General features: G+C 66.2%; 97 protein-coding genes and 3 pseudogenes. 68 read left to right on the top strand and 32 right to left on the bottom strand.

The features are described 5' to 3' along the window. The first annotated feature begins 345 nt into the window (after positions 1-345). Positions 346-1,263 carry an alpha/beta fold hydrolase gene (locus tag Rhe02_RS20365; protein ID WP_239123937.1) on the top strand — a complete coding sequence of 306 codons (918 nt, stop codon included), beginning with the start codon at positions 346-348 and terminating at the stop codon, positions 1,261-1,263. Positions 1,264-1,278: 15 nt separating this feature from the next. Here Rhe02_RS20365 and fxsT read toward each other — a convergent pair whose 3' ends face one another. The 4 genes from fxsT to Rhe02_RS20345 are packed head-to-tail and all read right to left on the bottom strand — an operon-like array spanning position 1,279 to position 9,342. Further along, entirely contained in the window at positions 1,279-5,166 is a 3,888-nt protein-coding gene (gene fxsT, locus Rhe02_RS20360; RefSeq protein ID WP_203909863.1) for an FxSxx-COOH system tetratricopeptide repeat protein, read from the bottom strand. Next, positions 5,159-6,343: a TIR-like protein FxsC gene (locus Rhe02_RS20355; protein WP_203909862.1), complete on the bottom strand. Its 1,185-nt coding sequence runs from the start codon at positions 6,341-6,343 to the stop codon at positions 5,159-5,161. Before Rhe02_RS20355 ends, fxsT begins: the two co-directional genes overlap by 8 nt. Beyond that, positions 6,340-7,002: a TIR-like protein FxsC gene (locus Rhe02_RS20350; protein WP_203909861.1), complete on the bottom strand. Its 663-nt coding sequence runs from the start codon at positions 7,000-7,002 to the stop codon at positions 6,340-6,342. The genes Rhe02_RS20355 and Rhe02_RS20350 overlap by 4 nt, the downstream gene beginning before the upstream one ends. Before the next feature lie 57 nt (positions 7,003-7,059). Then, positions 7,060-9,342: an FxsB family cyclophane-forming radical SAM/SPASM peptide maturase gene (locus tag Rhe02_RS20345; protein WP_203909860.1), complete on the bottom strand. Its 2,283-nt coding sequence runs from the start codon at positions 9,340-9,342 to the stop codon at positions 7,060-7,062. Positions 9,343-9,708: 366 nt separating this feature from the next. On the opposite strand from Rhe02_RS20345, the gene Rhe02_RS20340 reads away from it, so the two are divergent. Beyond that, on the top strand, positions 9,709-10,185 hold the full coding sequence (locus tag Rhe02_RS20340) for an HIT family protein (protein WP_203909859.1): 477 nt from the start codon (positions 9,709-9,711) through the stop codon (positions 10,183-10,185). Here the strand turns inward: Rhe02_RS20340 and Rhe02_RS20335 are convergent. Beyond that, positions 10,177-10,590, bottom strand: a complete 414-nt coding sequence (locus Rhe02_RS20335) for a hypothetical protein (RefSeq protein WP_203909858.1) — start codon at positions 10,588-10,590, stop codon at positions 10,177-10,179. The genes Rhe02_RS20340 and Rhe02_RS20335 overlap by 9 nt on opposite strands. Positions 10,591-10,694: 104 nt before the next feature. On the opposite strand from Rhe02_RS20335, the gene Rhe02_RS20330 reads away from it, so the two are divergent. From Rhe02_RS20330 to Rhe02_RS20295, 8 genes and pseudogenes are all read left to right on the top strand, one after another. Further along, a complete protein-coding gene (locus Rhe02_RS20330) occupies positions 10,695-11,255 on the top strand; it encodes a hypothetical protein (RefSeq protein ID WP_203909857.1) in 561 nt (186 codons plus the stop codon). Between the two features lie 236 nt (positions 11,256-11,491). Then, on the top strand, positions 11,492-12,319 hold the full coding sequence (gene rpsB, locus Rhe02_RS20325) for a 30S ribosomal protein S2 (protein ID WP_203909856.1): 828 nt from the start codon (positions 11,492-11,494) through the stop codon (positions 12,317-12,319). Positions 12,320-12,340: 21 nt separating this feature from the next. Further along, positions 12,341-13,168, top strand: coding sequence for a translation elongation factor Ts (gene tsf / locus Rhe02_RS20320; RefSeq protein WP_203909855.1), 828 nt, complete (start codon positions 12,341-12,343; stop codon positions 13,166-13,168). A gap of 50 nt (positions 13,169-13,218) precedes the next feature. Further along, positions 13,219-13,968: a UMP kinase gene (gene pyrH, locus Rhe02_RS20315; protein ID WP_203909854.1), complete on the top strand. Its 750-nt coding sequence runs from the start codon at positions 13,219-13,221 to the stop codon at positions 13,966-13,968. A gap of 41 nt (positions 13,969-14,009) precedes the next feature. Continuing rightward, positions 14,010-14,567, top strand: a complete 558-nt coding sequence (gene frr, locus Rhe02_RS20310) for a ribosome recycling factor (RefSeq protein WP_203909853.1) — start codon at positions 14,010-14,012, stop codon at positions 14,565-14,567. 71 nt (positions 14,568-14,638) lie between these two features. Beyond that, positions 14,639-15,451: pseudogene (locus tag Rhe02_RS20305) on the top strand (phosphatidate cytidylyltransferase); the annotation flags it as partial. Positions 15,452-15,506: 55 nt separating this feature from the next. Beyond that, positions 15,507-16,634: a dual-specificity RNA methyltransferase RlmN gene (rlmN, locus tag Rhe02_RS20300; protein WP_203909851.1), complete on the top strand. Its 1,128-nt coding sequence runs from the start codon at positions 15,507-15,509 to the stop codon at positions 16,632-16,634. Next, positions 16,631-17,599, top strand: a complete 969-nt coding sequence (locus Rhe02_RS20295) for a DivIVA domain-containing protein (protein ID WP_203909850.1) — start codon at positions 16,631-16,633, stop codon at positions 17,597-17,599. The genes rlmN and Rhe02_RS20295 overlap by 4 nt, the downstream gene beginning before the upstream one ends. A gap of 43 nt (positions 17,600-17,642) precedes the next feature. On the opposite strand, the gene Rhe02_RS20290 is transcribed toward Rhe02_RS20295, so the two are convergent. After that, positions 17,643-17,864 carry a DUF2631 domain-containing protein gene (locus tag Rhe02_RS20290; protein ID WP_203909849.1) on the bottom strand — a complete coding sequence of 74 codons (222 nt, stop codon included), beginning with the start codon at positions 17,862-17,864 and terminating at the stop codon, positions 17,643-17,645. Positions 17,865-17,910: 46 nt separating this feature from the next. On the opposite strand from Rhe02_RS20290, the gene Rhe02_RS20285 reads away from it, so the two are divergent. Beyond that, entirely contained in the window at positions 17,911-19,464 is a 1,554-nt protein-coding gene (locus Rhe02_RS20285; RefSeq protein WP_203909848.1) for a Rieske 2Fe-2S domain-containing protein, read from the top strand. Between the two features lie 169 nt (positions 19,465-19,633). On the opposite strand, the gene Rhe02_RS20280 is transcribed toward Rhe02_RS20285, so the two are convergent. Further along, the gene (locus Rhe02_RS20280) at positions 19,634-21,136 is read right to left on the bottom strand and encodes a phytoene desaturase family protein (protein WP_203909847.1); all 1,503 of its coding nucleotides are present in this window, start codon (positions 21,134-21,136) and stop codon (positions 19,634-19,636) included. 9 nt (positions 21,137-21,145) lie between these two features. After that, entirely contained in the window at positions 21,146-21,811 is a 666-nt protein-coding gene (locus Rhe02_RS20275) for a TetR/AcrR family transcriptional regulator (RefSeq protein ID WP_203909846.1), read from the bottom strand. A gap of 73 nt (positions 21,812-21,884) precedes the next feature. Here Rhe02_RS20275 and Rhe02_RS20270 point away from each other — a divergent pair, with 73 nt between their 5' ends. The 6 genes from Rhe02_RS20270 to ispG all read left to right on the top strand — a co-directional run bounded on the left by Rhe02_RS20270 (position 21,885) and on the right by ispG (position 29,510). Continuing rightward, positions 21,885-23,984: an MMPL family transporter gene (locus Rhe02_RS20270; RefSeq protein ID WP_203909845.1), complete on the top strand. Its 2,100-nt coding sequence runs from the start codon at positions 21,885-21,887 to the stop codon at positions 23,982-23,984. A gap of 107 nt (positions 23,985-24,091) precedes the next feature. Then, on the top strand, positions 24,092-24,619 hold the full coding sequence (locus Rhe02_RS20265; RefSeq protein WP_239123936.1) for a GNAT family N-acetyltransferase: 528 nt from the start codon (positions 24,092-24,094) through the stop codon (positions 24,617-24,619). Between the two features lie 40 nt (positions 24,620-24,659). Further along, complete coding sequence (locus Rhe02_RS20260) at positions 24,660-25,889, top strand: LCP family protein (RefSeq protein ID WP_203909843.1); 1,230 nt, start codon at positions 24,660-24,662, stop codon at positions 25,887-25,889. Positions 25,890-25,913: 24 nt separating this feature from the next. After that, entirely contained in the window at positions 25,914-27,119 is a 1,206-nt protein-coding gene (gene dxr, locus Rhe02_RS20255) for a 1-deoxy-D-xylulose-5-phosphate reductoisomerase (protein ID WP_203909889.1), read from the top strand. Next, the gene (locus Rhe02_RS20250) at positions 27,116-28,339 is read left to right on the top strand and encodes a M50 family metallopeptidase (RefSeq protein ID WP_203909842.1); all 1,224 of its coding nucleotides are present in this window, start codon (positions 27,116-27,118) and stop codon (positions 28,337-28,339) included. The genes dxr and Rhe02_RS20250 overlap by 4 nt, the downstream gene beginning before the upstream one ends. A 7-nt stretch (positions 28,340-28,346) precedes the next feature. Continuing rightward, on the top strand, positions 28,347-29,510 hold the full coding sequence (ispG, locus tag Rhe02_RS20245; RefSeq protein WP_203909841.1) for a flavodoxin-dependent (E)-4-hydroxy-3-methylbut-2-enyl-diphosphate synthase: 1,164 nt from the start codon (positions 28,347-28,349) through the stop codon (positions 29,508-29,510). Between the two features lie 188 nt (positions 29,511-29,698). Here the strand turns inward: ispG and Rhe02_RS20240 are convergent, their stop codons facing one another. Further along, positions 29,699-30,202, bottom strand: a complete 504-nt coding sequence (locus tag Rhe02_RS20240; RefSeq protein WP_203909840.1) for a PadR family transcriptional regulator — start codon at positions 30,200-30,202, stop codon at positions 29,699-29,701. 188 nt (positions 30,203-30,390) lie between these two features. Between Rhe02_RS20240 and Rhe02_RS20235 the strand changes: the two genes are divergently transcribed. The 9 genes from Rhe02_RS20235 to Rhe02_RS20195 all read left to right on the top strand — a co-directional run bounded on the left by Rhe02_RS20235 (position 30,391) and on the right by Rhe02_RS20195 (position 38,158). Further along, positions 30,391-31,227, top strand: a complete 837-nt coding sequence (locus tag Rhe02_RS20235) for a GNAT family N-acetyltransferase (protein WP_203909839.1) — start codon at positions 30,391-30,393, stop codon at positions 31,225-31,227. 46 nt (positions 31,228-31,273) lie between these two features. Further along, a complete protein-coding gene (locus tag Rhe02_RS20230; protein ID WP_203909838.1) occupies positions 31,274-31,780 on the top strand; it encodes a hypothetical protein in 507 nt (168 codons plus the stop codon). A 33-nt stretch (positions 31,781-31,813) separates the two neighbouring features. Beyond that, positions 31,814-33,157: a glutamine synthetase family protein gene (locus Rhe02_RS20225; RefSeq protein ID WP_203909837.1), complete on the top strand. Its 1,344-nt coding sequence runs from the start codon at positions 31,814-31,816 to the stop codon at positions 33,155-33,157. Beyond that, positions 33,154-34,470: an aldehyde dehydrogenase family protein gene (locus tag Rhe02_RS20220; RefSeq protein ID WP_203909836.1), complete on the top strand. Its 1,317-nt coding sequence runs from the start codon at positions 33,154-33,156 to the stop codon at positions 34,468-34,470. Before Rhe02_RS20225 ends, Rhe02_RS20220 begins: the two co-directional genes overlap by 4 nt. A gap of 1 nt (position 34,471) precedes the next feature. After that, positions 34,472-35,209 carry a 3-oxoacyl-ACP reductase gene (locus tag Rhe02_RS20215; RefSeq protein WP_239123935.1) on the top strand — a complete coding sequence of 246 codons (738 nt, stop codon included), beginning with the start codon at positions 34,472-34,474 and terminating at the stop codon, positions 35,207-35,209. A gap of 5 nt (positions 35,210-35,214) precedes the next feature. Further along, positions 35,215-35,946 carry a gamma-glutamyl-gamma-aminobutyrate hydrolase family protein gene (locus Rhe02_RS20210; RefSeq protein WP_239123934.1) on the top strand — a complete coding sequence of 244 codons (732 nt, stop codon included), beginning with the start codon at positions 35,215-35,217 and terminating at the stop codon, positions 35,944-35,946. A gap of 7 nt (positions 35,947-35,953) precedes the next feature. Next, positions 35,954-36,511, top strand: coding sequence for a pyridoxamine 5'-phosphate oxidase family protein (locus Rhe02_RS20205; protein ID WP_203909833.1), 558 nt, complete (start codon positions 35,954-35,956; stop codon positions 36,509-36,511). Positions 36,512-36,522: 11 nt separating this feature from the next. Continuing rightward, positions 36,523-37,395 carry a type I methionyl aminopeptidase gene (map, locus tag Rhe02_RS20200; RefSeq protein WP_203909832.1) on the top strand — a complete coding sequence of 291 codons (873 nt, stop codon included), beginning with the start codon at positions 36,523-36,525 and terminating at the stop codon, positions 37,393-37,395. 61 nt (positions 37,396-37,456) lie between these two features. Further along, complete coding sequence (locus Rhe02_RS20195; protein ID WP_203909831.1) at positions 37,457-38,158, top strand: VIT1/CCC1 transporter family protein; 702 nt, start codon at positions 37,457-37,459, stop codon at positions 38,156-38,158. On the opposite strand, the gene Rhe02_RS20190 is transcribed toward Rhe02_RS20195, so the two are convergent. The 6 genes from Rhe02_RS20190 to Rhe02_RS20165 are packed head-to-tail and all read right to left on the bottom strand — an operon-like array spanning position 38,155 to position 43,514. Next, positions 38,155-38,619 carry a nitroreductase family deazaflavin-dependent oxidoreductase gene (locus Rhe02_RS20190; protein WP_203909830.1) on the bottom strand — a complete coding sequence of 155 codons (465 nt, stop codon included), beginning with the start codon at positions 38,617-38,619 and terminating at the stop codon, positions 38,155-38,157. The genes Rhe02_RS20195 and Rhe02_RS20190 overlap by 4 nt on opposite strands. Before the next feature lie 40 nt (positions 38,620-38,659). Continuing rightward, a complete protein-coding gene (locus Rhe02_RS20185; protein WP_203909829.1) occupies positions 38,660-41,332 on the bottom strand; it encodes a permease-like cell division protein FtsX in 2,673 nt (890 codons plus the stop codon). Continuing rightward, the gene (locus Rhe02_RS20180; protein WP_203909828.1) at positions 41,329-42,048 is read right to left on the bottom strand and encodes an ABC transporter ATP-binding protein; all 720 of its coding nucleotides are present in this window, start codon (positions 42,046-42,048) and stop codon (positions 41,329-41,331) included. Before Rhe02_RS20180 ends, Rhe02_RS20185 begins: the two co-directional genes overlap by 4 nt. Then, positions 42,035-42,601, bottom strand: a complete 567-nt coding sequence (locus Rhe02_RS20175; RefSeq protein ID WP_203909827.1) for a PadR family transcriptional regulator — start codon at positions 42,599-42,601, stop codon at positions 42,035-42,037. Before Rhe02_RS20175 ends, Rhe02_RS20180 begins: the two co-directional genes overlap by 14 nt. 17 nt (positions 42,602-42,618) lie before the next feature. Beyond that, positions 42,619-43,059 carry a ferritin-like domain-containing protein gene (locus tag Rhe02_RS20170; RefSeq protein WP_275412628.1) on the bottom strand — a complete coding sequence of 147 codons (441 nt, stop codon included), beginning with the start codon at positions 43,057-43,059 and terminating at the stop codon, positions 42,619-42,621. Then, positions 43,056-43,514 carry a hypothetical protein gene (locus tag Rhe02_RS20165; RefSeq protein WP_203909825.1) on the bottom strand — a complete coding sequence of 153 codons (459 nt, stop codon included), beginning with the start codon at positions 43,512-43,514 and terminating at the stop codon, positions 43,056-43,058. The genes Rhe02_RS20170 and Rhe02_RS20165 overlap by 4 nt, the downstream gene beginning before the upstream one ends. A gap of 114 nt (positions 43,515-43,628) precedes the next feature. Here Rhe02_RS20165 and rimP point away from each other — a divergent pair, with 114 nt between their 5' ends. From rimP to dapB, 17 genes and pseudogenes are all read left to right on the top strand, one after another. After that, positions 43,629-44,246 (top strand): ribosome maturation factor RimP, encoded by a 618-nt coding sequence (gene rimP, locus Rhe02_RS20160; RefSeq protein ID WP_203909824.1) that lies wholly within the window; start codon positions 43,629-43,631, stop codon positions 44,244-44,246. Beyond that, positions 44,243-45,301 carry a transcription termination factor NusA gene (gene nusA / locus Rhe02_RS20155; protein ID WP_203909823.1) on the top strand — a complete coding sequence of 353 codons (1,059 nt, stop codon included), beginning with the start codon at positions 44,243-44,245 and terminating at the stop codon, positions 45,299-45,301. Before rimP ends, nusA begins: the two co-directional genes overlap by 4 nt. Before the next feature lie 9 nt (positions 45,302-45,310). Next, positions 45,311-45,643 carry a YlxR family protein gene (locus Rhe02_RS20150; RefSeq protein ID WP_203909822.1) on the top strand — a complete coding sequence of 111 codons (333 nt, stop codon included), beginning with the start codon at positions 45,311-45,313 and terminating at the stop codon, positions 45,641-45,643. 146 nt (positions 45,644-45,789) lie between these two features. Next, positions 45,790-45,942 (top strand): annotated as a pseudogene (locus Rhe02_RS50955) (translation initiation factor IF-2 N-terminal domain-containing protein); the annotation flags it as partial. A gap of 528 nt (positions 45,943-46,470) precedes the next feature. Next, a pseudogene (gene infB / locus Rhe02_RS20145) lies at positions 46,471-48,930 on the top strand (translation initiation factor IF-2); the annotation flags it as partial. Positions 48,931-48,933: 3 nt separating this feature from the next. Continuing rightward, on the top strand, positions 48,934-49,872 hold the full coding sequence (locus Rhe02_RS20140; protein WP_203909820.1) for a TRM11 family SAM-dependent methyltransferase: 939 nt from the start codon (positions 48,934-48,936) through the stop codon (positions 49,870-49,872). Between the two features lie 11 nt (positions 49,873-49,883). Then, positions 49,884-50,177 carry a DUF503 domain-containing protein gene (locus tag Rhe02_RS20135; protein WP_203909819.1) on the top strand — a complete coding sequence of 98 codons (294 nt, stop codon included), beginning with the start codon at positions 49,884-49,886 and terminating at the stop codon, positions 50,175-50,177. Positions 50,178-50,246: 69 nt separating this feature from the next. Next, on the top strand, positions 50,247-50,714 hold the full coding sequence (gene rbfA / locus Rhe02_RS20130; protein ID WP_203909818.1) for a 30S ribosome-binding factor RbfA: 468 nt from the start codon (positions 50,247-50,249) through the stop codon (positions 50,712-50,714). Positions 50,715-50,740: 26 nt separating this feature from the next. Then, entirely contained in the window at positions 50,741-51,709 is a 969-nt protein-coding gene (locus tag Rhe02_RS20125; RefSeq protein ID WP_203909817.1) for a DHH family phosphoesterase, read from the top strand. Between the two features lie 42 nt (positions 51,710-51,751). Next, positions 51,752-52,159: a hypothetical protein gene (locus tag Rhe02_RS20120; protein ID WP_203909816.1), complete on the top strand. Its 408-nt coding sequence runs from the start codon at positions 51,752-51,754 to the stop codon at positions 52,157-52,159. After that, complete coding sequence (locus Rhe02_RS20115) at positions 52,156-52,374, top strand: DUF6186 family protein (protein WP_203909815.1); 219 nt, start codon at positions 52,156-52,158, stop codon at positions 52,372-52,374. Before Rhe02_RS20120 ends, Rhe02_RS20115 begins: the two co-directional genes overlap by 4 nt. 362 nt (positions 52,375-52,736) lie before the next feature. Continuing rightward, complete coding sequence (truB, locus tag Rhe02_RS20110) at positions 52,737-53,615, top strand: tRNA pseudouridine(55) synthase TruB (protein ID WP_203909814.1); 879 nt, start codon at positions 52,737-52,739, stop codon at positions 53,613-53,615. Between the two features lie 3 nt (positions 53,616-53,618). Beyond that, a complete protein-coding gene (locus Rhe02_RS20105) occupies positions 53,619-54,557 on the top strand; it encodes a bifunctional riboflavin kinase/FAD synthetase (RefSeq protein WP_203909813.1) in 939 nt (312 codons plus the stop codon). Between the two features lie 88 nt (positions 54,558-54,645). Further along, positions 54,646-54,915 carry a 30S ribosomal protein S15 gene (gene rpsO, locus Rhe02_RS20100; protein WP_203909812.1) on the top strand — a complete coding sequence of 90 codons (270 nt, stop codon included), beginning with the start codon at positions 54,646-54,648 and terminating at the stop codon, positions 54,913-54,915. Positions 54,916-55,093: 178 nt separating this feature from the next. Further along, entirely contained in the window at positions 55,094-57,421 is a 2,328-nt protein-coding gene (locus tag Rhe02_RS20095) for a polyribonucleotide nucleotidyltransferase (protein WP_203909811.1), read from the top strand. Beyond that, positions 57,418-58,737 carry a M16 family metallopeptidase gene (locus Rhe02_RS20090; RefSeq protein WP_203909810.1) on the top strand — a complete coding sequence of 440 codons (1,320 nt, stop codon included), beginning with the start codon at positions 57,418-57,420 and terminating at the stop codon, positions 58,735-58,737. The genes Rhe02_RS20095 and Rhe02_RS20090 overlap by 4 nt, the downstream gene beginning before the upstream one ends. Before the next feature lie 15 nt (positions 58,738-58,752). Next, positions 58,753-59,508: a 4-hydroxy-tetrahydrodipicolinate reductase gene (gene dapB / locus Rhe02_RS20085; protein ID WP_203909809.1), complete on the top strand. Its 756-nt coding sequence runs from the start codon at positions 58,753-58,755 to the stop codon at positions 59,506-59,508. Here dapB and Rhe02_RS20080 read toward each other — a convergent pair. Then, positions 59,458-60,024: a GNAT family N-acetyltransferase gene (locus Rhe02_RS20080; protein WP_203909808.1), complete on the bottom strand. Its 567-nt coding sequence runs from the start codon at positions 60,022-60,024 to the stop codon at positions 59,458-59,460. The genes dapB and Rhe02_RS20080 overlap by 51 nt on opposite strands. Before the next feature lie 31 nt (positions 60,025-60,055). Between Rhe02_RS20080 and Rhe02_RS20075 the strand changes: the two genes are divergently transcribed. Next, the gene (locus Rhe02_RS20075; RefSeq protein WP_203909807.1) at positions 60,056-61,252 is read left to right on the top strand and encodes a glycosyltransferase 87 family protein; all 1,197 of its coding nucleotides are present in this window, start codon (positions 60,056-60,058) and stop codon (positions 61,250-61,252) included. Here the strand turns inward: Rhe02_RS20075 and Rhe02_RS20070 are convergent. Genes Rhe02_RS20070 through Rhe02_RS20060 form a run of 3 tightly spaced genes read right to left on the bottom strand, consistent with a single transcriptional unit; the run spans position 61,163 to position 62,363 of the window. Further along, positions 61,163-61,666: a GNAT family N-acetyltransferase gene (locus tag Rhe02_RS20070; RefSeq protein ID WP_203909806.1), complete on the bottom strand. Its 504-nt coding sequence runs from the start codon at positions 61,664-61,666 to the stop codon at positions 61,163-61,165. The genes Rhe02_RS20075 and Rhe02_RS20070 overlap by 90 nt on opposite strands. After that, entirely contained in the window at positions 61,663-62,001 is a 339-nt protein-coding gene (gene trxA, locus Rhe02_RS20065) for a thioredoxin (protein WP_275412627.1), read from the bottom strand. Before trxA ends, Rhe02_RS20070 begins: the two co-directional genes overlap by 4 nt. Continuing rightward, entirely contained in the window at positions 61,980-62,363 is a 384-nt protein-coding gene (locus tag Rhe02_RS20060; RefSeq protein WP_203909805.1) for a MerR family transcriptional regulator, read from the bottom strand. Before Rhe02_RS20060 ends, trxA begins: the two co-directional genes overlap by 22 nt. 135 nt (positions 62,364-62,498) lie before the next feature. On the opposite strand from Rhe02_RS20060, the gene Rhe02_RS20055 reads away from it, so the two are divergent. The 4 genes from Rhe02_RS20055 to Rhe02_RS20040 all read left to right on the top strand — a co-directional run bounded on the left by Rhe02_RS20055 (position 62,499) and on the right by Rhe02_RS20040 (position 72,121). After that, positions 62,499-63,704, top strand: coding sequence for a winged helix-turn-helix domain-containing protein (locus Rhe02_RS20055; protein WP_203909804.1), 1,206 nt, complete (start codon positions 62,499-62,501; stop codon positions 63,702-63,704). Between the two features lie 237 nt (positions 63,705-63,941). After that, entirely contained in the window at positions 63,942-70,844 is a 6,903-nt protein-coding gene (locus tag Rhe02_RS20050) for an FG-GAP-like repeat-containing protein (RefSeq protein ID WP_203909803.1), read from the top strand. Between the two features lie 113 nt (positions 70,845-70,957). Further along, the gene (locus Rhe02_RS20045; RefSeq protein ID WP_203909802.1) at positions 70,958-71,239 is read left to right on the top strand and encodes a hypothetical protein; all 282 of its coding nucleotides are present in this window, start codon (positions 70,958-70,960) and stop codon (positions 71,237-71,239) included. 393 nt (positions 71,240-71,632) lie between these two features. Beyond that, positions 71,633-72,121 (top strand): DUF2752 domain-containing protein, encoded by a 489-nt coding sequence (locus Rhe02_RS20040; RefSeq protein WP_239123932.1) that lies wholly within the window; start codon positions 71,633-71,635, stop codon positions 72,119-72,121. Between the two features lie 13 nt (positions 72,122-72,134). Here the strand turns inward: Rhe02_RS20040 and Rhe02_RS20035 are convergent, their stop codons facing one another. Together Rhe02_RS20035 and Rhe02_RS20030 are read right to left on the bottom strand one after the other, a co-directional pair. Further along, positions 72,135-72,938: a DUF4097 family beta strand repeat-containing protein gene (locus Rhe02_RS20035; RefSeq protein ID WP_203909801.1), complete on the bottom strand. Its 804-nt coding sequence runs from the start codon at positions 72,936-72,938 to the stop codon at positions 72,135-72,137. 20 nt (positions 72,939-72,958) lie between these two features. Beyond that, the gene (locus Rhe02_RS20030; RefSeq protein WP_203909800.1) at positions 72,959-73,447 is read right to left on the bottom strand and encodes a toxin-antitoxin system HicB family antitoxin; all 489 of its coding nucleotides are present in this window, start codon (positions 73,445-73,447) and stop codon (positions 72,959-72,961) included. 88 nt (positions 73,448-73,535) lie between these two features. Between Rhe02_RS20030 and thyX the strand changes: the two genes are divergently transcribed. From thyX to Rhe02_RS20010, 4 genes are read left to right on the top strand one after another with little or no spacing between them, the layout of a single operon-like run. Beyond that, positions 73,536-74,279 (top strand): FAD-dependent thymidylate synthase, encoded by a 744-nt coding sequence (gene thyX / locus Rhe02_RS20025; protein ID WP_203909886.1) that lies wholly within the window; start codon positions 73,536-73,538, stop codon positions 74,277-74,279. A 26-nt stretch (positions 74,280-74,305) separates the two neighbouring features. Further along, a complete protein-coding gene (gene dapA / locus Rhe02_RS20020; protein ID WP_203909799.1) occupies positions 74,306-75,211 on the top strand; it encodes a 4-hydroxy-tetrahydrodipicolinate synthase in 906 nt (301 codons plus the stop codon). A gap of 10 nt (positions 75,212-75,221) precedes the next feature. Then, positions 75,222-76,934, top strand: a complete 1,713-nt coding sequence (locus Rhe02_RS20015; RefSeq protein WP_275412626.1) for a ribonuclease J — start codon at positions 75,222-75,224, stop codon at positions 76,932-76,934. Between the two features lie 30 nt (positions 76,935-76,964). Then, positions 76,965-79,355, top strand: coding sequence for an FtsK/SpoIIIE family DNA translocase (locus Rhe02_RS20010; RefSeq protein ID WP_203909798.1), 2,391 nt, complete (start codon positions 76,965-76,967; stop codon positions 79,353-79,355). A gap of 145 nt (positions 79,356-79,500) precedes the next feature. Here the strand turns inward: Rhe02_RS20010 and Rhe02_RS20005 are convergent, their stop codons facing one another. Next, the gene (locus Rhe02_RS20005; RefSeq protein ID WP_239123939.1) at positions 79,501-80,919 is read right to left on the bottom strand and encodes a GH1 family beta-glucosidase; all 1,419 of its coding nucleotides are present in this window, start codon (positions 80,917-80,919) and stop codon (positions 79,501-79,503) included. Positions 80,920-81,150: 231 nt separating this feature from the next. On the opposite strand from Rhe02_RS20005, the gene Rhe02_RS20000 reads away from it, so the two are divergent. The 6 genes from Rhe02_RS20000 to Rhe02_RS19975 all read left to right on the top strand — a co-directional run bounded on the left by Rhe02_RS20000 (position 81,151) and on the right by Rhe02_RS19975 (position 88,619). Further along, entirely contained in the window at positions 81,151-84,525 is a 3,375-nt protein-coding gene (locus tag Rhe02_RS20000; protein ID WP_203909797.1) for a galactose-binding domain-containing protein, read from the top strand. Between the two features lie 68 nt (positions 84,526-84,593). Continuing rightward, on the top strand, positions 84,594-85,640 hold the full coding sequence (locus Rhe02_RS19995) for a LacI family DNA-binding transcriptional regulator (protein WP_203909796.1): 1,047 nt from the start codon (positions 84,594-84,596) through the stop codon (positions 85,638-85,640). 59 nt (positions 85,641-85,699) lie between these two features. Beyond that, the gene (locus Rhe02_RS19990) at positions 85,700-86,431 is read left to right on the top strand and encodes a hypothetical protein (protein ID WP_203909795.1); all 732 of its coding nucleotides are present in this window, start codon (positions 85,700-85,702) and stop codon (positions 86,429-86,431) included. Between the two features lie 236 nt (positions 86,432-86,667). Next, the gene (locus Rhe02_RS19985) at positions 86,668-87,102 is read left to right on the top strand and encodes a DUF6232 family protein (protein ID WP_203909794.1); all 435 of its coding nucleotides are present in this window, start codon (positions 86,668-86,670) and stop codon (positions 87,100-87,102) included. 137 nt (positions 87,103-87,239) lie between these two features. Beyond that, positions 87,240-88,118: a helix-turn-helix domain-containing protein gene (locus tag Rhe02_RS19980; RefSeq protein WP_203909793.1), complete on the top strand. Its 879-nt coding sequence runs from the start codon at positions 87,240-87,242 to the stop codon at positions 88,116-88,118. A gap of 309 nt (positions 88,119-88,427) precedes the next feature. Then, on the top strand, positions 88,428-88,619 hold the full coding sequence (locus tag Rhe02_RS19975; RefSeq protein ID WP_203909792.1) for a DUF397 domain-containing protein: 192 nt from the start codon (positions 88,428-88,430) through the stop codon (positions 88,617-88,619). Here Rhe02_RS19975 and Rhe02_RS50950 read toward each other — a convergent pair. Beyond that, positions 88,616-88,888 carry a DUF397 domain-containing protein gene (locus tag Rhe02_RS50950; RefSeq protein WP_373320658.1) on the bottom strand — a complete coding sequence of 91 codons (273 nt, stop codon included), beginning with the start codon at positions 88,886-88,888 and terminating at the stop codon, positions 88,616-88,618. The genes Rhe02_RS19975 and Rhe02_RS50950 overlap by 4 nt on opposite strands. 73 nt (positions 88,889-88,961) lie before the next feature. Between Rhe02_RS50950 and Rhe02_RS19965 the strand changes: the two genes are divergently transcribed. From Rhe02_RS19965 to Rhe02_RS19945, 5 genes are all read left to right on the top strand, one after another. Next, positions 88,962-89,570 carry a helix-turn-helix transcriptional regulator gene (locus tag Rhe02_RS19965; RefSeq protein WP_203909790.1) on the top strand — a complete coding sequence of 203 codons (609 nt, stop codon included), beginning with the start codon at positions 88,962-88,964 and terminating at the stop codon, positions 89,568-89,570. Further along, complete coding sequence (locus Rhe02_RS19960; RefSeq protein WP_203909789.1) at positions 89,567-90,007, top strand: DUF3291 domain-containing protein; 441 nt, start codon at positions 89,567-89,569, stop codon at positions 90,005-90,007. Before Rhe02_RS19965 ends, Rhe02_RS19960 begins: the two co-directional genes overlap by 4 nt. Continuing rightward, positions 89,955-91,088: a low temperature requirement protein A gene (locus Rhe02_RS19955; protein ID WP_203909788.1), complete on the top strand. Its 1,134-nt coding sequence runs from the start codon at positions 89,955-89,957 to the stop codon at positions 91,086-91,088. The genes Rhe02_RS19960 and Rhe02_RS19955 overlap by 53 nt, the downstream gene beginning before the upstream one ends. A gap of 69 nt (positions 91,089-91,157) precedes the next feature. Beyond that, on the top strand, positions 91,158-93,422 hold the full coding sequence (locus tag Rhe02_RS19950; RefSeq protein ID WP_203909787.1) for a glycosyl hydrolase family 18 protein: 2,265 nt from the start codon (positions 91,158-91,160) through the stop codon (positions 93,420-93,422). 16 nt (positions 93,423-93,438) lie between these two features. Continuing rightward, entirely contained in the window at positions 93,439-95,325 is a 1,887-nt protein-coding gene (locus tag Rhe02_RS19945) for a fibronectin type III domain-containing protein (RefSeq protein ID WP_203909786.1), read from the top strand. Positions 95,326-95,400: 75 nt separating this feature from the next. Here Rhe02_RS19945 and Rhe02_RS19940 read toward each other — a convergent pair whose 3' ends face one another. Genes Rhe02_RS19940 through Rhe02_RS19930 form a run of 3 tightly spaced genes read right to left on the bottom strand, consistent with a single transcriptional unit; the run spans position 95,401 to position 99,660 of the window. Continuing rightward, positions 95,401-96,291 carry a DUF6807 domain-containing protein gene (locus Rhe02_RS19940; RefSeq protein WP_203909785.1) on the bottom strand — a complete coding sequence of 297 codons (891 nt, stop codon included), beginning with the start codon at positions 96,289-96,291 and terminating at the stop codon, positions 95,401-95,403. Continuing rightward, entirely contained in the window at positions 96,288-97,352 is a 1,065-nt protein-coding gene (locus Rhe02_RS19935; protein ID WP_203909784.1) for a Gfo/Idh/MocA family protein, read from the bottom strand. Before Rhe02_RS19935 ends, Rhe02_RS19940 begins: the two co-directional genes overlap by 4 nt. Beyond that, positions 97,339-99,660, bottom strand: a complete 2,322-nt coding sequence (locus Rhe02_RS19930; RefSeq protein ID WP_239123931.1) for a beta-xylosidase/alpha-l-arabinosidase — start codon at positions 99,658-99,660, stop codon at positions 97,339-97,341. Before Rhe02_RS19930 ends, Rhe02_RS19935 begins: the two co-directional genes overlap by 14 nt. Before the next feature lie 200 nt (positions 99,661-99,860). On the opposite strand from Rhe02_RS19930, the gene Rhe02_RS19925 reads away from it, so the two are divergent. The 4 genes from Rhe02_RS19925 (at position 99,861) to Rhe02_RS19910 (ending at position 104,440) form a co-directional block, all read left to right on the top strand. Next, positions 99,861-100,880, top strand: a complete 1,020-nt coding sequence (locus tag Rhe02_RS19925; RefSeq protein ID WP_203909783.1) for a LacI family DNA-binding transcriptional regulator — start codon at positions 99,861-99,863, stop codon at positions 100,878-100,880. 400 nt (positions 100,881-101,280) lie between these two features. Further along, positions 101,281-102,588, top strand: a complete 1,308-nt coding sequence (locus tag Rhe02_RS19920; RefSeq protein WP_203909782.1) for an extracellular solute-binding protein — start codon at positions 101,281-101,283, stop codon at positions 102,586-102,588. Then, entirely contained in the window at positions 102,585-103,577 is a 993-nt protein-coding gene (locus Rhe02_RS19915) for a carbohydrate ABC transporter permease (protein ID WP_203909781.1), read from the top strand. Before Rhe02_RS19920 ends, Rhe02_RS19915 begins: the two co-directional genes overlap by 4 nt. Continuing rightward, a complete protein-coding gene (locus Rhe02_RS19910) occupies positions 103,574-104,440 on the top strand; it encodes a carbohydrate ABC transporter permease (RefSeq protein ID WP_203909780.1) in 867 nt (288 codons plus the stop codon). Before Rhe02_RS19915 ends, Rhe02_RS19910 begins: the two co-directional genes overlap by 4 nt. A gap of 47 nt (positions 104,441-104,487) precedes the next feature. Here the strand turns inward: Rhe02_RS19910 and Rhe02_RS19905 are convergent, their stop codons facing one another. From Rhe02_RS19905 to Rhe02_RS19880, 6 genes are all read right to left on the bottom strand, one after another. After that, on the bottom strand, positions 104,488-106,509 hold the full coding sequence (locus Rhe02_RS19905; protein WP_203909779.1) for a beta-galactosidase: 2,022 nt from the start codon (positions 106,507-106,509) through the stop codon (positions 104,488-104,490). Next, complete coding sequence (locus Rhe02_RS19900) at positions 106,506-107,189, bottom strand: DUF624 domain-containing protein (RefSeq protein ID WP_203909778.1); 684 nt, start codon at positions 107,187-107,189, stop codon at positions 106,506-106,508. Before Rhe02_RS19900 ends, Rhe02_RS19905 begins: the two co-directional genes overlap by 4 nt. Then, positions 107,186-108,682 carry a GH39 family glycosyl hydrolase gene (locus Rhe02_RS19895; RefSeq protein WP_203909777.1) on the bottom strand — a complete coding sequence of 499 codons (1,497 nt, stop codon included), beginning with the start codon at positions 108,680-108,682 and terminating at the stop codon, positions 107,186-107,188. The genes Rhe02_RS19900 and Rhe02_RS19895 overlap by 4 nt, the downstream gene beginning before the upstream one ends. Before the next feature lie 64 nt (positions 108,683-108,746). After that, on the bottom strand, positions 108,747-110,396 hold the full coding sequence (locus Rhe02_RS19890; RefSeq protein WP_203909776.1) for an ABC transporter substrate-binding protein: 1,650 nt from the start codon (positions 110,394-110,396) through the stop codon (positions 108,747-108,749). A 61-nt stretch (positions 110,397-110,457) separates the two neighbouring features. Then, entirely contained in the window at positions 110,458-111,309 is an 852-nt protein-coding gene (locus Rhe02_RS19885; RefSeq protein WP_239123930.1) for a carbohydrate ABC transporter permease, read from the bottom strand. 77 nt (positions 111,310-111,386) lie between these two features. Further along, positions 111,387-112,394, bottom strand: a complete 1,008-nt coding sequence (locus tag Rhe02_RS19880) for an ABC transporter permease (RefSeq protein WP_203909775.1) — start codon at positions 112,392-112,394, stop codon at positions 111,387-111,389. Between the two features lie 291 nt (positions 112,395-112,685). Here Rhe02_RS19880 and Rhe02_RS19875 point away from each other — a divergent pair, with 291 nt between their 5' ends. After that, on the top strand, positions 112,686-114,557 hold the full coding sequence (locus Rhe02_RS19875) for an endo-1,4-beta-xylanase (RefSeq protein ID WP_239123929.1): 1,872 nt from the start codon (positions 112,686-112,688) through the stop codon (positions 114,555-114,557). The last annotated feature ends 786 nt before the right edge of the window (positions 114,558-115,343 follow it).

Below are 115,343 nucleotides of genomic sequence, written 5' to 3'. Positions count from 1 at the left end.
ACCACCCTCGCGATGAGCAAACGGGCGGGCAACGAGAGCGGGATTCGCCATGTGGATAAACAACGGAATGGGGAAAGCCGACCAACCATCGAGTTGATCTGTTATAGGGCACAAATCGACACGCTTGGTGCCGCTGTCACATATCATCGCTTATCAATTGAGTAACAATTGAAGCCACTGCAGCGTTATCCACTATTGGGCACGCAATGGGCCGTTTTCCCGACTCTGGCGGCGCTCCGGCCGACGGCACTATACTCTGGTCCCTAACACAACACTATTTTGCGGTGGCCAACACCACTGGCGAAATTTGCAAGGGTCTACAACCGACCTGCGGGAGGCCGTCCAGTGTCCAAGGAACTGGAGACCGTGCACAGCCTCAAGACATCAGACGATCGAGTCTTGACCTACACGGTCACCGGCGACCCGCACGGCATGCCAGTCTTCCTGCTTCACGGAACGCCAGGAAGCCGCCGCGGCCCAAAGCCACGATCAAGTGTGTTGTACCGCCAGGGTGTGCGGCTCATCTGCTATGACCGCCCCGGCTACGGCGGATCAACCAGACACCAGAACAGGCAAGTGGCCGACGCCGCTGCCGATGTCAAGACCGTTGCCGATGAGCTGCAAATCAAGCGGTTCGCTGTGGTCGGAAGATCGGGTGGGGCGCCGCATGCCCTCGCCTGTGCCGCGTTGCTGCCTGACGAGGTGATGCGCACGGTGGCTCTGGTCAGTGTCGCGCCGGCCAATGCGCCCGGCCTTGATTGGTACGAAGGGATGGCTCCGGACAATGTGGAGGAATACTCCGCAATCGATGCCGACACCGCGAGACTCACGGAACGACTGAGAGCGCGCGCCCATCGCACGAGCCAAGACCCGGAAGCGTTGATAGAAATCTTGTTGAGCCAAATGACCGGTCCTGATCTGCATGTGGTCCGTGACTACGCCATAAGACGTCTGCTCGCCAGCACCTATGCCGAGGGCTTGCGGGAGGGGCCGTTCGGCTGGGTGGATGACGTGCTGGCGTTGCGCTCCGATTGGGGCTTTCAGGTTGAGGAGATCAAAGGCCCGGTCCTGCTCTGGCACGGGGCGGAGGACAACTTCTCACCAGTGAGCCACACCCGATGGCTCGCCGCCAAGATTCCCGACGCGGAGCTGGAGATTCAAACCGACACCGCCCACTTCGGCGCCGTCGAGATCCTGCCGCGCATGCTGGGCTGGCTCACCGCCTGGCACAGCGAGATGAGCGCGGCGGGCTCGGCCTACTAGCCGAGCCGGTGGCCCCTAGAACGGGTGGGGCTCCACGATCCGGTGTAAGAGCTTCCCTTCCACCAATGCCTCCACGGCCGGGTGGCTCCTCCCCAGCCGCATGACGAGCCGCTCAAGTGCCTTGTCGGCCATCGCGTCCGACCCGTTGATCCCCAGCTTCCCGCCGAGCATGGCGAGGTTGGCATCGCATCGCACGGTGTCCGGATGATCGGGACCGAGCACCTTCGCCAACTGCGTAGCCGCTTCCTGGATCGGTTGATAGGCCGCCTCGACGTCACCCTCCTCCGCGGTGCAGACAGCCAAATTGACCCGGGCGGCCAGGGTATAGGGATGATCGTCGCTCAGCACCCTGGCGAGGTGGTCGGAAGCGGTTCTGGCCAGCTGCCGGGCAAGCTGCGCATCGGGCGGTGTGCCAGCGCGCGCCGCAGCCGCCAAATTGCTTACGCAGAGCAGGGTGTGCGGATGATCGGCACCCAGGCTCTCCTCGTAGGCCCGCCGGACCTCCTCCAGCTCACCGGTGGCGAGCTCAATCCTGTTGAGGGCCAGCAGGTTTACCGCCCGGCTCAGGCGGCAGGCCAGCGTGTCCGGTCCCAGCGGACCGAGCGTCTCGTTCAGCCGCTCGTAAGCGTTCTCCAGCAGGGTCGCCGCCTCGGCGGCCTGCCCGGCGCTGCGCAATGAGGTCGCCAGATTCGCCTGTGCGTTCAGGGTTATCCGGAAGTCGGGACCCCATTGCTGCAAAAGCGTCTCCGACACCGAGCGCAGCTGGGCTACCGATCGGTCGTATTCGCCGGCTTCCCGGATATCGCGGCCGAGGTTGGAGGCGGAGCCGAGCGTGTGTGGATGGTTTTCGCCGAGCACGACCCTGCGGCGAGCCAGGGCAAACTGGTCCCCGGCCAGGGCCGGGCGGAACTGACCCATGTGGCGGTGGGCGGCGGCGAGGTTGTTCAAGGCCATCAGGGTCCGCGGATGATCTTCGCCGTAGAACTCGGCCCAGGTCGCGTGCGTCTGCTGGTCAAGCTTGAGCGCCTCGGCGTAACGACCCAGCGCCCGCAGGTCTGCGGCGAGTCCGCCCGCAGTCATGAGGGTGTGCGGATGGTTGCTCCCGAGCAATGCGGTCTGGTCCGTCAGCACCTCCTCGTTGAGGGCGCGGCTTTCCTCGAACTTGGCCTCATCGCGAATGATGTTGGCGAGGTTGAAGCGCATATGCAGCAACTGACGACGGACGTCATCGCGCCGTTTCCCGTCGAGCCCGGCCTTGAGGAAGCCTCCCCATACCGTGTTCATTCGCTCAGCCAGCCGCCGGCCACCGGGAAGATCACCGCGCTGGGCGAGGTACCGGAGCCGGTCGATAAGCAGCTGGCGCACACCTTCGTCGGTGCAGCTCACCGCATCCGACGCCTCGAGGTGCGGCCAGAGCATGCGGAAGCGGGGCCAGGAACGAGGATCGTCCACATCGCTACTGGGACGGGAAGCGGCAAGGACGACGTGTACCTCGTGGCGTGCCTCGTCCAGCTCGTCCTGTGTCATGCGTGAGCGCACCACATGCTGGAGCACCCGGTGCACCTGGATCTGGCTGCGCTGCCCATCGAGCCGCAGCAGCGCCAGCCGGTTGATCTGCTGGACCAGACTGCCTCGCACGATGCGTTCGGACACCGAGGAGTCGAACTTGGTGAGGGCCAGAGCCATCTCGTCGCTGTAGACGAGTTCCAGATCGATCTCCGGCGCGAGCACCGAACAAAGCTGCAACAGGCGGTAGGCCGCTTCCGACCGCTGCTTCAAGCGTTGCAATGCCAACACGAAGGTCTGGTCGACCGAGTCATCGTTCGGGCCGTGTTGTTCCAGCTGCTGAATGTAGGAGGAAACCTCTGTCCCGGTGTCGGCGAGCCAGGCGCCCGCGGCGTTGACCGCGATAGGCAGGTCGCCCAGCATTTCGGCGATCCGGTTCGCCTCGTCCGGCCTGATCGTCGGCACCCGCCGGGTCAGGTGGGCGGTGCTTTCCGCGCGCTGGAAGACGTCGAGCTGGATCGGCCGGGCCCGATCGCCCCAAGCCTGGTCCCGCGAGGTGATCAGCACGTGGCCGCGCCCCTTGGGAAGAAAATCGCCCACCTTGTCGAGCTCCTCGGCGTTGTCGAAAATGAGGAGCCAGCGCCGGTGTGGGTCGCCTCGTTCCAGCATCTGGATGGTAGCCCGAGCGGTCTCGAGAACCGTTGGCTGCGAAGGGATTTTGAGCCGGACCCCGAGGTCGGCGATGAGGGTGTCGATAAAGTTGGCGGGGTCCGCGCTGATCCACCAGACCACGTCGTAGGCGGCGCGGAACCTGTGCGCGTACTCGATGGCCAATTGGGTTTTGCCGATTCCGCCCATGCCTTGCAGGGCGACCGGCAATGTGCCAGGCAGCACCGCCACGGTGGCATTTCCGCCGGTACGAAGCTGGGCCCGCAGATTGAGAAGCTCATCCTCGCGTCCGGTGAACCGGGCGTTGCGCGCCGGCGCCCCGAAGATGTCTGGCTCCTGGCCCGGGAAACGAGCGCTGTAGCTGCGCTGGTTGACGTCGACCTCCACGTCGGAGACGCCTATCAGCTTGAGGATCCGCTCAGCGGCGGCCTCGGCGGACAGCCCCGACACGTAGGCGGAAGCGGCGGCGGCGAACCCCGGCAGCATCACCGCGTCGGTCACGTAGACGACCAGCGGCGAATCGGTGACGGCTCGCTCGGGCGGGGTCTCCCGCACGCTGGCGCTTGTCGCCGAGACGATCCGCAGATAGCGGGAGGGGGTGAGGTCGGCGTCGGCTCCGGCCGGCACCTCGTGGTACGGATCCCTGACCCGCACCCCGGCCGTGCGCAGGAGCTCGCTGATCCACTCTGCCCACACCTGGTCTTCGGGCGCGTACCGCAGCACGATTTGTTCATCCGCGGCCGTCAGGTGACGCGTGAAGCGCGCGACAGTGCGCGTCCGGACAGTCTTGTCCATCGGTGGAAGCGAGGTGACTTCGCCGTTGGTGATGTGACGGGTCAGCATCTCGTAGGCGTACAGCAGCGTTCTCGGGGAACCGGGCTGGTCGCTGAACGTGGCCAGGGTCTCTTCGTAGGAGTAGAAGGATTGGTAGGGCACGGCGACGGCCGCCCAGTAGGCGGCGCGTTCCTCGTCGGTCATGTCGGAAGGGAAGCCGGCGAAGCGTTGCATCGCCACGGCCTTGCTGACTTCCGCCTTCTGTTTTTCGGCGTCGTCCACCCGCATCGGTACCGGCAAGATCCGGATCTTGCGAGCACCGTATTTGTCCCGGACGGACTTTGCCGCCTGCGCCCCGCCGAGAATGCCTTGCTCGCTATAGGTGAAGCAGTCGACCAGAACGTCAGGCAGATGGACCGTACAGACCTCCGCGACGTCGCTGAATCCGGTGCGGCTGTCAATGAGGGTGTAGTCATATTCGTGCTTCATGTTCGCGCGCAACGCATCCAGTAGCTGGCCGCCGCCGAGCTGCTCGTGGAAGGTGTCCCAGTCCATGCCGCTGAGACCGGTGGCGTAGTCGAGGTTCTGGTGACCGGCGCCCAGGAAGTCGATGGTGCCGCCGTCCGGGAATCTCCAGTTCAGCGAGAAGGCGTGCCGTTTGACCTTGGCGTACTCGGTGTGCCAGCCCTCCGGCTGCTCAACGTTTTTGGTGGTCGCCCATTCGTATTTGCGGACGAGATCGATCACTCCGCCCGCGCTGTCGAGCAGGCGCAGGTCGATGAAGGGGCGGAAGAATCGGTGGAGGCCTGGCGCTTCCAGGTCCCAGTCCGAAACCAGAACCCGTTTCCCGTTGGCAGCCAATATCCAGGCGACGTTCGCCAGGGCCATAGTGCGCCCCGTGCCGCCCTTGTACGAATAGAAGGTGATGATCTGCCCGCGGCGATTCTCACTCATCGGTTTCCTTCTCCCCTGGAGAGAGCTTCGTTCCGGCGGGACTAGTCAACCGGCCGGTGCGCAGGTATCGGCGTCTGGTGTCGCTCACCAAGGTCGGCATGAGACTGACGAACTGATCGACACTCCAGGCGAACTCCCACTCGATTCCAAACTCGTGGAGCATACCTTCGACCCGCTTGCTCAACTCCTCGGCGCGCGACGCTTCCTGGGAGTCCACCACCAAGAGTGGCTTTACCCATTGGGGCAGCTGCGCCAGCACCGAGAGCAAGGTGGCCTCACCGGTTTCGGTCTCCAGAATCCAGGGATCGATAAGCAACACGCCGGGCCAGTTCGACCCGAGCTCGCCGATCTCCGAGGTGTCAATGGTGCGAGTGGGCAACCCGAGGCGCTCGGCCACGGTGGCGGCGTAGACGGCGATCGGCTGGGCCTGCGCGGGCCCGAACGGGCGCCACCTGGTGCTGCTGTCGCCGTAGGACTCCGCGGTCGCGCCCGGCGGACAGTTCGCGGTTGTCGGCGCCACCACCGCGATCACGTAGGGGTTGGTGGCTTGCGGCCTTATCTCCGGGATCTCGCTTACCGCCGGCGCTTTCGAGTACCCCAGCGGAAACCGGTGGGCCAGCTCCACCACCCGCTCGGCGAGCCGGTGGACGACGGCAAGATACTGCTCCTGGTAGAAGGAGAGCATCCGCAGGGCGCGCAGCCCGTCCTCTGCGTAGTCCGAGATCCCTTCACCGATCTCCAGTGCCTCGGTGACCTCCGCTGAGGTCTCCGAGGGCGGCAGCGGAATCCACAGCACGGGCAGGATGTGCCGGCTGGGATCCGAAGCCTCGGCCGCGTTGGCCAGCCGCCGCCGGAAGGACTCCCGCTCCCGCAGCGACCATTGCTTGTCCAGGTAATGGGGTGAATAGAGCGGGATGAAGACCTCCGCCGCGCTGAGCGCCTCCGCTTGCGCCGCAGCCCAGTCCGAGCCGGCCGGGGCCAGCCCGTCGTAGAACCCGACCTGCGCTTTTGACGGAAGCGCAGCCAGCCGTCGCACTTCGGCCGAGAGATCCTGGTACAGCATGCGGACCCAGTGATCGATGTCGGTCTTGACCGAAGTGGACGTGGGAGCCGAGCGTGCGTAGCTCAAGTAGAAATACAGCGGCTCGCGGGCCGCGTTGATCTCTGCTGCGATCATCCCGGCTCCTTGAAGAAGTGCCGATTCAAGCCGTCTATGCTGTCCGGAACTTTGGGCAGGACCTCGTACTTGGCCTGCAGGACTTGGATGTGCTTGGCGAGCTTCCAGACGAGGGCCGGGTAGGCGCCCGGGTCGGTGTTGAGGATCCCGTAGAGGCCTTCCCGCTCATACATGGGACTGATATTCGAATCATGCAGATCCCGAGGGGAGAACAGGGTGACCTCATCGATCATCTTCGGGAGTTCCTCCAGGATGGGCACCCAGAGCACCGGCACGATCATGGTCTCGCTGGCCGGTTTCCCGTCGGAACGCCGAACCACCTCGCGCGCGGAGAAGATGTCCCACTCCATGGCACACCATTCGCTGCGCAGGTAGGGCGGGGAGAGCAGACATATCAGCACCTGGCACGACCCCGCATTGGTGCGCAGCTCGCGTTCCCAAAGCGCGCCTCCGGTCATGGTCATATCCATGAATCCCGGGTCACAGCCGGCGGACAGGGGCACCAGCTGATTGACATGCTGGGTCAGGTCCCGGAACAAGCGCTGCACGTGGGCGTTGGTCTCGTGGGGTGGCAACACCGGAGAGTTGGCCGGTTTTGAGCGGGCATAGCTCACGAAGAAAACCGGCGCGCCGGACTCCTCAAGCTTCTCGTCGCTCACGTAGCGCACTCCTGAACCGCACGTGTGGTTGTTGATTCATCAGCGTAGGTCGCCACGTCAACACTTGACCATCGGCCACTGGGCGATCACCTCGCCCATCCGAGTGACAAAGCGTTGGCCTATCTGGGTGAGTGCGCCGCTGGCGGTGAGGGTATCGATCGCTCCGGTCGTCCAATCGCGATAGATATTGAAATACGAGACTGCCTCCGGATCGGGTGCGGCAATGGCTCGGGCTCGCCAGATGTCGGCCACGCCCAGGTGTGCATAGATGCCTTGCAATACACCTTCGGCCGGCCGGGGATCCTTTCGCCAGCCAACCGCCAGGCGTTTCGGGTACCCAGGATCAAGAAGATCAAAAAGATCAAGCGTGGCGCCCATTTTGCTGTGCTGGAACTCGTGGACAAGGACCACGGCCAGGTCCCGTGGGCCGACCGAGGTGGTGCCGAGCGCGCCAAAGGCATGCCGGGAAGTGGCGGCCCGGTTGACGCCTTCCTGGCTGTCGACCAGGGGCGTGATGGCCGCGAGCCCGATTCGCATGCCCGGGACCTGTTCAGGCACGTGACGCCGGATGTCTTGCCAGGCGCCCATGGCCGAATCGGTCCACAGCTTCGCCGCCGCTTCGGTCAGCCGCGGCCCCGGCGTCCACTCGTGACAGTCGCGGTAGGGATCGCTGTCCTCGACCACCAGGCGCAGCCCGTCGAAGTCCACGCGCCAGGCCGGCTCCCAGATCTCGGTGGGCACGTCGGTGGCGATGGCGAGCAGCGACCTTCCAGATCGGACGGTGAATCCGCCCGCCAGCACAGACAACACGGCGTCGCCAGAAGCGGGCGTCACTGTCCGGACCGTGCCGAGAGTGGGCAGGTGGATGGCGCCGTCGTGGACCGGAACCGTGACCTGCACGGCGACATTGCCGTGGATCGCGGCGGCCGCCACCAGGCAGGCGAGGCGGTCGCGATCGGCACCCTCGTTCTCGAGGCAATGCACGGCCCAGGCCCGGACGTAGGGGTGGGTCAGAACGGTCTTCACCGCTTGTGGCGCTTCATGTTCCAGCCGCCCCAGCAACTTCCACGCCTCCGCGGCGGACCCCGTCGCGTCGGCGGCGACCGCGACCAGCAACGCGCGGACGAAGGCCAACTGGGTGTCGGCCAGGTATTGCACGGCTTCGGCGTCGCCGTAGCCGGTCGCCATCCGGTCCAGTAGATCCGCGGGCATCGAGTCGGCCGCCTCCGACCCGGCTGTGGCTTGCGCCGGCGAACCCTTTCCGACGATAGTGATCAGGCCTTTGAGGTCGGCGCAGTAGACCGAGGGGTTGTCGAACTTCGACTCGGACCGGTACCGGTGGGCGTAAAGACCTCCGCCGCACTGAGCGACCACCGGACAGGCCTGGCAGGTGTCGCACAGCGCGGCCAGGCCACCGAAACGGGCCACTATCGCCGGATGAAGCGCGGCCTGCGCTGCGGTATGGGTGAAGATGTCGTACCCCGTTTCAGGCGCGCCATGGTAGGCCGTCTTCATGGAATCGGCCTGTTCCCAAGCCCCGTCGGTCTCGATGACGATCACGTCCGCCGCGTCGAGCCCGAGCGCCTCGCTGCCGCTTGCCCCACCGCGGGCCAGCGACTGAAGCGAATCGAACATCCGGATCGGGACAGGTTTGCCGTCCTGCACCCAGCGCCGGTAGATGGTGCCCAGCCAGGTGGCGTAGGGGGTGGGGTCGTCGTCCGGCCGCGGTGGTGGCCGCTCCCAGGTGGCGTGCGGGAGCAGGAGATCTATCCGGGGCGGCCGCTGCGCGATCAGCGCCTCGTAAACCTCGATCGGATCGTTCGCGATGTCGATCGTGCAGAGCAGGCCGGCGAAACTTGCGCGATACTCGGGACGGCGCAACAGTTGCAGAGCCGCGAGCACCGGGCCGTAACTGCTGGCGCCGTTGGGAAAGCGGCGGTGACGATCATTGGCCATCCGGCCGCCGTCGAGTGAGATGCCCACTTTCACACCGTGCATGGCGAACAGATCGCACAGCTCTTCGTTGAGCAGGACGCCATTGGACTGCATTCTCAAGTCAAGCTCTGCCACCGGTTCGATGGTGGCCCGAAGCTCTCCGATCGCGGATCCGAGCGCGGCGAGCCCCATCAGCAAAGGCTCTCCGCCATGCAGGACAACATGCACGGTGGACAGCCCTGAGGCGGCTGCGTGTTCGGCGATGCGGGCAGCGGCTTGCGCAATCACCGCTGGCGTCATCACCCGTGGCCGCTCACGCCAGCTCTGGTCCTCGTGCTCGTAGACGTAACAGTGATCGCACGCAAGATCGCAGCGGCTGTGCACCTTGAGGACGAACTGCGACATAGCGGGGGAGCGTGACTTTAGCAAGGCATCGCCAGTTGACACGGTGTGGTCAGATCATAGATTGGAACGCCGATAGCGTGTCGAGCCTGTCCCTGTCCCCGCCGAGGATTCGGCTGACCAGTGTGGTCACCTGGGGGGTTTTTATGCTGTCCATCGGTGTCTGCTGGATTTCCCGCAGCGAGTCACGCATTTGACGGGTCGCGTCAATAGTTGGTCCATCCACGACTGCTCCCAGGAGTGCTGTTGCACGGGCCGACTTGCCTTCGGTGGGTACAGTTCAATACCCCCCACCCAGCATGTTAAAGAGGATAGAGAAGTTTCGACGTGTTGTCATCGCCTGCATCGGCGGCCACCGTGCCAAGAACGGTGACCAAGCAGCCGATAAGAATTGCCGGGAGTGGTCGCGCCGTGGACGAAGATAACGAGTGTCAGTTCTGTGCCATAGGAAGAGGGACCGGGTCGGCGAAGATAGTCTGGTCCGACGAGCATTCGGTGGCTTTTCTTCCGCTCAACCCTGCGGCGAAGGGGCACACCCTTGTGGTACCAAAGGCTCACGTGAAAGACATTTGGTCACTGGACGATCAGCTAGCCGCTCGTCTGGCCCATTCTGTGCTCACCGTGGCGCGCGGGGTGCGGGAGGCCCTCCAGCCCGATGGGCTCAATGTCATCAACTCGGCGGGAAAGGCTGCGTCGCAAACGGTTTGGCACCTGCACATGCATGTGGTGCCGCGCTGGCACGATGACGCGATCGGCAACATCTGGCCGGAAAACCCTGCGGATAAAGGCGAATCGGAAGATGTTGTGGCCCATCTGGTGCGGGCGGCGTTGTCGGGATCATCTTGAGAAGACGACGAACAAAATGGCCCCAGATATCATCATGAAGCCGTAGAAGGGCGCCAGCGTGCGTGAGAAGGCCGCCGCGCGGAGTGTCTCCATTTCTTGATAGCGGCTCGTGTCCATGGAGAAAACCTCGACCGTGCCGTCAAACCGGCGCGCATCCTCATAGAGGCGGCGAAACAACCGCTCTTGGCGGAGAAAGTAGGAATCCAGGAACCAGAACGCCACCGCGGGCAACAGCCCGACCATGCTGATGTGCCAACTCAGCGAGTTCGCCGCGAAGCCGTAGATGGCGCCGGTGACCGTCAGGCCCCAGCCCTTCATGAAGAACGATCCACTGGACAGCCGCGCGATCACCGCTTGGATGAACTCCAGATGTTTGACCCGGTCATCGACGAAGTACTCCACCACGGATCTACTTTACGGTGGGTGGCAAGACATTCCCATGTACGAGTTTCACGATCATCAGGGCCCCCACTTGCGGTATCCGGCGTCGTCACCTATGGTCGGCGGCCGTGGACCGACGTGACGAGAACGCGAACTGGCAGGAGACCGGCGGTCGGGGCGAGCGATGGTTCGAGGGCGGTGGAGATCGCCGTCGTCCGGTGAGCGGCGTGCCCGCTGGACCGCCTCCGATGCGCGGCCCGATGGGCGATCCGCTCCGTGATCCGATCCCGCCGGGTTTCCCCGCCCCGCACGAGCCCAGCCCGGTGCTGCGGGAGGCGACCAGCGCGGTGGACTCGGCCGCGGTGCGCCGCTCGATAGCGGAGACGGACGGGCTCTACCGGAGTAAGAAGCCGATCTTCCTGGCGCTCTACCTCGCGCTTGGCGCGCTTGGTGAGCTGCTGATGATCAGGCCGTTCCTTTCCGGGGCGTTCGAAATCAGCGCGGCGGCCGTGCTCGGCCCGCTGCTGGCCATGATCGCCTTCCCGCTGCTCGCGATCGGGCTCTACGGGCTTTCCACGGGCGCGGCGACGGCGGTCCAGTTCCAGGGCCCCCGGGTGTGGCTGCGCACGCCCCTGGTGTACATCCCGATAGCGCTGGGCCTGCTGATCGCGGCCGGAACCGCGGCTTAAGGCCCGTTTTACTGGTGTCGCCGGTCACGGCGTACACTTGTCTATCGGCGACCGCGCTTGCGGTCGACTTCGCGCGTCCTCCCCGACCCCCCAGCGGTCGGGGCGACGGCCTCCCTGGTCTCGTTCTGCGAGTTCACACCGGCCGGCGACCGGGCGCCAGGCGGTAGCCATCCGGCTGCCGGCACTAACCAGGGAAAGCGTGAGTCTGCGCTCACGCCGGAAGGATTGGCCTCACCATGGCTGTTGTCAGCATCCGCCAGCTGCTGGAAAGTGGCGTCCACTTCGGACACCAGACCCGCCGGTGGAACCCCAAGATGAAGCGCTTTATCTTCACCGAGCGCAACGGCATCTACATCATCGATCTTCGCCAGACCCTCGACTACATCGAGAAGGCTTACAGCTTCGTTCGCAACACGGTTGCCGACGGCGGCAGCATTCTTTTCGTGGGTACCAAGAAGCAGGCTCAGGAAGCCGTGGCCGAGCAGGCAGCCCGCGTGGGCATGCCCTACGTCAACCACCGCTGGCTGGGCGGCATGCTCACCAACTTCCAGACGGTTTACAAGCGCCTTCAGCGGATGAAGGAGCTGGAGGCGATGGACCTGTCCGGCGCCACGGCGACCCACACCAAGAAGGAAGCGCTCGTGCTCTCGCGCGAGAAGGAGAAGCTTTCCAAGACCCTCGGTGGTCTGCGTGACATGTCGCGCACCCCGGCCGCGGTCTGGATCGTGGACACCAAGAAGGAGCACATCGCCGTCGACGAGGCCCGCAAGCTGGGCATCCCGGTGATCGCGATCCTCGACACGAACTGCGACCCGGACGAGGTCGACTTCCCGATCCCGGGTAACGACGACGCGATCCGCTCCGCCGAGCTGCTCACCAAGGTCATCGCCTCGGCCGTGGCCGACGGCCTGATCGCCCGCTCGGGCAAGGCCGCCCGTGGTGGCGACGTGAAGCCGGAGCCGGGCACCGTGGCCGCAGACGAGCCGCTGGCCGAGTGGGAGCAGGAGCTGCTCGCGCCCGCCGGGACAGCGCCCGCCGCCACCGAGACCACTCCGGCCGAATAAAACGGACAAGAGGATACCAACATGGCTAACTTCACCGCAGCCGATGTCAAGCGGCTCCGTGACCTGACCGCCGCCGGAATGATGGACTGTAAGAAGGCGCTGGAGGAGTCCGACGGCGACTTCGACAAGGCGGTCGAGTTCCTGCGCATCAAGGGCGCCAAGGACGTGGGCAAGCGCGCCGGCCGCGCCACCGCCAACGGCCTGGTGGCCCACTCCGGCAACGCGCTTCTCGAGCTCAACTGCGAGACCGACTTCGTCGCCAAGAACGATGCCTTCATCGCGCTGGCCGACCGTCTGGTCAAGCACGTCGCGTCGGCCAAGCCGGCCGATCTCGAGGCGCTGCTCGCCTCGTCGCTCGATGGCACGACCGTGGCCGACCTGATCCAGGAGCAGTCGGCCAAGATCGGCGAGAAGCTCGTGATCAACCGCTTCGCCGTGCTTGATGGTCAGCTCGCGGTCTACATGCACCGCAAGAGCCCCGACCTGCCGGCGCAGGTGGGTGTCGCAGTCGCGTACACCGGCAAGTCCGATGAAGCCGGCGAGGCCGACGCCCGCGGGGTGGCGATGCAGATCGCCGCGATGCGCCCGAAGTACCTTGTGCGCGAAGACGTTCCGGCCGAGGTCGTCGAGTCTGAGCGGCGCATCGCCGAGCAGACCGCGATCGAGGAGGGCAAGCCCGCCGCGGCCATGCCGAAGATCATCGAAGGCCGGGTGAACTCCTTCTTCAAGGACTTCGTCCTGCTGGAGCAGGCTTCGGTGGCGGACCAGAAGAAGAGCGTGAAGCAGGTTCTCACCGAGGCTGGCATCGAGGTCGTCAAGTTCGTCCGGTTTGAGGTCGGCCAGGCCTGAGTCCTGTCGATTACCGGGGAGGTCGTGCTCGCACGGCCTCCCCGTGGCATATGGTCTGCGGTGGGCATACGAGGAAGGTGGCGCTCTTGACCGGTCGGTTTAAGCGGGTGGTGTTGAAGCTTTCCGGTGAGGTGTTCGGCGGTGGCGCGGTCGGAGTGGATCCGGACGTGGTGGCCGGCATCGCACGGCAGATAGCGTCCGCGATGCGGGCCGGAGTCCAGGTTGCCGTGGTGGTTGGCGGCGGTAACTTCTTCCGCGGGGCCGAGCTGCAAAAGCGCGGTATGGACAGAGCCCGCGCCGACTACATGGGCATGCTGGGGACAGTCATGAACTGCCTGGCGCTACAGGACTTCCTCGAAAAAGAGGGCATCGAGACGAGGGTCCAGACCGCGATCACCATGGCGCAGGTGGCGGAGCAGTACATCCCGCTGCGGGCCATCCGGCACCTGGAGAAGGGCCGAGTCGTGATCTTCGGGGGCGGGGCCGGGATGCCCTACTTCACCACCGATACCGTGGCCGCGCAGCGCGCGCTTGAGATCCGCGCCGACGTCGTGCTGATGAGCAAGAACGGTGTCGATGGCGTCTACTCCGCGGACCCGCGCACAGACCCGAGCGCGGTCAAGCTGGCCGAGATCACCTCGTCGGAGGCGATTCGGAAGGGGCTTAAGGTTGCTGACGCTGCGGCCCTGAGCCTTTGCGGTGAGAATGGACTGCCGATGCTCGTGTTCGGAGCGGAGAACGACGACATCATCAAGGCGCTGAGCGGTGAAAAGATCGGAACGCTTATCACCCCGGCATAATCCGGGTTGGTTTTGGAAGGTAGAGAGAGACGGAGAAGCCCGTGATCGATGACACACTCCTCGAGGCGGAGGAGAAGATGGACCGGGCAGTCGAGCATGCGAAGGAAGACCTCGCGGCCATCCGCACCGGGCGGGCCAGTGCGGCGATGTTCTCAAGGATCGTCGTCGACTACTACGGCACCCCCACGCCGTTGCCCCAGATGGCTTCGATCAGCGTGCCCGAGCCGAGAATGGTGATCATCAAGCCTTACGACGCCTCGCAGCTCGGCGTGATGGAGCGCGCCATCCGTGACTCGGATCTCGGGGTCAACCCGGGTAACGAGGGAACGGTTCTGCGCATCGTGGTGCCGCCGATGACCGAGGATCGCCGCCGAGAGATGATCAAGGTGGCTCGTTCCAAGGGTGAGGACAACAAGGTCGCGGTTCGCAACGTCCGCCGTAAGGCCAAGGACGAGCTCGACAAGCTGGTCAAGGACGGCGGGGTCGGCGAGGACGAGGGCAAGCGCGCGGAGAAGGAGCTCGAAGAGCTGACCCACAAGTACGTCGCCCAGATCGACGAGCTGGTCAAGCACAAGGAAGCCGAGCTGCTCGATATCTGATGGCAGATCTCGACGACGATGGGGCGCGGCAATTCCGGCATGCCGCGCCCGGCTCTCCTGCCCCCGATTACGGCCGAGCCGGGCGTAATGTGCCGGTCTCCCTTGCGGTCGGGGCCACCCTTCTCATTCTGATTTTCGTGCCGCTGTTCTTCGCCAAGCCACTCTTCCTGGCGGTGCTGGTGCTCGCGGCAGGCGTCGGGGTCTGGGAGATGGTCCGTGCCATCCGCACGGGCAGCCCGGCCCGCCCGCCGATGCTGCCCCTGCTCGGTGGCAGCACCGTGATGATCGCGCTGGCCTGGTTCGCCGACGTGAACGGCTTGACGATCGGGCTCCTGGTGGCGCTGCTCGCCACCATGGTCTGGCGGATGGGCGACGGCCCGGACGGCTACCAGCGCGACATGGGCGCGGGTGCGCTGATCCTGGTCTACGTCCCGTTCCTGCTCGGGTTCGCGGCGCTGCTGGCCCGCGTGGACGATGGGCAGTGGCGCATCGTGGTGACCATCGCCGCGGTGGTGCTCTCCGACACGGGTGGCTTTGTGGCGGGCGTGCTGCTGGGCAAGCACCCGATGGCGCCGACGATCAGCCCGAAGAAGTCCTGGGAGGGCTTTGCCGGGTCGGTCCTCGCCACGGCCGCCGGCAGCGCTTTGCTGCTGTGGCTCCTGCTCGACGTGGCGGCCTGGAAGGGCGCCTGCTTCGGCGTGGCGGTGTCCATCGCCGCCGTGCTCGGTGATCTTGCGGAGTCGTTGCTCAAGCGGGATCTCGGCATCAAGGACATGAGCAGCCTGCTGCCCGGCCACGGCGGGCTGATGGACCGGCTGGACTCCATCGTCTTCGCGGCGCCGATGGCCTACTTGTTGCTCTCCGTGCTCGCGCCTACGACGTGATAACCGTCGCCGAGGGGCTGTTGCTTATGGCTGAACGTGGGACACTGGATCGGACATGACGACTCTGCCCATGGTCCCGCTTACGTTCGGTGACGAAAAGCCGACCCGCCGTGCATCCATGCCGCCTACCCATCTCGCGGACATGGATCTGGCGGGCCGTCGCGCTGCCATCGCCGAAGCGGGTGAGCAGCCGTTCCGCGCTGCCCAGCTTTCCAACCATTACTTCGGCCGGCTTGAGCGCGACCCCGCGGCGATGACCGACATCCCCGCCGCGTCCAGGGAGCGGCTCGCTGGGCTGCTGATGCCCCGCCTGCTGACCCCGGTGCGCGAGCTGGCCTGCGATGACGGTGACACGCGAAAGTCGCTGTGGCGGCTACATGACGGCGCTCTCGTCGAAAGCGTGCTCATGGGATACCCAGACCGGGTGACCGTGTGCATCTCCAGCCAGGCCGGCTGTGGGATGGCGTGTCCCTTCTGTGCCACGGGGCAGGCCGGTCTGACCCGCAACCTGTCCACCGCGGAGATCGTGGATCAGGTTGTCTATCTGGCCGGGGTAGCCTCTTCCGGCGTCATGCACGCCACGCCGCGACGTCTGAGCCATGTGGTGTTCATGGGCATGGGCGAGCCGCTGGCCAACTACAGCCGAGTGATCGCCGCGGTTCGCAGACTGATCAGCCCAGCCCCAGAGGGGCTGGGCCTTTCGCAACGGCACATAACTGTTTCCACCGTGGGGCTGGTGCCGGCCATGCGCAAGCTGGCCGACGAGGACCTCTCGGTGACCCTGGCTCTTTCGTTGCACGCTCCCGACGATGAGCTTCGAGACGAGCTGGTTCCGGTGAACCAGCGATGGAAGGTGGCGGAGGTGCTGGACGCGGCCTGGGCCTATGCTCAGCGCACTGGCCGCCGCGTGAGCATTGAATACGCGATGATCAGAGATATCAATGATCAGCCGTGGCGTGCCGACCTTCTCGGGCGGCTGCTGGCGGGGCGGCTGGCGCACGTCAATCTCATCCCTCTCAATCCCACCCCCGGGAGCAGGTGGGATGCGAGTCCTAAACCGGTGGAGCGGGAATTCGTCCGGAGGTTGCGGGAGGCCGGAGTCCCGACTACCGTGCGCGACACCAGGGGACGTGAGATTGACGGTGCGTGTGGTCAACTGGCGGCGAGTGAGGGTGAGGCATGAGCAGCGCTAGCCATGGTCAGAGGTTCCGACGGCGAGCTATACGCCGCGGCTACAAGGTCGACGAGGTAGACAATTTCCTCGACAGGGTGGAGGCAACCCTGAACGGGGCTGCGGCTGCCCCGATCACCGCACAGGACGTGCACGATGTGGTGTTCCGTGTTCGCTTCGGCGGCTACGACGAGTGGCAGGTCGACCTGCACCTCGATCGGGTGGAGCGCCAGATCGCCGAGCTGGAAGAGCGCGCCGCGCCTCCGGGTGTCGGTGCCCAGCTGCGGGCGGCGATGAGCGTGCCGGGCGGCCCCCCGCCTCCGCCGCTGCCCACCCGCACCCCGTCGGCGCATCAGCCGACAAGCTCCTTGCCCCGCTTCGACCAGCCCTACGAGGCGCCCCCGCTGCAGCGTCCGGATCCGTCCTACGCGCAGGCCGGCAGCTTCAACGGGATGGCCGACAGCTTGCGCGAGGCCCCCAGCGGTTACACCGGTTACGCCGATCTGCCTCAGCGCGGCCGGGCCGACATCACCGGCGAGATCCGCACAGGTCTTCCGCAGCGCGATCCCTATGGCACGGGCGGGTTCGGGCCCATCTCCCCGGCCGCTCCGCCGCCGCCCTACCGGCAGCCGCTGGATCGCGGCTACGACTCGGGCAGCACCGGCTCGTTCCAGTCGGTGTCCGCGCCGCCCAGCATGAACATGGGCGGTTATGGCGGGCCACCGGCCGGCGGTGCCGAGAGCCAGCGGGTCGACCAGCTGCGCCGCACGTTCCAGCTGCGCCGTTTCGGCAGCGGTTACGATCCGACCCAAGTCGATCGGCTCTTCGAGAACGTGCTCGGCGCGCTCTCGGGCCGCGGCGGGGTCAACGAATCGGAGCTGGATGCCTCCAGGCTGAATCTGGTACCCGGCGGCTATTACGAGGCCGAGGTCGATCAGGCCATCCGCGAGGTGCGGGACATCCTGCGGTCACGATGAGCTAAGGAAAAGCGGGCCCGAGCGATCGGGCCCGCTTTCTTTGTTAGTCGCGCAGACCGTTGCGCTTGAGTACGGCGTCGCCGATAAGCAGCAGCGCGATGACCGTCGCCGTACCAATCAGCCAAGGCGCGCCCGTGTTCACTTCGTTGTTACCGAAAAGCATGAGCAGCAAGACAATGATCACTGCGACGCCGCCGATGCGCCACAGCCGGCGGGGGGTCGGCTTGTGCTGGTCGGGCGAGGTCACCGGCTCTTCTGCGGCCACTGGACGTCCTTTCAGGCTTAGCTGTCTTCCCCGGTAGCCTAGAGCAGTGCAAATTACGGGTACGGGACACGCCAGTATGCGGATCGACACCCCTGCGGGGTCGATCCTTTGCGATCCGTGGGTGAATCCCGCTTACTTCGCGTCTTGGTTCCCTTTCCCGGACAATTCGCAACTCGACTGGGAGACGCTCGGCGACTGCGACTACCTTTACGTCTCGCACCTTCATCGCGACCACTTCGACGCGGCGCATCTGAAGCGCTTCGTGTCGAAGAAGGCGACCGTGCTGCTGCCCGAGTACCCGACCTCCCAGCTTGAGGACGAGCTGCGTGAGCTGGGCTTCACGCGCTTTTTCAAAACCGTGAGCGACGAGGTGCATGAGCTCGACGGCGGCCTGAAGATCATGATCCAGGCGCTGACGAGCCCCACCGACGGCCCGATCGGCGACTCTTCGCTGTGGGTCGAGCACGACGGCATCCGCGTCCTCAACCAGAACGACGCTCGCCCCACCGACCTGAGCACCTTCGCCGCGCTCGGGCACGTGCACGCCCACATGCTGCAGTTCTCCGGCGCGATCTGGTACCCGATGGTGTATGAGCTGCCCAGCGTGGCCAAGACCGCCTTCGGCAAGCAGAAGCGGGAAAGGCAGTTCGACCGGACCTTCCGCTACATCGACGACCTCAACGCCAGCTGGGTCTTCCCGATCGCCGGCCCACCGTGCTTTTTGGACGATCAACTCTGGCACCTCAACGACATCTTCGGCGACGAGGGAAACATCTTTCCCGACCAGTCCGAGTTCATCTCCGAATACGCGAAGGTCGGCAAGACCAACGGGGTCGTCCTGCTTCCCGGCAGCGTCGCCACAATCGGCCAAACCGATTGCGCCACCACGCATCCCACCGATGTGGGTGCCTTCTTCGCGCAGAAGGAGAATCACCTCAAGGCCTACGCCGAGCGCCAGCGCATCGTCATCGAGCGGGAGAAGGCCTCCTGGTCCCATCCGGAGATCGATGTGCTCGCTGGCATGAAGGCTCAGATCGAGCCGCTGCTCGAGGAGTCGGTCTACCTCGCCAAGGGTGTCGGCGGCCCGGTTCGTTTCGACCTGACCGACCCCGACGGCGTTGTGGTTGAGTCGATCGTCGTCGACTTCCCGGGCAAGGAAGTGCGCATCTACGACGACGAGAAAGTGCGCTACCGCTTCCAAACCGAGCGCCGCCTCATCGAGCACTTGCTGCACATCGGCGAGGGTGATTGGGTCAACTCGCTCTTCCTGTCCTGCCGCTTCACCGCCGCGCGCATCGGCCAGTACAACGAATTCGTCTATGCCTTCTTCAAGTGCCTCTCCGAGGAGCGCCTGCAATACGCCGAAGGCTGGTATGAGTCGCAGCGTCCCGACGCCGAGGACATCACCATCGGCGGCTGGACCTTCCAGCGCCGCTGCGCCCACCTCAAGGCCGACCTCACCCGCTTCGGCATCGTCGAGGGCAACCAGCTCACCTGCCAGCTGCACGGCTGGAAATGGGACCTGGCCAGCGGCCGTTGCCTCACCGCCGTCGGCCACGAGCTTCGCTCCGCCGCCGCCGAAGCACGCCCTGACGCCTAAACCCTTCTAGGGCGCCGCTCCGCCGCCGACTCTTTGGCCTTGGGTAGGTGTGGGTGCGCGGCGCCTTTGCTCTGCACCCATAGGCGCAACTTCATGGTCAATGTGCGCCTATGGGTGCAGAGCAAAGGCCGCCAGCAACAACACCCACCTGGCCTTCCGGGCGGCGGTGTCAGAGGGAGAGGTCGGTCAGGATGCGGCGGGCGGCGTTGTGGCCGGCGGCGCCGATCACGGAACCGGCGGGGTGGCAGCCGGCGGAGCCGGCGTAGAGGCCGGGAAGGCCTGTCACGTAAGGCATTCTGTCCGCGAGGGCTACCGTGTTGTCGACGTGGTGGATGTGACCGCCGGTGATGCCGAAGTGCGACTCGATGCCGCTGGGCGCGAGGGTGAACACGTCGGCGACGAGGTCGCGAACGTCTGGGGCGTAAAGCTCGCAGATGTCCAGCAGACGGTCCACATAGGAGTCAACCGGGACGCCGTAGGGAACGGATTGCACGAACAGCGCGCTCGAATGGTGGCCCGCCGGGTCCTGCAGCGAGGGGTCGGCGGTGGTGTGCAGGTACCACTCGATGGTTGGCTCGTCGGGCAGTTCCCCGGCTTGGACCTGGGCCCACATGGCGCGCAGGCGGGCCAGCGGCTGGTCGCCGTCCGAGCCGGGCAGGAGGTGGATGGTGGAGCCGAAAGGCGAAGGCGCGCCAGGCGGCAGGCATTTGAAGGTGGGCAGGCCGGACAGGGCGAGGTTCACCTTGAGCGTGGTTCCCGTGCGCTGCAACGGAAGCATCCGCTCGGTCAGCGCGGCCGGGACCGGTGCGATCTTCATCAGCTCGAACGGGTCGCACGAGCCGAGCACCACCTTCGCCTTGAACGAGCGCCCGTCGGCCAAGGTGACTCCGCTGACAGCGCCGCCTTCTGTGTCCACCGAAGCCACCCGGGCCGAGGTGAGGATTTCGCCACCCGCGGCCTTGAAGGCCGCCGCCAGCGTGCCGGAGACGGCGCCCATGCCGCCGCGCGCGATCATCCAGGTGCCGTCGGCGCCGGGAAGCCGGCACATGTTGTGCACCAAGAAGTTGTGGCCCGTGCCCGGATCGTCGGGGCCGGCGTTGATGCCCGACAGGCCGTCGGTCACCGCGTACATGGACAGCAGAAGCTCGGACTCGAAGTCGAACTTCTTCAGATAGTCCATGACGCTGCCGCGGACAAGGTCTACGAACGTCTCGCGCAGAGCCGGGCGGATGAAGCGCTCGGCGGTCGCTTCAACGGTGCCCGGCTCGGTGAGCCAGGCGGGCGCGTAGTCCTCGCGCAGCTGCGCCAGCTCGGCCTGCATCGCGTTGTCGGCGGCGATGTCGCGCGGTGAGTAGATGCCGTTGTCGGTGCGCTGCGAGCCGATCAGCAGGTACTTCTCGCCGGGCGTGGGCAGGAAGTAGTGCGGATCTCGGCGCACCACCGGGATGTCGATGTCGAGCGTGCGCATCAGCTCCGGGGGCATCAGCCCGAGCAGGTAGGAGCCGGTCGAGTGCTGCAGCTCGGGAACCTTGGGGAAGGGACGTTCGGTGCGGGTGGCGCCGCCGATCACGTCCGCGGCCTCGAGCATGGTGACCCGCAGGCCCGCGCGGGCCAGCATGAGGCCACTGACCAGACCGTTGTGTCCGGTACCAATGATCACGACATCAGTCATAGGAAGACGTTACCTGATCAGCGACTCAGTAAAAGCCGTCACTTCGGCCTCGAACAAGGGCTCCGCATCGGCAACTGCCCAGCTCAGATGCCCGAAAGCCTCGGCCATGATGATGCCGTAGAACTGTGTCCATTTGAGCAGGAAATAGGTGTAGACCTCTGGCGGCACGTCGCCGTGCGCGTGATCGTGAGCGTCGACGATGGCCTTGCCCACGGGCAGCCGGCCCTGGTGGTAGAGGGCGAGCATGGGATCGATGAAGATCTGGCCGAACTGCACCCCGGCGTGTGAAAGGTCTTGGCACTGCTGGTGAAACTGGTCAACGCCGGGTAGCGGTGGGCCGAAGATGACGGTCGACTCCGCCGGGTGGGAAAGAACCCAGCGCCGGAACTCGCGAACCATCACCAGGAGCCGTCCTTCATGGTCCTCCGGTGCCACTTGGTCGCGAACCACCTCGCACGCGACCCGCAGATCGGTGTAGAGGTCGGTGCAGAGCTCCAAGATCAATGAGTCGAGCGCCGGATAGTACCGGTACAGCGCCGGCGCGGTGATTCCCATGTCACGGGCTATCGCCCGCAAGGAGATCGCGTTTGGACCGCCTGTGACCAGCTGATTCCTGGCGGTCTGTTTGATCTCCTGGCGGGTGAGATCGCGCCGCCGCTGTGACCTATCCGACATGAGCTTCCTTGCGTTAACGGTGTTCACTAATCTGACCGGTGTTAACCAGACCAACACTAGCTCGGAGGATGAAATGTTCGCATGGTGGGGCCGCGCGGTCGTACGACTGCGGTGGCTGGTCCTCGCGGTGGCGGCCGCGATTCTCGTGCTCGGAGCCACCTGGGGCGCGGGCGTCTTCGGCGACTTGATCAGCGGCGGCTTCGATGATCCGAGCAGCCCTTCCAGCAAAGCCCACACTGAGATCACCGAGCGGCTGGGCCGCCAGGATGTCGACATCATCGCCATTTACTCCAGCCCCGCGCTGGCCGATGGGATCGCGATGCGGGCAGAGGCGACGGCGGACCCGGGAGCGCTGACGGCTGCGCAACGCGGAGCGGCGCAAGTGGCCGCCACGCTCAAGGGGCGACCCGAGGTGACCAGCGTGATGCCGGGCCCGGTCTCGGAAAACGGTGCTTCGACCTACCTTGCCATCCAGCTGCGGGACGGCGATGAGGACGCCAAATTGGCCGACCTTGAGAAGATCGAGCCGATGCTGCGAGCCGCCGGGCCGCTGGAGGTGGAGGTCGGGGGGCTGATCCCCTTCCTGGACGACGCGAACCAGCAGATCAGCGACGACATCACCAAAGCGGAGATCATCAGCCTGCCGATCCTCATGATCCTGCTGCTGTTCATCTTCCGAGGTGTGGTCGCCGCCGCCACCCCGCTGATGGTCGGCATTCTGGCTGTCCTCGGGGCCTTCATTTCGGTACGGCTGCTAGCCCAGGTCACGGACGTATCCGTATTCGCGATCAACATCATCACCATGCTGGGTCTGGGCATGGCGATCGACTATTCGCTCTTCATCGTCTCCCGGTTCCGGGAGGAGCTGGCGGCGGGCCGGTCGACGGCGGAGGCGGTCGCGTTGACGCTGGCCACCGCGGGCCGCACGGTCCTCGTGTCGGGTCTGACCGTGGCGCTTGCGCTGGCGAGCCTGTTGGTCTTCCCCATGGACTTCCTGAAGTCCATGGCCTGGGGCGGGATGTCGGCCGTGCTGGTGGCGATGCTGGCTGCGCTGACCGCGCTCCCGGCCCTGCTCGCCGTGCTCGGGCCGCGTGTCAATGCGGCCCGGGTGCCGTTACCCAAACTGAGCCGCAGCGGTGGTGGCTGGGCGAAGCTCGCCCACAGCGTGATGCGCAGGCCGGTCGTCTATCTGGTTGGCGTGACGGCACTTTTGCTCGCCTTGGCCGTACCGTTCCTGCGGATCGAATTCGGCGGCTTCGACGAGCGCGTGCTGCCCGAGGGCACCGAGTCGCGGGTGGTGACCGAGCGGCTGGGCAGCGAGTTCGCCGGCGGCGGCGCGGCTCCGATCAGCGTGCTCGTCAACGGTCCGGTGGGCGATCTCCCCGCGCGGATAGCGGCCATGGACGATGTCACGGCGGCCAATGTCACGGCGCAGCGCGGCGACGCCACCCTGATCTCGGTGGCCTATCGCGGCGAGCCGAGCAGCGAGCAGGCGCGCGACGTGGTCAAGGAGATCCGTGAGCTGCCCGGGGACTTTCTCGTCGGCGGCCGGTCGGCGGCGGTCGTCGACCAGCTCGACGCCTTCGGCGAGCGCCTGCCGTGGATGCTGCTTCTGATCGGGGTCAGCACCTTCGTCCTGCTCTTCCTCGCCTTCGGCTCGGTCGTGCTGCCGCTCAAGGCGATGCTGATGAACGCCATCTCGATCGGGGCTTCGTTCGGTGTCGTGGTCTGGGTTTTTCAGGACGGCCACCTAGCCGACACGCTGGGCTTCACCGTCACCGGCTTCCTGGAGCCAGGAAACCTGGTGCTGATGCTGGCGATCCTGTTCGGGCTCGCCACCGACTACGAGGTCTTCCTGCTCTCCCGCGTTCGCGAAGAGTGGGACGCGACCGGCAACAACTCGCAGGCGGTCGCGATCGGGCTGCAGCGCACCGGCGGCATCATCACCGCGGCGGCGCTGTTGCTGATCATCGTGATCGGGGGCTTCGCCACCGGCGGCACCGCGACCATCAAACTGCTCGGCGTCGGCACGGTGGTGGCGGTGGCGGTCGATGCCGCTCTGGTCCGCACGCTGCTGGTTCCGGCGACCATGCGCCTGCTCGGAAAGTGGAACTGGTGGGCCCCCGGGCCGTTGACCGCCGTCTATCGCCGATTCGGCATCAGGGAGTCGTAAGGAGCTGAGGAAGACCGGCGGGTCGCCCCAGGGCGACCCGCAACCAAGTCAGCGGCGTCAAGCGCTTCAACGGTGTGCGAGTGATATGTGAGACCGAGCGGTTGGTAGTGCGGGAGTGGACGGCTAGCGACGACGACATCGCGCGGCGGTTCGACACCTATCGGCGGGTGGAGGTGGTCAAATGGCTCGGCAATGCCACGCCATTGGCCGACCTCGATCAGGCGATGGCCGGGCAGGCGCGGGCGGAAGCGACCTATGCCAAACATCAAGGCCGTTACGGCGTCTGGGCTGTGCAGATCCGAGATTCCGGAATCGTGGCGGGGTCTGTACTGCTGGTGCCGATGCCCGAACCGTCCGACGGCAGCCCGGGTGGGGGCGAAGTCGAGATCGGCTGGCACCTGCATCCCGATTCGTGGGGCCGCGGCTACGCCACCGAGGCGGCGAAAGCCGTGCTGGATTACGGATTTGGGCTGGGGCTGCCGGAAATATTGGCCATTGCCAAGCCTGACAACGCTCCTTCCATCGCGGTGATGCGCCGGATTGGGATGCGACATTTTGGGCGAACTAGTCGTTGGTATGGCATGGAGGCGGAGCTGTTTCGGGCGCATGCAGGCACGGCGGCGGATGCTCTGTAGAGTGTTGTCATTCCTTGCCCCCCTCAGGAACGGAGTGAGCGTGCCCGCGTCGTCCACCCGCGCTAAGCGTGCTCCGGTCCGGGAAGCCCGCATCGAGCGGGAGGACTTCGACGAAGAAGCAACCCCGGCCAAGCGCAAGAAGCCAAAAGACCCACTCTGGGCGCGACTTACCGTTGTCGCCGGAGCTCTTCTGATGATGCTTGGCGGTGGCGGAATTGTGGCGGCGCGGCTTGCTATCGCCTCGGCGACCGACAAGCTGACTACCACCACGATGATCGGCACTGATTCGGGCGCGCTGGTGCCGGGCACCAACATCGACGGCGCGATCAACCTGCTGCTGGTGGGCATTGACTCCGAGCAGATCACCGACGGTGGCGAGCGCGAGGGGGTGCTGGCCGACAGCATCCTGATCATGCACATCCCCAAGTCGCACGACCAGGGTTACCTGCTTTCCATTCCGCGTGACACCCGCGTGACGATCCCGCGCTTCGAGAAGAGCCGTTACGGCGGCGGAACCGGAAAGATAAATTCTGCTTTCAGTTCTGGGTACCAGGGCAGCGGCACCGAGCTGGAGAAGCGTGCCCGCGGCGTGGAGCTGCTCGCGCTGACCATTTACAAACTCACCGGAATGCAGTTCAACGGCGCCATGCTCATCGACTTCGACGGCTTCCGGGCGATGGTCGAGGAGCTGGGTGGCGTCGATCTCTGCGTCGACCAGCGCGCCGAGTCGATCCACCTGGCCTACAACGCGCAAGGCAAGATCGTTGGAGTCTGGTACGACGACGCGGCCGGGCAGGTCCGCAACATGCCCAAGGGCGGTCGGCCCCTCATCCACGAGCCCGGTTGCCGCTTCTTCACCCCGCAGCTCGCGCTGGACTACTCCCGCATCCGTAAGGGTCTGGAAAACGGTGACTACGACCGCCAGCGACACCAGCAGCAGCTGATCAAGGCGATCGCGAAGAAGGCGATGAGCAAGGGCGTGCTGACCGATTTCGGCAAGCTCAATCGGGTGATCGAGGCCGGTGGCAAGGCGATGATTCTCGACCCGGGCCGCGTGCCCATCGAGGACTTCATCTTCACGCTGAAGGACGTGGCCGCCAACGATCTGGTGACCGTGCGGACCAACCCGGGCACGTGGTCGACGCAGGAGATCAATGGCATTTCCTACGTCATCCTCAACGACGCGTCGCTCGCGCTTTTCCACGCCGCGCGGGATGGGACCCTGCAGGACTTCCTGCTCAACCATCCGGAGTTCCTGGGTTCCGTGTGAGTCAGGGACAATAGGCCGGTGACCATCAGTTCTGCACCGCGCGAGATTGTTCTGCTCGGTTCCACCGGCTCCATCGGCACCCAGGCGATCGATATCGTGCGCCGCAATCCGGAGCGTTTCCGGGTGGTGGCGCTCGGCGCGGGCGGCGGCAACGTGGCGCTGCTTGCCGCGCAGGCACTCGCGCTCGGGGTGGAGGCGGTCGGGGTCGCGAAGGCCAGCGCCGCACAGGACCTGCAGCTGGCTTTCTATGCCGAGGCGGCTCGTAACGGGTACCCACATGGTGGCTTTAAAGTTCCTAAAATCCTTGCCGGGCCACAGGCCATGGCCGAGCTGGCGCAATGGCCGGCCGACATCGTGCTCAATGGCGTGGTCGGGTCGCTCGGGCTGGCGCCCACCCTGGCCGCCCTGCACGCCGGGCGCACTCTTGCCCTGGCCAACAAGGAGTCTCTGGTCGCCGGTGGCCCGCTGGTGCGCGCCGCCGCGAAGCCGGGTCAGATCGTGCCGGTCGACAGCGAGCACTCGGCGTTGGCCCAATGTCTGCGCGGCGGTAGCCGGGCCGAGGTGCGCCGGCTCATCCTCACCGCGAGCGGTGGTGCCTTCCGTGGCCGGCGGCGCGAGGAGCTGGCCGAGGTCACCGTCGAGGAGGCGCTCAAGCATCCGACCTGGGACATGGGCCCGGTGGTCACCATCAATTCGGCCACGCTGGTGAACAAAGGGCTGGAAATCATTGAGGCGCACGAGCTTTTCGGTGTGCCCTACGACGACATCGAGGTCATGGTGCACCCGCAGTCGGTGCTGCATTCGCTGGTCGAGTTCACCGACGGTTCCACCATCGCCCAGGCCAGCCCGCCCGACATGCGGCTGCCGATCGCGCTCGCGCTTGGGTGGCCCGATCGCGTGGCGGAGGCCGCCCCGGCGGTCGATTGGACCCTGGCCCACAACTGGGAGCTGCGTCCGCTGGACCATGAGGCCTTCCCCGCGGTCGAGCTGGCGAAGGCGGCTGGCCGAGCGGGAAGGTGCCGCCCGGCCATCTACAACGCGGCCAACGAGGAGTGTGTGGCCGCTTTCACAGCGGGCCGTCTGCCGTTCCTGGCCATCGTGGACACGGTGGCTTGCGTCCTGGAGGGCGCGTCGGACTGGGGTGAACCAGGTACCGTCGAGGACGTGCTCGCCGCCGAGGCGTGGGCACGACGTCGTGCCCATGAGTTGATCGAGAAGGAAGGCGCTTGATGTTCATCGCCGGCATAGTCCTGGCTGCGCTCGCCATCCTCGTGTCCGTCTCGCTGCATGAGGCTGGGCACATGGGTTCGGCCAAGGCCTTTGGGATGAGGGTCACGCGCTATTTCGTCGGTTTCGGGCCCACCCTGTGGTCGAAGGTGAAGGGCGACACCGAGTACGGCGTGAAGGGCATCCCGCTGGGCGGGTTCGTCAAGATCGTTGGAATGACCCCGCAGGACGAGGACGCCGACGACAAGCGGGCGATGTGGCGCTTCCCGGTGTGGAAGCGGACCATCGTCATGTCCGCCGGCTCGATAGTCCACTTCATTCTCGCCTTCATGATCTTCTGGGGGGTGGCCGCCACGGCCGCCATGCCCAACCCGGCGATCAACCCCCAGGATCCGTTCGTCAGGACCGTTGACTGCGTGCAGGTCGTGCCCGACCACGACGACTGCCGCAGCAGCGACCTTCCCGCGCCGGCCAAGGCCGCCGGGATAGCGACCGGCGACAAGGTCCTGCGGATCGGGTCCACCGATATCGCCGAGTACAACGACATGATCGACGCGATCCGCGCGCTTCCGCCCGGCCAGCCGGCCGACTTTGTCGTGCTGCGCAACGGTGCCGAGCAGACCATCAAGGTGACGCCGGTAGGCGTGGAACGCGCCCCGCGCGAAAACCCGACCGGCGCGAAGACCGTCGTCTCCGCGGTCGGCCTGGCCAACAGCCACGATCCCGCGCTGCCGATCGCGGTGGAGTACAACGTCGTCGAGGCCGCGCCGGTGGCCTTGGACTTCATGGGCCGCACCTTCACCGGTGTGATCGAGGCGATCAAGAAGTTCCCGGAGAAGATTCCCGGTCTGTGGTCGGCGATCACCGGCGGTGAGCGTGACCCGGAGAGCCCGGTCAGTGTGGTCGGCGCGAGCCGGATCGGCGGCGAGCTGGCCGAGCTGGGCGAGTGGCCGAGCTGGTTCCTGGTGATCGCCTCGCTGAACCTTTTCGTGGGCTTGTTCAATCTTTTGCCGCTTCTTCCACTCGATGGTGGACATATCGCCATAGCCTGGTTCGAAAAGGTGCGCACCTGGATTTATGCTCGGTTGCGTAAGCCCGATCCCGGCCGGGTCGACTATTACAAGCTGATGCCGCTGACCTACACGGTAATTTTGATCTTTGGTGCGTTCACGCTGCTGACCGTTACCGCCGACATCGTCAACCCCATCACGATCCTCAGGTGAGTGTGCTGTGACCGCGATCAACCTCGGCATGCCGGCTGCGCCGGCTCCACTGCTGGCCCCCCGCCGCAAGACGCGACAGATCATGGTCGGCTCGGTGCCTGTCGGCGGTGGCGCGCCGGTGAGCGTCCAGTCGATGACGACCACGCTGACCGCCGACGTGAACTCGACCCTGCAACAGATCGCCGAGCTGGCGACCTCGGGTTGTCAGATCGTCCGGGTGGCGGTGCCGTCGCAGGACGACGTGCTCGCGCTGCCCGCGATCGCCAAGAAGTCACCGATCCCGGTGATCGCCGACATCCACTTCCAGCCGAAGTACGTGTTCGCCGCGATCGATGCCGGCTGTGCCGCCGTCCGGGTGAACCCGGGCAACATCAAGCAGTTCGATGACAAGGTGCGCGAGATCGCGCAGGCCGCCTCGGCCGCTGGGGTCCCGATCCGGATCGGTGTCAACGCGGGCTCCCTCGACAAGCGCCTGCTCGAAAAATATGGCCGCGCGACCGCGGAGGCCCTTGTCGAGTCGGCACTTTGGGAATGCTCGCTGTTCGAAGAGCACGGCTTCCGCGACATCAAGATCAGCGTCAAGCACAACGACCCGGTCGTGATGATCCGCGCCTACCGCCAGCTGTCCGAGCAGTGCGACTACCCGCTGCACCTGGGTGTCACCGAGGCCGGCCCGACCTTCCAGGGCACCATCAAGTCGTCTGTCGCGTTTGGAGCTTTGCTGGCCGAGGGGATCGGCGACACCATCCGCGTGTCGCTCTCCGCGCCGCCGGTGGAGGAGATCAAAGTCGGCAACGCGATCCTGGAGTCCTTGGGGCTCAAGGAGCGCGGGCTGGAAATCGTCTCCTGTCCCTCCTGCGGTCGCGCTCAGGTCGATGTCTACACGCTTGCCGAGCAGGTCACGGCGGCCCTCGAGGGCTTCCCGGCCCCGTTGCGGGTGGCCGTCATGGGCTGTGTCGTCAACGGTCCGGGCGAGGCCCGTGAGGCCGACCTCGGGGTGGCCTCCGGCAACGGCAAGGGCCAGATCTTCGTCAAGGGCGAGGTCATCAAGACCGTGCCCGAGTCCCTGATCGTCGAGACCCTGGTCGAAGAGGCGCTCAAGATCGCCGCAGAGATGGGCATCTCCCTCGACGACGAGCCCGCCACCGCCCCCCTCGTCACCGTTCACTAACCCTCGTCCACTCCCGCTGAAGATCGCCCATCGCGGCGGAGCTTGCGGCGCGCGAGCGCCGGGTGGGGAGCACGGGCCTTCGCTGCCGCGCGGGAGCTTGCGGCGAGCGACCACGACGTAGCGGCGAAGAAAATGCATGAAGAGAAAGCCGCGGTCTCAGGACGAGAACCGCGGCTTTCTGCCTGGGGTCATGCGGCGAGGATGGCGTAGAGCCTGCGCTTGGTCTCGTTCATGATTTCGAGGGCCTCGCGGCGCTGCTCGGCGCTGCCGGCGGACGAAACCTGTTGCAGCGCTTGCATGATGCCGAAGCCTGCCTCACGGAACTCCTGCATCTCGGTGATCCGGTTCTGATCGAAGTCTTGCCAAGGGCGGCCGGCGTTGGCTGCCTCTTCGCGACCGGCCTCGGTGAGGGTGAAGCGCTTGCGGCCGCTGGCTTCCTCGCTGACGATCAGGCCCTCGTCCTCGAGAAGCTGCAGGGTTGGGTAGATCGAACCGGGGCTGGGACGCCAGGCACCGCGGGTGCGCAGCTCCAGCTCGGAGATCATCTCGTAGCCGTGCATGGGTCGCTCTGCGAGCAGGCCCAGAACGGCGCCGCGCGTGTTGACACGCCGGCCGCGACCGTGGCCCCGGCCATGTCCGCCGAATCCTCGGCCGAACCCGCGGAACTGCTCCCAGTCTCCGCGATCAGCCATTCGCTCGAAAGCGGCCCAGTGTTGATGGTGGTGTCCATGTTGATGTCCGTCGCGATGCATCGTGCTATCTCCTATCTATCGACGATGTGTTTACGATATATCGGCAACGTGTCGGATGGCAAGACCCGGGTTGGCTCGCCTACCGTGCGGATCCTCCAAGCGGCACCTCCAAGGCCTAGGCTTGGTACATGCTCACGATCCCGGTGCGGCAGCTACTCGATGCGGACAGGGCCGCGGTGGAGCGGGTGCTCGCCGCGCATCCGATCGCGTCTGCGCAGGTAGCCGAGCGGATAGCGGCCCACGGGCTCGGCTGGCGGGCCGAAGGACGCCTCTTCGGCTACGGCGGCCACCGTCACCCCGACTCGGTGTTGTGGTGTGGCGGGCAGGTGACCCCGCTCGGTGCCGACCGTCAGGCGGTGGCGGCTTTCGCCGACCTGCTCGCGGGATGGCCGAGGGTGTGCGCGTCCCTGGTCGGGCCGGCCGATGGTGTGCTGAGCCTGTGGGAAAAGCTGTCGCCAAGCTGGGGTCCGGATAGGACGGTTCGGGAGGACCAGCCGCTGATGCTGGTGGACCGGGTCCCGGCGACGGCCACCGACCCGCTGGTGCGTCCGGTTCGGCTGGACGAAGTGGATCTGCTCTTCCCGGCATCGGTGGCCATGTACACCGAGGAGGTCGGGGTTTCGCCGGTCGGCGACGACGGCGGGCGCGGCTATCGGGCCAGGGTCGCCGAGCTGGTGCGTGCCGGGCGGGCCTTCGCGAAGGTGACCGACGGCCAGGTGGTGTTCAAGGCGGAGCTTGCCGTGGTGACCCGGCATACCGTGCAGCTGCAAGGGGTTTGGACCCATCCCCGGTGGCGAGGCAAGGGCATCGCCGCGGCCGGGCTGGCGACCGTGGTGCGCGAGGCTTTACGCCGTTTCGCCCCCACGGTGAGTCTCTATGTCAACGGATACAACGAGCCTGCGCGTCGCCTTTACGACCGTCTCGGCTTCCGCCGAGTCGGCACCTTTGCCACCGTGCTGTTCTAAGATCACTACTGGCAGTAGTAGTCGATCACTTGAGGTGGAAACCCCAATGGGGCGGATCGTGAAGAAGCTCTCCGACGACACCAGCAAGTACTACTGGTACCCGGGGGAGAAGGTGGAATGGATCCGAGCCGTCGTCGCGCTGGCGATCGGGGGCGGACTCGCCACCCTGCTGATGGTCATCACCGGTAACAGCCTGACCGCGGTGGTGACGGGCTGCTCGGCAACGCTTGCCGTGGCGGGCTTCAACTTCGGACGGCGCGATGCGAAGGCGCTCGCGGGTTTCCCGGACATGAACGACAAAGCCGCCCGCCGCGCGGCGATCACCTATTCGGGCCGTGCCGCATGGCGCGGGATGGTGCAGGGCCTGGGCGCGGCCTTGGCGGCGGTGCTCGTGCTCAACGTGGCCCACACCGGCTGGATGGCCGACTGGGTCATGCCGTTGCTGCCGGGAGCCGTTGGGGCGCTTGGACATCAGGCCGGCATGATCTGGGATCGTCTAGGTACGACGGTCGCGGTTCCCAAGCCCGCCGAAGCCGCGACCGACGGCAATTGACGAGTGATCGCCGACCGGGTAGACCTGTCACCTATGTGGTCGGCTGAGCAATTGCGGACAAGGGTCGAGCTGGGCGAGATAGACACGGTGATCCTGGCCATGACCGACATGCAGGGCCGGCTTCAGGGCAAGCGGTTACACGCCCAGTATTTCCTGGACGAGGTGCTGCGCCACGGCAGCGAGGCTTGCAACTATCTGCTCGCCGTCGATGTCGAAATGACACCAGTTGATGGATACGCGGTTTCCGGCTGGGAACGCGGGTACGGGGACTTCGTGCTCTCGCCCGATCTGACCACGCTGCGGCCACTGCCGTGGCTGCCGGGCAGCGCGCTGGTCCTGGCCGACGTGCTCTGGCACGACGGGTCGCCGGTGGTGCAATCACCGCGGCAGGTGCTGCGCCACCAGCTGGACAGGCTCGCCGAGCGGGGGCTGGTGCCCTATGTCGGCACCGAGCTGGAGTTCATCGTCTACCGTGACTCCTATGAGGAAGCCCAGCAGAAGGGCTACCGCGCTCTGAGCCCAGCCAACGGCTACAACGTCGACTACTCCCTGCTCGGCACCACCCGGGTGGAGCCCCTTCTGCGCGACATCCGCCTGGGTATGGCCGGTGCCGGGCTGCAGCCGGAAAGCGCGAAGGGCGAGTGCAACCTGGGTCAGCAGGAGATCGCCTTCCGGTACGCGGAGGCACTCAAAACAGCCGATCAGCACTCGATTTACAAACACGGCGCCAAGGAGATCGCGGCCCAACACGGGATGTCGCTGACGTTCATGGCCAAGCCGAACCAGCGCGAGGGCAACTCGTGTCACATTCACTTCTCGCTGCGATCCAAGTCGGGTCAGCCGCTGATGTCCAATGGCGATGCGCTGTCGGTGACCGGGGAGCGGGTGCTCGCCGGGCTCCTCGCCACCACTGCCGAGTTCAGCGTGCTCTACGCGCCAAACATTAACTCCTACAAGCGTTTCCAGGAGGGTTCGTTTGCGCCGACCGCGTTGCGCTGGGGGCGGGACAACCGCACGTGTGCCCTGCGCCTGGTCGGTCACGACCTGTCGTTGCGGGTGGAGCATCGGGTACCGGGCGGGGACGTCAACCCCTACCTGGCCATCTCGGCGCTGATCGCGGGGGCGCTGCACGGGTTGGACAACAACCTCGAGCTGGAGCCGGTGTTCACCGGCAACGCCTATCGGGATGAGACCGCGACCCGGGTTCCGGGCACCCTGCGCGAGGCGCTGACAAAGTGGGAGTCGTCGCAGGTGGCACGGGAGGCCTTCGGCGATGAGGTGGTGACCCATTACGCCCACGCGGCCGGCGTTGAGGTCAAAGCGTTCGATGCGGCGGTCACCGACTGGGAGCTGGTCCGGGGGTTCGAAAGACTGTGAAGATAGTCGATCCAGCCACCGAAGAGGAAATCGCGTTCATCGAGCCGGGCGAGGTCGGCCCGGTCGTGGAAAACGCCAAGCGGGCCTTTGCGTCGTGGCGGCGGGTGTCCCCGGGCGATCGGGCGAAACTGTTGCGCCGCTTCGCTTCCGTCATCGACGCGCACATCGATGAGCTGGCCGCGATAGAGGTACGCAATGCGGGCCACACCCAGGGCAACGCGCGCTGGGAGGCCGGTAATGTCCGCGATCTGCTCGACTACTACTCGGGTGCGCCCGAGCGTCTGTGTGGGCTGCAGATCCCCGTGGCGGGTGGCTGGGACGTCACCTTCCATGAGCCGCTGGGCGTGGTCGGTGTCATCGTGCCGTGGAACTTTCCCATGCCGATCGCCGCGTGGGGCTTCGCGCCCGCGCTCGCGGCCGGCAACACCGTCATCATCAAGCCTGCCGAGCTGACGCCGCTGACCGCGTTGCGCATCGGTGAGCTGGCGCTGGAAGCGGGTCTGCCCGAGGGGGTGTTGACGGTGCTGACCGGGCCCGGCTCGGTGACCGGGCGGGAGCTGGTGAGCCATCCCGATGTCCGGAAGATCTGCTTCACCGGCTCGGTGGAGGTGGGCAAGCAGATCATGGCGGCCTGCGCCCCGGATCTGACCAGGGTCACGCTCGAACTGGGCGGCAAGGCGGCGACGGTCCTGTTCGCCGACGCCAACCTGGAGAAGGCCGCTGCTGCCCTGCCCGGGGCGGTTTTCGACAACGCGGGGCAGGACTGCTGTGCCCGGTCGCGGCTGCTGGTTGAGCGTTCGGTTCATGATGAGTTCCTGGCGTTGCTCGAGCCGCACGTGCGCAACTGGCGGTGTGGTACGGACATGGGTCCACTGATCTCCGCCGCGCAGCGCGAGCGCGTGGCGTCCTATGTGGACAACCCGCTGATGCAGGGCTCGGCCCCGCACGGCAAGGGGTACTGGTTCCCGGCCACGGTGCTTGCCGCCGGTCCGGGCGACCGGCATTGGCGCGAGGAGGTCTTCGGGCCCGTGCTTTCGGTGATGCCGTTCGATAGCGAGTCCGAAGCCATCCGGCTGGCCAACGACACCGAATTCGGTCTGTCCGGCTCCATCTGGACCCGAAATCTAGGGCGGGCCATGCGGGTGTCCCGGGCGGTGGAAGCGGGCGTGCTGAGCGTCAACTCCCACTCCTCGGTGCGCTACTGGACCCCGTTCGGCGGAGTTAAACAGTCGGGGCTGGGCCGCGAGCTCGGACCCGATGCGCCGCTTGCGTTTACCGACACCAAAAACGTCTTCATCAGTGAGGAGGATTGAATTGCGGCGATTGGAAGATCGGGTGGCCGTGGTCACCGGCGCCGCCTCCGGCATCGGAGCGGCGACGGTCAAGCGCTTCACCGACGAAGGCGCCCATGTGGTCTGCGTTGACCTCAACGAGACCGGCGGCGACTTCGTCAAATGCGACATTTCAGATGAAGAGCAGGTGAAGGCGCTCTTCGCTGGGGTGGTGCAGCGCCATGGCCGGATCGACATCGCCTTCAACAACGCCGGCATCTCTCCGCCGGACGACGACTCGATCCTGGATACCGGCATCGAGGCGTGGGAGAGGGTGATGCGAGTCAACGCCACGAGTGTCTATCTGTGTTGCAAGTATGTTTTGCCTCACATGTTAGAGGCAGGCAAAGGATCGATCATCAACACTGCCAGTTTCGTGGCTGTCCTCGGCGCGGCGACAAGTCAGATTGCTTACACGGCCAGCAAGGGTGCAGTTCTCTCGATGACCCGTGAGCTGGGCGTTCAGTTCGCGCGCAGCGGAGTGCGAGTCAATGCACTTTGCCCAGGACCGGTGGCAACGCCGCTGCTCATGGAGCTGTTCGCGAAGGATCCGGAGCGCGCCGCCCGCCGACTGGTCCATGTGCCTATGGGCCGTTTCGCGGAGGCCGAAGAGATCGCCGCAGCGGTAGCGTTCCTCGCCAGTGACGATTCCTCATTCATAACCGCCTCGCAGTTCCTAGTGGACGGGGGCATTACCGGGGCATATGTGACGCCGTTGTGAGCGATGTGAGCAGACCTTTGATCGGCATCTCCACCTACGTGGAGCAGGCGCGATTTTCCGTACAAGACGCACTCAGCGCGGTGCTGCCGTGGAGCTACGTGGAACAGGTAAGGACGGCCGGCGGCCGCCCGGTGCTCGTTCCGCCCTGCCCCGATGGCGGGCTGGAGGTGCTTGACGGGCTGGACGGGTTGATCATCGCTGGGGGCCAGGACGTCGAGCCGGCCCGATACGGCGAGCTTGCGCATCCGAAGGTGTACACCTCGCCGGTTCGCGACGCGGGTGAGCTTCCGCTGGCGCGCCACGCCCTGATGCACGGCATCCCGCTGCTGGGTATCTGCCGCGGCATGCAGGTAATGGCCGTGGTCAGCGGTGGCCGGTTGCACCAGCACCTGCCGGAAGCGGTGGGCCACGAGGGCCACAGCATGCCCGGGCCGAAGAAGCGCTACAACAACCACTTGGTGCGCTTCGCCAGCGGCTCGAAGTGCCGTGAGCTTCTCGGTGCCGAGACCGAGGTGAACTCGTACCACCACCAGGGCGTGGCCGATCCGGGCCGGTTGATACCGACCGGCTGGTGTCCCGACGACGACCTGATCGAAGCGGTGGAGCACCCCGACCATCCGTTCGCGGTCGGCGTGCAGTGGCACCCGGAGGACCTGGCCGACCCGGCCCTGTTCGTCGCGCTGGTGACCGCTGCTTCACAATCGAAGGCTCGTCGCTCTTCGCTGGTGACCGTATAGTCGGTTCATGGGACGGGTCTACGACGAAATCGACGGCCGTATCCGTGAGTTTTTGTTGGCGCAGAAGGTCTTCTTCGTCGCCACCGCACCGTCTGCTTTGGACGGTCATGTCAACGTCTCGCCCAAGGGGCTGAGCGACTCGTTCGCCGTCCTTGGGCCGCACCGGGTCGCCTATCTCGAATACGGCGGCTCCGGTGTCGAGACGATTGCCCACCTGCGCGACAACGGCCGCATTGTGCTGATGGTCTGCGCCTTCGACGGCCCACCCAAGATCGTCCGCCTGCACGGCAAGGGTCGTGAGGTGATGGCCGAGGAGCCCGCGGCGGCGGAGTTGCTCACCGCCTTCCCCGCCGCGCCCCACCCGGGTCTGCGCAGCATCATCGTGATCGACGTGGAGAGAATCTCCGACTCCTGTGGGTACGGAGTGCCGCTCATGGAATATCAAGGTGATCGAGACCTGCTGGTGCAGTTCTGGTCGCGCAAGTCTCCGCAGGAGACGGCCGACTATCGATCGACGCGCAATGCGCACAGCATCGATGGCGTTGCGGTCTTCGCGGGCGACTAAAGTCTTTGGGTATGAAGGTGCGCGCTGAACTCACTCCCGGCAAGATCTCACCCTGGCGGGAGGTGCCCTCCGCCATTCCCCGGCCTGAATACGTGGGCCGCAAGCGCGCCGCAACCTGGGACGGTCCGATGACCCAGGACGCCGAGACCATCGAGAAGATGCGGATAGCCGGCCGCCTCGCGGCCCAGGCCACCCAGCTCGCGGGGGAGCATTGCCAGCCCGGCGTGACCACCGACGAGATCGATCGGGTGGTGCACGAGTTCCTGGTCGACCACGGGGCTTACCCGTCCACGCTGGGTTATCCGGGGCGCAACTCGCCTCCCTTCCCGAAGTCGTGCTGCACCAGCCTCAACGAGGTGATCTGTCACGGCATCCCCGACTCCACCGAGCTGGAGGACGGCGACATCATCAACATCGATGTCACCGCCTACCTCGACGGGGTGCACGGCGACACCGACGCGACCTTCTGCGTGGGCAATGTCGACGAGGAGGCACGCCTGCTTGTCGAGCGCACGCACGAGGCGACGATGCGGGGCATCAAGGCGGTGGCGCCGGGGCGTCCCATCAACGTGATCGGCCGGGTCATCGAGTCCTACGCCAAGCGCTTCGGCTATGGGGTGGTGCGCGACTTCGGCGGCCACGGCATCGGCCGTGCCTTCCACAGCGGGCTGTTCGTGCCGCACTACGACAGCCCTGAGGCGAAGACCACCATGGTGCCGGGCATGACGTTCACCATCGAGCCGATGATCACTCTCGGCGGCATCAACTACGACGTCTGGCCCGACAAATGGACAGTCGTCACCAAGGACCGCAAGTGGACGGCCCAGTTTGAGCACACCGTCGTGGTGACCGAGACCGGGCACGAGATCCTCACTTTGCCATGACCGAGCTTGTCGAGGTCATCATGTGGCACCTTGGCGCGACCGGCCGAAGAACGGTGGTGCCATGACTTCGCAGACCGTTGAGCATGAGCACAGCGACGTCTCCGGTGGCTGGCTGCGCCCGGCGGTCTTCGGGGCGATGGACGGCCTCGTCACCAACATCGGCCTGATCGCCGGTGTGGGCGGCGCTGGGGTAGAGCCGGGAACCATCGTGCTGACCGGCGTGGCCGGGCTGGTGGCGGGGGCCATCTCGATGGCGCTTGGCGAGTTCAGCAGCGTCAAAGCCGCCAACGAGCAGGTGGCCGCCGAGGTTGCCAAGGAGCGCAAGGAGCTGCGACACAACCCGGTGGCCGAGGCCAACGAGCTGGCCGAGCGATGGATCGAGCGCGGCCTGCCCGCCGACCTCGCTCACCAGGTGGCGGACGCGCTGAAGGAGAATCCCGAGGAGGCGCTCAAGGTTCACGTGCAGGAGGAGCTTGGCGTCGATCCCAACAGCCAGCCGAGCCCATGGCTCGCGGCCATCTCCTCGTTCGTCTGCTTCTCGATCGGTGCCCTGATCCCTTTGCTCAGTTACCTTTTGGGCAGCGAGTCGCTCTGGTTCGCGCTCGGTGTCGGTGGCCTGGGCCTTTTCACCGCGGGCGCGCTAACCTCCCGCTTCACCGGGAAGCCTTGGCTGTTGACCGGTTTGCGGCAGCTCGTGCTGGGCGCCTGTGCCGCGGGCGCTACCTACCTGATCGGCTCCCTGATCGGCGTGAGCGCGATCTAGTCCTTGGTGAGAAGGAAGAGGCGGATCTGGCGCGGTGCGCAGCGCTTCTGGTAGGTCGCGTAAGCGGGCCAGATCGCGAGTGCCTTTTGCCACTTCTCCGCGCGCTCCGCGCCTTCGAGCAGCCGGGCGGTCACCGGGTAGGTCTTGCCCTTGACCCGCGCCGTCGCCTTCGGGTTGGCGATCAGGTTGTAGGACCAGCCCGGGTGTTTCTTGCCGCCCCAGTTCGAGCCGATAAGAACCATATTTTCCCCGTCGGGGATATAGGCCAGCGGCTGATTGCGCGGCAGACCCGACTTCTTGCCGGTCGTGGTGAGCATGAGCGCCGGCACGATCCCCAGCGCGATCAGCCGTCCGCCGGTGACCTTGGTCATGGCTTTGTCCAAGGGGGGCAGCACCGAACGGTTCATCCGGGCGAACCAGCCCTGGTGGCCCAGGTACTCGACGAAGCGGCGAATTGGCATGGAGGACATCATGCCCGATCGGGCTACCAGCCGGTAGTTGTCAGAACCGGCGCTCGATGGGCAACTTTGCCCTGGTGAACAGGGCGGCGCCGGCCATCGCCACGATGGGGACAGCGACGATGACCGCCAGACTCTGCCACGGTACGGCGAAGGGGATCGTCGCGCGAATGGGCCACTGCCGCTCATACACCTGGTTCAGCGCAGCGATCAGGATCGCCGCGCCGCCCATCCCGGCTATGGTCCCGAGCAGCGCGCCCAGGCCGGCGATGATGCCCGCCCGGCCGACCGAGAGCCGGCGCCTCATCTGGGGGGCCGCCCCGACCGCGGCCAGCGTCGCCAGGTCGGCGCGTCCGTCCACTGTGGCCAGTCCGGTGGCGATTCCGGCTGCGCCGAGGGCGATCGCGGCCGCGGCCAGCGCGAGGATCAGGATGGTCGGGTCGTGGAACGCGGAGGGACCGCGCTCGGCGTTGACATAGAGATCAAGGTCGATGTCCGCCAATTCGGCTTGCAGGCGTGAGTCGTCGGCCATGGTCGGGACAGAGCCGTTGTCGCCGGCCATGCCCAGCATTTGCACCTGCACGCCGAGCCGCGCGGCGACCTCGGGCGAGACCACGCTCTGCATCCCTTGGGTGCTGGTCGAGAGCAGGAATCCCGGCACCGTGATCGTGGGTCGGAGGTTGACCGAAGGGTCGTTCCCGGTCAGGGTGGCGAGGGTCACCTGGCCGTCATGGATCATCCGGGGGTCGGTGACGACGGCGCCCCCGGCGGCCAGTGTGCGCCTGGCCGCTGCCAGCTCCCGGTCACCTGGGCCGAAAAGGATGGCGAGCACGTCACCGTTGTCGACGATGGTGCCGCCGACCCACCCGCCGCCCGAGAAGCTGGCGCTCTGGCTGTTCCGGCAGCGCTCGTCGGCACGGGCAGCGCGCACCTCGCTCGGCGTGAGCTCGCGGGGCGTGTAGACATAGGGACACAGCTGTTGCTCGGGGATCACCACCACGATGTCGCAATACCCCTTCAGCTCCTGGCCGGGGCAGACCGGTACCGAGTAAATGTGCAACTGGGCCGAGGGGAGCACCCTGTGCACGGCTGCCTCCACCTGAGCCCAGTTCTGCGGCTGGCCGCCGGCCATCGCGGCATCGTGGATGGTGAAGGCGCCCGGCCGCAGATAGGGCAGATAGGTGGCCTCCTGCTGGTGTTCGAGCCCAATGGAGAAGACCCCCACCGCCACCGCGCCGGCGACCGCACCCATGATCGCCGAGATCGCTGGAGCGGCGGCCGTCCGGTTGCGCGCGGTGTCCCGCAGCGCGAGCCGCGGCGCCAGCGGCAGCCAGCGGCCGACTCGGGCGATGAGCCCCAGCAGACCCGGGGTCAGCACCACCAGACCCAGCTCGGCTAGGACAATGCCAAGCAACATAAGGGATTCGCTGGTACCGGTCGCGCCCAGCACGGCGACGGCCGCCCCGCAGCCGACCATGGTCAGGCCCGTGATGATCCAGCGGCGGCGTGAGCGGAGCACGCCCCGGCGGCCATTGAGCACCTGAACGACATCCTGCCGCGCGGCGATGAAGGCGGGCACGGTCGCAGCGAGAAGACCGGTGCCGATCGCGAGCATGGCGATGGCCACGAGCGCGGTGGGAAAGAAACGCCAGCCGCCCGCGCGGGTGTGAATCAGCGCTTCCTCGACGATCGGCCTGCCCGCCACGGCAAGACCCACGCCGAGAAGAATGCCTATCCCGGCCCCGCCCGCGCCCAGCACCACCCCGTCGGCCAGCACCACGCGCCGCAGGTGTTTGGGCGCACCACCCGCGGCGGCGATGAGGGCCAGATCGCGCGCGCGGCGCCGGGCGCCCACGGCGAAGGCCGGCCCCGCGAGGAGAATCACCTCCAGGGCGACCAAACCTGACATGAGGAAGCCGACCGCCAGACCCTCGGCCGTGGTGCTGAGGTTGGTGCCACTGCGGTCCTCGGGTAGGCCGCGGGCGATGGCGCTGATGCCGTGGTCATTGAGGCGTTGCGCCATGTCGATGGTGAGCGGGGCCGGGGTGTCGGCCAGCCACTGGGCCGGCTTTTCCGCGTCAGCAAGGAGGATCTTGCTGGTGGAGACGGCAAGCGGGCTCAGGTCATCGGGAACCTCGACGATGCCCACCACCACGAACTCGCCGTTCGGGTCCACGCCCCGCAGCGCGCTGCCCAGGCGCAGCCGCAGGTCGTTGGCGGCCGCGATGTTGACCGCGATCTCGTTGTCGGCGCTGGGCGCCCTGCCCTGCCTCAGCTCCACCATGCCGCGGGTCATCGGATCGCCTATATCAACGAGATGCACCGGCAGGTAGGCGACGCCGTCCGAGGTGCGAACCCGCAGACTCGACCGCCCCAGCGGGATCACGCGCGAGCCGGCCGGCAGCTCGGCGAGGATTTCTTCCTCGCTGAGCGAAGCGAGGTCGGTCAGCGCGATCGGCCTTTCGACCGGCGAGGTCCAGCTCATCTTCGAACCATCGAGGGACAGGTCCTTGACCGAGGTCAGCATCGCGTCCGCGCGGCCCAGCCGCCGGTCGAGCGACTCCGCCTCGGTGAGCTGGAACATGTCGTAGCTCACCGCGGCGAAGGAGAGGAAGGCCACCGGAAGCGCGATCATCGCGAGGACCAGGGCCGAGCGCCCTTTGGACTTGAGGGCCTCGCGCCGGGCGATGCGGATCGCCGCGGCCCACGCCCTCATGGCTGCACGTCCGCCAGGAGGCACTCCGGCTGGCTGAGGGGACCGGAGGTGTCCACAATGGACCCGTCGCGCAGGAAGACCACCCGGTCGGCCCAGGCCGCGTGGCGGGCCTCATGGGTCACCAGCACCCCGGCGGCGCCGCAGTCAACGCGATGCCGAAGCAGCTTCAAGACAGATTCGCCGGTCAGCGAGTCGAGGGCGCCGGTGGGTTCGTCGGCGAGCACCAGCTTGCGCTGCCCGATCAGGGCTCGCGCTATCGCGACCCGCTGCTGCTGGCCACCGGAAAGCTCGTCGGGGAACCGGTCTGCGTAGCCATCAAGCTCCACTTCGGACAGAGCCGCTTCCGCTTGCGGCCGTGCCCGGCGGATCGGCACGCCATCCAGTTCCAGGGGGAGGGCCACGTTTTCGGCTGCGGTCAGGCTTGGTACCAGATTAAGCGCCTGAAACACATAGCCCACACTGTGCCGGCGCACCTCGGCGAGCCGCTTGCGGCTGAGCTTGCCCAGCTCCACGCCCTCGACCAGGACGGCGCCCCGATCGGGCCGATCGAGCCCTCCGGCGAGGTTGAGCAGCGTCGACTTGCCCGAACCCGAAGGCCCCATGACAGCCACCAGCTCTCCCGCGACGACCGACAGGGAGATCTGGCGCAGCGCATGCGTGGCAGCGTCGCCCTTGCCGTGGGTGCGGTAGACGTCGCGCAGCTCAAGCACGTTCATGGAGTTCGGCCCCCTCCGCCTCGACCGGCAACGGCTTCGGTGGCCCTGGACGGTAGCGCACCAGCGCTGCTTCGCAATGGTCCAGCCAGCGCAGCTCGGCTTCGGATTGATAGATCATCGCGTCGATCACCAGTCGCCACGGCAGGTCGGCGTCGCCTCTTTTGAGCCGCGTGTACTCCTGCAGGGCTCGCATGGTCGCGGTGCGCTGGGTCTGCACGACCGCCCGCACGTCGACGCCGGGGGTGGTGAGCGCGAGCGCGAGCTTGATGGCGAGCTCGTCGCGGGGCCGGTCGGCCCGCGCGATGGGGGTGGCGAACCAGAGGGTGAGCTCGACCCGGCCCTGATCGGTGATCTCGTACGGTCGCTGACCGCCGTCCCCGGGTGGCAGCGCATGCACAAGCCCGTCGCGTTCCAGCCGGTTGAGGGTGGTGTAAACCTGGCCGATGTTCAGCGGCCAGGTGCCGCCGGTGGAATCTTCGAACTCGGCGCGCAACTGGTAGCCGTAGCGGGCGCCGCGTTCCAATAGGGCCAGCAAACCGTGTCGGACGGACATAGCTACTGAGTATGCACCTAACCGGGCCGCCCTGGGAATGCGGTCCTCAGCGGCGACTGTCCGGCGATCTTGCGCCATCGGGTGGCCCGCACGGCCGCATCGGAGTAGCCGTCGATGGCGAGCCGCCGCAGCTCGTTCTCTGTCGCTGCCAGCACGCTGCGCCAGTTCGCCGTCACCCCGTTCTCGACGTACTCGGCAAGCATGAGCGCACTCGTCTCATCGATGACCGGGAACGGCAGCGTATAACCGGCGTCGGCCGGTGCCGGACTGGCTTTGACCTGGTCCAGGTGGACCACCAGGGCGTCGCGGCGGCCACGATGGGCAACCTCGGCCGCGCGGGCCTCCGCCCGGCCGGCGTCATTGAGGTGAACCCCTATCCGCCCGTACGCGTACAGCGCCGCATGCTCAGACATCAGCGCCGACCTCAATCGCTCGACATTGTCCGGCCCGGCGGTCACGGGAGAACCTCCAGGTGGCAGGCGCGGGCGGCGGCGATCTCGCCGAGCAGGGTGGCGCGGTTGGGCGGGGCGGTCATGCAGGCCTCGATCGCGGCCAGCCGCGCCTGCTGCTCCGCCTGGCGGACCTCGCCGCGGGGCGTGCTCGGGGACGCGGGGACGGGCGAGCCCGAAGGGGCCGGCTTCATGATCGCGGCCAGCGCGGCCAGGTGGGCCTTGTGCGCATCGCGGACGGTCACCAGGATCGCGGCCGCCGGGGTCGCGGCGATCGCCGTCTCGTAGGTCTGGATCAACGCGGCGGTCTGCCCGTAGAACTCGGTCAGCTGATCCGGCGGCGGGGGAGGCGGGGGCTCGCTGTCCAACAGGTCGCACGCGGCGAGCGCCGGGGCGGCGGCCGCAGCCGTGAACACGCTGCGTAGCAAGCTCCGACGCGACTTTCCGACCGCGGGATGAGACATCGGCAAAGCGTATAACGAGGGCGAGCAGCGCGCCGACGGCCGCGAGCGTGAGCGTGCGCGTTACGCTCTGCTCGACGTGGTTCTCCTCGCCGACAACTTGAAAGGGGTGCCAGCATGGCTCAGCGTGGCCGAACCAGCGGTCGGCAGACGGGTAAGCCTGCCCCGGCCAGCCGCCCCGCTCCGCCGCGGCTTGCCCCGGTCGACGTTACGGCATTGACCAAAGTCGTGCAGCCCGCAGTCATCGAGGCGGGCTATGAGCTGGAAGAGCTGAGCGCCAAGCCGGTGGGCCGGCGGCATCAGGTCAAGGTGGTCATCGACGGTGATGGCGGTCTGGGCCTGGACGTGATTGCCGACGTCTCCCGGGCCATCTCCCGCGCCCTCGACGACGCCGAAGAAGCCGGGGTCCAGCTGTTCCCCGGCGAGTACCAGCTGGAGGTTTCCTCGCCCGGGGTGGACCGGCCATTGACGAAGCCCCAGCACTGGCGGCGCAACGTGGGAAGGTTAATCAAGGTCAAGGTGGCTGAGAAGACCCTGACCGGAAGGCTGACGGCCGCCAACGATCAGGGCATCACCCTGGAAGTGTCGGGCATCGCTCACCGGCTGGGTTTCGTGCAACTGGGTCCGGGCCGGGTCCAGATCGAGTTCAGCCGCCTGGAGGAGATTTCCGACGCCGAGATGACGGAGTTCTCCGACGATCTCGGCGACGACGAAGACGTGGAGGAGGAGCGGTGAACATCGACTTGGCTGCGCTTAGGGCCCTGGCGCGCGACAAGGAGATCTCCGAGGAGACCATCCTGCACGCCATCGAGTCCGCTCTGTTGACCGCCTACCGGCACACCGACGGGTCGCATTCACACGCGCGCGTGGAGATCGACCGGCATACCGGCGCAGCCATCGTCTTCGCCCAGGAGTTCGACTCCGAGGGCACGCTTGTGCGTGAGTTTGACGACACCCCCCACGACTTCGGCCGCATCGCGGCGATGACGGCGAAGCAGGTCATCCTGCAGCGGTTGCGTGAGGCGACCGATGAGGTCCACTTCGGCGAATACGCGAACCGTGACGGTGATCTCGTCACCGGGGTGATCCAGGCGCACGAGACCCGCAGCGAGAAGGGGATCGTCTCCATCGACCTGGGCAAGGTCGAGGCGGTTTTGCCGCAGTCGGAACAGGTACCCGGTGAGACATATCCCCATGGGCAGCGCATCCGCTCCGTCGTGGTGCATGTGGCCAAAGGCTTCCGCGGGCCTCAGGTGACCGTCTCCCGGTCGCACCCGGCGCTGGTGAAGAAGCTGTTCGCGCTCGAGGTGCCGGAGATCGCCGATGGCACGGTCGAGATAGCGGCCATCGCGCGTGAGGCTGGACACCGTACGAAGATCGCTGTTCGCTCCACGGTCACCGGTGTCAACGCCAAGGGCGCCTGCATCGGGCCGATGGGCCAGCGGGTCCGCGCGGTCATGAGCGAGCTGCATGGTGAGAAAATCGACATTATTGACTGGTCTGAGGATCCGGCCGAGTTCGTGGGCAATGCGCTTTCGCCCGCAAAAGCGCTCAGTGTCGAGGTCGTGGACCTCGCCGCCCGCGCCGCCCGGGTGATCGTCCCCGACTATCAGCTTTCGCTCGCGATCGGCCGCGAAGGGCAAAATGCCAGGCTGGCAGCACGTTTGACCGGTTGGCGGATCGACATCAGATCGGATGCGGCGGCCGATCAGGCCACCAATCGCACAAGATCGTCGGATGCGGAGCCCGAGAGTGAACCGGGAGAGGCCTCAGTCAGCACTTCAGGGTAGACTTCTGAGGTGATTCGTCGCGCGTTGCCGACGCGCACCTGTGTGGGATGTCGGCAGCGTGCGTCCGCGTCTGATTTATTGCGTGTGGTCGCGATCGCGTCGGTCACTGATTCGGGTTCCTCCCATTTCAGACTCCGGCCTGATCCGAGCCGTGTATTGCCTGGCCGTGGTGCGCATGTGCATCCAGTTCCGGGCTGTCTCGACTCCGCGCTGCGACGCCGAGCCTTCGGGCGAGCGTTGCGGGTGCCAGGTGTCCCAGACCCTGGCGAGCTGAGCGAGGCGATCGCCGCCGTCAACGGCGGCGATCCAGGGTCGAGTGGCCCCAGCCGGCAGAGCGCCTAGGTGCCGGCGAAAACCGTAGGTGAGGCAGCAGCCCCACCGAAGGAGCAAAGGAACGACCGACATGAGCACACGATGAAGTCACTGAAATGATCAGGCTTCAAGTGCACAAGTGAGGTCGCGGCGGGCTTGCCCCTTGCGACCTCGAGATGAGGAGTGCAGTGGCAGGCAAGGCCCGCGTACACGAGCTGGCGAAAGAGCTCGGGGTCGAAAGTAAGAACGTTCTCGCCAAACTCAAAGAGATGGGTGAGTTCGTCAAGTCAGCATCGAGCACGGTGGAAGCACCCGTGGCTCGGCGACTCAAGGAAGCCTTCGCGGCCGGTTCCGGCCCCTCGGCGTCAAGCGCGCCAAGGAGTCCCGCACCGGTGACCGCGAGCGAACCCAAGGTGTCGGCGAAGCCGATGCCACCCAGGAAGCCGGCAGCGCCGGCGGGCAAGCCGAAGGCGCCGGTCTCCATGGTGCCGCCGACCCCCGTCGCCAAACCGGCCAGCGCGCACGACATCGAGGTGGCCGCGGCGGAAGCCCGTGCCGCAGCGCTCAAGGCCGAGCAGGACGCCACGCGTGCCGCTCAGCAGGCGCAGCGGGACGGCAAGCCACCCGCGGAGGGCGCGCCCAAACCCAGCTTCATGCCGCCGCGTCCGGGAACGGCGGGCGCGCCAGCGCGTCCGGCCAACTCCGGTGGCGGCAGCGCACGGCCGGCCCCGCCCGGGATCGGTCCCCGCGACTCCGGTGGACGTGGCAACGGTCCCCGTGTGGAGGGTGCGCGCGGCGAAGGCCGCCCGTCCGCTCCGCGCGGTGAAGGCCGTGGCGACTCGCGTCCGGCCGCCCCTGGTGGGCGTCCGCCGCGCAGCGGAGGCAACAACCCGTTCGGCATCACGCCAGGCGCAGGCGGCTCACGCGGCCCGCGTCCGGACGGCATGCCACGCCCCAACCCGGCCTCGATGCCGCCCCGGCCGAACCCGGCCTCCATGGGCGGTCCCAGGCCCAACCCGGCTTCCATGCCGAGCCAGCGTCCGGCACGTCCAGGTGGCCCGGGTGGCCGTCCCGGTGGTGGCGAGCGTGGTGGCGGCGGCGGTGGCTTCCGTGGCGGTCCCGGTGGGGGCGGCACGGGCGGTCCCGGCGGTCGTCCCGGTGGTGGCGGCGGATTCCGTAGCGGACCTGGCGGCGGCCCCGGCGGCGGTGGCGCAGGCGGCGGTGGAAACTACCGCGGTGGCACCGGAACGGGCACCGGCGGCGGTTACCGCGGCGGTCCCGGCGGCGGCACCGGCGGTCCCGGTGGACCGGCGGGTGGCGGTTTCCGTCCGGGCGGCGCGCCCGGTGGTGGCGGTCGTCCCGGTGGTGGCGGACGTGGCCGTGGCGGCGGTGCCGCTGGCGCGTTCGGTAAAGCGGGCGGAAAGGCCCGTGGCCGCAAGTCCAAGAAGCAGAGGCGTCAAGAGTTCGACAACCTGTCCGCCCCGACGATGAGTTCGGGTGCGCCGCGCGGAAGTGGCCAAGCGGTCCGGCTTCCGCGGGGTGCCTCGCTCTCCGACTTCGCCGAGCGGATCAACGCCAACCCGGGCTCGCTGGTCCAGGAGATGTTCAACCTGGGCGAGATGGTGACGGCGACCCAGTCGTGCACCGACGAGACCCTGCTCATGCTCGGTCTTCACCTGGGCTTCGAGGTCTCCATCGTCAGCCCCGAAGACGAAGACCGCGAGCTGCTCGCCCGCTTCAACATCGATCTCGATGCTGACGTGGACGAGGACCGCATGGTCACCCGTCCGCCGGTGGTGACCGTCATGGGTCACGTCGACCACGGTAAGACCAAGCTGCTGGACGCGATCCGGTCGGCGAACGTGGTCGAGGGCGAGGCCGGCGGCATCACCCAGCACATCGGCGCGTACCAGGTACACGTCGAGCACGAGGGCGAAGATCGCGCGGTCACCTTCATCGACACCCCGGGCCACGAGGCGTTCACCGCCATGCGTGCCCGTGGTGCGCAGGCGACCGACATCGTGATCCTGGTGGTCGCCGCGGATGACGGCGTCATGCCGCAGACGATTGAGGCGCTCAACCACGCCAAGGCGGCCGACGTGCCGATCGTGGTCGCGGTGAACAAGGTGGACAAGCCGGAAGCCAACCCGGGCAAGGTGCGCCAGCAGCTGACCGAATACGGTCTGGTGGCCGAGGAATACGGTGGCGACACCATGTTCGTCGACATTTCCGCCAAGAGCCGGCTCAACATCGACGGTCTGCTCGAGGCTGTCCTGCTCACCGCCGACGCATCGCTGGACCTGCGGGCCCCGATCGACGGTCACGCGCAGGGTCTGGCCATCGAGGCGCATCTCGACAAGGGCCGCGGCCCGGTCGCGACCGTCCTGGTTGGACGCGGCACGCTGCGTGTCGGTGACTCGATCGTGGCGGGTAACGCCTACGGCCGGGTCCGGGCCATGCTCGACGACACGGGCCGTCCGCTGACCGAGGCTGGTCCGGCCTGCCCGGTGGCGGTGCTCGGTCTGACCGCGGTGCCAGGCGCCGGTGACACGTTCCTCGCCGCCGACGACGACCGCACGGTGCGCCAGATCGCCGAGCAGCGGCAGGCGCGTAAGCGCGCTGCCGAGCAGGCGAACCTGCGTGGCCGGGCGACCCTGGAGACCCTGCTCGAGAAGATCAAGGAAGGCGAGCGCACCTCGCTGGACCTCATCATCAAGGGCGACGTCTCCGGTTCCGTCGAGGCACTCGAGGACGCGTTGGTCAAGCTGCCGATTCCGGAGGAGATCCAGCTTCGGATCATCCACCGTGGCGTGGGTGCGATCACCGAGAACGACGTCAACCTGGCGTCCGCCTCGTCCGATGCGACCGCGATCATCATCGGCTTCAACGTGCGCCCGATGCAGCAGGCTCGGGAGCTCGCCGACCGCAGTGGCGTGGAGATCCGGTACTACACCGTTATCTACCAAGCCATCGAGGAGATCGAGGCGGCGCTCAAGGGCATGCTCAAGCCGGAGTACGAGGAGCACGCGCTCGGCTCGTGTGAGGTCCGCGAGGTCTTCCGCTCGTCGAAGGTGGGTCTCATCGCCGGTTGTATCGTCCGGTCGGGTCTCATTCGCCGTAACGCCAAGGCGCGCGTCGTGCGTGACGGCAACGTGGTGGCGGAGAACGTCTCGATCAGTTCGCTCAAGCGGTTCAAGGATGACGCCACCGAGGTCCGTGAGGGCTTCGAATGTGGTCTGACCCTGGGTGGTTACAACAACCTTCAGGTCGAGGATGTCATCGAGACCTACGAGATGCGCGAGAAGCCGCGGGTCTAGGGTTTGCGATACGCACTTTTGCTGGCCCCGTCCGCCAACCGGGTTTACACCCGGTCGGCGGCGGGGCTGGCGTCTTCAGAGCTGAAAGCCTTCGGCACCAAGGTTGAAGAGACGATCGTCCTAGGTGGACTGTCCTATCTGGTCTTCGAAGGTGAGCCGGAATCTTTGCCGCGCTTGGCAAATCTCTCCTCGGTGTGCGCGATCTTCGAGCTGCACGGCAACGACATGTTGCGGCCGATCGGCGAGCCACCGCTGGCGCACTTCGACGACGATCTGCTCACCATCCAGAAATACGCGGGGAAAACCAACGAGCACTTCACAAAGCTGTTGCTCAACGTGACCGCGCTCGCCAGCTCGTGGGACTTCCTCCAGCGCAAGTTCGTCGTGCTCGACCCGGTCGCGGGCCGGGGCACCACGCTCAACCAGGCCCTCATGTACGGCTGGGACGCGATCGGCATTGAGATAGACGGCAAGCATGTCGAGGCCTACGCGGCGTTCATGAAAACCTACTTGCAGCGCAAGCGAATCAAGCACACGGCCGACACCACGCCGGTGCGCCGCGACGGCCGCCGGCTGGGCCGCCGCTTCGACGCCTCCATCGCCGGTTCCCAGCAGGTAACGCTTTTCGACGCGGACACGGTCGAGGCGCGAAAGCTGATGAAGGCGCATTGTGTGGACCTCATCGTGGCCGATCTTCCCTACAACGTGGTGCACAAAATCGGTTCCCCGACACAGCTTCTGCGTGCCGCGTTGCCCGGTTGGGTGGAGCTGCTGCGGCCCGGCGGCGCGCTGGGCATGTCGTGGAACACCCATCTCGCGCCGCGTGAGCAAGCGATTACTCTCCTCGAAGAGGCCGGGCTACGGGTGTCTGAGGGCTTCGACGGCTTCGAGCATTGGGTCGACCAGGGAATTACCCGCGACATCGTGGTGGCTCGCAAGTAGTCTGACTCTCCGTGCACACAGGAACAGCGCTGTTTGATTTCGTCCTGCCGGGGGATTCTAGGTCCTTGAAGATGAAGCGCTCCTACGTGCGGCCAATCATCGCGGCGTTGCGCAAGTTCGAGGTGGCGGTGGCCGAGGTCGGAGCGCAGGAGTTGCACGGCCGCGCCGAAATCGGAGTGGCCACGGTGGCTGCCGATGCCCGCCACGTTTCGGAGGTGCTTGACGCCTGCGAAAGGCTGGTGGCCGGCCGCCCCGAGGTCGAGCTGCTTTCCGTGCGGCGGCGCTGGTATGGCGATGACGACTAGTAGGACGAGTGATCAATCGCCCCAGGCGGGTACTGTCAGGGTGTAACTGTAGGTGTCGGAGGTGGCGTGATGACTGATCCAGCCAAGGTGCGTCGGCACTCGGAGAGGGTGAAGGAGTTGGTCGCTTCGGCGGTCCGCAATATCAAGGATCCGCGACTGGGCATGATCACCATCACCGACACCAGGCTTACCGGAGATCTTCGCGAGGCCACCGTTTTCTATACAGTTTTGGGCGATTCGGCCGCGCAGGTAGGAACCGCTGCCGCTCTGGAGAGCGCCAAAGGCCTGCTGCGCAGCACGGTCGGCAAGGCGCTGGGGTTGCGGCATTCGCCCTCGCTCGCCTTCGTCCTGGACGACGTCCAGGAACACGTCAAGGAGATCGATGACCTTCTGGCTGAGGCGAAGCAGCGCGACGCTGCCGTCCAAGAGCTTGCGGCCAACGCCACCTATGCCGGTGACGCCCAGCCTTACAAGCTCGATGATGAAGACGAAGCCCACGAGGATTCCTCGGCGCACAGCGCCACGAGCCGTCGGTGAGCGCTGCGATCTCTGAAGCTCAGTGGATGGCCGCGAGCGCGGCCATCCGCGAGGCGCTCCGGCCGGAAGCGTCGGTTCTCCTTGCCTGCCATGTGAATCCGGATGGCGACGCGCTGGGCAGCATGCTCGGCTTCGCGCAGGGGCTGCGCCAGCTCGGCGTGGCGCAGGTGCAATGCAGCTTCCCGGGTCCGCTCACCGTGCCGGATCCCTTGCAAATGCCAGGGCTGTCTTTCTTGGTACCAGAATCAGAAGCCCACGAAGAGCCAGACCTCTTCATGACCTTCGATGCCGCCAGCATCAGCCGGCTCGGCAAGCTCGCCGACCGGCTCGACACGGCCAAAACAAGCGTGGCGCTAGACCATCACGCGTCCAACAGCGGCTTCGGGAAGTTCTCGTTGGTGGACCCAGATGCGGCGGCCACCTCGTTGGTCGCGGCAAGGCTGCTGGACCGGCTGGGGGTGACCTTCGACCGGGATATCGCGGAGTGCCTCTACATCGCGCTGGTCACCGACACCGGCTCGTTCAAGTTCGCGCTGACCACACCCGAGGTTCACGAGCTGGCGGCGCGACTGGTCGCGTCGGGCATAGACGTCGGCGGGATATCGCGGCGCATATTCGATACCCGGCCGTTCGGAGCGGTTCGGCTCTTCGGCGAGGTGCTCGGCCGGGCGGAGCTCGACCCGGCCGCCGCGCGGGGCATGGGCATGGTCATCGCGGTGGCCACCCTTGATGATCTGCGCCGGCACGACCAGCCGCCCTACGTGATGGAAGCGTTGATCGACTCGATCCGGTGCACCGCCGAGGCCGACGTCGCCTGCCTGCTCAAGCAGATGGCCGACGAGGAGTGGGCGGTCAGCCTGCGCAGCAAGGGCGGCGCCGACGTGAGCACGGTGGCGGTGGCCCTGGGCGGCGGCGGGCATCGGCTCGCCGCGGGATTCACCGGCCGGGGCAGCGCAGCCGAGGTGATCAAGGCGGTTCGTGAACGTTTGGAGTGAATTTTTCTCCACGCACTGTAGTCAACACGGCACAATCGGGACATGGAGCAACCAGAGGACCTAGTCGCAGAGCGATCGAGCCCGTGGCTATCGCGCTATTTGGTGCTCCCCGTGTTCGTCCCGCTGTCGTTGCTGGGCGGGCTGTTCCCCTCGTTCTCGCTGGAGGCCAACCTCTACGTGCTCCTGCTCGGCGGCGCGATGCTGACGGCGGGGCTGTCCAGCCGGCTGCCCCGGCTCACCGCACCCGCGGTGCTTCCGCCGGGCGTGGTTTGGTGGCTGGTGCCGATCGGCATCTTCGTGATCTTCGAAGTAATCACCTACGCGTTCGGGTCCACCCATGACTTCCCGACGCTGTCGTTGCTCGCCGACCCGCTGCTCGACGGCTATCTGATGCGCAGCCTCGGCTATTTCGGCTGGCTGACAATCTTCTGGGGGATGGTGCGCAGATGAGCATCACAAGACTTGCGGTCATCTCTGGCTTCCTCGCCGCCATCATCGCGGCCGTGGTGATCGAAGCGCTGGCGAGGCGGCCGCAGTCGCGCATCCCGCGTTTCGGTGAGGTTGCCGCCGTCGTCATGCGTTACGACCTGGCCGGCATCCCGGTCGGCCGGCTGGCCCTGCTCGGCTTCTGGTTCTGGTGCGGCTGGCACTTTCTGGCCCGCTAGATCCGCGATCTTCGCTCCTGGTGTGTCTGGCGTTTAACGGACGTTCACATGATGGGAACTCGTACACACCATGTGGACCTGAACGATAGTTTGGTGGGCGCGGCGCCATGCGTGGGTTCCCACAAGGCCCGGCGTCCGCAAGCAGGCTCAATTCGCTCCCGGCGATCCCGGGCTCCGGCATGGGTCCAGTTAAATCAACGTTTGGAGATTAAGGACTCGCCATGCCCGTCAAAAAGTCCCAGCAGCAGAACAGTGCGAAGCCGTCGGCCGAGGAAGACCGCGAGCAGGCTCGCCGCGCCCTGCAAACCTCTATGGACACCCGCCAGTAAACAACCTTCCGTCTCCTGTCAGGCTTGCTGATTGTGAGCACGGATGGACTGATCGTCGTAGACAAAGAGCCGGGCATGACGTCGCATGACGTTGTAGCCCGGCTACGTCGTATAGCCCGCACCCGCAAGGTCGGCCATGGGGGGACGCTGGACCCGATGGCGACCGGGGTGCTGGTGATCGGCGTCGGCCGCGCCACGCGGCTGCTCACCTACGTGGTGGGAACGGCGAAGGTCTACAGCGGCACGATCCGGCTGGGCCAGGCGACCACCACCGACGATGCCGAGGGCGACGTCACGCAGAGCGTCCCGGCCGGTCACCTTTCCGACACCCAGCTCCGCGAGCAACTGGCTGCGATGACCGGTGAGGTGGATCAGGTGCCCTCCTCGGTCAGCGCGATCAAGGTCAAGGGCGTGCGTTCCTACCACCGGGTGCGCCAGGGCGAAGAGGTCCAGCTTGAGCCGCGCCGGGTGACGATCTCGCGCATCGATGTGCAGGGCATATCGCGAATCGGGGATTTGGTCGACGTCGAGGTCGAGGTCGCCTGTTCCTCCGGGACCTACATCCGCGCCATCGCCCGCGATTTGGGCGCCGCGTTCGGGGTCGGTGGGCACCTGACCGCGCTGCGGCGCTCCGCGGTGGGGGACTTCTCGCTGGCCGAAGCGCGCACGCTGGGGCAGCTCGCCGAGCTGGACGATCCGGTGACCCTGCCGTTGTCCGAGGCGCTCGCTCGGGCGCTGCCGGTCATCTCGGTCGACGCCGAACAGGCGCGCACGGTGACGCATGGCGGCCCACTTCCCCAGACCGGCATCCCCGGCCCGTACGGTGTGATCGGGCCGGATGGCACGGCGCTCGCGGTCATGTCCGACCGCGACGGCCGGGCGCGTCCAGAAATCGTGCTGGTGGGGAGTTAGCAGATGCACCGTTGGCGGGGTTATGAGGCGGCGCCGAGGGGCTGGGGCCGTTCGGTGGTCACCATCGGAGTCTTCGACGGTGTCCATATGGGACACCAAGCCACCATCGGCCATGCCGTGGAGCGGGCCAAGGGGCTGGGGTTGCCCAGTCTGGTGCTCACGTTCGACCCGCATCCCTCGGAGGTGGTGCGGCCGGGTTCCCATCCGGCGGTGCTGACCGGGCAGTTGCGCAAGGCGGAGCTGATCGAGCAGCTCGGTGTCCATGTGCTGTGCGTGCAGCCGTTCACGCTCGATTTCTCGCGGCTGAGCGCGGAGCAGTTCGTGCACGACATGCTCGTCGAGCACATGCACGCGGCCCTGGTGGTCGTCGGTGAGAACTTCCGTTTCGGCCACAAAGCGGCCGGCGATGTCGAGCTGCTGACCAAGCTGGGCCGCACGTTCGGTTTCGCGGTGGAGCCCTCCCCGCTGGTGACCGCGGACGGTGTGATCTTTTCGTCTACCTATGTCCGAGCCTGTGTCGATGCCGGTGACGTGACGGCCGCCGCTCAGGTGCTTGGCCGGCCACATCGCGTGGAGGGGGTGGTGGTGCGCGGGGATCAGCGGGGCCGCACGCTCGGCTTTCCGACCGCAAACCTGATGACCGCCCGCTTCACCGCCATTCCGGGCGACGGCATCTACGCCGCGTGGCTGGTTCGCGGGGCCGAGCGGCTGCCCGCGGCGGTGTCGATCGGGACGAACCCGACGTTCTCGGGGCAGGAGCGTCGCCTGGAGGGCTACATCCTGGATTTCGATGGCGATCTCTACGGGGAGCGGCTGGCCTTCGATTTCGTCGCCCATCTGCGCCCACAGCTCAAGTTCACAGACGTCGATGATCTTGTGCGGGCCATTGAGGATGACGTTGAGCGCACTCGGGCGGTACTCGGCGTGAGTGCCTCGTCCTAACTGATAGCCTAGATGGCGATTAGCCTCGTCTACCTGCCCGACGCCGTGGGGGACGGGGCGTAAGGAAAACCCCACAGTTAGGGAGATTATGGCGCTCGACGCTGACGTCAAGAAGTCGATCATGCAGGAGTACGCGACCACCGAGGGTGACACCGGTTCCCCCGAGGTGCAGGTGGCGATGCTCACCAAGCGGATCAAAGACCTGACCGAGCATCTGAAGATGCACAAGCACGACCACCACAGCCGTCGTGGTCTGCTTCTGCTGGTCGGCCAGCGCAAGCGGCTGCTGACCTACCTTCAGAAGAAGGACATCACACGCTACCGGGAGCTCCTAGCGCGCCTCGGTCTGCGGAAGTGATTTACGGGGGAGCGGCCGACCGGGCTGCTCCCCCTTGAAAAAGAAATAGGCGCACTTCAGGCGGGCCGTCGGTCCTCGGTAGTGGTACCCGGAGCGAATCCGAGTACTTCGATCGAAGACCGGCTCTTCCCCTAGCCTCCTGCGGCGCGCCACGACGTAGAAGGAGCAGGAAGCTCACATGACCGAGACGACACTCGGCGAACAAACCAGCAAAGCAGTGATCGACAACGGTGCATTCGGCACCCGCGAGATCACTTTCTCCACCGGCCGCCTTGCCAAGCAGGCCGCCGGTGCAGTCGTCGCCCAGCTGGGCGACACGGTGGTGCTTTCCACCACGACCGCCAGCAAGCAGCCCAAAGAGCAGTTCGACTTCTTCCCGCTGACGGTGGATGTCGAAGAGCGCATGTACGCGGCCGGACGCATTCCGGGCTCGTTCTTCCGCCGTGAGGGACGCCCGAGCGAGGACGCGGTGCTCACCTGCCGCCTCATCGACCGCCCGCTGCGGCCTTCCTTCGTGAAGGGCCTGCGCAACGAGGTTCAGGTCATCGAAACCGTGCTCGCGCTCGACCCGCAGCACCCTTACGACGTGGTCGCGATCAACGCGGCCAGCATGTCCACCAAGCTTTCCGGCTTGCCGTTCAGCGGCCCGATCGGAGCGACCCGGGTCGCGCACATCGACGGCCAGTGGGTGGCGTTCCCGACCATCGCCGAGCTTGAGCGCGCCACCTTCGACATGGTGGTGGCCGGCCGGGCCCTGCCCGACGGCGACGTCGCCGTGATGATGGTGGAGGCCGAGGCGACCGAGCACACGGTCAAGCTCGTCGCCGATGGTGGCGTGGCGCCGACCGAGGAGGTCGTGGCCAGTGGGCTTGAGGCCGCCAAGGCCGCGATCCGCGAGCTGTGCCGCGCTCAGAGCGAGCTGGCCGAGGTGGCGGCGAAGCCGGTGACCGAGTTCCCGGTCTTCCTCGACTACCAGGACGACGTCTACGCGTCGGTCAAGGCCGCGGCCGGGTCCGAGGTCGCCGAGGCGCTGAAGATCGCTGGCAAGGCCGAGCGGGAAGAGGCGCTCGACCTGGTCAAGGAGAAGGTGCTCGCCGAGGTCGCGCCGCAGTACGAAGGCCGCGAGAAGGAGCTTTCACCGGCGTTCAGGTCGCTGACCAAGCACGAAGTGCGTTCGCGCGTCCTGCGTGAGGGCGTCCGCATCGACGGCCGGGGGCTGCGGGACATCCGCGACCTGTCCGCCGAGATCCAGGTGCTGCCGCGGGTTCACGGCTCGGCCCTGTTCGAGCGCGGGGAAACCCAGATCATGGGCGTCACCACGCTGAACATGCTGCGCATGGAGCAGGCGCTAGACACTCTGTCGCCGGCCAAGACCAAGCGCTACATGCACAACTACAACTTCCCGCCCTACTCGACCGGTGAGACCGGCCGGGTTGGCTCGCCGAAGCGCCGCGAAATCGGTCACGGCGCGCTGGCCGAGCGGGCTCTGATTCCGGTGCTGCCGGCGCGCGAGGAGTTCCCTTACGCGATCCGTCAGGTCTCGGAAGCGTTGGGCTCCAACGGTTCCACCTCGATGGGCTCGGTCTGCGCGTCGACCCTGTCGCTGCTTAGCGCCGGTGTGCCGCTCAAGGCGCCGGTCGCGGGCATCGCGATGGGCCTCATCTCCGATGAGGTCGACGGCAAGACCGAATACGTGACGCTGACCGACATCCTCGGCGCCGAAGACGCCTTCGGCGACATGGACTTCAAGGTCGCCGGCACGTCGGAGTTCGTCACCGCGCTGCAGCTGGACACCAAGCTCGACGGCATCCCGTCCGATGTCTTGGCCGCCGCTCTGCAGCAGGCCAACGAGGCGCGGCACACCATCCTCGGCGTGATGGCCCAGGCCATCGCCTCGCCGGGGGAGATGAGCGACTACGCGCCGCGGGTCACCACGGTGAAGATCCCGGTCGACAAGATCGGTATGGTGATCGGCCCCAAGGGCCAGACCATCAACGCCATCCAGGACGAGACCGGCGCCGAGATCTCCATCGAGGACGACGGCACGATCTACGTCGGCGCGACCGACGGCCCATCGGCCGCCGCCGCGGTGGAGCGGATCAACGCCATCGCCAACCCGACCCTGCCGAAGGTGGGCGACAGGTTCCTGGGCACGGTCGTGAAGACCGCTGCCTTCGGTGCCTTCGTTTCCTTGGTACCGGGACGCGACGGCCTGCTGCACATCAGCAAGGTGGGCGACGGCAAGCGCGTCGACAAGGTCGAGGACTTCCTCAATGTCGGCGACAAGGTCGAGGTCGTCATCGCCGATGTGGATGCCCGCGGCAAGATCTATCTGGACAAGATCGGCCCTGACGGCAACCCGATCGTCACCGAGCGGGCGCCCCGCGAAGGCGGCGACCGTCCGCCGCGCGAGGGTGCCGGCGACCGCGGCCCGCGTGGAGATCGCGGAGACCGAGGCCCGCGCGAAGGTGGCGAGCGGCGCGAGCGTCGTCAGCGTCGCGAATGAAAGACCGCCTCAACAGGGCAGTAACGCGTAAGGTGGCGGGCGACCTCGGAGGGGTCGTCCGCCGCACCGTGCTGCCCGACGGAATGCGCATCCTCACCGAGGCGATCCCGGCGATGCGCAGCGTCTCCTTCGGCATCTGGGTGGGCGTCGGCTCGCGTGACGAGGCGCCCCAACTCAGCGGGGCCTCCCACTTCCTGGAGCACCTGCTCTTCAAGGGCACCAAGAAGCGTTCCGCGATGGACATCTCGTCGGCCATCGAAGCCGTGGGCGGCGAGACAAACGCTTACACGTCAAAGGAATACACCTGCTACTACGCGCGGGTGCTCGACGCCGATCTGCCGTTGGCGATCGAGGTCATGTGCGATGCGGTGGCCGACTCGGTGCTGCTCGACTCCGATGTGGAGACCGAGCGTGGCGTGATCCTCGAAGAGATCGCCATGCACGCCGACGAGCCCTCCGAGGAGGTGCACGACCTGCACATGGCGGCGCTCTATGGAGACCATCCGTTGGGGCGGCTCATCTCCGGCACCGTCGAGACCATCACGCCGATGTCCCGCAAGCAGATCAACGGCTTCTATCGGCGGCGCTACACCTCGCCCAACATCGTGGTGGCCGCCGCCGGCAACCTCGATCACGCGACGGTGGTGAAGCAGGTGCGGCAGGCCTTCGCCGACTCGTCGTTCGCCTCGTTCGCGGCGGGTGTGCCCGCGGCGATGCGGTCACCTGAGTCAAAGGTGAAGCTGCGCCCCGCTACCACCGTGGTGCGTGGCGATGACACCGAGCAGGCTCATCTGGTACTCGGCGGAGCTGCCACGGGAAGGCATGACGAGCAACGATTCGCGTTGGGCGTGCTCAACAACGTCTTCGGCGGCGGCATGTCCAGCCGGCTCTTCCAGAGCATCCGTGAGCAGCGGGGGCTGGCCTACTCGGTCTACTCCTACGTCTCCCATTTCGCAGAGACCGGAACGTTCGGCGTTTACGCCGGCTGTGCTCCAGCGAAGTCGGGTGAGGTGCTCGACCTGATCCGAGCCGAGATGGCCAAGACCGCGGCGGAGGGGATCACCCCGGACGAATTGCGCCGCGGCAAAGGCATGCTCAAAGGCGCACTCGTGCTCGGCTTGGAGGACACCGGATCGCGGATGAGCCGCCTGGGCAAGGGCGAGTTGCTGCACGGCGAGCTGCTCACCATGGACGAGCTGTTGGAGAAGGTCGACGCGGTGACGCTCGATGACGCCAATGCCATGGCGGCACAGGTCCTGGCTGCTCCGATGACACTCGCGGCAGTTGGCCCATTCGATGACTCGGCGTTTCGATAACGGTAGGTTGAGCCGGTGACTGACGAGAAGGAACCCATCCGCGTCGGCGTGGTGGGCGCGCGCGGCCGCATGGGGCAAGAGGTGTGCAAGGCCGTAGACGCCGCCGATGGCCTCGACCTCGTGGCCATGATCGATCAAGGGGACTGGCTTTTCAACGCCTCCGATGCCGCCGCGCAGGTGGTGGTCGATTTCACCACCCCCGACGTGGTCATGGACAACCTGCACTGGTGCATCGAGCAGGGCATCAACGTGGTGGTGGGAACGAGCGGTTTCACCCAGTCGCGCATCGATCGCGTGCGGGCCTGGCTCAAGGGCCACCCGCACGTGGGCGTGGTCATCGCGCCCAACTTCGCGGTCGGCGCGGTGCTGATGATGGAGTTCGCCGCCCGCGCGGCCCGCTTCTTCGAATCCGTGGAGATCATCGAGCAGCACCACCCGCGCAAACTCGACGCGCCCAGCGGCACGGCTATCAGCACCGCTGACGCGATTGCCCAGGCCAGGGCGGCTGCAGGGCTGGGTGCTGTCCCCGACGCCACCAAGGACGAGGTGGCCGGGGCGCGCGGCGCCGATCTCAACGGCATCCGCGTGCACAGCGTGCGGGCCAGCGGCCTGGTTGCCCACCAGGAGGTGCTCTTCGGGACCACCGGCGAGACGCTGACCATCCGGCATGACTCCTACGACCGGGTGTCCTTCATGCCCGGTGTGTTGCTCGCCATCCGCTCAGTCGTCGAGCGTCCCGGTCTCACCGTCGGTCTCGGGAATCTGCTCTAGCGAGACGTGCAGGTGATTCTGGGGGACCAAAAGATCATCGACGTCGAGGGCCCGGGTCGATCCGTCCGGGGCCCAGCCGGCCGAGGTGAGGAACTTCTGGGTCGCTATGTCCTGGTCGAAGGCCCACGCGCCGGCGGCGGTGAAACCGTCGGCGCGCCACAGGTCGACGGAGGCCGCGAGCAGCCTGCTGCCGTGGCCCCGGCGCCCCCAGCGCGGCTCGACCAGCAGCTCGGTGATGGCGGCCACCCCGTGATCCTCCTCGGCGGGCTCCGATGCGAGGAAGCCCACCAAGTATTCTTGAGCCGCTTGTTCGATGGCGACGAGGACCCGATGGCGCTCGCTTGGCGGGGCGACAATCGCCTCAAGCCAACGCTCACGCAGAAAGTCTTCGTCGATCTCCTCGAGGATGTGTCTGGGCAGCAACCGCCGATAGGCGGTCCGCCAGGTCGCCAGCTGAACCCGAGCGATCTCAGCGGCGTCGCTTTGGCGGGCCGGCCGGACAAATCCAAGAGCCATAGTTGGCCAGCCTAGCCGTGAGGGGGAGTGGGTGAAGAAACGAACCCAGATCTGGATTGTCGTGGCGCTCGCCGTGGCGGCCCTGGTCTTCGACGCCTTCCTCGCGGTGCGGCACGGCTTCTTCGATCTCAACGTCTACTACGGCGCGATCAACTACTGGGCCGACGGCGGGAGCCTTTACGACTTCGTGCGCAAGGGCAGCACCTACGGATTCACCTATCCGCCCTTCGCCGCGCTCACCATGCTGCCCATGGCGGTGCTGAGCTGGCCGGTGGCGGTGGCGATCGGCTCGCTCGCCACGGTCGGGGTCACCGTCTGGCTCATGCGTGAGCTGCTCAAGCCCGTCATCGCCAAGCGGCGGTGGACCCCATGGTTCGCGCTGGCGATCTCCCTTTGCCTGCTGGCTGTGTACGAGCCGTTCCGAGAGACGTTCCTGTTTGGACAGGTCAACATGCTGCTGGTCGGGCTTGTTGCCGCCGACCTGCTGCTGCTGCTCTCCAAGCGCTCGCGCTGGGCCGGAGTGGGCATCGGCCTGGCCACGGCGATCAAGCTGACCCCGGGCATCTTCATCTTGTACCTGCTCATCACGAAACGGTGGCGGGCCGCGTTGGTGGCCAGCGTCACCGCCGCGGGCGCCACCCTGCTCGCGGCGGCGATCGCGCCCGACGCCTCGCGGGAGTTCTGGACCTCGGCGCTGTGGGACACCGATCGGGTGGGCGTGCTCGCCTTCATTTCCAACCAGAGCGTGCAGGGCGTGGTGGCCCGCCTCGATCCGGCGCACCCGAGCAAGCTGCTCTGGGCGGCTGGAATTCTGGCGGTGCTCACGATTTGGTTCGTGCGCTCGCGCCGTGCGGCCGCTTCCGGCGACGAGACGCTCGGTCTGGCGCTCACCGGCATCGTGGGCGTGCTGATCAGCCCGGTGACCTGGGTGCACCATCTGGTCTGGGCCATCCCGGCCTTTGTGCTGATCTTGGAGCGCGGCGGCCGGCGATTGCAGGTCTTCGCCGCGCTCGCCTTTGCCGTGCTCTGCAGCCGATTGGTATGGGTCTACCAATTCGACTTCAGCGGTGTGGACGGGTTCGTCTTCGCCAACGCCTACGTCTGGATCATGCTGGCTCTGCTGGCGCTCACGCCGGGGCTAGTCGCGGCGAAGGGCGAGCTGCAGCTCGGGGGCGTCAAAGTCGCTCCCGGAGTGCCGGTAAAAGTGCCGCGTTCCGTTCGGGTGTAGCCCGTGGCGCGCGTAGAAGCGCTGCGCCCGCTCGTTTCCTTCCAGCATCCACAGGTGGATCTCCTGCTGGGGCAGGTTGTCCAGCGCCTCGCGGATCAGGGCGTCGCCGGCTCCGGTACCCCAAAAATCGGGGTGAACATAAATGGCTTGGATCTCGCCGAACTCTTCCTCGTGACGGTCGGGCCCGAACCTCACGAAACCGGCCACCACGCCGTCCACCTCCGCCACGAGAGTGCGGCGCGGGCCGTCGTTGTTGAACCGCTCGCGGCGTTTCTGCGCCCACTCCGGCACGCTGAGCGTGTCGAGCACCTCATCGGGAAGCAACCCCCGATAGCCCTTCTGCCAGGCCATCACATGCAGCTGCGCGATGGTGTCGCAGTCGGCTTCGGTCTCGGGGCGCACTACCAGGGTCACACCGGGATAGTAGTTTGCGCCTCGAACGCTTTGCGCAGTGCGGCTTTCGGGCGCGACCCCACGATGCGGGCGACCACTTCGCCGTCGCGGAAGACGAGCAGGGTCGGCAGCGACATCACGGCGTAGGACCGTGAGCTGATCGGGTTGACGTCCGAATCGATCTTCGCGATGACCAGGCGGCCTGCGAACTCCTCGGCCAGCTCCGCCAGACTCGGCTCGATGGCACGGCAGGGCGGGCACCAATCGGCCCAGAAATCGACCACGACGGGCAGCTCGCTGGCGAGCACCGCTTCGGCGAACGTGGCATCGGTGACTACTGACATCCCCTGTGGCATGGTTCCTCCCTGCTTTCGATGGCTTTGGTGAGCTGTGAGCGGAGCTGTTCGCGAAGCGTGGAGAGCTGACCGAGATGGGCATCGACCTCCGCGAGCTTGCGCCTGAGCACCGCGACCGAGTCGGGGCAGACGTCACCGCTCGCGTTTCCCGCACGCAGGCAGGCGACGAAGGGCGGAATCTCCTGCAGGCCGAAGCCGGAGGCGAGCAGAGCCCGGATCTCCTCCACGACACGCAGCTCCGACTCGTCGTAAGACCGGTAGCCGTTGGACGACCGCCGCGCCCGCAGCAAACCTTGCTGCTCGTAGTAGCGCAGCATGCGGGTGGTGGTGCCGGAGCGCTCGGCCAGCTCGCCGATCAGCATGTGAACCTCCTTGGCCACCAACGTAAACGTTGCCGCCGACGTCAAGGCAAGGCGATATGTGACGCAGCTCACAAACCTGGTGGGCTTTGGACATGGATCGCCGATGTCGTACCGGGCAAGTAGGTTTCACTTCTGATGGAGACGCTATCGATTTCCGAAGTCCGGCAGATCGCGCTGGCAGCCCAGGGCTTTGCCGACCGGGCGCCGCGAGGCCCGGTCACGGCCAAGCACCTGCGCCGGGTGGTCGGCCGCACCGGTCTCTTCCAGATTGACTCGGTCAATGTGCTGCAGCGCGCCCATTACATGCCGGCCTACGCCCGCGTCGGCGGCTACGACACCGCTCTGCTCGACCGGGCGAGCGCGCGCAAACCCAGGTGGCTGTTCGAATATTGGGGCCACGAGGCGGCCCTGCTTCCGCACGAGCTGCAGCCGTTGATGCGCTGGCGCATGGCGACCGCCGAGAAGGCCTGGGGCGGTCCGCGCAGCATCGCGGCGAAACGGCCCGACCTGGTGCAGTGGGTGCTTGACGAGGTCCGGGCGCGGGGTCCGATGACCGCGGCCGAGATCGAGGAGGATGTGCCGCGGGCCAAGGACAACTGGGGGTGGAACTGGTCCGAGGTCAAGATGGCGCTGGAGTGGCTCTTCTACATCGGCGAGGTGACCTCGGCCGGGCGCACCACCCAGTTCGCCCGTCGCTATGAGCTGACCGAGCGGGTCCTGCCGGCCGAGATCCTGGCTCGTCCCACACCGCCGCCCGAGGAGGCCTTCCGGCAGCTGGTCGAGCAGTCCGCGCTCAGCCTCGGGGTGGCGGCCGAGATCGAGCTTCGTGACTATTTCCGGCTCCCGGCCACCTCGACCGGCCCCGCGATCCGCGCGCTGGAGGAGGCGGGGGTGCTGATCCCCGTCCAGGTGCAAGGGTGGAAGCCGAAGGCGTGGCGCCATCGCGACATCCCCGCCGCCAAGCCATTGCACGTGTCCACATTGGTCAGTCCGTTCGATCCGTTGATATGGCAGCGAAATCGGGCTGAGCGTCTGTTCGACCTGCATTACCGCATCGAGATCTATGTTCCCGAGGCGAAGCGGGTGCACGGCTACTACGTGTTGCCGTTCTTCCATGGCGACCGGTTCGCGGCCCGGGTCGACCTGAAGGCCGATCGCAAAGCCGGTGTCCTGCGCGTCCCCGCCGCGTGGCTGGAGCCCGGGGCCAAGGCGGCGGCAACGGCCAAGGCGCTCGGTGGCGAGCTGCGGCGTTTGGCCGATTGGCTTGGCCTGCAACAGATCGCGCCCGCCGAGCGAGGAGACCTCGCGGCGCCCCTCAACCGGGTGATCGCCAAAAAGTGACTTCACCAGGGTAAATATTGATCAGCATTGACTGATCGAGGCGTGCTCCCCTACGGTGTGACCCAGCGTCCCCAGCAGGAGGGCGCGACTCCACGGGGGAGGTTTACTGCGGTGCGAAGCCGTGCCATTTTTGGGCTAGTCCTGAGTGTTTTTACCAGTATTCTGGCAGGCATTCCGCCTGTCGCGGCCGCTGCGGCGCCCGCCAATCAACCCGAAAACTCCGTTCCGGTCAGCTCTTTGGCATCCAAAGTGGTGCCGCTGTCGAAGATGCCGGAGCTCAAGGCCAGCAACGTTTCCTGGCCATCACCAGCTACCGCGACCATCGATGTGGGCGCGCCCGCGGCCGCAACGATCGGTGGCCTGCGGGTGCGGGTGTCGCCGGTCACCGTAGACGGCTTCACCACCCGGGTCGCGCCGGCGCCGGCCAAGGTGAAGGTTGAGGTTCTGGAGAAGTCCGCCGCCGAGAAAGTCGGTTCGCCGGTGGCGTTTCAGCTGTCGCGCGCGGACGGCGGTTCCGGACCGGCCAAGGTCAACGTTCAGATCGACTACAACAGCTTCCGGCACGCCTACGGCGGCGCCTGGGCGGCCCGGCTGGGGCTGCGCCAGATCCCGCTGTGCGGGCTGGCCAAGGTGAGCGCAGCGGCCGCCGCGCGCGGCGAGTGCGTGGGCCAGGAACTGCTGGTGGACAACGACTTCAAGGCGGGCACCCTGTCCGCCGAGGTGGACCTCGCCGCGCCGCTGGCGGCCGGTCCGGCTACCCCGCTGTCACCCAAACAGCAAGCCCTGCGGGGGATCGAGTCCGACGGAGCCGTCACTGCGGCCGCCGGCATCTCGCTCATCGCCATCACCGGCTCGGGAACAGCCGCCGGCGTGGGCACCTTCGCCAAAACCGACCTCAAGGCCAGCTATGCCTGGGCCGCAGGCGCGAACTCCGGGGGCTTCACCTACTCGTACCCGATGGCCGCGCCGCCGGTGCCCGGCGACCTGGCCCCGAAGATGGGTTTGAGCTATAGCTCGCAAGCCGTCGACGGCCAGACCGCGTCCGAAAACATCCAAAGTGGACTGATCGGCGAGGGCTGGAGCCTGACCGGCGGGGGGTTCATCGAATCCACCTTCCGCCCCTGTTCCCAGGATCAGGACCATGGCGCCTACTGGCCCAACCTCACCGACACGTGCATCCGCCTGGAGAACTACCAGCTGTCCTGGTCGGGAGCCAGCGGTGAGCTGGTGCCTACGGGCACGCCGAACGTATGGCGCGTCGGCAACGACAACGCCGCGATGGTGGAATACCTCAACTCGGGCATAGGCGGCTTGGGCGCGCACTGGCGCGTCAAGACGGCCGACGGCACCCAGTGGTACTTCGGCCGTCAGCGCCTGCCGGGCTGGACCTCCGGCGCACGCGAGACCAACTCCGTGCTCACCCAGCAGGTCTGGTCCAACCACACCGGCGAGCCTTGCCTGAACACCAGTTCGTTTGCGGCTTCGCGATGCCTCATGCCGTACAGGTGGAATCTTGACTATGTCGTGGACGTGCACGGCAACTCGATGTCGTACTGGTACGAGCGATTCACCAACCTACACGGATCCGGGGGCACCGGCTTCAACGAGCTGACCTACGACCGCGACGCAGTGCTCAGCCGCATCGAGTACGGCACCAGAGCGGGCAACGAGACCACGGCAACGGCACCGGCCATCGTCGAGTTCAGCAACACCGACCGGTGCCTCAGTGACTGCGGCAATCTTGCCAACTGGGTGGACACGCCGTGGGATTTGCAGTGCTCGGCCGCGCCCTGCCAGTCGACCGACTACTACGGCAACCTCAAGCCCGTCACCGGCCCGACCTACTGGACCACCAAGCGCCTGACCAAGGTGACGACCAAGATGCGAAGCGGGGCAACCTATAAGAGCGTCGATGAGTGGTCGTTCACCCACCTGTTCCCGGGCGGCACCGATGTTCCGGTCCTGTGGTTGGCGTCGGTATCCCGCAAGGGTTTCGACTCCCTCGGCAACTTCGCCACCACTCCGGCAATGACCTTCCACGGACGCATCGACCGCAACCGCGCCGACTATGACCCGGGCGCGTCAATGGCCGACCCGCAGAAATATCGCATCGATTACGTGGACACCGAGTCCGGTGGGCGCATAGAGGTTTCTTACCTTCCCGCCAACGAACCCGCGTGCACGTGGTGGTCGGGCAAGGCCCAAGCCGAATGGCCCAACTACAACCACAACGCCTCCCGCTGCTTCATGCAGTTCGTCACCAACCGATCCGGGTCGTCGGCGTGGTCGTGGTGGCACAAGTTCGTGGTGGACAAGGTGACCGAGCGGGACATGGTCGGCGGCTCCCCGCCGGTGGAGACCTCCTACCAGTACCTGATGGATGGGGCCGGATCACCGTCGGGGCATCCGCTGGTGCTGTGGAGCTACTCCTCGAACCCCTGGGGCAGCATCAAGAAGGCCATGAACACGTGGCGCGGATATCCGACCGTCGTCACGACGACCGGCCCGGCCACCGGCACGCAGACGAAGATCAAGCAGCTGTTCTATCGAGGTCTGGACCGTGACACGGGCCTGGACCCCAACCAGAACTTCTTCCGCCGGGCCACCATCACCGACAGCCTTGGCACCACGGTCGACGACCATGTGGCCCTGGCCGGGCAGGTCCGCGAGGAAATCGCCTACGACGGGTCCACCGAGATCGCCAAGACCATTCATCACTGGTCGGTGTGGCAGACCGCCGGTGGCGGCTTGCCCACCTGGCAGACACCGCCTGAGCGAGTCGCCTACATGGCGCGGGAGGCGTCCACCAAGACCTTGACGAAGGTGGTGTCGACCGGCGCCTGGCGCACCGCCGAAAAGGTCAACACGTGGGATACCACGTGGGGCACGCTGAGCCAGGTCGACGACAAGGGCGACACCGGCATCACCACCGATGACCTGTGCACGCGAAACACTACCGTGCGCAACGCGCAGCAGCTCGTCTACCGTGCCGGCACCGGCTCCGGCTTGACCGCCGGCGGCATCGGAACGTGGATCGACAACGACTGGTCGGTGTACGACAACATCTTCTCGCCCGGCGACTTCAATGGCGACGGCAAGCCCGACGTGATCGCCCGCTCAACCCTGAACGGCAACCTGTATCTGTTCGCGGGCAACGGTTCCGGCGGGTTCAGCGGTCGCACGGAAATGGGCTGGGGCTGGATCGATGTGGACCAGGTCTTCTCGCCTGGCGACTTCAGTGGCGACGGCAAGCCGGATGTGATCTATCGGCGGCCGTCGGACAACACCCTCTTTATGGTTCGCGGCAACGGAACCGGCGGCTGGGTCACCGGTGCCTCCGAGGCGATCGGCTGGGGCTGGGACGGTGACATCATCTTCTCGCCCGGTGACATCACCGGCGACGGCAAGGTGGATGTGATGTACCGCCGTCCGTCGGACAACAAGATGTACTACATCCGAGGCAACGGCGCCGGGTCATGGATCGATGGCGTTTCCGTCGCGGTGGATGCCAACCTCTGGAACGACCGGGACATCGTGTTCGGCAAGGGCGACGTCACCGGCGACGGCAAGACCGACCTCTACGCACGCGTCAAGGCCACCGGTGAGCTGCGGCTCTACCCGGGCAACGGCAACGGCACCTTCGGCGCGGCGACCTCCTTGGGTACCGGGTGGACGTTCTACAGCCACCTGCTGTCGGCCGGCGACATCAACGCCGACGCCAAAGCGGACGTCATCGGCAGGTTCGGCGGCACAGGCCGTCTTATCAACACGGTGCAGCGAGCGGAAACGGTGGGGGTCAACTGCGCCACCACCCCCGCCTACCCGGCCGATCTGGTCTCCGATGTGCGCACGTTCTTCGACAACAACGCTTTTGGGTTGCCGCCGCTGCGTGCTCTGAGCACCCGCACCGAGACGGTCCGCTCCCACAACGGTTCCACCGCAACGGGTTTCGCGGTCACCACCGCGGACTACGACCAGTGGGGCCGGCGGGTGTGGGCGCGTGACCAGCTGAACCGGCTCACCACGACCGCCTACACCCACGACGCGGCAGGGCTGGTCTCCACGGTGGCGGTCACCAACCCGGGCGGACACACCGTCACCACCGCGATGGACCCGTTGCGTGGCCTCCCGACATCCATCACCGACCCCAACAGCAAGATCACGAAAGCGTCCTACGATCCGCTGGGGCGCGTGAACAAGGTGTGGAAGCCGGGGCATCCCACCTCCGGGACGCCGGACGCGGAGTACCTCTACACGATCACCAATGGGGCGCCGTCGTACCGTACGACAAAGATGTTGGGCCCCGACGGCAACCAGATCACCTCCTTCGAGATCGTCGACGGGTTCCTGCGCGCCAGGCAGACCCAGACGCCCACCCAGGACGGCAAGCGCGCCATCACCGACACCCAATACGACGGGCGTGCTCTGGTGGCGAAGCTGTCCAGCTTCTACAACAACGCCTCCGCGCCAACCGGCACTCTGGTCACGTTCGCCGACACGAGCGTGGAATCGCAGACCCGGCGCACCTATGACGGCGCCGGACGCAAGATCGGCGAGCAGCTGTACAAGAACGACGTCTTCCAATGGCAGACGCAAACCCAGTACGGCGGCGACCGCACCGGCATCATCCCGCCGGCCGGCGGCACACCCACCCAGGACCTGTTCGACGCGCGCGGCCGCGTGTACGAAAAGCGCCAGTTCTCGGGTGCCCCCTTCTCCGGCGCGTTCGACAAGACGACGTACACGTTCGACGACGCCAACCGGGTCAAGAGCGTCACCGACCCGGGCAACAATGCCTGGACCTTCAAATACGATCTGCTCGGCCGCACGATCGAGGCTGTGGATCCGGACACCGGGACGACGACGTCGACCTACGACGACGCCGGGCAGACTCTGTCCACAACGGACGGGCTCGGACAGGTTCTGTGGTACGAGTACGACAGTCTTGGCCGCAGGACCAAGGTGCGCGACACGACGCAGACCGGCACCATCATGGCGGACTGGGTGTACGACACCGTCGCCAAGGGGCAGCTCACCTCCACCTCCCGTTATACGGGCGGGCAGACCTACACCCAGGCGGTCAGCTCCTACAGCGACGACTACCAGCCACTGACCACCACGGTCACCGTGCCCGGGTTCGGAACAGGCGGCGCAACCCTGACCTACACCGTGACCAACACCTACAAGCAGAACGGGGCCCTGGCCACCGAGGTGCTGCCCGCCGTGGGCTCGCTGCCGGGGGAAACCCTGACGCACACCTATGTCCCCACGACCGGTCAGCCAGATCGGCTTAACACCAGCGATAGCCAGGGCACCTATCTGGCGGGGACGAATTACCACTTCGACGGTCTGGTCAACATGCGCTGGCTGGGCGCTGCGGGCAAGCAGGTGCGGCTCAATGACGCCTACGATCCCGCCACCCGCCGGCTCACCAATGCCCTTGTCTCGCTGGAGAACCAGACGACGCCGGGTAACTTCATCGTCAAGTACGAGTCCGTCTACGGCTACGACCTGGCGGGCAACACTACGTCGGTGGCGGGCAAGACCGACGGCGTGGCCGATCAGGAGGAGTGTTTCCGTTACGACTACCTGCGCAGGCTGACCGAGGGCTGGACCCAGACATCGGGTGCTTGCACCACACCGCAGCGCACCGGCGCCGATCCATATTGGCGCAAGTGGACTTTCGACACTGTCGGCAACCGCCTGAGCGAGGTGGACAAGGACCCGTCGGCCGGGGACACCACGTGGACCTACCAGGTGGGCGCGGCCGGCAGCGTCAAACCCCACCAGCTCAAGCAGGTCACCTCGTCCGGTCCCAAGGCCACCCCGACCCGCTTGTTCGGCTATGACCTCGGTGGCAACACCGCCAGCCGGACCAGCGCCACCGGGGCCGCCCAAACACTGACCTGGGACAAGGAGGGGCATCTGGCCTCTCTCACCGAGGCCGGTGTGACCACCTCATATATCTATGACACCGCCGGGAACAGGCTCATCTCCAGCAACGCCAACAAGCAGACCCTGTTCCTGCCCGACGGCAGTCAGCTGGAAAAGATCGGCACGGCCAATCCGCTGGGCACGCGCTTCTACGGCGGCGTCGCCGTGCGTGATGCCACCGGCTTGCGCTGGACGATCTCCGACCAGCACGGAACCAGCGTGGCTCAGATCGATCCCAGCACCCTTGCGGTCAGCCGTCGACGCAGCATGCCTTATGGCGAGGCACGGGGGCCACAGGGCGGAACGTGGAAGGGCAACAAGGGCTACGTCGGCGGCATCAAGGACGACAGCAGCCTGACCCATCTGGGCGCCCGAGAATACGACCCGACGCTGGGCCGCTTCCTCAGCCGCGACCCGGTAATCGACATCACCGATCCACAACAAATCAACGGGTTTGCCTACAGCCACAACAGCCCGATTACCAACAGCGACCCGACCGGCAAGTACGACACCTGTGGCGTCGACGACCCCAATGGCGATGGCAGCTGCCCGCCGGCCGAGCCGCCGCCCGGCGAGATCCCGATCCCCGATGACACCACCCACCCGGGTGGCGGGGGCGGTAGTGGCGGCGGTGGCGGCGGCGGATCCGGTGGCGGCGGTTCCGGCGGCGGAGGCTGCTTCGGCGGCGACCGGCAGTCGGGCGTGTGCACTCCCGCAGCCGGAAGCCCGGCATCGGCGAAGATGCTGCTGGTGGCCCAGGAAACGCCGCAAGAATCCGTTGTCCCCAAGGGATTCAGCGTCAAGAAGGCACTCTTCGACATAGGCGTGGCGGTCTTGAGCAACTTCGCCACCGGCTTGTGTTACTTCCAGGCGCCGGGCGCAAACCTTGCGTGCGGTGCGATCGTTGGGGCTGTTACGGGAGCCATCACCTATGCGCTGGCGACTTTGGCGTTCGGCTTCGCGGAGTTCAACTGGTTTGACTTCGGCGTGGCCGTGGTGGCCGGTCTCCTTGGCGGGATGGCCGGAATTCTCGGAGGCCTGGTCAAGCAGGCCATCATCGGTCAGCTGAAACAGCTGGTCCCCGTGATAGTCGCCAAGCTCGCCGACAAGGCGGTGCAGGCAGGCTTCGGCATGGTGGCGGGAGCTCTTGCGGCCATCGGAGGGTACGTAGGGCTTGCTCTCGCGCAGGCTTCCGACGATGACTGAGGCGCGCCCGACCGCTCATAGATAGATAGACAGAACTAAAGATACAATCGCTGCTCGCTCGGATACTTGATCCGGGCGAGCAGCGGCCTTGGCGGGCGCGAAGCGGAGGACACGTGGCGGCAATGCTCAAGCGGGCGCTGGCGGCGCTCGTGTCTTACACGGCAAGACTCGGCCGCCTCGAGTGGTCGGCCTGGATCGTCAGCTGGCTTGTGCTGACGGCGCTGTTCGCCGGTGTGCTGGCCGTGATGGTCATGGCTGGGGGCATCGATTGGATGCGGGCCTGCCTGGACGTTGCCGGGGTGGCGCTGGCGCTGTTGCTGCTTCGCATCGTCTACCGCGCCGCGTGGCGCGCCGAGCAAAAACGGAAAAGCTCCACCCCACAAGATCAGCTTTAAGAGACCGCTTACGGCGCGGACCGCTCGGCCGGGCCGCCGCCCGAGGAGGCGTTCCGGCGGCCGGCCGAGCAGTTCGCGCCCGACCCCGCCGGCGGCGGCCGAGATCTGGCCGTGGGATCGTTTCCGGCCCCAGGTCCAAATTTGCGCAGGCGAGGTGCTGATCCCAGCCCAGGCGGCAGGGTGGATGCCGCTGGCATGGTTCCACCGCGACATCCGAGCTGCGAAGCCTTTCTCCGTGTCCACATTGGCTATCCCTTCGATCCCTGGGCGGGCGGCCGCCGGGCGTTGAATGCCGAGCTCCCACATTTGGCTGATCGGACAGGCCAGCTGGAGATCACGCCTGGGAGAGCGAGGGGATCTCACGGCTTTGCCCAACCGTGTAACTTCTAAGGGGTGACCGACGCGCACGCCTACCCCGTTCCGGTTGAGCCACCGGTTGACCGGGTGACTCGGCTGTCTGATCGAGTGCTTTCCCGCATGCCGCGCTGGCTCGGCCCGGTTGCGGTGCTCGGATGCATCGGTGGCGCGCTCGGCTACACGATGTGGTCCACCCCGGCCTCGTCGGGCGCCGACAGCATCCCGACCTGCCTGGTGAAGCTGACCACCGGTCTTGACTGTCCCGGCTGCGGTGGCACCCGTGCCGCGTGGTACCTGCTGCATGGCGACATTCCCGCCGCCGCCCGGCACCATCTGCTGTTCGTCTTCGCGGTGCCGTTCCTGCTTTACCTTTACGTCGCCTGGGCCGGGCAGACCGCCTTCGGCTGGAAGCTCCCGCAGTTGAGGCTGAGCCCGAAGCTGCTGGCCTTCTTCTTGGGGGCCTGGGGAATCTTCATGGTGCTGCGGAATCTTCCGTGGGCCCCGTTCACCTACTACTTCGTCTGATCCGGCCGAAGCCTCATTCCGCGAGCGCGACCCGGTTGAGGGTGATGTCGCCCGAGGCCGTGCGGATTTTGATCTGCAGGTTGGTGCCGCTGGGCGGCGCGCCGTCGCTCATGGCCAGCTCGCTGCGCGTCTTGCCGGAGGCGGTGCTGAGATCCAGCCAGACCGCGGTGCCGGCGGCCACGCCCACAGTCACGTCGCCGCTGGCGCTGTGCGCCCTGACCTCTCCGCGGCTGGCGACACCCACCTTGATGTCGCCGGAGGCGGTCTTGGCTCGGGCGCTGCCGTCGGCGCGGCCGATGGTGACGTCGCCGCTGGCCGAGTGAGCATCGGCGTCCTTGCCCACATACTGTGCCGAGACGTCGCCGCTGGCGCTGTTCATCCGCAGGTCGCCGCCGACCCAGCCAATCTTGACGTCGCCGCTGGCGCTGACGACCGAGGCGTCCTTGGCCACCCGGTCGACCGTGAGGTCGCCGCTTGCCGTGTGGGCGACGACGTCGTGGTAGACGCCGGTGCAGGTCACGTCGGCCGAGGCGGACTTGATGCTGAGCGCGCTGTCCTGCGGGATGTACACCATGATCCTTAGCTTGGGCCACTTGAACAACGCCCAGCCCTTGCCGTGCGGAGTGTGCACGACCAGGTGTTTGCCCTCAAGGTGTACCCGAGTCTGCTCGGCCGCTTCGCGGCTGGTCGACGAGCTGTCGAGGGGATCGACGGTAACGATGATCTTTTCGTGTTCCCCCGCGTTGACGTCGAGGGTGCCGCTGGCGATGCGGATGTCGGCGTTGACCGGGCCGGGGTTGGCGAATTCGTAGTTCATGAGAGGTCTCCTGTCAGGCTTCAGGCTTGGGCGTAACCGGTGAAGGACTTGCCATAGCTGGATCTGGGCGGGTTGTTGGACCGCGGGCCGGGGCTGCCTTGCAGCGCGGCCGAGGCGGCGCGAACCAGCCACGTGTTGACGGAGACGCCTTCGGCGTCGGCCGCCTTCTTGATCGCCTCGTTGAGGCTGTCGGGGAGGCGAAGCGTGAGCCGGGCCTGATCGCCGCCGGTCTCCGGGTAGGTCACGGGCTGCGGCGGGGCCTCCGGCTCGGCACCCGTCACCACCAGCTCGGCCTCGCGTCCACGTAGGCGAACCTCGACCGTTGGGCCGTCGAGCTTGGTGGTGATCTCAGCGGTGGCGTCGGCGAGCACCTCGATGAGACAGAGGCGGGCGGAGGCGTCGAGTGCGGTAGCCAAGATCTCTGCGGTCTGGGCGATCTGCTCGCCTCCCGGCGCGGCCGCTGCGGCCAGATCTCGCCGGAGGGAATCTAGGTAGGGCGACAGGTCCATGACATCACTATGACGTCAGCATGATGTCGTGTCAAGTGTCGCGCTGACGTCAGCGGCTGGTGGGAGTATTGTGCTGCCTGTGACGGAACTGGTAGAGCCGAAGGTGCAGCTCATCGCTTGGACCCAATTTCAGCCTCCGGCCGAGGTGCCGTGGGAGACCGACGCGGAGGGTGGACAGGCGCTGGCTGAGTTCGCCGGACGCGCCTGCTACCAGTCCTGGTCCAAGCCGAACCCGGCGACCGCCACCAACAGCGCCTACCTCAAGCACATCCTGGAGGTCGGCCACCTGTCCGTGTTGGAGCATGGCACCGCCACCTTCTACTTCACCGGCGTCTCGCGTTCCTTCACCCACGAGCTGATCCGTCACCGGCATTTCTCCTACTCGCAGCTGTCCCAGCGCTATGTTCCCGAGCGCGACGCGGCGATGGTGGAGCCCGACGTCATCGCCGAGGATCCGGAGCTGCACAAGCGCTTTGTCGAGGCCTCCGAGGCCGCTGTGCGTGCGTACAACGAGCTGCTGGAAGGCCTTGAGGCCAAGTTCGCCGACGTCGCCAACGCGACCCTGCGCCGCAAACAGGCCCGGCAGGCGGCGCGCGCGATCCTGCCCAACGCGACCGAGACCCGCATCGTGGTCACCGGCAACTACCGGGCGTGGCGGCACTTCATCGCCATGCGCGCCACCGAACACGCCGACGTCGAAATTCGCGCCCTCGCCGTCGAGTGTCTTCGCCAGCTCCAGACGCTCGCACCAAGCGTTTTCGGTGACTTCCAGATCAGTCAGCTTCCTGACGGGTCGGCTATTGCGGCCAGCCCGTATACGTGGGAGTCATAGCTGAGTACTTCCGTTAGGTTGTTTCTATGACGCAAGACGCTCGGCGGCCGTTCGGCCGTGTCCTCACCGCGATGGTGACCCCGATGCACCCCGATGGTGCTGTCGACTGCGATGGCGCGGCGCGACTGGCCGAGTACCTCGTGGACGAGCAGGGCAACGACGCGCTGGTCATCAACGGCACCACCGGCGAGTCTCCGACCACCAGCGGGGTGGACAAGGAGAGTGTGCTGCGGGCCGTGATCGAGGCGGTCGGCGACCGGGCCAAAATCGTCGCCGGCGTCGGAACTTCGAGCACCTATTACACGATCGAGCTGGCGCGGCAGGCCGAGAAGGCAGGCGCGCACGGCCTGCTCGTGGTGGCGCCGTACTACAACAAGCCGCCGCAGGCTGGCCTGCTCGCCCACTTCACCGCCGTGGCCGACAGCACGGGCCTGCCGGTGCTGCTCTACGACATCCCGCACCGCACCGGGGTGGCGATCGCGACCGACACGATCGTGAAGCTCGCCGAGCACGACCGCATCGTCGGGGTGAAGGACGCCAAGGGCGATCTGACCGCCACGAGCTGGGTGCTCAAGCGCTCCGATCTGGCTTACTACTCAGGCGAAGACGCATTGACCCTTCCCATGCTCGCCGCGGGCGGCGTGGGCGTGGTGGGCACCTCGACGCACCTCACCGGTGCGCTCACCAAGAAGATGATCGAGGCATTTGACCAAGGTGACCATGCCGGAGCACTTCAGCTGCATCAGCAACTGCTTCCGCTATTCACCGGAATTTTCCGAACCCAGGGCACGATCCTGGTGAAGGCAGCCATGAACGCTCGTGGTCTGCCCGGTGGTCCCGTCCGGGCGCCGCTGGTTGATGCGACCGAGGCCGAACTGGCCCAGCTGCGCATCGACTGCGCCGACTCGGGGCTCCCGCTTGACATGACATAAGGAGTTAATTTTGGCCTCTGCACCATTAGAGGGAACCAGCGAGCTCAAGCAGCTCAGCCCGCCGCCCGAGCTGCCGGAAGGCGGCTTGCGGGTGATCCCCCTGGGCGGATTGGGCGCCATCGGCCGCAACATGACGGTCTTCGAGTTCGACGGCAAGCTGCTCATCGTCGACTGCGGGGTGTTGTTCCCCGACACCGCAGACCAGCCCGGCGTTGACCTGATCCTGCCGGACTTCGCCCCGATCCTGGACAGGCTCGAAGACGTCCAGGCGATCGTTCTGACCCACGGCCACGAGGACCACATCGGCGCGGTCCCGTACCTGCTCGCGCACAAGCCCGACATCCCCTTGGTGGGGTCCCAGTTCACGCTGGCCCTGATCGAGGCGAAGCTCGCGGAGCGGCGGATCACGCCCTACGCGCTGACCGTCGCCGAGGGCAGGCGGGAGCGGCTCGGGCCTTTCGACCTGGAGTTCTTTGCGGTCAACCACTCCATCCCGGACGCGCTCGCGGTCGCCATTCGCACACCTGCCGGCCTCGTGTTGCACACCGGTGACTTCAAGATGGACCAGCTCCCGCTCGACGGGCGCATCACCGACCTGGCCGGGTTCGCCCGGCTCGGGGCCGAGGGCGTGGACCTGCTGCTGTCCGACTCGACCAACGCCGAGATCCCGGGTTTCGTCACCCCGGAACGGGAGATCGGGCCGGTACTGGACGCGATCTTCGCCAAGGCGGCGGGCCGCATCATCGTGGCCTCCTTCGCCTCCCACGTGCACCGTGTCCAGCAGGTGCTCGATTCGGCTGCCGAGCATGGGCGCAAGGTGGCCCTGATCGGCCGGTCCATGGTTCGCAACATGGGGATAGCCCGCGATCTGGGTCTGCTGCGCGTGGAGCAGGGCCTGATCGTCGGCCTGGAGGAGGCGACCGCGTTTCCTCCCAACCAGATCGTGCTGATGTCGACCGGTTCGCAGGGCGAGCCGATGAGCGCGCTCGGGCGGATGGCCAACGGCGACCACCGGCACGTCACGGTCGGCCCGGGCGACACCGTGGTGCTGGCCAGCTCGCTGGTGCCCGGGAACGAGACCAGCGTCTACCGCGTGATCAACCAGCTGGCGCGGGGCGGCGCGAACGTCATCCACAAGGAAACCGCGAAGGTTCACGTCTCCGGGCACTCGCCTGCGGGCGAGTTGCTGTATCTGCTCAACGTGGTGAAACCGAGCAACCTCATGCCGGTACACGGTGAATGGCGTCATTTGCGGGCACACGCGCGACTTGGCCTGGAGTCCGGGTTGAAAGCGGAGAACATCGTGCTTTGTGAAGACGGCGATGTCGTGGATCTCGTGGATGGGCACGCCCGCGTGGTGGGGCATGTGAAGTCCCGCTATGTCTATGTGGACGGTCTCGCCGTGGGCGATGTGGGCGAGAGCCTGCTCACCGAAAGGCGCATTCTCGGCGACGGCGGGTTCATCGCGGTCACCGTGGTGGTGGACTCGGTCACCGGCAAGGTGGTGGGTGGCCCGACCCTTTCCGCGAAGGGGTTCTCCGAGGATCCGGCGGCCTTCGACCCGGTGTTGCCGCTGGTGACAGACGGTCTCGACCGGGCCGCGCTGGAGGGGGTCACCGACCCGCATCAGCTGCAGCAGATCGTGCGCAGGGTGGTGGGCAGGTGGGTCAACGAGGCCTATCGGCGAAGGCCAATGATTGTGCCCAACGTGTTGGAGGTCTAAAACTACAGGCTTGTGATTTAGCCTGTGCGTATGGCGGCACGTACCTCTCAATCGAGCCGTCGCGCAGCTGCCTCCACCACAAGGAAGCCCGCGACGCGGACTCCTGCGCGCTCTCGACGCCGCTCTGCCAGCCCTCTTGACCTTCTAGCGCGTGGGATAGGCGCGCTGTGGATGGGCATTGCCCATGGGGTGGGGTGGCTGGTGCGGGGAGTCAGTTCGCAGGCGTCGAAGGCGAAGGACCTCGACCCGGAGCATCGCCGCGACGGTCTGGGGTTGCTCCTGTTAGGACTGTCGGTGCTGCTGGCCGTCGCCATCTGGGGCGGCGGCGCCGGGCCGCTGGGCAGCTGGCTCGGTGTGGCGCTGCGCTTCTTCGTCGGCGCGGTGGCGGTCGCTTTGCCCATGCTGCTGGCGGTTTCGGCGTTTCGCATGATGCGCTCTGATCCCGATCCGGCGCAGCGTGGCCGCGCGTTCGTGGGCTGGAGCGCGCTTTTCCTTGCCGCGACTGGATTGCTGGAGATCCTGCAGGACCCGGTGGACATGGTCCAGCGCGAGTACATGGCCGGCGGCATGCTCGGCTGGGGCGTCGGCAAGCTCGAGGCCGCGGTCACCGCCTTTGTCGCGGTGCCACTTCTGTTGCTGCTGTTCGGTTTTGGCGTGCTCGTCATCACCGCCACCCCGGTCAGCAAGATTCCTGAACGGCTGGCCCATCTGCGTGACCTGTTCATCGGCAGGCCTTTGGACGGCGAAGCGGAGGAGGACCCCGAGCCGGGCAAGCCGCGCCGCCGGCTCACCCCGCCGGCCGCGTTCACCCGCGATGACGATGAGGACGAGGTCGAGCCGGAGCACGTGACCGTCTCGATCCAGCGGCCCACCAAGAAGGTCAAGCCGGCCCCGCCCTCGCACACCCCGCCACCGACCAAAATGGAGCAGCTGGTGCTGCCCAGTCTCGGCGGCGAATACGTGCTCCCACCCGCCAATCTGCTGCGCCCGGGGGAGGCGGCCAAGACCCGTTCCAAGGCCAACGACGAGGTCATTGCGGCGCTGGCCAACGTGTTCGACCAGTTCGATGTCGATGCGGCGGTCACCGGTTTCACCCGTGGGCCGACGGTCACCCGCTACGAGGTCGAGCTCGGGCACGGGGTGAAGGTCGAGCGGATCACGGCGCTCTCCCGCAACATCGCTTACTCCGTCAAGAGTCCCGATGTCAGGATCCTGAGCCCGATCCCGGGCAAGAGTGCGGTCGGCGTCGAGATTCCCAACTCCGACCGCGAAGACGTTGCCCTGGGCGATGTGCTGCGGTCCCGCCTGGCCTGCAACGACACCCACCCGATGGTGGTGGCGCTCGGCAAGGACATCGAAGGCGGTTACGTCACGGCCAACCTGGCGAAGATGCCGCACATCCTCATCGCCGGGGCGACCGGCGCCGGAAAGTCCTCCTGCCTCAACAGTTTGCTGGTGTCGATCCTGGCCCGGGCCACACCCGACCAGGTTCGCCTGCTGCTCATCGACCCGAAGCGGGTCGAGCTGACCGGATACGAGGGCATTCCGCACCTGGTCACCCCGATCGTCACCAATCCCAAGAAGGCGTCGGACGCCCTCGAGTGGGTGGTGCGCGAGATGGACATGCGCTACGACGACCTCGCCGCCGCGGGAGTTCGCCACATCGACGACTACAACCGCAAGGTGCGCGCCGGCCAGATCAAGGCGCCACCCGGATCCGAGCGCAGCATCGCCCCCTACCCCTATCTGCTGGTCATCGTCGACGAGCTGGCCGACCTGATGATGGTCGCGCCGCGTGATGTCGAAGACTCGATCGTGCGCATCACCCAGCTCGCCCGCGCCGCCGGCATCCATCTCGTGCTGGCCACCCAGCGCCCGTCGGTCGATGTGGTGACCGGTCTGATCAAGGCCAATGTCCCTTCCCGCTTGGCTTTCGCGACAAGCTCCCTGGCCGACTCCCGCGTCATCCTCGACCAGCCGGGCGCTGAGAAGCTCATCGGCCGCGGCGATGCGCTCTTCCTGCCGATGGGGGCGTCCAAACCGCAACGGCTGCAAGGTGCCTGGGTCGACGAGAAGGAAATCGTCGACATCGTCGCCTTCTGTAAGCGCCAGCGCGAGCCCGAGTTCCGTCCCGACATCCTCGCTCCACCCCCGCCGGACCCGCGCAAGAAGGCCGAGGAGGAGGTCGGCGACGACCTCGAGCTGCTGCTGCAGGCCATCGAGCTGGTCGTGGTTTCCCAGCTGGGCTCGACGAGCATGTTGCAGCGCAAGCTTCGCGTCGGCTTCGCCAAGGCCGGCCGGCTCATGGACCTGATGGAAACCCGCGGCATTGTCGGGCCCTCCGAGGGCTCGAAGGCCCGCGAGGTTCTCATCAAACCCGATGAGCTGGCTGAGGTCATGGCAAGCCTCGGCGCAGATTGACCTTCCTTTTTGCGCCGGTCCGTCGTGGTCAAGCGCCGTAACTCCCGTCGGCAACGCCACCTGCGTGCTTGGTTGCGCCCGGCGGCTGCGCCGCCGCCGGCGATTTTGGCTCTGCTCGCGCGGGGGAGAGCGCTCTCCAAATGCGTTAGCGGCGCGGGACGCCGCCGGAGGCGATGACGTCGCGATACCAGTGGGCGCTCTGCTTGAGGGTGCGGACCTGGGTCTCGTAATCGACGTGGATGATGCCGAAGCGTTTGCCGTAGCCGAGCGCCCACTCGAAGTTGTCCAGCAGCGACCAGACGAAGTACCCGCGAAGGTTCGCGCCCGCCTGCAATGCCTGGTGCGCCGCGACCAGATGCCGGTGCAGGAAGTCGATCCGCTCGGTGTCCTGAACCTGGCCGTCGACCACCTTGTCCGGAAACGCGGCCCCGTTTTCGGTGATGTAGAGCGCGATGTCGCCGTAGTCGCGCTTGATCCGCAGCAGGATCTCCTCCAGCCCGCTCGGATCGATCGGCCAGTCCATGTCGGTGCGCGGGCCTTCGGCGCGGTGCCAGGTGACCCTGTCCCCGGTCGGGTACGGGCCATGCGGGTCGTCGCGCGGAGGGTTGGCCGCGCTCACCAGATCGGGCTGGTAGTAGTTCAGCCCGAGCCCGTCGATCGGCGCGCCGATGATCTCAAGGTCGCCCTCGCGGACGAAGGACCAGTCGCTGGTCTGGGCCGTGTCGGCGAGCACGTCCTGCGGGTAGGCGCCCTTGAAGATCGGATCAAGGAAGATCCGGTTGAGCATGCCGTCGATGCGCCGCGCCGCGTCCAGGTCGGCGGGATCGTCCGAGAAGGCCCGTACCACGCCCGCGTTGATGGCCAGCGAGATGTTGGCGTCCTTACCCGAGGCGCGGATGGCCGCCGTGCCCAGGCCATGCGCGAGCAGGAGATGGTGAGCGGCGGCAAGCGAATCCGCGTGGTTGGTCCGGCCGGGGGCGTGCGCACCCGAGCCGTAGCCGAGGAAGGCCGAGCACCAGGGCTCGTTCAGCGTGCACCACAGCTCGATCCGGTCGCCCAGCGCGGCTGCCACGTCGGCGGCGTAGTCGCCGAAGCGGTGGGCGGTGTCGCGGTTGGTCCAGCCGCCCGCGTCTTCGAGCTCCTGTGGAAGATCCCAGTGGTAGAGAGTGGCGACCGGTTTGATGCCCTTGCCCAGCAGCTCATCCACGAGCTTGTCGTAGAAGGCGATTCCGGCCGGGTTGCTCCGGTCTCCTCCGCGCGGCCGGATGCGGGGCCAGGCCACCGAGAACCGGTAGGCGTTGAGGCCAAGGCTGGCCATCAGCGCGACGTCGTCGCGGTAACGGAAATAGTGTTCGGTCGCGCCGGCGCCGCTGTCGCCGTTGACAACCTTGCCTTCGGTGGCGGCGAAGGTGTCCCAGATGCAGGGAGTGCGGCCATCCTCGTCGGTGGCGCCTTCGATCTGGTAGGAGGCGGTCGCCGCTCCCCACCAAAAGCCTGCTGGAAACCGCAGCTCGGTAAGCTCGCCGTGAGCCGGGGAACCGGCTGCCATCAGGGAAGAAGTCATCATCCCGGCACCACTTTCGTCATCGCTCTCAATCACGGAGAGCGCTCTCCAAGTGGGTCCAACACTGAGCTTTTATGTGCGGTTCTGTCAATACCGTGTCCACTTTAGGCACGTATACGCACGCGGAGATCGATAGATGTCTTGACAGTTGGGAAACCCGGGCGTAACACTTCGTCCAACACGGAGAGCGCTCTCCATCGATCCCCGTGTCCGGACCGAGAGGCAGGTTCCGTGAAACCCAAAGGCGTGCTCCTATCCCTTGCCGCCAGCACCCTCGTGGCGGCCTCGGCGCTGGTGGTGATCTCCGCTGCGAGCGCCGCCGACGTGCTCCTTTCCCAGGGCAAACCGGCCACGGCTTCGTCGGTTCAGGGTGCCGACGTGCCAGCCGCTCTGGCCTTCGACGGCAACAACGGCACCCGCTGGTCGAGTCAATGGAGCGACCCGCAGTGGATCGCCGTGGACCTTGGTGCGACCGCCACCATCAACCAGGTCGTCCTCCGCTGGGAGGGCGCCTTCGCCCGTACCTACCAGATCCAGACCTCGCCCGACGGCGTGACCTGGACCAATATCTACTCGACCAGCACCGGTGCGGGTGGCGTGGAAACCCTCAACGTCACCGGCTCAGGCCGGCACGTGCGGATGAACGGCACCGCGCGCGCAACGGGTTACGGCTACTCGCTCTGGGAGTTCCAGGTCTACGGCTCCATCGGCGGCGCCCCGCCCGCCTGCTCCGGCAACGCCGCGCTGAACAGGCCCGCCACCGCTTCCTCCGTCGAAATCGGCAGCCCGGCCGAAGCTTTCGACGGCAACCCCGGCACCCGCTGGGGCAGCCTTTTCGCCGATCCCCAGTGGCTTCGCGTCGATCTGGGCTCGACGATGAGCGTCTGCCAGGTGGTCCTGCAGTGGGAGGGCGCCTACGGGCGCGCATACCAGATCCAGACCTCGGCCGACGGGAACACCTGGACCACCATCTACTCCACGACCACCGGCGCCGGCGGCACGGAAACCCTCAACGTTTCCGGCTCCGGGCGCTACGTGCGCATGTACGGCACGACCCGTGGCACGGGTTGGGGTTACTCGCTGTGGGAGATGGTGGTGCGAACGGGTCCGGCCGGCACGCCGACCTCCACCCCGACCTCCACCCCCGACCCGGCGTGGACCACGGTCTGGTCCGAGGACTTCAACGGCACCACGCTCAACGCCGCGAACTGGTTGGTGCGCACCGGAACCCAGTACCCGGGCGGCGCGGCGAACTGGGGCACCGGTGAAGTGGAAACGATGAGCGCGGCCAACGTGACCCTGGACGGCGCGGGCAAGCTGAACGTGCGCGCGGTTCGCGACGGAGCGGGCAACTGGACCTCGGGCCGCATCGAAACCCAGCGCACCGATTTCGGGGCAGCCGCGGGGGAGCAGGTGCGCTTCACCGCCAACCTCAAGCAGCCCGACGTTGCGAACGGGCTCGGCTATTGGCCCGGCTTCCGCGCGACCGGAGCCGCCTACCGCGGCAACTACAACAACTGGCCCGGCGTCGGCGAGACCGACATCATGACCGACGTCAATGGGCGCAGCCAGCTCGCGCAGACCCTCCACTGTGGAACGGCGCCCGATGGCGTGTGCGCCGAGTACAACGGCCGCACCAGCGGGTTCGCCACCTGTGCCGGATGCCAGACCGGTTTCCACGAGTACACGCAGATCATCGACCGCAGCAAGACCGACGAGGAGATCCGCTTCTACCTCGATGGCGTGCAAACCTGGATAGTGCGGGAGAGCCAGGTAGGCGTCGCCGCTTGGCAAGCCGCCGTGCAGCACGGGTTCTATCTGCGCCTAGATCTGGCCATCGGCGGCTCGCTGCCCAACGCGCTCGCCGGGCAGACCACGCCGACCGCGGCCACCACGAGCGGCGGGATCCTGAGCGTCGAGTCAGTCTCCGTCGCCAAGCGCAGCGGGGCCGCCCCGCCCGCGATGACCGATCCGGCCACGCCGGGCGGCCCGAGCGTGGTTCGGGTCACCGGAAGTCAAGGGGCATGGCAGCTTCAGGTCAACGGCGCGCCCTGGGAGGTCAAGGGCATCACCTATGGCCCGCCGCAGGGCGCGCTCGACGGCTACGTCCGGGACCTGAAAGCTATGGGCGTCAACACCATTCGCACCTGGGGCGTCGATGCCAACACGCCGGCGTTGCTGGACAAGGCGGCGCAGCACGGAATCAAGGTGATCGTCGGGCACTGGCTGAACCAGGGCGCGGACTACGTCGCCGACACCGCTTACAAAACCGCGGTCAAGAACGAGATCGTGGCACGGGTCAACGCGCTCAAGGGACAGCAGGGCGTGCTGATGTGGGACGTGGGCAACGAGGTGATCCTCACCATGCAGGACTTCGGTTTGCCGGCCAACGTGGTGGAGCAGCGCCGGGTCGCCTACGCCCAATTCGTCAACGAAGTGGCGGTGGCGATCCACGCCGCCGACGCCAACCACCCGGTCACCTCGACCGATGCTTGGACCGGCGCCTGGCCCTACTACAAGACACATTCGCCCGCCCTCGATCTGCTTGCGGTCAACTCCTACGGCGCCATCGGCGGGGTCAAGGCCGACTGGATCGCCCAGGGCCACACCAAGCCCTACGTCGTCACCGAGGCCGGTCCGGCCGGGGAGTGGGAGGTTCCCAACGACCTCAACGGCGTCCCCACCGAGCCGACCGATCTGCAGAAACGGGCCGGCTACACGGCCAGCTGGAACGCCATCAAGGCCCATCCCGGGGTTGCCTTGGGCGCCACCGAGTTTCACTACGGGCTCGAAAACGACTTCGGCGGGGTCTGGCTCAACACCTACACCGGAGGCTGGCGGCGCTTGGGTTATCACGCTTTGAAGCAGGCTTATACCGGTACCCCATCAGCCAACACCCCACCGGAGATCACCTCCATGTCGGTGGGCAACCAGACGGCTGTGCCCGCCGGGGGCCAGTTCACGGTCAACGTCGGCGCGACCGACCCCAACGGGGACGCGATCCGCTACAACCTGATGTTCTCCAACAAGCACATCAACGGCAATCGCGGCTTCGACCACGTGCGGTTCACCCAGACCGGCGCGGGCTCGTTCTCGGTCACCGCGCCGCAGCAGATGGGCGTCTGGAAGGTCTACGTCTACGCCTATGACGGGCAGGGCAACGTCGGCATCGAGACGCGCTCGTTCAAGGTGGTCCCGCCGACAGTGCCGGGCACCAACATCGCGCTCAACCGGCCGGCCACCGCCTCGTCCTACCAGCCGACCGGGCCGAGCGGGCCGCAGCTGCCGTCCTTCGCCAACGACGGCAACTTCACCACCCGCTGGGCCAGCGACTGGAGCGACCCGCAATGGATCCAGGTCGATCTGGGCAGCGTGCAGAGCTTCAACCACATTCAGCTGGCCTGGGAGGATGCCTACGCGCGGTCCTACCAGATCCAGACCTCCACCGATGGCGCCGGCTGGAGCACGATCTACTCGACCACCACCGGCGACGGCGGGTTCGATGATCTGAATCTGACCGGCTCGGGCCGCTATGTTCGGATCAGCGGGACCGTTCGGGCGACCACGTTTGGCTATTCGTTGTGGGAGTTCGGTGTTTATCGTTAGCGGGTTCCGGGTGCTCTCCGCCACTTCAGCGGCGGAGAGCGCTCTCCCTCTGTGCTATAAAGGCTGCCATGAGCACTTCTGAGGTCCCGCGGTCACCGACGTTGGAAGACGTTGCCCAGGTGGCCGGGGTCTCGCGGGCAACGGTCTCCCGGGTGATCAATGGGGTTCGCAACGTTGACCCCGAGCTTCACGAGGTGGTCTGGCGTGCCGTCAACGCGACCGGATATGTGCCCAACCGCGCGGCCCGCTCGCTGGTGACCCGCCGCACCGGTTCGGTGGCCCTGCTGGTCTCCGACTCGGAGGACCACAGCGTCAACGATCCGTTTATGAGCCGCTTCTTCACCGACCCCTATTTCGGGCGCGTGGTGGGCGGGGTGCTCAGCGTGCTGCGCCCGACCGGGGTGCACCTGGCCCTCATGCTTGCCGGCACGGACGAGGCCCGGGTCAAGGTCGTCGGCGATCTGCGCCAGGGCCACGCCGACGGCGTGGTCATCCTCTCCCTGCACCCGGGCGACACGCTGCCCCGGCTCATCGCCGACGCGGGGATCCCGGCTGTCCTGTTTGGACGGCCTGCCATTCCCACGCCGATCAGCTACGTGGACGTAGCCAACGACCGCGGCGCCGCGATGGCCGCCGAACACCTGATAGCGCGCGGCTGCGAGCGCATCGGCATCATCTCCGGCCCGGCCGACGTGCCGGCCAGCCAGGACCGCCTGGCCGGGTTCCGCCAGGCGATGGCCAGGCACGGCCACGCCTACATCCCTTGTGTGGAAGGCAACTTCACCCTCGCCAGCGGCGAGGCCGGCATGCGCAAGCTGCTCGCCGAGGAGCCAGGTCTCGATGGCGTCTTCGCCCTCAACGACCTGATGGCCCAGGGCGCCGTCCACGCGCTTCGCGAGCTTGACCGCGCCGTCCCCGACGAGGTGGCGGTCATCGGCTTCGACGACAGCACCCCGGCGCTGGCCGCCCGGCCCACGCTGACCACCGTGCGCCATCCCATGGAAGACATGGCAGCCGAGGCCGTGCGCCTGCTCATCGCCCGCATCGACGACCCGAGCACCCGCGTCACCTCGGTCATCTTCGAGCCGAGCCTGGTGGTCCGGCACTCGGCGTAGCTCCACAGTGGAGAGCGCTCTCCAAATTCGGCCTCCGCCCGGCGGATTAGGCTGAGCGGATGATCGAGTGGGAGAGCAACCGTTTGATCCTTTCGCTGTGGGACTTTGACGACCCGGCGGGATCCCGGGCGCGTTTCGAGGCCGTGGCCGCCGTCGTGCGCACGCAGATTGCCCGAAGTCACGGTTTGGCGGGGGATTTCGACCAGGCTCATCTGGTACTGGATGAAACCGCCGATATCGAAGGGGAGCCAAGGATCCGAGCGCTTCTCGAGCGAGGCCGGGTCTATCGTTCCGCCGGCGATGCCGAGAGGGCCGTGCCGCTGTTCCGTGAGGCCTTTGAGCTAGCGCAGACGCAGGGTCTGGCGGGCCTCGCCGCCGATGCGGCGCACATGCTAGCCATCGCGCTGCCCGACGAGCATCTGCATTGGTTTTTGGAAGGTCTGGGCGCCGCCCAGGAAAGCGACGATCCCCTCGCGCTCAGCATGACCGGCGCGCTGCAGAACAACATGGGTTGGAGACTCGCCGACGAAGAGGAGTGGGAGACGGCCTATTCGCTCTTCGACTGGGCCGTCGCCGCCCGCGCGAAGGTGCTCGAAAACCTCGACAGCGACGCGGCCCGCAAGTCCTACCACGTGGCGCGCTGGACTCGGGCTCGAGCCGCGCGTGCCCTCGGCCGCCGCGATGAGGCGCTCGCGGAGCTACGCGAATTGGCCGCCACCGACGTCGGTGCGGCCGATCCCTATGTGGCAGAAGAAATCGCGGCTAACGAGTCCTATCTGGAAGGTGAGTGAATACTGCAATCTGCGGTGTGGCACTTTGCATTATGGCGATCACGTCCAAGCTCACTCATACTTGAGTCCGCTGGGCAGCATCGAGGCTAGCCCGCATATGCAAATGTGGCGGCAACCGGGCTGGCACCCGACTACCGCCTTTAGGCCACCCTTCGCGAGAGGGCAGGACCCATGCACCTGTCATCCTGTCTCAATCCCCTCCCTCTCGCAACGCTTCAGCGAGGGAAGGAATGAAGATGACAGTCTTCTATCACGGGCCCTGCGCGCGGATCACCCACGAAGTGTTCGAGACGCGCATCCCGAGGTTCCAGTTGTTCCCCATAAGGGATCTGGGGGGCATCCACATTGTGCGCGAGGCCGAGCGGACGATCATGGGAACTCCATGGGCCCGAGCCGGTTCCACCGTCATGGTGCTGGCGGCGATCATCGCCGGCGCGGTGGCTTTCTGGACGGTGGGCTCGCCGTCGATAGCGATTACCGCACTCTTGGTGACGGCCGTCGCGTCGGGGGTGGCGGCGGGGTGCTGGCAACACCGCGACGAGCCTTACGAGCTGCGAGCTATTTATCGAGGCCGGGCCGTCTGTCTACTCCGGACATCGGATGAGCGGCTGCTGGGCCAGGTGCGCCGTGGGCTGCGCCGTGCCTTGGAGAGCCGCGAATTCGCTCACTGATTGTCATCAGGTCGCTAGTGTCATCTCTGGCTCGCTGATTGTTGCTGCTTCTTCCCGGGTGTAGTCTCGGCCCCGTCCTTGCCGGACCTCAGTTTGCCATACGTCGTTTGGCCTTTTGGCCCAGCGACATGGCGGGGATGAGAGAAGCTGCCATGGTCTCGGGTGAGTCGCCCGCGGTCGCGCGCCGCCGCCTCCGCCTCGCCCTGCGCAAGGCACGGGAGGCCAGAGGGTTCACCCAGGGGCAGGTCGCCGAAGACTTCGACTGGTCCCTGTCCAAGGTGCAGCGCATCGAGAGCGGGGACGTGACCGTCTCCAGCACCGACCTCAAAGCTCTGCTCGCCCACTATGACGTCACCGATGCCAAGCGGGTGCAGCAGCTGGTGGAGGTGGCGAGAGCCTCCCGCCGCAAGGGCTGGTGGGATCAGCCGCAATACCGTGAGCATCTGACCGCGGCCACCTTGCAGCTGCTCCAATTCGAGACCGAGGCCAGCGCGATCAGGGTCTACAACCCCGCGCTGATACCGGGTTTCCTGCAGACCACCGGCTATGCCGAGATGATTCTGAAGAACTGGGAGCAACTGTCCGAGGCCGACCGGGCGGTGCGTTTCGAGGTGCGGATGCGCCGGAGAGAGCTCGCCCTCACCACCGACTCGCAGTACTACCTTGTGCTCGACGAGTCGGTGCTGCATCGCGAGGTCGGTGGGCCGGAGGTCATGGTGGAGCAGCTGTGGGAGCTGCTGCGGTTGACGGGCATTCTCAACTTCCGGGTCAGGATCCTCCCCTTCGGCGCGGGCGCGCATCTGGCGATGCTGAATCCGTTCATGGTGCTCGATTTCGGTGAAGAGGAAAACGCGGTGCTCTACCTCGAGGCGCAGATGGCCGACGAGATGGTGAACAGCTCCGAAAGAATCCGGCTCTACCGCGAACGCTTCGAAGCCTTCTGGGACGTGGCACTGACCGAAGAAGACACGGCGAGCCTCATCCGGGCGAAGGCTGAGAAGCTTCGATCAAAGTAACTGTTGGTAGTCGCTGCCTCATCGTCCGTACCCGTCGGATATTCATTTCCCCAGGTCACGCCGGTGACGCCACAAAGACCCAGGTCACAGTCAGTTATTGTCAACCTAGGGTGGCATGTGTACGATCTCCCCGTTGATATGTGGCCACACATCAATTGGCCATATGTCAGCGAATGAGATCGCCCTTTGGACGGACCCCACCGGGACCGGCTGGTGGTCTGTCCAAAATATGTCAAATCGACGCGCGTCTGATAGCCCAGTCGCGCGTTGATACTGGCTGAAGGTCAATGTCATCCCAGGGGACCGCACGTGAATGAACTTGAGCTGGACTGGCGTAAGGCCAGCCGCTGTGAATCAAGCGCCTGTGTCGAGGTCGCTTCCGCAGGCGATGCTGTGCTTGTGCGGGATTCGAAAAACCTAGGTCCTATGTTGGCCCTCTCGCGTGCCGAGTGGGCCGCCTTTATCGACGGGGTGCGGGCGGGGGATTTCGACCGCGCCTAGTCGGTTCCAGCCCGGTTGGGCTGGCGTAGATGGAAGTCGCCCGCGCTCACTGCCTCCAAAAAGGATGCCCACACGGGCTTGGAGAAGCGCAGTGTCGTGCCATGTGGATCCTGGGAGTTGCGGACAACTATGTCCTCTCCGACTGCTGCTACTTCCAGGCAGGCGCCCGACTCGCAAAAGCTGCTCTTGCGCCAAGCAACTGAATCTCTGTTCTTCAATGCTTCACCTCCAACGCGGATGGCCTTTCCAGGGTACGGAAGGCGTGCCACTCGCCACCAAGGGTGTGCAGACAAATGGCACACGGGTTGTATAAACAACGACTGTTGGTTATAGAATCCGGGTGTGAGTGAAGAGCAGGTCACCGCGATAGCCGCGCTTGGCGATGCCACGCGCCGGCAGGTGTATCAGGTCGTCGTGGGGCACGGTGGTGTGCTGAGCCGCGACGAGGTCGCGGCTCAGCTCGGGATCGGGCGCACGCTTGCGGCGTTCCACCTCGACAAGCTTGTGGAAGCCGGGCTGCTGGAAACCAGCTTCGCGCGGGGGCCGCATGGCGGCCGGCCCGCCAAGCTGTATTGCCGCAGCGGTGCGGAGGTGGCGGTGAGCCTGCCCCCGAGGTCGTATGTGGACGCCGCCGAGCTGTTGGCCGAAGCCGTCGAGAAGGCGGGCGCCGATCACACCCTGCATCGGGTGGCGCGCAAGCGTGGGCTGGCGCTGAAGCAGCCGGACATGTGGGAAGCGTTGCGCGAACGTGGGTATGAGCCGTTCGCGGACGGGGGCGTGACCAAGTTGAGGAACTGCCCGTTCCACGCGCTGGCGCAAGAGTTCCCGCCGCTGGTGTGCGGCATGAATCTGGCCCTGTTGAAGGGGATGGCCGAAGGCAGCGGCTGGCCGGTGGAGCCGAAGATGGCACCGCAGGCGGGGCAGTGCTGCGTCGTGTTGGAGGACAAATGAATCTGGCGCAGCTGAACATCGCCCGGCTGAGGTTCCCGCTCGACGGGCCTGAGCTCAAGGATTTCGTCGACGCATTGCCGGAGATCAACGGGCTGGGGGATGCGAGCCCCGGGTTCGTCTGGCGGCTACAGGACGACAGCGGGGACGCGACGGGTGTGGCGAACCCGTTCGGCGAGGGCGTGATAATCAACCTCACCGTCTGGGAATCAGTGGAGGCGTTGCGGGAGTTTATCTATCGTTCGCCGCATCTCGACTACATGCGCCGCCGGCGCGAGTGGTTCGACCATAACGGGATAGAAGCCCACCTGGTGCTCTGGTGGGTGCCCGAAGGTCATACCCCTACTGTGGACGAGGCCGCGGAACGTCTCGCTCACCTGGAGAAACATGGAAGCACCGAGCACGCCTTCACGCTCAGAGAGCCATATCCCGCAGCGTGAGTCGGTAGTCAAGGTTTCCACCCTTGAGCTCTTCTTCGACCTGGTCTTCGTCTTCACCATCACCCAGCTCACCGGGGTGCTGGCGGCCGACCTGACGTGGCCCAGCGCGGGCCGGGTGGTGCTGATGCTCGGCATCATCCTGTGGATGTACGGCGGCTACGCCTGGCTGACCAATGTGGTCGCGCCGAGCGACGCGGTGCGGCGCGGGCTGCTGCTGAGCGGGATGGCCGGATTCCTGCTCATCGCGCTGGCCATCCCGGACGCGTTCGGGGCCAGCGGCTGGGCCTTCGGCGTCGGCTACTTCGTGGTCAATGCCATCCATAGTGGACTGTTGCTGCGGGCGGCGCCGAGCGCGATGAAACAGCTGGCGCCGCTGAACCTGCTCAGCGCCAGCCTGATTCTGGTGGGCGGGTTCGTTGACGACCCGTGGCGGGTGGTGCTCTGGTGTGCCGGGCTGGTGGTGATCGCCGGGTCGCCTTTCCTGCACCCGCTTTCCGAGTGGACTATCACCTCGTCGCATTTTGTGGAGCGACATGGGCTGATCGTCATCGTGGCGCTCGGCGAGTCCATTGTGGCCATTGGGGTGGGCGCGGCCGGGTTGGAGCTGACCGGGTCGCTGGTGACCGTGGCCCTGCTCGGGCTGGTGCTGGCTTTCGGGCTGTGGTGGCTCTACTTCGGTGGTGACGATGAGGCGGCCGAGCACGCGCTGGACGCGGCGCCGTCGATGCAGCGGGGGCGGCTGGCCATCCGAGCCTTCGGCTTCGCCCACTATCCGCTGCTGCTAGGGGTCGTAGTGTTCGCGGCCGGGGTGAAGAAAGCCACCACCTACGCGGGCGGCCATATATATCTGTCGCAAGCGCTGCTGCTGGGCGGGGGAGTGGCGCTGTTCCTCTTCGCGGACGCCTGGTTCCGCCGCATTCTGAGCATCGGCCTGCTTCGGTTCCGGTTGGCCGGCGGGCTCGCGGCATTGGCCACTGTGCCGCTTGGGTTAACTTCCACGATCGGGCAGATGGTGGCACTTGCCCTGGTGCTGGCGGCGGTGTTGCTGCTGGAGAAGAGGGCACAGCTAAGATCGATTTAATTGACTATTCATCTGCGTCTGGGTAAATTCCTGAACAGTTAGGAAACTTTCCTATCTGTTGGAGGGGACATGCTCAGACGCGCCCTACTAGCCTCTCTCCTGGTCCTCGCCGCGCTCGTGGCGCCGGCCACCCCCGCCCAGGCAGCTCCCGGGTTGACGGCCACTTTCTCCGCGGCCAACAACGGTTCGTGGTTCCTGGACAAGTTCGTGGTGGCGAACCCGACGACCGCCTCGATAGCCGGCTGGACCCTGGAATTCGACCTCCCGGCCGGGGTCACCATGGGCAACTTCTACAACGGGGTGGCCACCCAGACCGGTTCGCACGTAACGGCCACCAACGCTCACTACAACGGCACCGTGGCGGCGGGCGCCACCACCGAGCCGTACAGCCCCTGGTTCATCGCCTATGGCGGTGGAGCCGCGCCGGTCAACTGCCGCATCAACGGCAACAAGTGCGACGGCAGCGCCGACCGTCCGCCCAACGCGCCGGGTGGGCTGGCCGTGTCCGGGCGAACCACCAAGACGGTGAGTCTGTCGTGGACGGCCGCGGTGGCCACCGACTTCCCGATCGCCGGTTACGACATCTATGCCGGCGGCGCGCTCAAGACCAGCGTCACCGCGACCACCGGGGTGGTGACCGGGCTGACGCCCAACACCACCTATTCATTCACGGTGCGGGCCAAGGACACCCGCGGAAACGTGTCGGTGGACAGCGCTGCGGTCTCCGCGACGACGCTGAATCCGGCCAGCGACACCATCGCGCCCACGGTGCCGGGCAATCTGCGGAGCACGGCCAAGACGGCGGTGACGGTAAGCCTGGCGTGGAACGCGTCGACCGATGCGAACGGCATCGCCGGATACGACATCTATGTCGGCGGTGTCCTGCGGACCAGCGTGACCGGCCTGACCGCGGTGGTGACCGGGTTGAGTCCGCTGACCGCCTACAGCTTCACGGTGCGAGCGCGGGACACCTACGACAACACCTCCGCCGCCTCGAACGCGGCGGCGGTGACCACCGACGACGTGATCGGCGCAGGCAGCTATGCCAAGGTGGGTTACTTCGTGCAGTGGGGCATCTACGGCCGCCAGTACTTCGTGCGCAACCTCGACACGAGCGGCTCCGCGGCCAAACTCACCCACATCAACTACGCCTTCGCCAACCTCGATCCGGTCAACCTGACCTGTCTGCAGGGGGTGACCCGGGGGACCACGCTGAATCCTCAGGATCCCGACCAGGGCACCGGCGCCGGTGACGCGGACGCGGACTACTCGCGCCCGATGGCCGCGTCGCAGTCCGTGGACGGCGTTGGCGACACCGGGTGGGAGTCGTTGCGGGGCAACTATAACCAGCTTCGCAAGCTTAAGATCAAGTACCCACATCTAAAGGTATTGATTTCTATTGGGGGCTGGACCTACTCGAAGTTCTTCTCCAACGCGGCGCTGACCCCGGCGTCACGCGAGAAGCTGGTCCGGTCGTGTATCGACATCTACCTCAAGGGAAACCTGCCCGCCTACAACGGCGCGGGCGGACCGGGCAGCGCCGCCGGCATCTTCGACGGCATCGACCTGGACTGGGAGTGGCCGGGCTCGGAAGGGCATCCGGGCAACATCGTGCGGCCACAGGACAAGGCCAACAACACGTTGCTCATGGCGGAGTTCCGCCGCCAAATGGACGAGCTCACCGTGACCAGTGGAAAGCGTTACCTGCTAACGGCTTTCACTCCGGCCGACCCGGCGAAGATCGCAGCGGGCTGGGACATCGGGCCCAACGGGGTCTTCCGCTACATGGACTTCGCCAACGTCCAGGGCTATGACTTCCACGGCGCCGGCTCGGACAACTCGTGGGAACCCAACCGCACCGGGCACCAGGCCAACCTGAACCGGGACACCCAGGACCCGTACGCGTTCGAGTTCAGTGTCACCAAAGCGATCCAGACCTATCTGGACGCCGGGGTCAACCCGCGCCAGCTCACCATCGGCTTCCCGTTCTACGGGCGCGGCTGGCAGGGCGTCACGGCCGGGACGGTCAACGGCGAATGGCAATCGGCGACCGGGGCAGCACCCGGTCAATTCCAAGAGGAGGCGGGTACCAGAGGCTACGCAAACCTGATCGCGATGGTGCCGAACTGCACGGTCTTCCACGACACCCAATCGGTCTCGACCTACTGCTACACCGGCAACGGCGGGCAGTGGTGGACCTTCGACGACACGTGGTCGATCGGGCAGAAGACGGCCTGGCTCAAGAGCAAAGGGCTCTTGGGCGCCATGGTCTGGGAGATGTCGGGCGACACCGCCGCCGGCACCCTGATGACCACCCTCCACAACGGACTATAGGCAGGAGTTTCACAAGATGAGACGTATCCTCCTCGTGCTGACGCTCATCACGGCCAGCACCCTCTTCGCCGCTCCCAACGCTTCTGCCGCCGAGCTCGCCGTCAACGGCGGCTTCGAGACCGGGTCGCTGTCGCCCTGGTCCTGCACCGGAAACCTGGGCAGCGTGGTGACCAGCCCGGTTCACTCGGGCACCCGGGCGCTCCAGGGCGCAGCTTCCGCCTCGGACAACGCGCAATGCACCCAGACCGTCAACGGCCTGGTGTCCGGGACTTCGTACACGCTGTCCGGCTGGTTCCGGGGTAACTACACCTACCTCGGCATCACCGGTGGCGCGTCCACCTGGACCCCGGGTGGCGCCTCCTACACCCAGCTCTCGCTGACCTTCACCGCCAGCGGCACCAGTGTGCAGATCTATATGCACGGCTGGTACGGCCAGGGCACCTACCAGGCCGACGACATCTCGCTGCAGGGCGCGGGTGGCGGGCCGGGCGTGCCTGGCGCGCCGGGCAACCTGCAGTCCACCGGCGTCACCACCACCTCGATTTCGCTGTCGTGGGGCGCGGGCTCGGGAACCATTACCGGCTACCGGGTTTACGAGGGCGCCACCCAGCGCGCTCAGGTCACCGGTCTCTCGGCGACCATCAGCGGTCTGGGCACGTGCACCTCGCACACGTACACCGTGCGGGCCTACAACTCGGTCGGCGAGTCGGCCAACAGCAACGCTGTCACCGTCTCCACGTCGGGCTGCACGGGCGTGCCCGGCGCGCCGTCGAACAACAGCGTGACGGGTCAGACCAACACGTCGATCTCGTTGGCGTGGAACGCTTCCTCGGGCACGGTGACCGGTTACCGGGTCTACGAGGGATCCACCCAGCGCGCTCAGGTCACCGGGCTGAGCGCGACCATCTCCGGGCTGGGCGCCTGTACCAGTCACAGCTACGTGATCCGGGCCTACAACTCCTCGGGCGAGTCGCCGAACAGCAACACGGCCAGCGGCACCACGACCGGCTGCACCGGCGGCAACACCATCATGGCCGCGCCCTACCTGTACCTGGGCTGGGGCGACCCGCCATCGGTGGCCACGGTGATGTCGGCGACCGGCGTCAAGCAGTTCACGATGGCGTTCATGCTCTCCGGCGGTGGCTGTAACCCGATGTGGGACAGCAGCAGGCCGCTGACCGGCGGCGTGGACCAGCAGGTGATCAACCAGATCCGCGCGGGCGGCGGCGAGATCCAGATCTCGTTCGGTGGCTGGAGCGGCAACAAGCTCGGCCCGAACTGCTCCTCGGCGGCCGCGCTCGCCGGCGCCTACCAGCAGGTCATCAACGCCTACAACCTGAAGTACATCGACATCGACATCGAGAACACCGACGAGTTCGAGACCGAGGTCATCCAGGACCGCATCCTGGGCGCGCTGAAGATCGTCAAGCAGAACAACCCGAGTATCAAGACGATCGTCACGTTTGGTACCTCGACCACCGGCCCGACCTTCTGGGGCACCCGCCTGATCAACCAGTCGGCCGCGCTGCAGGCGAACATCGACGTGTTCACCATCATGCCGTTCGACTTCGGCTGCACCGGCAGCATGTTCACCTGCACCACGACGGCCTCCGACGGGCTGCGTAACGCCCTGAAGACCGCCTACGGGTGGAGTGACGACACGGCCTACCGGCACATGGGAATCTCCGGCATGAATGGTCTTTCCGACCAGCAGGAGCAGACCACCGTGCAGAACTGGACCGACATCAAGAACTGGGCGCAGACCAGGCACCTCGCCCGCCTGGCCTACTGGGCGGTCAACCGCGACCGGCCATGCCCCGGCGGTGGGGTCGTCTCCAACTGCTCCGGCATAGCCCAGAACAACTGGCAGTTCACCCAGATCACGGCAAGCTTCACGCCGTAATCGCAGCGCGGCGCTGCCGCGCGTTGCTTGCACGCGCCAAAATGGCGGTGGGGTAAAAGGGGCTGGGCGCCGTCCTCATCCGGCGGCGCCCAGCTTCGCCAGTTTGGCGACCGAGGCGTAGTCGCGCTCGCCGTCGCCGATCACGACCCGGTAGCGCAGCTTCAACGTCGCCCCGTCCGCAAAGCGGTACTCGGTGTCGAAGAACGGTGCCGGGCATATGCATGCGAACATCCGTGCGCGGACGAACCACTTCGTCGGGTAGTTGAAGTTCTCGGTGTCATCGACGAAGACCAGCGTTGAGGTGTGGCCGGTCTCATCGTGTTTGCCGGAGAAGCCGAGCCATGGCGCATGGATGCCCATCAGCTCGTCGGATCCGGCCACACCCGGCGCGAAGACCAGGCCGCTGCTGAACGAGCGCGGGCCGCGCCAGAACAGCCCGCCGTATCCGGCGTTCTCCCGGCCCTCGGTGGTCGGGCTGCCGATGACGATCTCCCGGCCGGAAACGTTGGTGAGACTGGTTTCGAAGCCCAGCGTCCACGCCTCCTCGGCCGGATGCACCGTCACCGCGATCTGGCGTTGCTCGTCGAACCAGTGCTCACCCTGCTCGGTCAGCCACTGCAGCCGATGGGCGAAGCCGTCGCCGTCCAGGTGGGAGAACTCGCGATGGGCCTGCGTGCCGTTGTTGGACAGCTGCTGGTAGCCGCCGTTGCGCAGATAGGTCACCCCGCCCCAGAAGTTGGCGTCGGCCACATTCGGCAGGGACCACGCCAAACCCTTGTGCCACACGTGATCGTGCGGACGGTAGAGCGTCACGATCTCGCCGGAGAGCGTGCGCAGCGGGTGGAAGTAGGGCCTGGGCGACTCGAGCTGTGCCTCGGGTGCGACGTAGACGTAACGCAGCAGCTGCTGCCCACCGTAGTGGATCTCGAGCGCCTCGCTCTCGTCATGGATCAGATTCAGCTTCATGCCCGCTCCCAGGGTGCTCCAGAGCCGTCCATCCGTTGGTAGAAAGGCGATCGCGGGCCGATCTCGCCACGTCTGACGCTGCGGCCGGTGAACGCGGAAGCGTAGATCGCGGCGATAAGCTCCAGGGTCATCCGGGCGTCGGGCAGCGTCACCGGCGGAGGCGCCTTTGCCTCCAAAGCATCGAAGACGGCGGCGAACTGGGCGCTGTGACCGCTCGAGACTCCCGCGGGCATGGCCTGCCACGCCTGGGTCCGATCCGGATCCGCTGTTATCCGCCAGCTTTTGTCTTGGTACCCATAAAGGTGTTCAAGCTCAACGGTGGCGTGCTCGAAATCGAAGCGGAGATAGCTTGTTTCACGCGGCGAGAGCAGGCTGTTGACGACCGTGGCCATCGCCCCGTTTTCGAAGGTGACGATGGCGCAGGAGAGGTCTTCGGTCGCGGTCGGGCGGGCCTGCCGCGCCGCGGTGGCCACGACTTCCCGCCACGGCCCGAGGATAGAGAGCATGAGATCCATCTGGTGGATGCCGTGTCCCATCGTGGGCCCGCCGCCCTCGAGCTCCCATTTGCCGCGCCACGGCACACGGAAATAGTCGTCGGGCCTGTACCAGAGCGTGTGACAGACGGCCGTCATGGGCCGGCCCAGGTCGCCGGCGGCCAGCATCCGGCGCAGGTTCACCGCGCCGGATCCGAAGCGGTGCTGGGAGATGGTGGCGAAGCTGCCGCCCGCCGCGGCGATGTCGTCGAGCTCGATCAGGCTGAGCGCGGGCGGCTTCTCACACAGCACGGTGCGGCTGTCGGCCAGGCAGGCCAGGGCTTGGTCGCGATGCAGGCCGGGCGGCGTGCACAGGTCGATCACGTCCGGGTCCTCGCTGGCGAGCATCTGTTCCAGCGAGGAGTAGGTGCGCGGGATCTCGAACTTTTCCGAGAAACCGCGCAGCCGATCGGCATCGACCTCGACCGCGGCCACCACCTTCGCTCTGCCGCCAAGCCGGGCGTAGTCGCCGGCGTGGACCCCGGCTATCCCGCCGGTGCCCACGATCACGACATCAAAGCTCCGCATAGGAAACCCCGGCTGCCATAGCGCGATCGTGACCTACTGTCCGTTCCGAGCCGGTGAGGGTGAGCCGAAGGCGGTGGTGCACCTGGGTGCTGGACGCGGCGAGCTGAAGCTCCAGCTCGCCAGGCTCGACGACGCGGTGTCCCTGCCGCCCGACAAAAGAGGCCAGATCTGCGGGCACGGTGAACTCGACCCTTCGCGCCTGACCCGGATCTAGCTCGACTCGGGCATAGCCGATAAGCCTCGCCACCGGCCGGGTCACCTGGGCTACCGGGTCGTGCAGATAGAGCTGAACGACCTCCGCCCCGGCCCGTGCGCCTACGTTGCGCACGGCCAGCGACACGGTGACGACCGAATCCACGTGGCACTCTGTCGCGCTGATCTGAGGATTTTCCCAGGAGAACTGGGTGTAGGACAAGCCGTGCCCGAAGGGGAAAAGTGCCGTCGGATCGACCGTGCTGACCTCTGTGCGGTGGCCCAGCGTCGGCGCGTAATAGGTCCCGGGCTGGCCACCGGGCTGACGCGGCACGCTGATCGGCAGTTTGCCGCTCGGGTTGACCTCGCCGGTCAGCACCGCGGCCACGGCCGGGCCGCCCTCTTCGCCGGGGAAGAAGGTCTGCACCACCGCGGCGAGCCGGTCGGCGTAGTCACCCAGCGCGTAGGGCCGTCCGGCCACCAGCACCAGAACCACCTTGGCGCCGGTCGCGAGCACCGCTTCCAGCAGCTCGCCCTGTACCCCGGGCAGCCGCAGCTCGGCCACATCGCAACCCTCGCCCGAGGTGCCCTTGCCAAACAGTCCGGCGAGATCGCCAAGCACCACGACGCTCACGTCGGCCGCGGTCGCGGCGGCGACGGCCGCTTCGATGCCGCTGCGGTCGCCGCTGTCCACATCACAGCCGCGGATATGGACGATGTCGGTGCGCCCCAAAGAGTCCAAAATGGACGGCACATCCACCCCGAGCGGCTGGCCGGGCTGGTGGATGCCGACGTGCCGGGGGAAGGAGTAGCAGCCCAGCATTCCGTGCGGGTCGTCGGCGAGGGGGCCGATGAGCGCGATCCGGGTGTTGGCCGCGAGCGGAAGCGTGCCGTCGTTGGCAAGCAGCACCACAGATTGCTCCGCCACGCCGCGGGCCAGTGCCCGCCCCGCCGGGGAGTCGAGATCCGGCGGTGGTTCGGCCGAAAGGGGACTCCACCCGGGCTCCAGCAGGCCCAGCTCACACTTTTGCCGCAGCACGCGGGTCACCGCCCGGTCCACCAGCGCCTCAGGGACCGTGCCCGCTTGCACCGCGCTGATCAGAGGATCGCCGTAGCAGCTGACGGTGGGCAGCTCGACGTCGACTCCGGCGGCCAGCGCCAGGGCGGCCGCCTCGGACGGGCTTCCCGCCACGTGATGAAGCCGTTCCAGGAAACCGATGCCGAAGTAGTCGGCGACCACCGTTCCTTCGAAGCCCCAGACGCCGCGCAGCAGATCGGTGAGCAGACCGCCGTCGGAGGCCGCCGGGATTCCGTCGACCTCGGCGTAGGAGTGCATCACCGAACGGGCGCCGCCGTCACGGATAGCCATCTCGAAGGGCGCCAGGAAAACCTCGGTGAACTCGCGCCGCCCGACCGAAACCGGGCCGAAGTTGCGCGCCGCCCGTGAGCCGGAGTACCCGGCGAAGTGCTTGAGGGTGGCGACAATCCCGGCCGCCTCCATGCCTTTGACATAGGCGGTGCCGATCGTGGCGACCAGGTACGGGTCCTCGCCGATGGTCTCCTCGGTGCGCCCCCAGCGCGCGTCACGGGTCACGTCGAGCACGGGGCCGAGCCCCTGATGCAGGCCAAGCGCGCGCATCGAGGCGCCGATGCGGGCCCCGAGCTGCTCGATGAGAGCCGGATTGAAGGTGGCGCCCCACGCCAGCGGGGTCGGATAGATGGTCGCGCCAAGCGACAGCAAGCCGGTGAGGCACTCCTCGTGCGCGACGGCCGGGATGCCGAACCTTCCCGCAGCGACGATTTCGGCCTGGAGCTTGGCCAGCGTCTGCATGCCGGTGGCGACGTCAACCGGAGCCGTTCCGAAGGGGCGCGTAAGCTGCCCGAGACCCGACCCGATCAGACGCCGCCAATCGAGCGTGCCGTCGATGAGGTCGTGCTGAAACGGAGCGACGTCGTCGTCGCCGCTTGCGGAGTCCATGCCGATCCAGACGCTGTAGAGCTGGGCAACCTTCTCCTGGAGGGTCATCCGTTGCAGGAGGTCGGCCACCCGCTCGGCGACCGTCAGGGTCGGGTCGCGCCAAGGTTCGTGGTCGTTGAGCATGCGCGGGGTCCCCAACTTTCCGATAGTGTTCCGGAATTGCTCGCGTGTCTTGAGTCGCGATCCACCAAACGGTAACCCGCAACGGTGCCGAGCGATAGGCCCTGGCTTTGACTTTGCGGGCAGAAGGGTATCGTGGGCTATCCGAAACTTCCGGCCATTGCAGAGACTACGCCTGGATGTTGCAAGATAGGCTCACTACGACTAAGGAGCTGCCGGTGGCATCCGACGAAGAACGCAGGATCACCATCTCGGCGATCGCCCGTGAAGCCGGCGTTTCGGTGCCGACCGTATCCAGGGTGCTCAATGGGCGATCCGACGTTTCACCCGGCACCAGGGAGCGGGTGGAAGAGCTGCTGTCCCGCCACGGTTACCGGCGCCGCCCGGCCAGCACCCGGGTCAGTGCCAACCTCATCGATCTCGTCTTCAACGACCTCGACAGTCCGTGGGCGGTCGAGATTATCCGTGGGGTGGAAGAGGTCGCGCACGCTTCCGGATTCGGCACGGTGGTTTCCGCCGTGCACCGCCACTCGACCCATATGCGGCAGTGGCTGCAGAACCTGCGCGCCCGCGCCACCGACGGCGTCATCCTGGTCGCCTCCGACCTGGCACCCCCGCTGCACGCCGAGCTGCGCCGGCTCGACATGCCGGTGGTGGTGGTCGACCCGGCCGGTGTCCCGAGCATGGACGTGCCGACCATCGGTGCCACCAACTGGACGGGTGGGCGGCTCGCCACCGAATATCTGCTCTCGCTCGGGCACCGCCGCATCGGCTTCATCGCCGGGCCGACCAGCCTGCTGTGCAGCCGCGCCCGGCTCGACGGTTATCGGGCGGCGCTGGAAGCTTCCGGGGTACCGGTCGACGACAGCCTGATCCAGCAGGGCGACTTTTACCATGAGTCCGGTTTCGCCGGCGGAATGGCGCTGCTGGACATGGACAAGAGCCCGACCGCGATCTTCGCCTCGAGCGACCAGATGGCGCTCGGAGTCTACGAAGCGGTGAGGCAGCGCGGCCTGCGGGTGCCCAACGACGTCAGCGTGGTCGGCTTCGACGACCTGCCTGAGGTGCGCTGGAGCTCGCCGCCGCTGACCACCATCCGCCAGCCGTTGGCGGAGATGGGTTTGCTCGCCGCCCGAACGGTTCTGCGGCTGGCTCAGGGCGAAAAGATCGAAAGCCCTCGCGTCGAGCTCGCCACCGAGCTGGTAGTTCGTGACAGTGCTGCTCCCCCTTCGTTATAAGCGCACCTATTGACCCGCCCGTTCGGGGCGTCGTAACGTGCCCACGTCCACCAAAATTTTCGGAACTTCACAGAAAGTTTTGGAGCACGCCCCGCCCCGGCAAAACACCTCCAGAAGATCCCGCCTAGCCCTCTGGCAGGGCTTCCCCCCGGGACCGCAGATGCGCGGTGGATTGCCTGGTCGAGACCGTGCTCCCGCGGGCAACGTCGGAATATTGCGGTCGGATTAGCGGCGTATTCACCTCACGTCGCGGCCACGGCGAGTGATGACGTTCCAGCCGATCACCTCTTGACCGAAATCGGAACCGCGCCGTAACGTCCGTGGCACTCTTCTGAAAACTTTCAGATCACGACAGAAAGTTTCGGTCAAATCTCGCGACAATCGTATAGAGGAGATACCGATGGCACGACCGCGCCGCATTCGCGCTGCCATGGCGCTGATCGCGACGACCACCCTGTTGCTGGCAAGTGCGTGCAAGAGCGACGAGGCCCCGGCTGAGGCAGAGCTCTTCAAGAACCCGGTCACGCTGACCTGGTGGCACAACGCTTCCGATGCCGGCCCAGGCAAGGACTACTGGCAGAAGGTCGCCAACGACTTCCACGGCCTCCACCCGACCGTCACCGTGGAAATCGAGGCGATCGAGACCAACCAGCTGCAGCGCACCAGGATCCCGGCGGCTCTGCTGTCCAACGACCCGCCGGACATCTTCCAGGCCTGGGGTGGCGGCGAGATCATCGATCAGGTGAAGGCCGACTACCTCAAGGACATCACCGAGGCGACCAAGACCGAGGTTGCCAATATCGGTAGCGCGACCGGCATCTGGCAGGTCGAGGGCCGCCAATACGGGCTGCCGTTCCGGATGGGCATCGAGGGCTTCTGGTACAACAAGAAGCTGTTCACGCAGGCCGGGATCACCGCCCCACCGACCACATTGGACGAGCTGAAGACCGCCGTCACCAAGCTGAAGGCCGCCAACGTCATTCCGATCTCGGTCGGCGCGGGCGACAAGTGGCCCGCCGCGCACTACTGGTACAACTTCGCGCTGCGTGCCTGCTCGATCGCCACGCTGAAGTCGGCCGCCCTCACCCTCAAGTTCGACGACCCGTGCTTCGTGAAGGCCGGCCAGGACCTGCAGGCCTTCATCGGCGTGCAGCCGTTCCAGCCCAACTTCATCGCCACGGTGGCTCAGCAGGGTGCAGGCAGCTCGGCCGGTCTGGTCGCCACTGGCAAGGCCGCGATGGAGCTCATGGGCGACTGGAACCTGGGCGTCATGCAGACGCTCGCCGGTGACAACTGGAAGACCATGCGGCCCGACATCGACTGGTTCCCGTTCCCGGCGATCGCCGGTGCTCCGGGCGACCCGAAGGCCTCGCTCGGCGGTGGTGACGGGTTCGCCTGTTCCAAGAAGGCGCCGGCCGAATGCGTCGAGTTCCTCAAGTACATCGTCAGCCCGGCGGTTCAAAAGGGTTACGCCGAAATCAACGTCGGTCTGCCCGTCGCCAAGGGTGCCGAGGCGGGCGTCTCCGACCCCACCCTGCGCACAATCCTGAAGGCCACCAACGAAGCTAGCTACACGCAGCTCTGGCTGGACACGGCCTACGGCAGTACTGTCGGCAGCGCTATGAACGACGCCATCATCGCCATCTTCGCCGGGACAGGTAAGCCTGACCAGGTCGTCTCGGCCATGAAGGCGGCCGCGCAAAAGTGACCACGACCAATCCAACCCAGAGCCTCGCTGACCGCGCCGGTGTGCGGTCAGCGAGGCTCCGGCCCGCCGGAAATACCACTCGAGCCGCCCGCACCCGCCGTAAGTGGTACGAGATCGTCGGCCTCACCACGCCAGCCGTCGTCGTCTACACGATGTTCGTGTTGGTACCCATGGGCTTCGCGGTCTACTACAGCCTCTACCGGTGGAAGGGTGTAGGGCCGCCCACCGAGTTCGTCGGATGGCGCAACTACCTCCTAGCGTTCGAGGACCCGATCTTCCGAGATGCGCTCTGGAACAACGCGATCATCCTGGTGGGGTCACTGGTCTTTCAGCTGCCGATCGCCCTTGGCATAGCGCTGTTGCTCAACCGCCGCTTCCGCGGGCGTGCGTTCTTCCGGCTGCTGGTCTTTGTGCCCTACGTGCTGGCTGAAGTCACCGTCGGCATCATGTGGAAACTCGTCCTGATCCGCGACGGCTCGGTGGACGCCATACTGAAGGCGCTCGGGCTGGGCGGCCTGGTGCAAGGATGGCTCTCCGACCTGCCTCTGATCATTTGGACAATGCTGTTCATCCTCACGTGGAAGTACGTCGGATTCGCCATCATCCTGTTCCTGGCCGGCCTGTCGAACATTCCCGATGAGCTGACCGAGGCCGCGTCGATCGACGGCGCCAGCTGGTGGCAGATCCAGCGGCACGTCACGATCCCCTTGCTCGGGCCGACGATCCGGATCTGGATGTTCCTGTCGATGATCGGTTCGCTTCAGGTGTTCGATGTGCTCTGGGTGGTCGCCGCGCCTTCGGTGAGGTCGCTCGGCGCCGCCAACACCATGGCCACCTACATGGTGGACAACGGATTCTTCGCCCGGCTGTGGGGCTACGGCAACGCCGTCGCCGTGATCCTCTTCGTTATTTCGTTCGTTGCGGCGCTGCTGTTCCAGCGTTTTGTCCTGCGCCGCGACATCCAGGGTGCGCTGACAGGAGCGAAATGAGCATGGCTGTCGACGTCGTCCCGTCTGTAACGAAAAAACGCCGGACAGCGGTCTGGGGCAGCCCGTTGACCTACGCTCTGGCGCTCGCGGTCGCTGCGGTCTCGATCGCGCCGGTGGCCTACGTGATCCTCGGCGGCTTCCGCACCACGGCCCAGATCAACGCCGACCCGGCCGCGTTGCCCAACCCGTGGGTCTGGACCACCTACGGAAGGGTGCTGAGCCAGGGGAACTTCTGGACAGAGCTGTGGAACAGCACGGTGATCGCCCTGAGCACCACGCTCGGAGTGGTGGTGCTGGGCGTCTGTGCGGCCTTTGTGCTTGCCCGTTATACCTTCCGCGGCAGGGAGGTGCTCTACACGTACTTCACGCTGGGTCTGCTCTTTCCGGCGGGGGCAGCGATCCTGCCGCTCTACCTGATGCTGCGCGACATGGACCTGATCAACTCCTACTACGCGGTGATCCTCCCGCAGGTCGCCTTCCAATTGCCGCTCACCATCGTGGTCCTGCGCCCGTTCCTGACCGCGGTTCCGATGGAGCTCGAGGACGCCGCCATGATCGACGGCAGCAGCCGGCTCGGCTTCTTCTGGCGCATCCTGCTGCCGCTGTCAGGCCCCGCGCTGGTCACGGTCGGGGTGCTCGGGTTCGTGGCGAGCTGGAACGCCTTCCTGTTGCCGCTGTTCGTCATTCAGGACGTCAGCCTGCAAACGCTGCCGCTCGGTGTGCAGAACTTCTCCACCCAATACACCTCCGACACCGCCGGGATCCTCGCCTTCACCTCGCTGGCAATGCTGCCCGCCCTGCTGTTCTTCACGTTCGCCGAACGGCAGATAGTCGGGGGCCTGCAAGGCGCGATCAAAGGGTAGTGGGGGGCGCCGGCCCGAACGGAGGTGGCCGGCGCCCCGGCTTTCCACTAGCTCATCGTCTGGACGTGCACCGCGGACGGCTTTAGCCGCAACGGTTGCCCGCGCTCCACCGGCCGGCCGGTGAGCAGGTCGACGCCCGCGCCGGGGGCGGGCACGTCAATCGCGTCGGCGCTGTGGTTGAGCAGAAACAGCAGGCGCTCACCTTCCGGGGTGACCCGGACGGCGCTTTCGAGGTCGGGCAGATCCGGGTACGGCCCCATCAGCTCGTGACGGTCCAGTACCTGCCGGATGACCCAGGAAACCCCGGCCTGATCCAGCCCCGCGCCGACGTACCAGCCGTGGCCCGACCCGAAGGCGTTGCGGGTGACCGCTGCGGTGCCGGCGTAGAAGTCGGCCTGATAGGTGCCCATCACCTCGGCGCCGTCCGGCTGCACCAGCTCGAAAACCAGCTGTGCGGCAACCTTTCCCCCGCCGCGCAACCGCACCGGGTTGACCACCTCGGGCCCGCGGACGTCCCACTCGTCGACCCGCACCCCCATCAGCCGCCCCAGCGGGCCGGGCACGTCCATCAGGAAGGCGTTGTCGTTCTCGTCGACCCGCCCGGAAAGGAATGTGGTCACCACCGACCCGCCGCGCTTGGCCACCTCCTCCAGGCGTGGCGCGAGATCGCCCTTGAGCATGTGCAGCACCGGCGCTACCACCACGTCATAGCGGGCGAGGTCGGCGGTCACCGCGACGACGTCGACATCGACGCCGGCCTCCCACAACGCTTGGTAGTACGACAACACCACCTGTTGGTAGCGGACCAGACGGGACGGGCCGTCGGAAATCTCCAGCGCCCACCAGCTGTCCCAGTCGAAGAGCAGCGCGACCCGGGCCGGGGTGCGTGCGCCAAGCAGCGCGCCCCCTAGCCGATCGAGCTCGGCGCCGAGCTGGGACACCTCGCGGAACACGCGGGTATCGGATCGGCCCGCGTGGCCGATGACGGCGCCGTGGTACTTCTCGCAGGCGCCCCGGCTGGCCCGCATCTGGAAGAACAGCACGGCATCCGCGCCGTGCGCCATCGCCTGCCAGCTCCACAGCCGCATCACCCCCGGCCGTTTCAGCGGGTTTACGTCGCGGCTCGCGGTGTAGCTCGGGGTCTGCTCCATCAACCAGAACGGCTGCCCGTCCTTGAGCCCGCGCATCAGGTCGTGGGCCAGCGCCATCCGCGCCGGCGACCGGTCGTCGGGTGGGTAGTTGTCCCACGAGACGAAGTCGAGGTGTGCGGCCCAGCGGTGATAGTCGATCGGCCTATACATGCCCATAAAGTTCGTGGTGACCGGAGTGTCCGGAGTGGACTGTCGCAGGGCGGCTTTCTCGTCGATGAAGTTGGTGAGCATGGCATCGGACATGAACCGCAGATAGTCCAGGGTGATGCCCTGAAACGCGGTGTGGTCGGGCCCGCGCCAATGCTCGGTCAGCGCCGAGGGCGCTTCGATCTGGTCCCAGTCGGTGAACGTGTGCGACCAGAACGTGGTGTACCAGGCCGCGTTGAGCTCATCCAGGTTCGCGTAACGCTTGCGCAGCCAATCGCGGAACCCGGCCGCGCAGAGGTCGCAGTAGCAGGCGCCGCCATATTCGTTGCCGACGTGCCAGGCGATGATCGACGGGTAATCGGCATATCGCTCGCCGATGCGGCGGGCCACCTCCGCCGACAGCTGACGAAAGACCGGGGAGCTGGGGCAGGAGTTGTGCCGCTGCCCGAACCGATGCCGCCGCCCTTCAAAGTCTGTCCGGGTGACTTCGGGGAAGGCGCGCGCCAGCCAGGCCGGGTGGGCGCCTGTGCCGGTGGCAAGGCAGATGTTTCGCCGCTCGCCGGCCGCGCGCTGCACGATCCTGTCCAGCATGGAGAAGTCGTAGACCTCCGGCGCGGGCTGCGTCAGCGCCCAGCTGAACACGCCAACCGTGACGGTGTCGATGCGGGCGGCGTCGAACAGCCGATAGTCCTGTTCCCACACGTGTTCTGGCCACTGTTCCGGGTTGTAGTCCCCCCCGAACGGCACCTTGGAGGTGACGGGCAACCTCATTCGGTGAACTCCTTCTGGATCTCGGTGATCATCGGATGGCTGGAGCGCAGGAGCAGGAGCGCGAGCACCGAGCCCAGCAACACCACGACCACCTCCGAGGTGAGCGCGGTAATTCCCGCCGCCACCACGAGCAGACACACGTTGCCCAGGGTCACGCCCTTGGCGCGGCCCAGGAAATACAAAGCCAGCCGGGCGATGTCCCGGGTCCGGAAGGAGAACAGCGAGGCGATCACCAGTGTGTTGACCCCCCACAGCGCCGCCCCGGCCGCGATCACCACCAGCAGCACCGCCCACCAGCCGGGGATGCCCGCCGCCGCGAGGTGGCTCAGGTTCACCGCCACGATGGTCAGCCATGCCAGCAGCAGAGCCCAGATCTTAAGAACCCCAAAGAAGTTTATCTTGTACCCATGCCAGAAAGCCTTTGCTGGAGCCAGATCGGTGAGGTCCAGGTGACGATGGTGCAGCGCATACAGCGCGCCCGACAGGGCGGGCCCGATGGGCAGCGCGCACCCCGCGACCAGGGGCAGGTTACTGGCATCGCGCTCGAGCAGCAGGAGCGGCAGCAGACCGGGCAGGGTCGTCACCAGTAGCGCGATCTCGACCACTAGCAACGTGTAGATCATCGCCGAGGCCCGCGAGAGCGGCCCTTCGCCGAAACGTCTCACCCGCAACTCGCTCATCCGAGCATCCGATCGTCGTCCCACCACGGCGGGGTCTCGTCCTTCACCGCCGTGATCTCGACCAGGGTCACCTCATGGCGGTCGAGGACGAGGTCCAGCTCCACCCGCCCGGCAGCGATCGACAGCTGCGAGTGGCTTCGGACCGGCTCGGCCACCTCGCGCAGGGTTTCCAGCTGCCTGGGCCGAACCGACAGCGGCCGGCCCATCTCGTTCCAGGCCGCCCAGGCGTTGCCCATCTGTTCGTTGACCCGCGAGCGCAACCCGAAGGCGGGGCCGGATTCCTTCCCTGCCAACGGGATCGACAATCGCAGCAGGTGGCTGTCGCCTGCGGCCGGGAAAACCGGCGCCCAGGCGAGCACCGTGACCCTGCCGTCCGCGTCGCGGGTCACCAGATGGTCCTCGCCGCGGGCCAGCAGCTGGTCGCCCATGCGCGCCATGAACGCATAGAGATGGTAAGTGGGTTTCTTGATCTGCCGATGGGTCAGCAGGCCGAACCCGCCATGGAACAGCGCGGTCGGTACCCCGATCTCCTCGAACATGTCGCTGAAGGTCCAGTAGGCGAAGGAATCGACGAGGTCACCGCCGCCAGCCACCACCGGGGCCAGGTAGGCGGCGTGGAAAGCCGTGTCGTGAATGGGGTTGTCGGGCCTGTACGAGGAGTTGAACTCGGTGATGTGCACCGGCAGCCCGTCGAGGGCACTGCCGCGCAGCTGCTCGCGTGGACGGGCAAACTGCGCCAGCAGATCGGTGGCCGGGGCGAGGGTCTGGTGGACACCGAAGGGGACATGCTGTGCCGGGCCCGAGGTGTAGGCGTGCCGGCTCACGAAGTCGATGGGCAGGCCGCGCTGGGCCACGAAATCGGCGAAGCGCACCAGCCATTCGTCGGCGCCGGGGGAGATGGCCGGGCCGCCGACCTGAAGCGAGGCGTCGACCTCCTTGACCGCGCTCGCGGTCACCTCATAGAGCAGGTGATAGACGTCCTGGTCGGCGTCGGCCCAGAACTCCTTGAGGTTGGGCTCGTTCCACACCTCGATCGGCCAGCCGCGCACCTGGTCGATCCCATAGCGGTCAACGAGATGAGCGATGGTGGCTCTGACGAGCGCTGCCCACTGTGTCCAAGAACTGGGCGGGGTAACGTTTCCGGCCCACCAGAACACGGTCTGCTCGCCCGAGGCAAGCTCGCGGGGCATGAAGCCCAGCTCGATAAAGGGCGCTATGCCGAGCTCAAGATAGGCATCGATCACCTGATCCACATAGGTGAATGCATATCTCACCTGACGCGAACCCTGATACGAGTAGGGGCGGTAGATGCCCACGCCGTCGCTGAGCAACCCGTGCCCGCGGATGTGCCGGAAACCCACCTCGCGCTGGATCAGGGCCAGCGAGTCTTGATAGTCGCGGCGCAACGCCAGCTCGAACCGGCCGGTGCCGACACAGAAGCGCCAGGCGTCGCTGAGCCGGCCCGAGGATTGGTCAGGGACCTGAATTCGCATTGTTTCTGCCTCACCTCTGGCTGGCCCGGTGCGCGCCCAGCACCGGACCAGCCAGGAGTTCTTGTTAGCTGGGGTGGGCTGTCTTGTAGCGGTCGGCTGCCTTGTTGACCAGATCCACGAATTGTTGCGTGTTCTTGCCCTTGAGCTCAGTGAGGTAGGCGTCCCACTCGGTCATGGGCCGCTGTCCCAGGATGAACCGCAGGCTCTGCGCGAACACGAAGTCCTTCAGCGGGGTCTCCCAGAGCGTGACTTGCTCGCGCTCTTCGTCGGTCAGCGGATAAGGAGGATCGACCGCCACCGGCTTGCGCGCGTTCATCACCTTCTGGAACTCCTGCTCCTCAGCGGAGAAGAAGGCCTGGACGATCTCGGGCTTGCCGCCGTAGACGAAGACGCCGTTGTAGAAGCCGAAGTCTTTTTGCATGTGTTTGGTGCCGGCGGGGTTGAGCCCGACCACGTTGACGTCGGGGGTCAGCTTGAACTTGCCGGAGGAGTCCTTCTGGTAGGTGACTCCTTCGACGCCCCACTTGGCGAATTCCTGACCGGCGTCGGAGTACCAGAGCCAGTCGATGAACTGCATCATGGCGACGAAGTTCTTGCTGTCGCGCGCCTTCTTCGAGATCATGATGCCGCTTTCGAGACGGCTGGCGGGGTTGACCTCGCCGGTCGGCCCGATGGGCAGCAGGATCTTGCTCATCTTCGCGGCTGGGATGGTTTTGGCCAGGTCGGGCCGGTATTCGTTGACGAGCGTCTGGGCGTTGGTGCTGATGGCAAACGATTTGCCGTTGGCCAGCTTCTGGCGCGCGGCGTCATCGGCCTGGGTGAAGCTCTCCGGGTCGAGCAGGCCTTCTTTGACCAGCTTGGCGAGGAACTCCAGCATCTGCTTGTACTGGGGCATCGCGCCGGTGACAACGAACTTCTTGGTGCTCGCATCGTAGGTCATGGGCTGGTAGCCCCAGCCGCCGCGGGTGCCGTAGGCGATGGAGACGAGGTTGATCAGGTTGCCGCCCGGGGTGGGTTTGCTGAACCTGTCCGACAGCGGGTAGCTGTCGGGGTAGGCGGTCTTCATCGCTTTGAGGGTGGTGTAGACCTCGTCCCAGGTTTTGGGCATCTGGAGGTTGAGTTGTTGGAGGATGTCGGTGCGCATGGCCAGGGTGTAGTCCTGCCAAGGTTTTTCGTGCAGGCCGGGCAGCAGGTAGAACTTGCCGTCGGCGGCGCGGAACTGGTTGAGTTCGGGTTCGAGTTTGTTGCGGGCGACTTTGTCCTTGAAGTTGGGCATCAGGTCGATGTAGTCGCTGACCGGCAGGATGGCGCCGGAGGCGATGAAGGCGTTCTCGTCCGGGTGGTATGTCTTCGGAATGATGAAGGGCGCATCGCCCGCTCCGATGAGGACACCGCGTTTCTGGTTGTAGTCGCTGCCCGGGATCACGACCGGGTCGATGGTGATGTTGGTGCGTTTGGTCAGCTCTTTGAGGAACAGCCAGTCGTCCTTGAACGGGTAGGCGGCGTTGCTGAGCATCATCGTGGAGAACTTCAATGACTCTGTGGCCTTGAATTGGTCTCCTACGCCATATTTCTCCATGGCGCCGACGCGGAACGCTGACAGGTCCTCGCCCTTCTGGGGCTCCTCGCCGCTGGAGCATGCGGTCAAGGCAAGGGTGAGGGAAAGGACGCTGGCGGCAACCATTGCCGCCCGGCGCCGGTATCTGCGTAACATAGGTTATCCCTTCGGTGAGAAAGGTGTTGCGGCTGAACACTTTTTGACGCCGCCGTTGGGGCTAGCCTTTGACGGCGCCGATCATGACCCCCGACACGAAGTAGCGCTGGATGAAGGGGTAGACCAGCAGGATCGGCAGGACGGTAAGCACGATCGTCACGGACTGGATGGTGGCCGCGACCTGGAGCTGGTCGCCCTCGGCGATGGTGCCGGCGGTCATGTCCGTCCCGGTCGCTCCGGCGATCAGGTTGCGCAGGTACATGGTGACCGGCCACAGGTCCTGCTGATCCATGTAGAGGAAGGCGCTGAACCACGAGTTCCAGAACGACACCGCGTAGAACAGCACCATCGTGGCGACCACCGCCTTGGACAGCGGCAGCACGATGCGCCACAAGATCCCGTAGGTGGAAAGCCCGTCGACCGCGGCGGCCTCCTCCAGCTCGACGGGCAGGCTTTCGAAGAACGCCTTCATGACCAGCAGGTTGAACACGCTGATCGCATTGGGCAGCGCGATGGCCCAGATGCTGTTGGTCAGGCCGAGGTTGGACACCAGCACGTAGTTGGGGATCAGGCCACCGTTGAAGAACAGGGTCAGCATCGCCACGCCGATGAGCACCCCACGCCCGCGCAGGTGCTTCTTGGACAGCACGTAGGCATACGTCGTGGTCAGCACGATCGCGATGAACGTGGACACCACCGTGTACACGACGGTGTTGCGATAGTTCGTCCAGAACATCGGATCGGCGGTCACATACTTGTACGCGGCGGTGCTGAACCCGCGCGGGACCAGGTTGACCTCACCCATGATCAGGTAGTGCTCCTCGCTGAAGGAGCGGGCCACAATGTTGACAAACGGGTACAGCGTGGCCACCACGACACCGGTCAGGATGACCGCGTTGACCACCTGAAACACCCGGTAACCACGGGTCGGCCGCGCCCGGCGAGGCCCGGTGCGATGTTGGACAACGCTTTCCCGAGCTTCAGCAACAATCACCACAGACTCGCCCCCACCGTGCGCCGGGATATGGTATTGGCCGCCACGACCAGAATCAGCCCGATGACGGCCTCGAAAAGCCCGATCGCCGCGGCGTAGCTGAACAGTCCGGATTGGACACCCACCCGGAACAGATACGTGGACACCACGTCGGCGGTCGGATAGGTCAGCGGGTTGTAGATCAACAAAATCTTCTCGAACCCCACCGCCATGAAGGTGCCGATGTTGAGGATCAGCAGCGTCATCATGGTGGGCCGGATACCCGGCAGGGTCACGTGCCAGGTCTGCCGCCACCGGTTGGCGCCATCGATCCGCGCCGCCTCATACAGGTCGTTGTCGATCGCGGTGAGAGCCGCGAGGTAGAGGATCGTGCCCCAGCCGACGGTCTGCCACACCTCCGAGGACACATAGATGGTGCGGAACCATTCCGGCCGCTGCAAAAACGAGATGGCCTCGCCGCCGACCGAGCGCAGCATCTGGTTGACCACGCCATCGACCGACGTGAACTGCATGATCATGCCGGCCACGATCACGATCGACAGGAAATGCGGCAGATACGACACCGACTGGACGAACCGCTTCAGGTAGCGGTTGGAGACCTCGTTGAGCAGCAGGGCGAGGACGATCGGCAGCGGGAACAGGAACAGCAGGGTCAGCGTCCCGAGGATCAGCGTGTTGGAGAAGACGTCCCAGAAGGTCGGGTCGCTCAAGAACAGGCGCACGTAGCGCAGCCCGACCCACTCGGTGCCGAAAATGTTGTCGAAGATGTTGTCGCCACCCGGCCGGTAACGCCGGAAAGCGATCACATTACCCAGCATCGGCAGGTACCGGAAGATCGCAAAGAAGATCAATGGCAGGAGTGCCAGCGAATACAGCTGCCAGTCACGCCGCAGCACCTGCCGCCAGTGGCGGCGGCGACCGGGCCGCTGTGCCCGGCCCGGATCGGGGATGACCCGCGCGACGTTGGGCATTTCCGTCGGCGGGCCAACTGTTTTAGAGGTCATCGTCGGCCTAAGGTGAGGTCAGCGAGAATAGTGATCACGAATTCTCCCTCGAAAACATTCCGGAAGATTTCCGTAACTTCTCTCGAACCGTAGAGCTGGGCCGCAGGCCCGTCAACCCCTCCCGATGTATCGATTTACACCGTCGTAAGTCGACGGAAACTTCCGGAAAGTCATTGACTGTTATTGACCGTCCGCCAATACTGGGAGCGCTTCCATTGACGTACTCCATCGCCCTATGGGGGACTAATGACCGTCCGGCAAGTCCGTTTAACTATGGCGATGCTCCTCGCCGTGGCGTCCACCCTCGTGATCAGTTCGCCCGCGTTGGCAGACGGAACACTGCGCGATCACGCGGCTGAGCGAGGCAAGTTCATCGGCGCTGCTTTGGCCACCGGCCCGCTGTCCAATGAGGCGCCCTACAGCACCATCGCCCGCACCGAGTTCAATCAGGTGACTCCCGAGAACGCCCTCAAGTGGGACGCCACCGAACCCAACGACAACCAGTACAGCTTCAGTGGCGCAGACCAGATCGTCAACTTCGCCGTCGCCAACAACCAGATCGTGCACGGCCACACCCTGGTCTGGCACAGCCAGACCCCCGGTTGGGTGCAAGGCTTGAACGCCACGGCGATGCGTGCCGCGATGCAGGACCACATCACCACCGTGGTCGGCCGCTACGCGAACAACGCCGCCGTCCGATCCTGGGACGTAGTCAACGAGGCCTTCGAGGAAAACGGCAGCATGCGTCAGAGCTTCTGGCTCAACACCATGGGCCAGACCTACATCGCCGACGCCTTCCGCTTCGCGCGGGCCGCCGACCCCGACGCGCGGCTGTGCATCAACGACTTCAACGTCGAGGGCATCAACGCCAAGAGCACGGCCATGTTCAACCTCGTGCAGTCGCTGCGCGCGCAGAACGTTCCGGTCGACTGTGTCGGATTCCAGGGCCACCTGGCCGTCCAATTCGGTTTCCCGAACCAGGTTCAGCAGAACCTGCAGCGCTTCGCCGACCTAGGCGTGCAGGTGCGCATCACCGAGCTCGATGTGCGGATCCCGCTTCCCGCCGACGACACCGAGCTCGCCACCCAGAACACCTACTACACCAACATGATTAGCGCCTGCAACAACGTCACGGCCTGCGCGGGCGTCACCATCTGGGGCTTCACCGACAAGTACTCCTGGGTTCCGGACACCTTCTCCGGACAGGGCCAGGCCCTCCTCTGGGACACCAACTACGTCGCCAAGCCCGTCTACAACGCCGTGCACACCGCCCTCGACGGCGGCACCCCCGGCGACACAACCCCACCGTCGACCCCCGGCACCCTCACCGCGTCGGGCATCACCTCGACAAGTGTGAACCTGGCGTGGGGCGCATCTACCGACAATTTCGGCGTCACCGGCTACAACATCTACCGAGACGGGACTCTCCTCAACACGGTTACCACCACGTCAACCACCGTAACGGGTTTGACCGCCTCCACCGCCTACCAGTTCTTCGTCCGAGCCAGGGACGCGGCCGGAAACCTTTCCCCGCAATCAAACACGGTCTCCGTCACCACCGCGCCCGGCACCGGCGACACGTCGCCGCCCACCACCCCCGGCACGCTGAATTCTTCCGCGGTCACCTCCACCAGCGTGACCCTCGCCTGGGGCGCGTCCACCGACAACGTTGGGGTCACCGGCTACAATGTGTTCCGCAACAACGCTTTGCTCACAACGGTCACCACGACTTCCACCACGGTAACGGGTTTGACACCCGCCACGGCCTACCAGTTCTTCGTCCAGGCCCGTGACGCCGCCGGCAACGTTTCGGCCAACTCCAACACCGTCTCAGTGACCACGTCTCCAGGCACCGGTGGCGGCTGCTCGGTCGCAGCCACCGTGCAAACCCAATGGAGCAACGGTTACGTCGTGCAGCCGATCACGGTCACCAACACCGGCACGTCCACCATCTCAGCATGGACAGTGACCTTCACCCTCCCCGCCGGCCACACCATAGTCGGCTCCTGGAACGCCGCCTTCACCATCAGCGGCCAGACCATAACCGCCCGCAACATGTCCTACAACGGAACGCTCGGCCCGAACGCCAGCACCACCTTCGGCTACCAGGCCAGCCGCCCCAACGGAAACACCGCAGTCCCAAGCACCTACACCTGCAGCTAATCCCTTTACATACAGCAAGCCATCCTCCATTGGGGATGCCCGGCGTGCCCCGGGCATCCCCACCTCCAATCCACCCCTACAACCCTTCCTGCGCCGCCACGTCAAGACCGCCCACGCCGCCTCCGCGCCGTAGTGGTCTCGCGCCGTCTCCCCGCGGCAACGCCGCAGCCCCCTCTGTACGCCGCGCCGTTGTGGTCTCATGTGGTCTTTCCCAGGCGGTAAGCCGCAGCCCTTTCTGCGCCGCACCGTTGTGGTTTCGCGCCGTATCTCCCGGCGGCAACGCCATCTGCGTGCTTGGCCGCGCCCGGCGGCTGCGCCGCCGACCCGCAGGCGCTAGATCATTTGCTTACTCAGACACCGCCCTTGACATAGGAGCGACGCGATATCCCGGGCGGCATATGCCTTACGTGCTCACCTCCGGCACCACCTTCGGCGTGGCGAGGGCGCCCTTAGGCGGTGTGAGGATGCGGTGGGGCGGCTTGGCGGCCCGGCCTTGTATGAACAAGCGCCCGTGCCTGGTGGCGCATCTGGTGTTTGGCGGCAAGGGCTTCGGAGGGGTGGCGCGCGCTTCGAAGGGCTCCCCGGCTGAAATTGTTCGCGGAGCCGAATGCGGCGGCTGATCGAAGGGGCGGGCGGTCTTGCGGCGAGAGGCGAGGTTTGCGGTGGACATGGAAAAGCCGCCGTCGGACGGGGTTCTCGACAGCGTGGCTTAACTCGATCGGGGTGGGCCTTCCGCCCACGGGCGGCCTTGGCTTAGTTTGTGGTGGGGCAACGCTATCGGCGGGC

The organism is Rhizocola hellebori (assembly GCF_016862955.1).
Lineage (GTDB): Bacteria > Actinomycetota > Actinomycetes > Mycobacteriales > Micromonosporaceae > Rhizocola > Rhizocola hellebori.
The sequence above is the reverse complement of the archived record's forward strand: the minus strand, read 5'-3'. Positions and strand labels throughout refer to the sequence as shown.

Coding starts and splice junctions, on each gene's coding strand:
- dapA (WP_203909799.1), top strand. CDS start 74,306: ATGACGCAAGACGCTCGGCGGCCGTTCGGCCGTGTCCTCACCGCGATG.
- Rhe02_RS20185 (WP_203909829.1), bottom strand. CDS start 41,332: ATGAGGGCGTGGGCCGCGGCGATCCGCATCGCCCGGCGCGAGGCCCTC.
- Rhe02_RS20190 (WP_203909830.1), bottom strand. CDS start 38,619: ATGCCAATTCGCCGCTTCGTCGAGTACCTGGGCCACCAGGGCTGGTTC.
- Rhe02_RS20095 (WP_203909811.1), top strand. CDS start 55,094: ATGACCGAGACGACACTCGGCGAACAAACCAGCAAAGCAGTGATCGAC.
- Rhe02_RS20125 (WP_203909817.1), top strand. CDS start 50,741: ATGGCCGCGAGCGCGGCCATCCGCGAGGCGCTCCGGCCGGAAGCGTCG.
- Rhe02_RS20080 (WP_203909808.1), bottom strand. CDS start 60,024: ATGGCTCTTGGATTTGTCCGGCCGGCCCGCCAAAGCGACGCCGCTGAG.
- Rhe02_RS20055 (WP_203909804.1), top strand. CDS start 62,499: ATGGAGACGCTATCGATTTCCGAAGTCCGGCAGATCGCGCTGGCAGCC.
- Rhe02_RS19910 (WP_203909780.1), top strand. CDS start 103,574: ATGAGCATGGCTGTCGACGTCGTCCCGTCTGTAACGAAAAAACGCCGG.
- Rhe02_RS20090 (WP_203909810.1), top strand. CDS start 57,418: ATGAAAGACCGCCTCAACAGGGCAGTAACGCGTAAGGTGGCGGGCGAC.
- Rhe02_RS20355 (WP_203909862.1), bottom strand. CDS start 6,343: ATGATCGCAGCAGAGATCAACGCGGCCCGCGAGCCGCTGTATTTCTAC.
- Rhe02_RS20225 (WP_203909837.1), top strand. CDS start 31,814: ATGTGGTCGGCTGAGCAATTGCGGACAAGGGTCGAGCTGGGCGAGATA.
- trxA (WP_275412627.1), bottom strand. CDS start 62,001: ATGCCACAGGGGATGTCAGTAGTCACCGATGCCACGTTCGCCGAAGCG.
- Rhe02_RS19890 (WP_203909776.1), bottom strand. CDS start 110,396: ATGTTACGCAGATACCGGCGCCGGGCGGCAATGGTTGCCGCCAGCGTC.
- Rhe02_RS20195 (WP_203909831.1), top strand. CDS start 37,457: ATGACTTCGCAGACCGTTGAGCATGAGCACAGCGACGTCTCCGGTGGC.
- Rhe02_RS19990 (WP_203909795.1), top strand. CDS start 85,700: ATGATCGAGTGGGAGAGCAACCGTTTGATCCTTTCGCTGTGGGACTTT.
- Rhe02_RS20115 (WP_203909815.1), top strand. CDS start 52,156: ATGAGCATCACAAGACTTGCGGTCATCTCTGGCTTCCTCGCCGCCATC.
- map (WP_203909832.1), top strand. CDS start 36,523: ATGAAGGTGCGCGCTGAACTCACTCCCGGCAAGATCTCACCCTGGCGG.
- Rhe02_RS20345 (WP_203909860.1), bottom strand. CDS start 9,342: ATGTCGCAGTTCGTCCTCAAGGTGCACAGCCGCTGCGATCTTGCGTGC.
- Rhe02_RS19985 (WP_203909794.1), top strand. CDS start 86,668: ATGACAGTCTTCTATCACGGGCCCTGCGCGCGGATCACCCACGAAGTG.
- Rhe02_RS20010 (WP_203909798.1), top strand. CDS start 76,965: ATGGCGGCACGTACCTCTCAATCGAGCCGTCGCGCAGCTGCCTCCACC.
- Rhe02_RS19955 (WP_203909788.1), top strand. CDS start 89,955: ATGGAAGCACCGAGCACGCCTTCACGCTCAGAGAGCCATATCCCGCAG.
- Rhe02_RS19950 (WP_203909787.1), top strand. CDS start 91,158: ATGCTCAGACGCGCCCTACTAGCCTCTCTCCTGGTCCTCGCCGCGCTC.
- Rhe02_RS20035 (WP_203909801.1), bottom strand. CDS start 72,938: ATGAACTACGAATTCGCCAACCCCGGCCCGGTCAACGCCGACATCCGC.
- Rhe02_RS20005 (WP_239123939.1), bottom strand. CDS start 80,919: ATGACTTCTTCCCTGATGGCAGCCGGTTCCCCGGCTCACGGCGAGCTT.
- tsf (WP_203909855.1), top strand. CDS start 12,341: ATGGCTAACTTCACCGCAGCCGATGTCAAGCGGCTCCGTGACCTGACC.
- Rhe02_RS19945 (WP_203909786.1), top strand. CDS start 93,439: ATGAGACGTATCCTCCTCGTGCTGACGCTCATCACGGCCAGCACCCTC.
- rpsO (WP_203909812.1), top strand. CDS start 54,646: ATGGCGCTCGACGCTGACGTCAAGAAGTCGATCATGCAGGAGTACGCG.
- rpsB (WP_203909856.1), top strand. CDS start 11,492: ATGGCTGTTGTCAGCATCCGCCAGCTGCTGGAAAGTGGCGTCCACTTC.
- Rhe02_RS20105 (WP_203909813.1), top strand. CDS start 53,619: ATGCACCGTTGGCGGGGTTATGAGGCGGCGCCGAGGGGCTGGGGCCGT.
- Rhe02_RS19900 (WP_203909778.1), bottom strand. CDS start 107,189: ATGAGCGAGTTGCGGGTGAGACGTTTCGGCGAAGGGCCGCTCTCGCGG.
- Rhe02_RS20240 (WP_203909840.1), bottom strand. CDS start 30,202: ATGGCTGATCGCGGAGACTGGGAGCAGTTCCGCGGGTTCGGCCGAGGA.
- Rhe02_RS20270 (WP_203909845.1), top strand. CDS start 21,885: ATGTTCGCATGGTGGGGCCGCGCGGTCGTACGACTGCGGTGGCTGGTC.
- Rhe02_RS19995 (WP_203909796.1), top strand. CDS start 84,594: ATGAGCACTTCTGAGGTCCCGCGGTCACCGACGTTGGAAGACGTTGCC.
- Rhe02_RS19895 (WP_203909777.1), bottom strand. CDS start 108,682: ATGCGAATTCAGGTCCCTGACCAATCCTCGGGCCGGCTCAGCGACGCC.
- Rhe02_RS19935 (WP_203909784.1), bottom strand. CDS start 97,352: ATGCGGAGCTTTGATGTCGTGATCGTGGGCACCGGCGGGATAGCCGGG.
- Rhe02_RS20165 (WP_203909825.1), bottom strand. CDS start 43,514: ATGTCTCATCCCGCGGTCGGAAAGTCGCGTCGGAGCTTGCTACGCAGC.
- Rhe02_RS19960 (WP_203909789.1), top strand. CDS start 89,567: ATGAATCTGGCGCAGCTGAACATCGCCCGGCTGAGGTTCCCGCTCGAC.
- Rhe02_RS20280 (WP_203909847.1), bottom strand. CDS start 21,136: ATGACTGATGTCGTGATCATTGGTACCGGACACAACGGTCTGGTCAGT.
- Rhe02_RS20120 (WP_203909816.1), top strand. CDS start 51,752: ATGGAGCAACCAGAGGACCTAGTCGCAGAGCGATCGAGCCCGTGGCTA.
- Rhe02_RS19980 (WP_203909793.1), top strand. CDS start 87,240: ATGAGAGAAGCTGCCATGGTCTCGGGTGAGTCGCCCGCGGTCGCGCGC.
- Rhe02_RS19905 (WP_203909779.1), bottom strand. CDS start 106,509: ATGAGGTTGCCCGTCACCTCCAAGGTGCCGTTCGGGGGGGACTACAAC.
- rlmN (WP_203909851.1), top strand. CDS start 15,507: ATGACGACTCTGCCCATGGTCCCGCTTACGTTCGGTGACGAAAAGCCG.
- Rhe02_RS20295 (WP_203909850.1), top strand. CDS start 16,631: ATGAGCAGCGCTAGCCATGGTCAGAGGTTCCGACGGCGAGCTATACGC.
- Rhe02_RS19940 (WP_203909785.1), bottom strand. CDS start 96,291: ATGAAGCTGAATCTGATCCATGACGAGAGCGAGGCGCTCGAGATCCAC.
- Rhe02_RS20235 (WP_203909839.1), top strand. CDS start 30,391: ATGCTCACGATCCCGGTGCGGCAGCTACTCGATGCGGACAGGGCCGCG.
- Rhe02_RS19920 (WP_203909782.1), top strand. CDS start 101,281: ATGGCACGACCGCGCCGCATTCGCGCTGCCATGGCGCTGATCGCGACG.
- Rhe02_RS20175 (WP_203909827.1), bottom strand. CDS start 42,601: ATGTCCGTCCGACACGGTTTGCTGGCCCTATTGGAACGCGGCGCCCGC.
- Rhe02_RS20205 (WP_203909833.1), top strand. CDS start 35,954: ATGGGACGGGTCTACGACGAAATCGACGGCCGTATCCGTGAGTTTTTG.
- pyrH (WP_203909854.1), top strand. CDS start 13,219: ATGGTCTGCGGTGGGCATACGAGGAAGGTGGCGCTCTTGACCGGTCGG.
- Rhe02_RS20230 (WP_203909838.1), top strand. CDS start 31,274: ATGGGGCGGATCGTGAAGAAGCTCTCCGACGACACCAGCAAGTACTAC.
- Rhe02_RS20060 (WP_203909805.1), bottom strand. CDS start 62,363: ATGCTGATCGGCGAGCTGGCCGAGCGCTCCGGCACCACCACCCGCATG.
- Rhe02_RS20030 (WP_203909800.1), bottom strand. CDS start 73,447: ATGGACCTGTCGCCCTACCTAGATTCCCTCCGGCGAGATCTGGCCGCA.
- Rhe02_RS19880 (WP_203909775.1), bottom strand. CDS start 112,394: ATGACCTCTAAAACAGTTGGCCCGCCGACGGAAATGCCCAACGTCGCG.
- rimP (WP_203909824.1), top strand. CDS start 43,629: ATGGCTCAGCGTGGCCGAACCAGCGGTCGGCAGACGGGTAAGCCTGCC.
- fxsT (WP_203909863.1), bottom strand. CDS start 5,166: ATGAGTGAGAATCGCCGCGGGCAGATCATCACCTTCTATTCGTACAAG.
- Rhe02_RS20180 (WP_203909828.1), bottom strand. CDS start 42,048: ATGAACGTGCTTGAGCTGCGCGACGTCTACCGCACCCACGGCAAGGGC.
- rbfA (WP_203909818.1), top strand. CDS start 50,247: ATGACTGATCCAGCCAAGGTGCGTCGGCACTCGGAGAGGGTGAAGGAG.
- Rhe02_RS20275 (WP_203909846.1), bottom strand. CDS start 21,811: ATGTCGGATAGGTCACAGCGGCGGCGCGATCTCACCCGCCAGGAGATC.